The sequence below is a fragment of the Asticcacaulis sp. W401b genome (assembly GCF_046503825.1).
Classification (GTDB): Bacteria; Pseudomonadota; Alphaproteobacteria; order Caulobacterales; family Caulobacteraceae; genus Asticcacaulis.
Genome location: NZ_JBKFEE010000005.1, coordinates 109,889 through 224,903, shown reverse-complemented (window position 1 = coordinate 224,903; position 115,015 = coordinate 109,889). Strand labels below are relative to the sequence as shown.

Genomic DNA, 115,015 nt, shown 5'->3' with positions numbered 1-115,015 from the left:
CGCGCCGTCATGGCGTCAAACCCGCCATAGGTCGGCGACTGCTCGTAATAGCCGCGCTTGCGCAGGGTGTCGGGCGTCGCCCCGCTCTTGAGACTGGCGCCCTGATGGCCCGGCGCGCCTTCCATGCCGACGGCCACGTCGGGCGCAGTGTCTATCCAGTTGCGCAGGGATTGCGGCGTATGGCGGCCATAGCCGTCCGGTGATTTCGCGCCGCGCGACGGGTGGTTGGCGATGACGAGCGGCTGGGGGTTCAACCCCTGCATCTCGCTCAGCGCCGCGATCATGCGCGCCGGGTCGTCACGCGCAGGGTCTTTCGTTTCGTTCGCCGCATAGGTGCTTTCGAGATGACGCAGCGTGTCGGCCTCGCGCGGGTCGATGGCCATGATCAGGCTCGAATGGTCGCCGCCCGGCGTATCGAGTTCCATACCGAAGAACTGGATCAGGTCCGGCACCGCCTGACGTGCTTGCAGAAACTCCGGATAGGCCTGTTCGTAGCGCAGTTTCGACAGGCCTTCGCCACCGTGGTCGATCAGCACGACCCAGCTCAGGCCGTACTGGCGGGCGTGGCGCGCATTGTCGGGCAGGGTGTAGATGCCGTCCTTGCCCAGCACATAGGTGCCGTCTTCGGCGCGCTTGCCGGAAAAGCGGCTGTGGACATGGTGATCCCCGGCCAGCCAGGAGCGCGCTTCTTCGGCGTGGACATTGCCGGCGAGAGCCACCAGTGCAGTGAAGGCAAGACAGGACAGACGCATGAAAAAAGCTCCCGGAAACGGGAGCTTCTTACCGTTCGAGTGTGACGGTTTTGCTGCGTTGGGGGTATCAGGCGCGCTTGTCGTTCTCGAATTCCTTGCGCAGGTCGTAAAGCGTTTCGGCGATGTGCGCGTGCATCAGCTCGGACGCTTCTTCGCCCTTGCCGCGCATCCACAGGTCCAGAAGCGTGGAGTGTTCCTGATGCGCGCGGTCGTCGCGGCCGGCGGGTTCCAGATGTTTGGACACGTAGCGTTCGGCGATGATGTTCAGCCGCTCGATGATCTGCAGGGTGACCTGACGGCCCAGCGGGCGCACCAGCGACAGGTGGAAGGCACGGTTGAGCTTGCCCACCTCGCTCTTGTTGTCCTCGGCGGCGGCGCGGTCCAGCGCGTCCAGCGCGTCGCGCGCGGCCTTGTGGTCGGCGGGCGTGGCCAGGGCGGCGGCGCGCGCCACGGCTTCCGGCTCGATCTTCAGGCGCAGGGCATAGACCTCTTCGGCCTCAGAGGCGGTCATCGGGCGGACAAAGAAGCCGCGATTGGCCTGAGAGGTGAGGAGGCCTTCCTGCTCCAGCCGCACCAGCGCTTCACGCAGAGGAATCTTGCTGACCCCCAGCTCTGCCGCCAGAGCGTCCTGACGGATGGCGACCTCGACGGGCAGGGAGCCGGAAATGATCCGATCCCGGACGAGGGTAAAGATCTGTTCAGAGAGGGTTTGGACGACCAGCGCCATGCGAGACTCTTGTTTGGGTTTATATGGTATACGCTTTTTGTAACACTGTGGTGCTAACGCTAACAAGTCAATAACTGTAACCTGATTCTGCGAAAATCTGATAGCGACGGCCGAAGAGGCTGACGCCTCCGGCCATTGAATCACACACCCTTTGTCACAAACGCCCGCAGCGGACAACGGCTGTGCGTCGCCCGCTGCGTTTCTTTTGACGCTGAAGCCGTGTTATACGACCTGAAAACCGTCCCAGAACTGATCTTCGCGATCGATCCAGATGGTGTTGAACCCGGTCGAAATCGCTGAGCCTTCGATAGACGGGATGATGGCGGGCTGACCATTGAGATCGACCTCTTTCGTCACCACGCCGGTAAAGCGGCTACAGATATAGCTCTGGTGGATGAAAGGTTCGCCTACCTTCAGGCGGCCCGTGGCGTGCAGGTGCGCCAGCCGCGCCGAGGTGCCGGTGCCGCAGGGCGAGCGGTCGATGGCGCGTTCGCTGTAAAAGACGGCGTTGCGACCGTGGGCGGGCGTCGTTTCCCCCTCCGCGTTTTTGGGGGCGTCGGCCCACAGGACGTGGCTGACTCCGCGAATGGTCGGGTCGAGCGGGTGCACAGGCTCATAGACTTCGCGCACCAAGGTGCGGATGGTGCGGCTCAGCTCGATGATCCGCGCGGCCCCCAGAGCGTCGAGGCCGGTATAGGGGCCGTCCTTGGTGGGCTCGATAATCGCGTAATAGTTGCCGCCGTAAGAGACATCGAGCGTGATCGCGCCGAAGTCCGGCACCTCTATTTCAATGCCGGTCCTGGCCAGATAGGCCGGGACATTGGTGATCTTGACCGCCGTCACCTTGGGGCCGTCGGTTTTATAGTCGATGTCGATAAGCCCGGCGGGCACTTCGAGCTTCAGCCTGCCCGGCGTGCGCGGCGTGATCAGGCCGTTTTCCAGCGCGAAGGTCACCATGCCGATGGTGCCGTGGCCGCACATGGGCAGGCAGCCGGAGGTTTCGATAAACAGGATACCGGCGTCGGTGTCTTCGCGCGTCGGTGGGTAGAGGAAACCGCCCGACATCATATCGTGACCGCGCGGCTCGTAGCACAGGCCGGTCCGGATCCAGTCGAAGCGGGTCAGGAAGTCCTGCCGCCGCTCGGACATGTTCGATCCGCGCAGCAGCGGCGCGCCGCCCGCCACCAGACGCACCGGATTACCGGCGGTGTGACCATCAATGCAGAAGAAGGTGTGACGCATAGGGGGCCTCATAAAAAAGTCTCCCGATAAATCGGGATACTTTTTCATGTAAATCAATAAGGACGTGCCGAAACTCGGGGCGGCCCGTCGTTTCGGCGCGGATTTTTATACCTCCCCGCTGTGCGGGGAGGTGGACCAGACCGCGTAGCGGTCTGGGGGCGCTTACGCCGCCTTGTTGATGCTCAGCGACGGGCGCGAGGCGGCGGCCTCTTCGACCATTTTGATGATCTGGGCGCGGCGCTCACCGATGAGCGGCATACGCGGCATACGCACGCGCTCGGAGCCGCGGCCCATGACCTGCTCGGCCAGCTTGATCGACTGAACCAGATCGTGCTCGGCATCGAGGTGCAGCAGCGGCAGGAACCAGCGGTAGATTTCCAGCGCCGTCTTGGTGTCACCGGCTTCCAGCGCCTTGACCAGCATGACGGATTCGTGCGGGAAGGCCGAGGTCAGGCCCGACACCCAGCCCTGCGCGCCCAGCAGCAGGCCTTCATAGGCCACGTCGTCCAGACCCGCGAAGATCGAATAGCGGCTGCCAAAGGCATTATAAACGTCGGTGAAGCGGCGCGTATCGGCGGCCGATTCCTTGATCGCCACGATGTTCTTCACCGGACGCAGCGCGTCGAGCGCATCATTGCCGATATTGACGCGGTAGGCGGTCGGATTGTTGTACAGCATGATCGGCAGGCCGGTGGCATTGGCCACCTGCGTGAAGTGCTCAACCAGTTCATTCGTCTTTGGCACATAAACCATGGCTGGCAGCAGCATCAGGCCGTTGGCACCGATTGTTTCGGCATCGCGCGCAAAGGCGACGGCGCGCGGCGTGGTCAGTTCGGAGGTGCCGACGACGACCGGGACGCGGCCGTTGACGACTTCGACGATAGCGGACAGCAGCATCCGCTTTTCGTCAGGCTCCAGCGAATTGTTCTCGCCGCAGGTGCCGAGCGCGATGATGCCGGTCACGCCGTCCTTGATCAGATCATCGATTACGCGCTGGCTTTCGGGCACGTCAATGGATAGGTCTTCTTTGAATTGAGTGGTGACCGCCGGGAATACGCCGCGCCAATCGACTTTCATTGTTTACTCCAACTGCTTGCGTAAGAATATATACCGTATACAATATGCAATGATGCGGCGCAAGAAGGAACGTGCATTTGTCTAAGGTTATCATTGTCGGGGGCGGAATCGTCGGTCTGTCCATCGCCCTGGAACTCCAGAAACGCCGCGGCGATGTGATTTTGCTGGACCCGGAATCCCCCCGGAAAGGCGCATCATACGGCAATGCGGGCCATATTGCTATCGAACAGGTGGAGCCGCTGGCCTCATGGGACCTGATTCGCAGCGCGTGGCGGCGCTGGTTTGCGCGCGGCGGGGCCTTATCCTTTCCGCCGTCAGGGGTTTCGGCGTGGCTGCCCTTCGGGTTGCGACTGATGGCCGCAGCCGAACCGGCGCGCTTTGCGCACGGCAAGACGGCCTTGTCTGGCCTGATGCGTGAGGCCATGCCCGCCTGGCGGCGGCTGGTGCAGTCGCTGGGGGCACCGGATTTGATCCGCGAAGACGGTCACTATGTCGTCTGGGAGAACGAGGCGTCGGCAAAGGCCAGTCTGGCGGCATGGCGTGACAGCGACACGGGAAGCGCGCATTTCCACGTCCTGACGCCGGAAGAGCGGGCGGCGGTGTCGGCCCTGACGCCGCGGCCTCTGTCTGGCGGTATCCGTTTTGAGAATACGGGTCAGGTCGCCGACAATGCGCGCCTGCTGGCGCAGATGGAGGCGGCTTTTCTCATGGCGGGCGGTCAGGTCGTGAGGCAAAAGGCGGTGGGGCTGAGCCTGCGCGACGGCCATGCGCAGGTCGAATGCGATGACGGCCTGATGCGTGCGGCGGAATCGGTGATCGTCTGCGCCGGGGCGCGCTCAAAGCCTTTGATGCAGGGGATCGGCCACGCCGTGCCACTGATCGCCGAGCGCGGCTATCATATCCAGAGTGCCCGGCACGGCTGGCCCGCAGGGATGCCGCCCGTGGTGTTCGAGGACCGTTCGATGATCGTGACGGGCTTTGAGGGCGGCTTGCGCGCCGCCAGCTTTGTCGAACTGAACCAGCCCGATGCGCCGCCGGACGCGCGCAAATGGCAGAGGCTGCGGCAGCACGTCAGCGAGCTGGGCCTGCCGATGGACGGGGAGGTGGCGCAATGGATGGGCATACGCCCGACCCTGCCGGACTATCTGCCGGCCATCGGGCGCAGCGACAAGGCGCAGAATCTCTACTATGCCTTCGGGCATCAGCATCTGGGCCTGACATTGGGGCCCGTCACCGGCGAGATCGTCGCCGACATGGTCGAAAGCGGCGTGGGGCCGCAGGCCTTTGATATCAAGCGTTTCGGATAAGAGGTATGTCTATGAGCATTGGCGGTTCCACCATCGAGGCCGAACTGGCGAAGCTGAGCCCGCCGCAGGCCGCGGCGGCCATTGGCGACTATGAATATCAGGCGCGTCTGGACAAGGCGCGGCGGTTGACGCGCGATCTGGGGGCGAAGGCGCTGCTGGTCGGGGCCGGGGCGTCTTTGCGCTATTTTGCCGGGCTGCCGTGGGGCGCGTCGGAGCGTCTGGTGGCCATGCTGCTGCCGGTCGAAGGCGAGCCGCTGATCATCTGCCCCTATTTCGAGCGCGGGTCGCTGGAGGCCGATCTGAAGATCCCGGCGGAACTGCGCCTGTGGCAGGAGGACGAGAGCCCGCACGCCCTGATCCACGCCGCCATGCAGGACCTGGGCGGCGGTGTGCTGGCCGTCGATCCGGCGATCAGCTTCGAAATGGTCAGCCGCCTGATGCGCGAAACCGGCCTTGAGGTGCGCGAGGCCTCGGCGGTGATCAATGGCTGCCGCATGTACAAGTCCGAGGCGGAACTGGCCCTGATGCAGCAGGCCAAGTCGATGACCGAAACCGTGCACCGGGCCACGGCGCGCATCCTGAAAGAGGGCATCACCACTACCGAGGTGATCAACTTTATCGAGGCCGCACACCGTAAGATGGGGGCGGCGGGCAACAGCTTCGTCATCGTGCAGTTCGGCCATGCCACCGCTTATCCGCACGGCCTGCCGGGCGTGCAAACCTTGCGGGAAAACGACCTCGTACTGATCGACACGGGCTGCTACGTGCAAGGCTATACGTCCGACATCACCCGCACCTATGTCTATGGGCAGGCGACGGCGGAACAGCAGCGCATCTGGGACATCGAAAAGGAGGCGCAGGCCGCTGCCTTTGCCGCTGTCGAGGTGGGCAAGCCGTGCGAAAGCGTCGATTACGCGGCGCGCGCTATTCTGGAAAAGCACGGGCTGGGGCCGGACTATCAGTTGCCCGGCACGCCGCACCGCACAGGCCACGGCATTGGCCTGAGCATCCACGAACCGGCCTATCTGGTGCGTGGCGACAAGACGCCGCTGGCGCCGGGCATGTGCTTTTCCAACGAGCCGATGATCGTGGTGCCGGAACGCTTCGGTATCCGTCTGGAAGATCATATGTACGTCACGGTATCCGGGGCGAAATGGTTTACCGAACCGCAACCGGCCATCGACCGGTTGTGAGGCGGGTACTAACGGTGTATATACGAAGTCACTACTTCGGAAGGGGCAGCCATGTCCAAAGACGCCATATTCACCCTGAAGATCGAGCCTGAGCTGCGCGAGGCCTTCATGGCCGAAGCGGCCGCCACCCACCGTCCGGCCTCACAAATCGTGCGTGAGTTCATGCGCGACTATGTGGAACGGCAAAGGAAAGATCGTGAATACGAGGCGTGGTTCCGAGCCGAGGTCGAGGCCGGTCTTCGCGAGGCCAATGACCCAGATGCGGTTTGGGTGACCCACGAAGAGGTGAAAGCCAATATGAACCGGCAGCGTCAGGATTTTCTGGCGCGCCTTAAGGCATCCGGTGAATGAGGCGCATTGTCTGGTCGCTGATTGCTGAAAAGAAGCGGGCAGCCGCCCTCGAATACATTGCTGCGGATAGCGTCAAAGCCGCCCTGGGCCAGCTTGCTGAAATCGACAGGCAAGTCGATCTGCTGATTGATCAGCCGCACATGGGTCGGCCCGGCCGTATCCAGGGGACACGGGAACTGGTCATACGGCATACGCCCTTCATTGTTGTCTATCGTGTTGCGGCTGAACGGGTGCAAATTTTGCGCTTTCTGCATGGTGCCGAAAATCGCTGAACAAGAGTTGCCATATTGTATACCGTATAATAGCTTGACCAAAAGCTACGAATAAGGGCAGATCATGGTCAGCAAGGTGGGGGCGCGCCGCGTCCTGTGTGCGGTATCGGTTTCGTGTCTGGCGCTGCTGGCGGCGACCGGCGGGCAGGCTCAGACGGCGGCGGAGCTTAAGGCCATAGCCGATGCCCCGCCCCCCGATGTCACCGGTCGTGCCGAGTGGGAACAGCCCGAAGTCATGGCGGTCAATCGCCTGCCCATGAAGGCGACCTTCTTCAACTATGAGAGCGTGGAAAAGGCCGTGGCCGGTCAGATGGCGGCTTCGGCCAACTATCTGTCGCTCGACGGCACCTGGAAATTCACCCTGTCCAAGACGCCGGAAACCCGCCCGGTGGATTTCTACAAGCCGGACTTCGATGTCTCCGGCTGGGGCACCGTGCAGGTGCCCGGCATCCTTCAGGCGCAAGGCTATGGCGTGCCGCTGTTCAGCGGGGCCGGCTATCCGTTCGGGGCCAAGCAGCCCTATGTGCGTCACGAGGTGAACGAGGTCGGGTCCTATCGCCGCGATTTTGAGTTGCCGAACTGGAGCGGCAAGGACGTCTTCCTGCATATCGGGGCGGCGGGCGCGGCCTATTATATCTGGGTCAACGGGCAGAAGGTCGGCTATTCCGAAGACTCCAAACTGCCGTCGGAATTCGACCTGACGCCCTATGTCCGGGCGGGTAAAAACACCATCAGTATCGAGCTATATCGCTATGCCGATGGCTCCTACCTTGAGGATCAGGACTTCTGGCGGCTGTCGGGCATCGAGCGCTCGGTCTATATCTACGCCGAACCCAAAACGCGGCTGGGCGACTATACGGTCACGGCTCTGCTCGACAAGACCTATACGGACGGCGTCTTCGCGCTGGAGGCCGAACTGAAAGGCGTCAAGGGGTCGGGGACGATCAAAAACGTCAGACAATGGTCGGCAGAGACGCCGAACCTCTACCGCATGGTTATCGAATACCGTGATGCCAAAGGCGCGCTGGTTTCGGCCACCTCGAAAAAGATCGGCTTCCGCACCATCGAAATCCGCAATGGCGAGGTGCAGGTCAATGGCAAGCGCGTCATGATCAAGGGCGTCAACCGCCACGAGCACGACCCCTATACCTTCCGCGTCGTGTCGCCCGAAACGACGCGCAGGGACATGGAACTGATGAAGCAGGCGCACGTCAATGCGCTGCGCCTGTCGCACTATCCCAACGATCCGCACGTCTATGATCTGGCCGACGAATACGGCCTCTATGTGATGGATGAGGCCAATATCGAGAGCCATACCTATATGGCCATGATCCGCGACATCGATCAGCGCTACAAGGTGCAACTGGGCTATAAGCCGCACTGGTACGCGGCGCACCTCGACCGCGTGTCGCGCATGGTCGAACGCGACAAGAACGTCACCTCGGTCGTCTTCTGGTCTCTGGGCAACGAAGCGGGCATCGGTCCGGCTTTTGAGCGCGCCGCCGCATGGGTGCGGGCGCACGACAAGACGCGCCTGCTCAACTTTCTGGGCTATGGCACGATTGGCGAGGAGCACCGCCCCAATGCCTATGTCGATATCTACGCCCCCATGTACGACAGCGCCGTCAAGATGGCCGACTATGCGCAGGACAACCGCTATAGCCAGCCGATGATCCAGTGCGAATACGCCCACGCCATGGGCAACAGTCTGGGCAATCTGGAAGACTATTGGGAGACGATCCGCGCCTATAAGAAGCTGCAAGGCGGCTTTATCTGGGACTGGGTCGATCAGGCGGTGATCCGCAAGGACGACAAGGGTCACGACTACTGGGCGCAGGGCTTCGACTTCCCCAAGGGTGAGTGGGAAGACGACTCGACCATCGGCGACGGCGTGGTGCAGGCCGACCGCACGCCGGACCCGGAATATTACGAGCTTCAGAAGGTCTATTCGCCGGTGGTGTTCGAAGGCGATCCCAGATCGGGGGCGCTGACGGTCGTCAACCGCAACGACCTGATCGACCTGTCCGGTTATGCCTTTGGCTGGAAACTCGAAAAGGACGGGGTGACGGTGAAGACCGGGGTGCTGAACGGCGTCAATGCCCCGGCGGCAGGCCGCGCGGCGGTGCCGCTTGATCTCGGTGCCGTCAGCTATGACCCGGCGGCCGAATATGTGCTGACCGTCTCGGCCGTGGCCGCCGATGACCGTATGCCGGGCGTGCCGAAAGGCAGTTCGATGGGCTGGACGCAGTTTGTCCTTCAGACAGCGCGCCCGGCGGCCCTGACCGCCAGCGGGCCGGTGAAAGTCACCCGGACGGCGGCAACCGTCGAACTAAGCGCCGGGACGTCGCGCCTGACCCTCGATGCCAAGACCGGCCTGCTGACCGCCTATGCCGTCAACGGGCAGGTGCTGCTGAGCGGCGGCACGCCCTATTTCTGGCGCGGGCCGACCGATAACGACATCGGCACCGGCGTGGTGACCAGCCACGCCATCTGGAAGACCCTTAGCGAAAAGCGCACGCTGGAAGCGCTGGAGGTGTCGGAGGCAGGTGAAGTCAGGGTCGGCTGGCGCGTCGGGGCGGGATCGGTGCGCTTTACCACCACCTGGCACCTCTATGGCGACGGCACGCTGGATGTGAAGGCCGACTATGTGCCGCTGCGTGACGACCTGCCCGATCCGCTGCGCGTCGGTCTGAAGTTCGCGACCAACCCCGCTCTGACCGATCTTCAGTGGTACGGGCGCGGGCCGCAGGAATCCTATGCCGATCGCAAGACCGGGGCGGCCATCGGGCTCTATCAGGGCAAAGTGGCCGATCAGTACCACAACTACACCCGGCCGCAGGAGTCGGGCAACAAGACCGATGTACGCTGGATGGCCCTGACCACGGCGACGGGGCAGGGGGTGCGCGTCACCGGTCATCAGCCATTGTCGGCCAATGCCCTGGCCTTCCCGGTTGAGGACCTCTATCAGCAGCCGGTGGGGCAGCGCCATTCGTCGGACATCACGCCGCATGGCGACGGTACGCTGATGATCGACGCGCTTCAGACGGGGGTGGGCGGCGATACGGGGTGGAATACGGTCGGACGTCCGCACGTCAAATACCGCATCCCCAATGCGCCGCTGAGCTATGGCTTCATACTCAGTCCCGTGAGTCACTAGTATCGTGAATTTGAAGTTCGCCCGGCTTTCGATATCAAAATGAAGCGAACTTCAAATTCAAAAACGATACTAGATACAATAAGTTGTTAGTGTCCTGTTGGATCTGAAATTCGCCAGAGGACGATATCAAGCGCATGCGAATTTCAGACTCAGGACACTAGAGCGAAATGACTTTAGGTGGAAACGCCATTTCGCTCTAAATTTTTGTTTTGTCGCGATGTTTTTGCGGAAAACCTCACACTTTTGGCTTCGCCGAACTCCGTTTCCGCACATCGCTCTAGGCCTGAGAGCGTTGGGCGGACAATTGCCGAGCAACCGCTTATGTGCCTTCGGTTTCAGCGGCATGGCCCCCCTCGTTAAAAGTTAAGATCAAACGACGGAGAGAGTTGACTTGTACGTATATCGTATACAACATACAATTTATGGGACTAAATTCAACACAAGGGCCTGTTATGATGATGCGTTTTGTTCGGGTTTCAACCCTTCTCGCCCTCGGTCTACTGACCGGCGCGTCCGTCTTGCCCATCGCGGCGGCGGCTCAGGTGCCGGCAACCCCGCCCGCCTATCAGGCAACACAGTCGGCTGATGCCAATATCAAGGCCCTTTATGAGGCGGAATGGACCTGGCGTCAGGCGGAGTTTGGTCGCTCCGGGCTGGGGCGCGGCATGGGTGGGGCCAAGCTGCCGTCGGTGACGCCGGAAACCTATGCCCGCCGTCTGGCCTACTGGGACAGGGCACTGGCGGCGTACAGCCAAATTCCGCTGGATAAGCTGTCGCACGAGGAGCGCATCAATGCCGAGGTGTGGTTCGCCTCGGTGTCGGCTCAGGCCGACAATATCCGTTTCAAAACCTACGAAGCGCCGTTCAATTCCGACACCTTCTTCTGGACGCTCAACGCGCGTCAGGGCTTCCGCACGCTCGAAGACTATAACAACTACCTCGCCCGCCTGCGCGATATTCCGCGCTATTTCGGCGAGCAGACGGCCAATATGAAGGCCGGTCTTAAGCGCGGCTACACCGTCCCTTACGTCTCGACCATCGGACGCGACAAGACGATGGAGCCTTACACCAGGACGGATGAGAGCAATCCGCTGTATGACGCCTTCCGTGACATGCCGGAAACCATCCCGGCAGGGGAGCAGGCCCGCCTGAAGGCCGAGGCGATGACGGTCATCCGCAGCGTTGCGGTTCCGGAATACAGCAAGCTCCTGACCTTCTTTCGCACCGAGTATCAGTCCAGGGCGCGCCGCGACTTCGCCGCCTGGTCGCTGCCCGATGGCAAGGCCTTCTATCAGTCGCGCATCCGTGAGTTCGTCACGTTGGATATGACGCCGGAAGAGATCCATCAACTGGGTCTGAAGGAGGTTGCCCGTATCCGCGCCGATATGGAAAAGACCATGCGGGACTCCGGCTTCACCGGCACCTTCCCGGAATTCCTCGTCTTTATGCGCACCGATCCGCAATTCTACGCCAAGACGCCACGTGAACTTCTGTCCTATTCGGCCTATGTATCGAAAAAAGCCGACGGCAAGCTAAAGGATTTCTTTGCCGTCCTGCCACGCTATCGTCACGCCATCCTGCCGGTGCCGGACGCCGTGGCCCCTATCTATACGTCGGGGCGTGGCGGGCTCGATTCATGCCTGATGAACACCTATGACCTGCCGTCGCGCCCGCTGTACAACCTGCCGGCCCTGACCCTGCACGAATGCACGCCCGGCCACTCCTATCAGGCCGCCGCTGCCCTCGAAGCCCCGCCGCGCCCGGATTTCCGCCGCTCGACCGGCTTTTCCGGCTATGGCGAAGGCTGGGGCCTGTACACCGAATGGCTTGGCACCAAGATGGGTATCTATGAGACCCCCTACGAAGAGTTCGGTCGCCAGACCTTTGAGATGTGGCGCGCCGCGCGTCTGGTCATCGACACCGGCCTGCACACGCAGGGCTGGAGCCGTCAGCAGGCTATTGACTATCTGAAAGCCAATACCGCGCTGGCACAGCTCGATATCGAAAACGAGGTGGACCGCTACATCGCCTGGCCGGGTCAGGCCCTGGCCTACAAGATCGGTGAACTGAAGATGCGGGAGATGCGGGCTTTGGCGGAAAAGGAACTGGGCGCGGACTTCGATCAGCGCACCTTCCACGACACCATCCTCAACATGGGTTCGGTGCCGCTGACGACGTTCGAGCGCGAAATGCGCGCCTATATCGCGGCGGAAAAGACGCGTGTGGCGGCCAAGACGGCCTCTGGCAAATAAGATACGGAGCGGGGACGATGAGAAACGGGGTAACGGCGATTCTGGCCGCCACCATGCTGTTCGCCCAGCCGGTGTGGGGTCTTCCGGCTCTGGCCGCGCCTGCGGTGGCCGACTATGAAAAGGCCATCGGCCTGCGCGAGGCGTGGTCGGGTCTGACGCGCGATATTGCGGAGCCTGCGCAGTGGATTGAGGGAACGCAAACCTTCGTCTATCGCAAGTCGGTCGAAGGCGGTTTTCAGTTCATGCTGATGGACGCCGCGACGGGGCAGAAGCGCGTGGCTTTCGATCACGAGCGTCTGGCGGCGGCCTTTAACACTGCGGCCGGCACACATTTTACCGGCCTGACCCTGCCGTTTACGCCACCCTTTTCGATGACGCAGTTCAGCGACGGCGGCCAAAAGGTCGCGATCCGCTGGGATGAGGCGATGTGGTCTTGCGACCTCGCGACCTATGTGTGTCAAAAATCCGTGGACCGGCGGCAGGATCGCGGCTTTTCGGGCGTGGTACGCGACCTCAAATCGCCCGCCGACAATACGCCAAAGCCGTCGCCGGATGGTCAGTGGCTGGCCTTTGTCGAGGATTTCAACCTTGTGATCCGCCGCAAAGCCGGGGGCGAGGTTATTCGCCTGTCCACCGATGGCTCCGAAGGCCTGTTCTACGATCCGGAGTCGATCCAGTGGTCGCCGGATTCGCAAAAGATCGTGGCGTTACGCGTACAGCCGGGCTTCCGTCGCGAAGTGGTACGGGTGATCTCTTCGCCCCCCGATCAGGTGCAGCCCAAGGTCGATGTGCAGCTTTACCCGAAGCCCGGTGACGCCATCGACATCGACCGTCCTGTGCTGTTCGACGTGGCAACGCGCCGCCGGATAGAGATTCCCACCGATCTCTTTCCCAACCCGATGGCGACGGACGCTCTGAGCTGGCGCAAGGACAGCCGCGGGGTGCGCTTCGCCTACGATCAGCGCGGCCATCAGCTCTATCGTCTGATTGAGGCCGATGCCGCAACGGGCCAGACGCGGGTCGTGGCCGAGGACCGCTCGGACACCTTCATCAATACCTACAGCCGCCGCTACAGCTACGATGTCGGGGGCGAAGGGCGCGAACTGATCTGGATGTCCGAACGCGACGGCTGGAACCACCTCTATCTGTACGACGCCACGACCGGTAAGGTGAAAACGCAGATCACCAAAGGCGAATATGTGGTGCGTAAGGTGCTGAAGGTCGATGACAAGGCGCGCCAGATCTATTTCGCCGCCAACGGCATGCGTAAGGGCGAAGACCCGTACTTCCAGCACTATTACCGCGTGGATTTCGACGGTAGGAATCTGACGCCGTTGACCACGGCCCCGGCTTATCACGATGTCAGCTTCTCGTCGGACATGCGGTACTATACCGACACCTGGTCGCGGGTGGACCTGCCCAATGTGATGGAACTGCGCCGGGTAGCGGACCGCAGCCTAGTGGCTACGGTCGAGAGCGGTGACATTTCGCGCCTGACGGCGGCCGGATTCAAACCGCCAGAAGTGTTTACGGCCAAAGGTCGCGACGGCAAAACCGATATCTGGGGCGTCATCGTGCGCCCGACCGATTTCGATCCGAACACAAAATACCCGGTCATTGAAAACATCTATGCCGGGCCGCATTCGTCCTTTGTGCCCAACACCTTCTGGCCCTTCGGCCCGCACTCCAGCGGTGACAAGGTGATCGGTATGCAGTCTCTGGCCAATATGGGCTTTATCGTCGTGCAGATCGACGGCATGGGCACGCAGAACCGTTCCAAGGCCTTCCATGATGTGGCGTGGAAGAACCTTCAGGACGCAGGCTTCCCTGATCGCATCGCCTGGCATAAGGCGGTGGCCGCCAAATACGGGTTTTACGACATCAGCCGCGTCGGCATCTATGGCGGCTCGGCGGGCGGGCAGAACACGCTGAGCGCCCTTGAGGAATATCCTGACTTCTATAAGGCCGGCGTGGCCTATGCCGGCTGTTTCGACAACCGCATGGACAAGATCGGCTGGAACGAGGCGTGGATGGGCTGGCCCGTCGATGACAACTATGCCCGTGCTTCGGGGGTTGATAATGCCCATAAGCTGAAGGGCGAGGTTCTGCTGGTCGTCGGTGAGCTGGATATGAATGTTGATCCGGCCTCGACGCTTCAGGTGGTCAATGCCCTGATCAAGTCGCGCAAGGATTTCGACCTGATCGTGGTGCCGAACGAAGGCCACGGCGCCTTGCGCAACACAGGCGACGTCAATTACGGCCTGCGCCGTCAGTACGACTTCTTCATCCGCCACCTGCGCGGCGAAGCGACGCCGCAGTGGAATGCGCGCCCTGACACCCTGCCGAAACCAAAGTGACAAGATGACTGATACCGTAAGCCTGACCCTCGACGACGCCCGTGCGCTTAGCCTGCGCACCCTGACCGGCAATGGCTTTTCCGAGGCCCATGCCGAGGCGATCACCGCCACCATTCTGGCCGGGCAGCGCGATGAATGTCACTCGCACGGGCTTTACCGCCTGCTGGTCTGCGTGGCAACACGGCGGGCGGGCAAGGTGTCAAACGCTGAACCGCTGATCAGCGACGCGGCACCGGGTCTGGTGCGGGCCGATGCGCAGGGGGCCTATTCGCTGCTGGCTCTGGCGCGCGGTTTGCCGCTTCTGGCGCAAAAGGCGCGCACGCAGGGCATAGCTGCGCTGGCCATCACTCATTGCTACCACTTTTCGGCCCTGTGGCCGGAGGTCGAAGCCATCGCCGCCGAAGGTCTGGTGGGGCTGGCCATGACGCCCAGCCATGCGTGGGTCGCGCCGCATGGCGGCACCAAGGGCGTGTTCGGCACCAATCCGCTGGCCTTTGCCTGGCCGCGTCCGCAGGGCGAGCCGTTCGTGTTTGACTTCGCCACCAGTGCCGCGGCGCGCGGTGAGATCGAACTGCACCGCCGGGCGGGCAAGCCCATCCCGGAAGGCTGGGCGCTCGATAGCGACGGCAGGCCCACGACCGACGCCGAGGCGGCTATGTCCGGGGCCATGCTGACCTTTGGCGGGCATAAGGGCTCGGCCCTGTCGGCGATGATCGAGCTGATGGCCGGGCCGCTGATCGGGGACTTCCTCAGTCTGGAATCCTACGCCTACGATGCGGGACAGGGGGCCACGCCCTATCACGGTGAACTTCTGCTGGCCATCGACCCGGAGACCTTTATGGACGGGTCTTACGCCCACCATGCGGGCCGCGCCGAAGCCCTGTTTGACGCTATAGTGGGGCAGGGGGCGCGCCTGCCGTCGCAGCGCCGCTATGAGGCGCGCGCGCGCACCGCAGCCACGGGAACGGTGACGATCCCGGCTAGACTTTATCAGGATATTCTGGCCCTTACGGCTTAGGTTTATCTTCGAGCGCCTTTTGCAACTGGCGCTTTAGTCTGCGACGCATGGCGGCGTCCAGCGGACCGTAAAGGCCCTTGTCGCGCGGGGTGAGGTGCGCCACCGGGTCGCCATTCTCACCAAACACATAGTGGGCGAACAGGTTACGCCACACACCGCGTTCGTGCTCAGGCAGGTCACGGATGGCCAGCAGGGCGTGCAAAAAGGCGTCGGATGGCGCGGCGTCGGGCGCAACCGCCGCATCCCACCAGTAGTTGACCAGCACATTGAACGGCGACAGCGAGCGCACCTGATGCCACCAGCCGTGGGGGATATAGAGGGCATCCCCGGCCTCAAGCTCGATATCGACGCGCACGGCCTGCGCCTCGGCATAGCGCGGGTAGCGGCTGAGGTCCGGGCGGTCGATATCGACCATGTTCACCGGCACGCCGCCGATGGTGCGCTCATAGGGGCCGGGATAGAGGTTGGCTAACTGCGCCGGCGGGAACAGGCTGAAGCGCCGCCGCCCGGCCACAACACAGGCGATATTGTCGTTCAGATCGTAATGGGTGCGCGTCACCACGGCATTGCCGATCCAGATGCGCGGGGCGACATCGGGCAGCAGGTCAAGGCGGTTCTCGGCACCAAAGCCCGGCATTTGCGACGCGATGGGCGTCGATTGCAGGCTGATGGCCAGCGGGTCCGCCTTGTCGCGTTCGCCCAGCAACCGTTGCAGCACCTCGGCCACCGTCGCCGGACCGTGGCTGAAATTGGTGACGTGGGTGTCAAAGCCGTAGAAAAAGGTCCCCCTGGCCTGTGGCGGCGCGACATAGACCCCGGTGGGGGCCCCGCTGTCTTGATTGAGCAGATAGTCGGCCAGCGCCTCATCCGACGTCAGGCCGCAATGAACGGCAGGCCAGTCCGCCACGACGCCTTTCAGGACGGCGGGATGACGCGCCGGGCGGATAAGCTGTTCAAACGTGGCGCGATCCGCGCGGTTATAAACGGGCAGGGGAGGGAGGTGATCAGACATCAGATTTCCTGCGACGCGATGAGGGGAGGCTGGCAAAAAAGCCGCACCTTGTCCACTGTATACTTTATGTGGCAAAATCGTATAAAATATATTTGACGATCTCCACCAACGATGTTTAGCTCGATTGTGTCAGAAATGTTTCGGAGGGGGTAACGGAACCCGTCCTCTCCACACACTCAAGGGGATTAAGATGAACAAGCGTATGACTCGGGCATTGATCATGAGTAGTGTGGCGGCCTCCGCCATCTTCTCCGGCTGGATGGCGGCGCCGGCCATGGCGCAGGCGGACGGCGCCAGTGAGGCCGTCGAAGAGGTCGTGGTCACCGGCACCCGCATCCGCCGCCCGAACCTCAAGAGCGCGTCGCCGATCACCACGGTCGATGCGCAGGAAGCCCAGCTTCAGGGCGCGGTGGCTGTAGAATCCTTCCTCACCAAGCTGCCTCAGGTCGAAGCGGCGGCCAACGAAAACGGCTCTAACGGATCGAGCGGCCGGGCGACCGTCAACCTGCGCAGCCTTGGCGGTGGCCGCAGTCTGGTTCTGATCGACGGCCAGCGCTTCCTGCCAACGCAGGCGATGGACCTCAACTTCGTACCGTCGGCGCTGGTTGAGCGTACTGATGTGCTGACGGGTGGGGCGTCTTCGGTCTATGGCTCGGATGCCATGTCTGGTGTTGTCAACTTCATCCTCATGAAGCACCTCGACGGCGTGCGCATGAACGCGCAGTACAGCATCTATAATCACCACAATGACGAAGGCTATCTGCGCAAGATTCAGTCGGACAAGAAGTACAAGCTCGCGCCGGAAAACGTCTGGACCGGTAAGAAATTCGATTTCAACATTGCGATGGGTGCCAATCTTGAAGATGGCAAGGGCAATGTCGCGGGCTACTTCGGCTATCGCAAGATGGACCCGGTGCGTCAGGATAAGTACGACTATTCGAACTGCGCCATCAACTATCCGCCGGCTTCGGTTGCGCCCGCCGGCACGGCCTATGTCTGCGGCGGCTCGGCCACGCACGCCTACGGCTCGTTCCGCCCGCTGACCTACACGCCGGCTGGCGGTACCTCGACCAATACCAATCCAACGGGTGTGCAGTATGCCAACGCGATGGACGGTTCCAAGACCTGGGTCACGGACGGCCCGGACTTCTATTATAACTATACGCCGGATAACTATATCCTGCGCGACAGCGAACGGTATACGGCGGGCGCCCTGTTCAACTATTCCGTCAATGAAAAGATCGAAGCCTACGGTTCGTTCATGTTCATGGACGACGTGTCAGTGTCGCAGGTCGCGCCATCGGGTATCTGGACGGGCCGCGCCTTTACCGTCAACTGCGACAACCCTTTCCTCAGCACGCAGCAACGCGGGCTTCTGTGTAACGGGAACACGACCGGGAATGCGACCACCTGGGTGGCGCTGCGTGGTGTGGGCGGCGAAGGCCGTCGCAATGACATGCGTCACACCTATTACCGGGCCAATCTTGGCTTCCGCGGCACGCTCAGTGACGCCTTCCGCTATGATGTGAACTACAGCTACGTCACCGCGCGTGAACGCAGCAACTATCAGAATGATATCAACCAGAACAAGGCAGCGCAGGCGCTTCAGGCTGTCACCGTGGGCGGTCAGATCGTCTGTAAGGACACCTCAGGCAGCTGTAAGCCGATCGACGTTTTCAGCGCCAAAGGCCCGTCTACAGAAGGCTATAACTTCATCTATTCGCCGACCTTCACCGCCAATGATCAGGACATGAAGGTCCTGTCCGGCTACATCAGCGGCGATCTGGGCATTTATGGGGTGACATCGCCCTGGGCCTCAGAAGGCCTTCAGGTGGTTCTGGGTGCCGAACACCGCGAAGAGACGACGGTTACCAAGTTCGATCAGGTGCAGATCGATGCGGGTTCGGTCAATTCGGACGGCGTGATCACCACGGACGAAATCTTTACCGAAATCGAAGCCCCTATCGTTCAGGACAAGCCCTTCATCTACTCTCTGTCTCTGGCCCTGGGTTATCGGACCTCGACGATCAAGGTATCGAACAGCGCCAATCCTGAACGTGAAAAGGACGCCGATACCTATAAGTACGAGCTGAAGTATCAGCCCGTTCCGGACGTCCTGCTGCGTGCCAGCTATAACAAGGCCATGCGCGCGCCGAATGCCGGTGAATTGTTTGCGGCTCAGTCCTACGGCAATATTGCCGCGACCGATCCCTGTTCGCAGAATGGCATTGCCCAGAGCGGCGCAACGCTGGAGCAATGTCTGCGCACGGGGGCCACGACGGCTCAATATAACGCGAAGACGATTCCGGATTGCCCGGCGACCTTCTGTACGCGTCAGGGCGGCGGTAACCCGAACCTGAACCCGGAGACGGGCAAGACCACCACCTATGGCGTCGTCTTCACCCCGCGCTTCGTGCCGGGCCTGTCGGTCAGCCTCGACTATTTCAAAGTGCGTATCGAAGACTATATCGGCACGATCAGCCCGACCGTCGCCCTGTCTCAGTGCGTGCAGACCGGCAACCCTGTCTTCTGCGGTCTGATCCATCGCGACCCGCTCACCGGCGCGATCTTTGGCCCCGGTGCTGACGGCGGCTATATCGTCGGCACCAACGTCAATACCGGCTATCTCGAAACCAAGGGCTGGGACGTCAATGCCGCCTACACGCTGCAAACCGAAGACGTATTCCAAAAGGACTACGGTTCGGTCAATTTCAACCTGACGGGTACGCTGCTCAAGTCGCTGGAAACCGAAGCCATCCCGAATGGCGGCTCCTACGATTGTAAGGGCCTGTTCGGTCCGGTTTGCGGTCAGCCCGCCCCGGAATGGCGTCACACGCTGCGCACCACCTGGCAAACAACCTGGGGTGACAAGTTCTACCTCCCGGCCGCCGTCTCCGTTAACTGGCGCTATATGGGCGTGGTCAAGCTGGCGTCCAACACCGGCAAGCCGTTCCTGACCGGGACCAAATCGACCATCGACGCCAAGATCCCGGAATACAGCTACGTGGATGTCGCCGCGACCTTCAACGTCACCAAGGGCGTCGTGGCTCGCGTCGGTATCAACAACCTCTTCGACAAGACGCCGCCGTACATGTACGACGCGCTTCTGACCGAGTTTGGCAACGGTAACACCTATCCGGGCGTCTATGATCCGCTGGGCCGTATGGTGTTCGTCGGCTTCAACGCCAAGTTCTGATGAGGACGCCGGCGCTCCGCCCGCACGGAGCGCCGGTGCCTTAAGGGCCTGACGTTCTTCTGTATCTTAAACTTCCCCATTTTATCCGGCGGTCCTCCTCCCCCTCCGCCGGGCGGGGTCCCCCTTGGGCGGCAAACCCGATTGCGTGACGGTTTGCCGCCATTTTTTTGTCAGTGAGGCCTCCCCATGACCCCCGGATTTCATCGTCGTGCCTTCTTACAGGGATCGCTCGCGGGAACGGCAGGCCTTACGGCGGCATCGGCTTCGGCTTCGGCTTCGGCGTCGGCGTCGCCTCTGTTGCCCATACTGGACACTTCGAGCGCGGTGCGAACCGACGGCCTGACCCCATTGGCGCAGTTTACCGCGCACGGTACGCAGTGGCGCGTCTATGAGGATCAGACACGCCGCGACGGACCGATTGTCTTCACCTCGGACAAGGGCGCCTTCTCCCTGTCGAAGCGGCCGGAGGCGGTGTTCGACGACATCACGCCCGCCTATCTGGGGCTGGCGCTGAAAGACATCTGTCAGGCCGATGCCGACCTGCTCGCCGACAAACTGCTGGCGCGCGGTGACGACCCGGACCCGGATGAGGTGCGCCGCGCGGCCCCGCCTGCCGGCTGGAATTTCACCCGTGAGTCGCTGTGGTGGCGGATGCCGTGGACGACCTTTGTCGGCACGGCGCAGCAGGGCGACACCATGCCCGTCTTTCCCAACGGACGCACGCGCACCTTTCGCCCCGAACACGTGTTTCCCGAACTGAGCGGTGACGATAAGGTCAAACGCCGCTGGGAGGGGCTGCTGGGCGGCTGGCTGCCTGCGGTTCACAAGATCATCGAAATCTCGCCGACGCGGCACTATGACCTGCTGGTCTTTGCCGATGTGACGGCGACCGACAAGCTGGTGGTGCAGACTTGGCACCGCACCATCCAATATGACGACGGCAAACCGGTCAAGACGGCGTTCGGCCATTCCTACGCCCCGTTCCCGCCACGCCGCGTCGAACCGACCGCCGAGGCCTTTTATGAAGGGCTTCTGACCTTTGCCGGTGACTGGCAGGCGCGGCTCAAGGATCAGGCGACGCTCAATATTCCTGATGCCGCTCTGTCGGACATGGTCAGCCACGCCTTTGCCAAGGAGCTGATGGTGCGCCCGCAAGGTGTTTATCCCAAATATGGGGTGGTCGATCGCGACTATTTCGGTTCGGAATATGACGGGTTTCAGGACACCTTCACCTCGTCGCTCTACGCCAATCTGGAGTGGGGGCGCTTTGATCAGGCCAGGGCCGTCCTGATCAACTATTTCGAGGATTTCGTCTTCGCCGACGGGCAGATTAATATGCGCGGGCCGGAGGTGGCGCAGTTCGGCCTGACGCTCAGCCTGCTGGCGCGCTATCTGCGCTATACGGGCGATACGGCGACGCTGAAACGCTTTGCCGGCAAGATCGAAAACACGGCGGCCATCCTCACCGAACTGCACGACGTGGCGCTGAAAAAGCCCGCCGGGGACGCCGGATTCGGCCTGCTCGACGGCTGGAGCGAGTCCGACGCCTGCCTGCATCCGGACCCCTCGGTGTGGTGGAAACCCTACTGGAACAATTCGGCCTTCGCCGTGCGCGGCTGGCGTGACATCGCGGCGGTGTGGGCCGTTATTGCGCCTGATAAGGCAAGTCTGGCCGCCGACTGGAAGACGCGCGCCGATACGCTTCAGGCGCAATTGATAAAGACCCTGCGCGCCAATATCCGCCACGACCTGACACCGCCCTATGTGGCCATCCTGCCGGGGGCCACACGGACCCATCGTCAGGCCATGATCGAATCCGCTCGCAGCAAGACCGGCAACGAACAGGGCTGGGCGCACCGCGCCTATGCCGAACTGTTGCATGCCGACGTCCTGCCCGACGATCTGGCCCAGACGGTCATCAACGCCGTCCGCGGGCATGGCGGGACGGCCATCGGCGTACTGGCCAATTTCGGCCCGCCCAGCGACGACAGCCGCGATCAGCTTGGCTTTATCTCCTACGGCTATGCCCAGCAGTTGCTGCGCTCGGACCGCATCGAGGAATACCTCCTGTTCCTGCATTCGCACCGCTACCATTCGCATACGCCGGGCACCTGGGTGGCGGGGGAGGTCACAGGCATCACCGGCGGCCTGCCGCTGTTCTGCATTCCGGCGCAACTGACCATCCCCAAGCTGGTGCGCTGGGCACTCGTGTTCGAGGCCTCGGACGCAGACACCCTGTGGCTGGGCCGCGCCGTGCCCCGCCAATGGTTTGCGTCCGAACAGCCCATTGCCATCACCGGCGCGCCGACGCGCTGGGGGTCGGTCGATTTGCACCTGCAAAGACAGGGGCTTACGCTCAACGGCGAGGTTCGTCTTGGTGGGGCGACCCGGCCCTCAGAGGTGCGTCTGCGTCTGCGGGTGCCGAAAGAGATGCGACTGGCCTCGGTCACAGTGGACGGCAAAAAAGCGGTCGTCGAGGGCGAAGATGTGGTCATCGGGCCACAGGGCGGCGCTTTGCGCATTCAAGCCCGCTTGCGCAAGGTTTAAAAGTTGCGTTTGATACGAGTGGCGCGCGACCGTCAACTGGACGGTTGACAGCCGCAGTAAAAGCGACACAAATCGTATACGAAACGGGGATCGACGCTGCGGCGTCTTGTTTAAGGGACTTTTCATGGGACTGTTTGGACCGCTAAAACCGCTGCATCGGGCGGAAGAAGACGGCAAGGCGCTGGCCAAGACGCTGAGCTGGCCGCATCTGATGGCGCTGGGTATCGGCGGCATTATCGGCACGGGCATCTACACGCTGACCGGCGTGGGAGCGGGACTGGCCGGGCCGGGAGTGCTGGTCTCCTTTGCCCTGTGCGGTCTGGTCTGTGCCTGCGCGGCGCTGTGCTACACCGAAATGTCCACCCTGATCCCCGCCGCGGGTTCGGCCTATACCTATACCTATTCAGCCATCGGTGAGGTGGCGGGCTGGGTTGTCGGCTGGGCGCTGATCCTCGAATACTCGCTGGCCTGTTCCAGCGTGGCGGTTGGCTGGTCGGCCCACCTTGTCGGCTGGCTGAATGAGGGGATGGGCCTGCAATTGCCGGCCTTCCTGCTCAATGCGCCGCACGCGGGCGGCCTCGTCAACCTGCCGGCGGTGCTGGTGTCGCTGGCGGTGATGGGTCTTTTGATGATCGGCGCGCGCGAAAGCGCCACGCTGAATATCCTGCTGGTCATCATCAAGATCGTCGCGCTGGGGGCCTTTATCGTCCTCGGCCTGCCCGCCATTCAGGCCGGGAATTACGATCCGTTCGCCCCCTATGGCTTTATCGGTCAGCAGATCGGCGGCGAAAAGGTCGGCATCATGGCCGCCGCCGCCATCGTCTTTTTCGCCTTCTTCGGCTTTGATGCGGTTTCGACCTCGGCCGAAGAGGCCAAGAAGCCCGGCCGCGACCTGACCATCGGCATTCTGGGCTCCATGGCCGTTTCGACCCTGATCTACATGCTGGTCGCCGGGGTGGCCGTCGGCGTCGCGCCGTTTCAGGAAATCGCCAACAGCGCCGAGCCGCTGCCGCATATCCTGCGCGAAATCGGCTATCCGGTGGTGGCCGGTCTGGTGGGTCTGGCCGCCATTGTCGCCCTGCCGTCGGTCATTCTGGTCATGATGTACGGTCAGAGCCGCATCTTCTTCGTCATGGCGCGCGACGGCCTGCTGCCGCAGGCGGTGGCCAAGGTCAACAAGAAGGGTTCACCGGCCCTGATCACCCTGATCACCGGCATCTTCGTGGCCATTTTTGCCGGGTTTGTGCCGCTGAAAGAGATTGCTGCCCTGTCGAATGCCGGGACGCTGATCGCCTTCATCGCCGTCGCCCTGTCGATGATCATCCTGCGCCGCCGCTTCCCGGACCTGCCGCGCACCTTCAAGACTCCGGCCTATCTGCTGGTCGGTATTGCAGCGATCTTAGGCTGCGCCTTTATCTTCTACAGCCTGCCGATCCAGAGCCAGCTCTTTACCCTGATCTGGATGGCGATTGGGCTGGTCGTCTATTTCTCTTACGGCAAGTGGCATAGCCGCCTGAAAAAGGGCGCTTAGGCGGTCTTACAGTCAAACGCGAAAGGGCGGGGGACACCTCACCCTTTCTGTGTACCCTCATGAGGTAACCACAGATTTCACAAATTACACAGATGGGTTGCCCGAGGTCGTCCAGACCACGCCGTATGACCCGCGCTTTGATCTGTGTAATCTGTGAAATCTGTGGTTTTAGCCTAATGCCCCCGATAGAGGTTGAGGTCGATGCCATAGCGATTGACCTTGTCGTAGAAGGTCTTGCGCGGCAGTTTCAGCGCCTCCATGACGCTGCGCACCTGTCCTTCGTGGCGCTCCAAGGTTTCGCGCAGCAGGGCCTCTTCGTAGCGCGCCACCTGTTCGGCCAGACCCGGCGCATCGACATCGTTGCCCGGCAGGCTGTCGTCGATGCCCAGCGCGTAGCGTTCGGCATATTGTTCCAGCTCGCGCACATTGCCGGGCCAGTCGTGCTGGCGCAGGTGGCTCTGGGCCTGAAGACTGAGGCGCGGGGCCGGGCGGTTGAGGCGCGCCGCCGCCGCCAGCAGGAAGTGCTGAAACAGCAGCGGAATGTCCTCGCGCCGTTCGCTGAGCGGCGGCACGCGCAGGGTCACGCCGCTCAGCCGGTAATAGAGGTCGGCGCGGAACCGCCCGTCGCGCACGGCCTGCACCAGATCAATGCGCGTGGCGGCGATGACGCGGATATCGACCTGCCGCGGGCTTTCGGCCCCCTCCGGCCATACCTCGCGCGTTTCCAGCACGCGCAACAGCCGCGCCTGCTGGCTGAGCGTCAGCCCCTCGACTTCATCGAGGAACAGCGTCCCCTTATGCGCCTTTTCGATGCGCCCGATCAGGCGGGGCGCGCCGGGGCGCAGGCCCTGTTCGCTGCCGAACAGCTCGCTCTGAAACCGCTCCTCGTCCAACGCCGCGCAGCCGATATGCACAAAGGCCCGGCCCTTGCGGGCACTGAGCGCGTGCAGGGCGCGCGCCACGCGGTCCTTGCCTACGCCCGTATCGCCGCTGATCAGCGTATCGACCTCGGCTTCGGCCACGCGCACCACCACGCTTTTCAGATGGGTCATGACGGCGGAATCGCCCAGAAGGGGGTAGCGGCTGTCCTGATCGGCCAGTTGCGCATGGGCCTGCCGCAGGCGGCGGTTTTCCAGCACCAGTTCGCGCGTCTGCACGGCGCGGCGCACGCTCTGACGCAGATCGTCCTGCGCAAAGGGCTTCGACAGGAAGTCATAGGCCCCGTCCTTCAGCGCCTGCACGGCCATCGGCACATCGCCGTGCCCGGTCATCAGGATCACCGGCAGGTCGGGATCAAGGGCGCGGATACGGGCAAAGACCTCAAGGCCGTCCATGACCGGCATCCGCACATCGGTGATCACCACACCGGGAAAGGTCGCATCAAGGACCTTCAGCGCCTCGGCCCCGCTGGCAAAGGCCTGCACGCTAAAGCCGTCGAGGCGCAGGGCCTGACTTTGCGCCGCCAGCAGGTCGGCATCGTCGTCAATCAGGATCAGGGGTGCTGTCACAGGGTTCATGTGCGGGGTCATGAGGCTTTACGCAGGGTCAGAATGAAGGTGGCACCGGTCTCAGAGCTTTCGGCGCTGAGCGCGCCGCCGAAATCGCGCAGAATGTCGTGAGCGATGACGAGGCCGAGACCCAGCCCCTTGGGCTTGGTGGTGACGAAGGGGGTGAAAAGCTGCGCCTGCACTTGCGGCGGCAGGCCCGGCCCGTTATCGGCGACGCGCAGGCGCACCTGATCGCCGTCGGCGCTGAGGCTGAGGCGCACCTGCGCATCGGGCACGCCTTCCAGCGCCTCAAAGGCGTTTTGCAGCAGATTGACCAGCACCTGCTCCAGTCGCACGCGGCTGGCCATGACGCGCAATTGCGGGTCGATGGGGTCGCAACGGAGGCTGACGCGGTGGTCGCGCAGGCGGCTTTCGTTGAGCAGGATGGACGAGTCCACCGCCTCTTTCAGCGGCACGGGCTCAACCTCGCTGGAGGCCTTGCGCGAAAAGGTGCGCAATTCACCGGTGATGTGGCCGAGGCGGTCGCACATGCGGATAATGGCGCTGAGGTTTTCGGCAATCAGGGCCTTGGCCCCGCGCGCTGACGGTTTCTGGCTGGCGGCGGTTTCGGCCAGGACACGGATGGTGGCGACCGGCTGATTGATTTCGTGAGCCACGCCGGCGGTGATCTGCCCCAGACTGGCCAGCTTGTTGGCCTGCACCAGATCGGCCTGAAGGCGGCTGAGGCGACGCTGGGCGTTGCGGCGTTCGCGGATCTCCTTCGACAGGCGGTCATTGGTGGCGCTCAGGGCCTCGGTGCGGGTGGCGACATCGCGCTCCAGCCGCTCGCGGTATTCGGTTTCACGCGCCGCCGACAGCCGCCTCTGCCGCAGCCGTCGCCATTGCCAGGCGCTCAGCGTCCCCAGCAGGCCAAAGGCCAGAGCGGCGGTCAGGGTGGCGGCGATGGCTGTATCGCGCGCCGCCTGATCGCTGCTGATCACGTGCAGCTTCCAGCCGACACCGGGCAGGTCGATGACCGTGTCGATCTGGCGCGCCGTCAGGGCGGGGAGGGGCTTAAAACGTCGCTCCGGGTGCGCCGTCAGAAAGACCTCACCCGTGGGGCCCGTGACATAGGTGTCTTCGCCCAGCCCACCCCAGGTGGCCTCGATAGGGTCGAACTCCATCTTCACCACCACCACGCCCAGCCGACGCCCGGAGGCGGTGACGGCGCGGGCGAAAAACAGGCCGGGCTTGCGGCTGACCGTGCCCAGCGCGAACTGCGTTGCCGTGCCGTTCATCATGGCTTCGCGGAAATAGGGCCGGAAGCTGTAATTGCTGCCGACGAAGGAGACGGGCAGGGCCCAGTTGCTGGCCGACACCGTCTGGCCGGAGGCCTGAATGATATAGATGACCGAACTGCGCGTCTGGGTGCGCAGTCGATCCAGCTTTTTGGAGACGCCGCTGTAGAGCGCGGGCTGGTTGCCCAGCAGCGCGGCGGTCACGTCGCTGTCGTCGCTGAGGACCAGCGCCACCGTCGCCTGCCGCTCCATCTCGCTTTGCAGGACGGCGGCGCGCAAGCGAGCGCGCGTTTCGACGTCCTCAGAGACGCTGCGCAGGGCCCCGGTGTAGCTTAGGCTATAGACGCCCCATAGGGCCAGCCCCAGACCGGCCACGCAGGCAAGGCCGGCGAGGATCAGCAGAGGCCGTCGAATCTTGCGCGGTACAAGGAACATGTAGGCATCATAAACCTTTGCGAAATTTCGCACAATGTCTGGCTTATGTGTGCGAAATTTCACACAAAATAGGGGCTTGCCTCTACTATAAATTTCTAAATTTCAATGATTTAATGAAAATTGGCCGAATTGTGGGCACAGGGGTGGTGCCGGATTATGGTGCGTTAACAAAAACCACCAAAGGGTCGAGGAACACCCATGCAGATGCATATCCCTACGGACACGCTGACCGCGGCCGCGCCGCGCAAGCGCCCCTTCTATGCCCATCTCTATTTTCAGGTGCTGGTCGCCATCGCTCTGGGCGCGGCCATCGGGCACTTTTACCCGCAGACCGGCGAGGCGCTGAAACCGCTGGGTGACGGCTTCATCAAGCTGGTCAAGATGATCATTTCACCGGTCATCTTCCTGACCATCGTCACCGGTATTGCCGGCATGGGCTCGTTGAAAGGCGTCGGCTCGGTCACGGGCAAGGCCTTTGCCTACTTCCTGACCTTCTCGACCCTGGCCCTGATCGTCGGCCTGATCGTCGCCAATGTGGTGCAGCCCGGTCACGGCATGAATATCGACCCGGCGACGCTGCACAATGCCAAGGTAGATGAATACGCCGCCAAGGCGCACGAAACGACCCTGATCGGCTTCGTGATGGACATTATTCCGACGACCTTCACTTCGGCCTTTGTCGAAGGCAACATCCTTCAGGTGCTGTTTATCGCCATCCTGTTCGGCATTTCGCTGATCTTTGTGGGTGAGCGCGCGAAGCCGCTGGTCAACCTGCTGGAAACCGTCAGCCACGCCATTTTCAAGATGGTGTCGATCCTGATGAAGGCCGCGCCCATCGGGGCTTTCGGTGCCTTCGCCTTCACCATCGGCAAGTACGGCATCGCTTCCATCGTCAATCTGGCGGCGCTGGTCGGCACCTTCTACGCCACCTCTGCCCTGTTCGTGATCGTCATTCTGGGCGCTGTCTGTGCCGCCAACGGCTTCTCGATCTTCAGGCTGATCGGCTATCTGAAGGCGGAGCTTCTTCTGGTGCTCGGCACCTCGTCCTCGGAATCGGCCCTGCCGAGCCTGATGGAAAAGATGGAGGCTGCGGGCTGCAAGCGTTCGGTCGTGGGCCTTGTCGTGCCGACCGGCTATTCGTTCAACCTCGATGGCACCAACATCTACATGACGCTGGCCGCCCTGTTTATCGCTCAGGCTACCAACACCCACCTGTCGCTTGAGCAACAACTGCTGCTTTTGTCGGTCGCCATGCTGTCGTCCAAGGGCGCAGCCGGGGTGACGGGCGCGGGCTTCATCACCCTGGCCGCCACCTTGTCGGTGGTGCCGACCGTGCCGCTTGCCGGTATGGCCATCATTCTGGGCGTGGACCGCTTCATGTCGGAATGCCGCTCGATCACCAACTTCATCGGCAATGCGGTCGCCACCGTCGTCGTCAGCCGCTGGGAAAAGTCGATCGACATGGACACCTTCCGCGCCGCCATGAATGGCAAGCCCATGATCGAGGCCGAACCGGTGATGGCCATCCACGGCGCTCCGGCAGGTCTGCAACTGGGCGAGAAGAGCGCGGACTAATCTTTTAAGGATGGAACCTTCCGGCCGTAGCCCGGTCGTGTCCCCCCTAACGGTTCCATCTTCACTGACCCGTGCCGGTGTATCGGTTCGAGCCCCCGGCACGGGTTCCTTTTAATCCCTTCTTTTGAGATGAATGCGAGACTGCGCTGCGGTTTCGCCAACGGAGACCCTAATGTCTGCGAACAGCTTCCTTTTGCCCGCCGCCCTGCTTTTTGTCTTGCCAACGGTCGCTCAGGCCGAAACGGTCAAATATTCGGCGGAAATCAAAGCCCTCAGCGACGGTATCTATCGCAGCGTCAGCCAGACAGAAGGCCGCCCCCAGTATACCGTCGGCGGGCAGGCCGCCTATGGCAAGGTGTTTGGCGGCTTCCTGTACAAGTCGATGCGTGACCGCACGACCGGCGTCGATAACCAGACCCAGCTTCTGATCGGGTACAAGTCGAAGTGGCTGGGCAATGACGTCACGTCGCGCGCAATCTTCAAGCAGTATAACGGCACCAAAATCGGCATTGATAACGAGTTTACGGAGTATGAGATCAATGCCGCGCGCAAGCTGAACGCGCGCCTGACGGCCAAGCTCAATCTGGCCTATTCGCCGGACAACTATGGCAAGGCAAAGCAGGCCACCTTCAGCGAATGGGGGCTGGACTACAAGGTGACGCCGAAACTGACGCTTCAGGCGGCCAACGGCTTCCGCCACAATCAGGACAGTGTGGATTACACCAGCTATCTGGCCGGGGTGAGCTATGCGGTGACGCCGAAGTTTCTGGTCAGCCTGACCTATACTACGACGGATAAGGGCGATCTGGGGGCCAAGTACGGCGAGTCCACCTTCGTCACCCTGTCGAAGAAGTTCTAGATTTTAGAAAGACTAAACGCGAAACGGGCGCCGCCCAGGGCGTCCGGATCGCCGGGACTGAGCGGCAACAGGCTGAGGTCCGAGCCGTGGCCCTGTACGATCTGGCGGGCCAGACTGAGGCCCACCCCGGTGCCGGTGGCCTTGGTGGTGAAGAAGGGCATGAAGACCTGACGGCCATGTTCGGCCGGGATGCCGGGACCGGAATCCTCGATCACCAGGGTCAGCCTGCTGTCCCCGGTGGTGGCGTGCAGGCGCACCTTGGGGTCGCCGCCCTTTTCCAGCGCCGCCTGCGCCGCATTGTTGAGCAGGTTCCCGGCGCACAGCCACATCTGATCCTCGTCCATGCGGATCAGGGCGTCTTCGGCGGGCACCTCCCACAAAAGGCTGACCCCCTTGTCGCTCCATTGGGCGGTGAAGCTTTCGTGCAGCACATCCAGCCATTCGGACAGGCGCACCGGTTGCAGGCTGGGCGGCGGCAGGCGGGTCAGGGCGCGATAGGCATTGATAAAGTCGTGCAGGCCTTCGGTGCGCGCCACCACCCGCTCCAGCGCCTTGATGGCCAGTTCGCGCGAGTGCGGCGTGTCGTCATGCAGCAGGTCGAGCGCGCTTTTGCTCATCGACGCGACGGGCGTCAGGGCATTCATCAGTTCGTGGTTCAGCACCCGCAGCAGATCGCGCAGCGCCGTGGCTTCGGCGGCGCGCACATCGGCGGAAATATCGGTCAGGATGGCCAGTTGTGAGGTGCGCTCATCCTCGATCAGTTCGTTGTGCTGAACGGCGAAGGTGCGGCCTTCCCAGACGATCTGCTGTCCCGGCGCAAACAGGTCGCCACCCTCACCGACAAGCGTGCGGCGCACCGCCAGAGGCAGGGCGTAGGCGACGCCGAACAGTTGCCGTGCGGCGCGATTGACGGCGATGATCTGCCCGTCATCGGTTTGCAGCAAAAGCGGCGAGGGGGCCTGATCGAGCAGCATCTGAAGCCTGCGCCGTCCCAGCTCCGCTGTAAAGATCGGCGCGGGGCTTAGCCGGGCGCGCAGGCGTTCGCGTGCCAGATGGAAGGCCGGGCTGTTGACGCCCGCCACGGCCAGACCGACGGCGGCCAGTCCGCAAACCAGCGCCGTGGCGTAATAGCCCTGACTGAGGGCCAGCCACAGCCCGACCCCCAGGGCGAAGACGCCCACCTGCGCGACAATGCTGAGCCAGATGCGATGAGACCCCATGCGTCACAGACCGTGCTTTTCCATGCGCCGGTACAGCGCCGCCCGCGTCAGGCCAAGGTCTCTGGCGGCGTGCGAGATATTGAACTGATGCCGGCTGAGCGCCGCCTTGATCAGCTCACGCTCGGAGCGCTCCAGATTAAGGTCCTGCGGCGGCAGGTCGGCGGGGATGCGCGGCGGCGTCTCAATGGCGGCACGCAGGGCGGCGACCAGCCGCTCATTGTTCCACGGCTTGACCACGAAATCCTGCGCCCCCAGCCGCATGGCCTGAATGGCAATGCTCATGCCCGAATGGCCGGTGACGACGACCACCGGCAGGTGCGGGGTCTTTGCCAGTTGTTCCTGCAAAAAGGCCAGACCCGCTTCGCCTGACGTATCGCCGCGCCGGTAATTGAGATCGAGCAGAAGCACATCCGGCGTCTCAGACTCAAGCAAAGCGCGCGCCTCATCCGGCGACTGCGCCGTGCGCAGGGTGAAGCCCTGCCGTGTCAGGACCAGCTCGGCCGCCGCCAGAATATCGAGGTCGTCGTCGAGGAAGACGGCGCGCGTCAGAGGGGGTGTTTCGGCTTCGGAAGGCATGTTCGGATTCGGACACCTGCGGGGTGATTTCAATCCTGATTTGAGGGCAAAAATCGACAAAAAGCAAGCAAAATGAATTATTTATATGAATTGAAAACTCTGTGTTAGCGTTTTAACATGCCCGATAACGTCCTCTCATCCCCCACCAACATGGACCGCAAGCGCGTCAGGCCGTGGTATCGCCGCCGTCCGTTTCAGATCACCGCTGCCGCCGTCCTCATCGCCACGGCGGGCCTCGCCTTTTACCTGACCCTGCCCAGGTCGGGTACGGTAACGGTCGAGGCGCGCACCCTCGAAACCGGGGAGGTGGTGCGCGCCCCTTATCAGGACTATGTGCCGCTGCGCGCCGAAGCCGTGCCGCTCGATACGGTCTATATCACGGCGGCGACGGCCGGCCGCGTACAGGCCGTGGCGGTCAGCGACGGCGACCGCGTGACCAGGGGGCAGGCGCTGGTCTATCTGGTCAATCCGGCCCTGACGCTGGATGTGTCGGGGCGTGAGGCCGATATTTCGGCGCGGCTGGCCGACAATGCCAATCAGCTGATGGCGCTGAAAACCGCGCAGGAAAACCGCGAACAGGCGCTGGCCGATGCCGCCTACGCCCTCAGCCGCGCCGAACAGGAATATCAGAAACGTCAGACCCTGCTCGACAAGGGCTTCATCAATGCGGCGGCGGTCAAGCCCTATGCCGATGAGGTGGCCTATCAGCGTCAGCGCGTGGCAGTGCTGAAGACCGCCCAGACGCCCGACGCGCAATTCTATGCCGGTCAGCGTCGTCAGGTGCAGGACAATGCGCAGGACCTGCGTCGCAATCTGGGTGAGGTGCGTCGCGGCCTCGACGCCCTGACCATCGCGGCCCCCGCCGCGGGCCGCCTGACCGCCTTCAGCCTCAAGCCGGGGCAGGCGGTGAAGGAGGGCGACGCGGTGGCGCAGGTCGATTCCGAAGGCAGCTACAAACTGCGCGCCGAGGTCGATGAATTCTACCTGCAACGCCTGTCCGAAGGGCAGAAGGCCGAGGCCAGCCTGCACGGTCAGACGGTCAGTGTTGCCGTCTCCAAGGTCTTTCCGCAGGTGACCAATGGCCGCGTCGTCGCCGAATTGCAGTTCGTCACGCCGCCGCCCGCTGATCTCAAGCGCGGCGAAACCGTCGATATCCGCCTGAGACTGGGTCAGACGACGCCGGCCATTCTGGCCCCGTCGGGGAGCTGGCTGACGGAATCGGGCGGGGCGTGGGTGTTTGTGCTCAACGCCAAGGGCGATCAGGCCAGCCGCCGCGCCGTCACTGTGGGCCGCCGTAATCCTGAACAGGTCGAAATCCTCAGCGGCCTCAAACCCGGCGAGCGCATCGTCACGGCCGGGGTCTCCAACCTGCGCAATGCGCAATATCTCCACATCAAGTCGGACTCGAATTCATGATTGAGCTTCAAAACGTCTCCCGCCTGTACCGGTCCGATGAGATCGAAACCACGGCCCTGCACAATATCAACCTGACCATCCGTCAGGGTGAATTCGTCGCCATTATGGGGCCGTCGGGCTGCGGAAAATCGACCCTGCTCAACACGCTGGGCACCATCGACCGCCCGAGCTCCGGGGCCTATCTGTTCAACGGGGTCGATCTGGCCAAACTGAGTGAAGCGAAGCTGGCGCAGCACCGCGCCCGCCATCTCGGCTTCATCTTTCAGAGCTTCAATCTGGTCGATGACCTGACCATCTATGAGAATATCGAGCTGGGCCTGCTCTATCGTCAGGGGCAGAACGGGTCGCGCCGTCAGGCCATTGAAACGGCCATGGACCGTGTGGGCATCGCCCATCGGGCGCGCCACTTCCCGCATCAGTTGTCGGGCGGTCAGCAGCAGCGCGCCGCTATTGCGCGTGCCATTGTCGGCAATCCCGACCTGATCCTGGCCGACGAACCGACGGGCAATCTCGATACCGAAAACGGCGCGCAGGTCATGGATATCCTCAAAGGGCTGAATGCCTCCGGGGCGACCATCATCATGGTCACCCACTCGCCCAGCCACGCCGATCAGGCCAGCCGCCGCGTCGATATTCTCGACGGGCAACTGGTGGCCTCCGTCGCCCAGATGTTGTGAGCCTGATATGTTACGCTCCATTTTCATCGCCTTCTGGCGCTCCTTCACCCGACATCCGCTGTATGGCGGCCTTAACCTTCTGGGCCTCAGCCTCGGCATCGCCGTCTTTATCGCCCTCAGCCTGCTGGTGCGCTTTGAAACCGGCTATGAGAGCTGGAGCCCCGAACGCGCCAAAATCTATACCGTCGGCACCCGCTACTTCTTCCCCGGCATGACCGATGAGGTGCGTATCGGGGCCATGGGCGGCCTGACCGAGGAACTGAAGGCCAGCTATCCGCAGCTGGTCACCGTGCGCGACTGGTCCAACCCGGTCACGGTGCACAAGGGGTCGGAAGTCTATGCCGAGCAGATCGAGCTGGTCGATCCGGAGTTCCTGACCTTTTTCGGCGTGCCCATGCGCGGAGGCGACGCGGCCAGCGCGCTGAATGATCCGGGTAGCGTGGTCATCAGCGAGGAAAAGGCGCGCAAATATTTCGGCACGGCGGACGCGGTGGGCAAGACCCTGACGCTCAGTGACGCCGAGGGGCGCAAACCCTATCTGGTCAGCGCCGTTATGCGCGACCTGCCCAAAAATGCCGATCTGAAGCTGGGCCTGATGCGGCGCATCACGTCGCAGCGCACGGCGATGGAGCCCGACACCTGGCATCACTGGGGCTCGGTGCAGCTTATGGCCTTCCTCAAATTCAAGGATCCGGCTGAGGCGCGCGCCTTACAGGCCCAGATGGACGCCTTTACCGACCGTCAGGTGGGCGACAGCTTCGGCCCCGGCACAAAGGGCAGCAGCCTGATGAAGCTGGTGCTGGTGCCGCTGGCTGATATGCACCTGATCGACCCCAAACAGAAGGCGGCCATCGTCACGCTGGGTCTGGTCGGTGTGGTGGCGCTGGGGCTGGCCCTGATCAACTACGTCAATCTGGCCACGGCGCGGGCCGGCCTGCGGGCGCGTGAAGTGGCGGTGCGCAAGACACTGGGGGCGCGTCCTTCGGCTTTGCGTCTGCAATTTCTGGGGGAGGCCCTGCTGACCCTGCTGGTGGCCTTTATCGTTGGTCTGTCTCTGGTCGAACTGACCCTGCCGCTGATCAATGCCGCCGGGGGCCTGTCTCTGGCGCTCGATTACATGAAAGACGGAGTGTGGCTGGCCGGGCTTTTGGGGGTGGTGGTGCTGGCCGGTCTGGTCGCGGCGCTCTATCCGGCCTTTGCCCTGTCGGCCTTCAAACCGGCGCAGGTGCTGGCGTCGAGCCGCACGCCAGCGGGCGGGCGTCTGGGGATGCGTCTGCGCGAATGCCTCGTTATCCTGCAATTCGCAGCGGTGGTGATGGCCTTTACCCTGATGCTCGGCTTCATCAAGCAGATCGAGCATATCCAGTCGGCCGATCTTGGCTTTAAGCGCGACGGCCTGCTGCTGGTCAATTCGATCCGCGACGTCAATATCAATGCCGCACAGCGCGAAGGCTTTCAGGCCGCGGTGCGCGCCTTGTCGAACGTCACGGCGGTCACCCTTGCCAATGCCATTCCGGGCGATCAGAGTAATGTCAACAACTCCAATATCGTCCTGCCGGGACAGCGCGACAAGCTGACCGAATCGCCGACGGTCAACTGGTCCGTGGTCGGGCCGGGCTATTTCGAGCTGATCGGTATCAAGCTGCTGGCCGGGCGCTATTTTGATCCGCGTTTTGCCGAGGATCAGACCTGGGTGGGCAGTCATGCGGAGTCTGACCCCAAGCGGGTGACCAATATCATCGTCAGTCGTCTGGCGGTGCAGCGTCTGGGCTTCAAGACACCACAGGCCGCTGTAGGGCAGACGGCGCGCTTCGCCGATCATACGGTACGCATCGTCGGTGTGGTCGAAGACGCGCGCTTCTATCACCCGTCTGAGCCCATCCCGGCCAAGCTGTATATGTTCGATGCCCACGTCTCCTATGCGGCGGTCGGCTTTGTCCGCTATGCCGGGGTCAGCGAAAGCGTGATGCGCGAACGTCTGCGCAAGGTGTGGCGTCAGATCGCGCCGGACGTGCCGTTTGAAGTCACCTCCGCCTATGAGAACCTCGACAAGTATTACAAGCCGGAACGTGACCGCTCCAACCTGTTCGGGGTCGGGGCCGGGGTGGCGGCGCTGATCGGCTGTATCGGGCTTTATGGGATGGCGGCGTTCAATACCTCGCGCCGGGCGCGTGAGATTGGTCTGCGCAAGGTGCTGGGGGCGTCGCGCGGTCAGGTGGTGCGGCTCCTGACGCTGCAATTCCTGCGCCCGGTGCTGATCGCCAGCGTCATCGCCTGGCCTCTGGCGTGGCTGGCGCTGGGGCAGTGGCTGTCGCAGTTCGACGACGCCATCGGCATCAGCCCGCTGTTCTTCCTTATCGCCACAGCGGCGGCTCTGGCCATCGCGCTGGGGACGGTGGGGGGGCTGGCGCTCAGCAGCGCTTCGACCGAACCGGGCAAGGCGCTGAGGCATCAGTAAGAAGAAAAGCCCGCTCCTCATCGGAACGGGCCTTTCTGTTTTTTACGCCTTCAAAATCTTCTCTTCGGGGACTTTTTCGAGTTTGGGCGTCAGGGTGTGGATGACGAGAATGGCCACCAGATAGGCACAGCCCGCGACGATGAAGATCGGCTGGTACGATTTGAAGAACTCAAGGATATAGCCGTTAAAAGTGGTCATCAGCATACCGCCGATGGCCCCGGCCATGCCGCCGATGCCGATGACCGAGGCCACGGCCTGTTTGGGGAAGAGGTCCGACGGCAGGGTCATCAGATTGGCCGACCACGCCTGGTGCGAGGCGGCGGCGAGGCCGATAATGGCCACGGCGGCCCACAGATTATCAACGAACTGCGCCGCGAAGATGGGCGTAACCAGAAGTGCGCAGACCAGCATGGTGGATTTGCGCGCCGCATTGGGCGTGCGCCCGGCTTTGATTTGCTTTGACGACGCCCAGCCCCCGAAAACCGAGCCAAAATCGGCGAGAATGTAGATGGCAATCAGCGGCGGGCCGAAGGTTTTGAGATCAAGGCCGTGGCGCTTGTTCAGGAAGTCGGGCAGCCAGAACAGATAGAGCCACCAGATGGGGTCGGTGAGGAACTTGCCCAGCGCATAGGCCCAGGTCTGCCGAAAGGTCAGGAGCTTGAACCACGAGATTTTCGCCGTGGGGGCTGCGGTCTCAGTAGCGCTCGTGTCGTCGGACTGAATATGCGCCAGTTCGGCAGGCGACACCTTGGGGTGCTCCTGCGGGCGGCGGTACATGATCAGCCACGCCACCAGCCACAGGGCGGTGACAATGCCAATGGAGATGAAGGCCGCGCGCCAGCCGAAGGCCAGCGTAATGGCCGGGACGAGCAGGGGCGTGATGATCGGCCCCATGGCCGTGCCGGCGTTGAAGATGCCGACGGCCTGCGCGCGCTCCTTCTGCGGGAACCATTCCGATACGGCTTTCAGCGAGGCGGGGAAGGCCCCGGCCTCGCCGAAGCCCAGTACGGCGCGGGCCACAGCGAACTGCGTCACCGTGTGGATCAGGCCGTGCCCGATCGAGGCGATGGTCCAGATGGTAAAGGCCACGGCATAGCCGATGCGCACACCAACCGCGTCGATAACGCGCCCGAAGGTGAGAAAGCCCACCGCATAGAAGCACTGAAACCAGAACACGATGTTGGCATAGTCGGTTTCGCTCCACTGAAGCTCGCCCTGAAGGGTGGGCTTCAAAATGCCGATCATCTGGCGGTCGATATAGTTGATGCCGATGGCGATGAACAACAGCGCGCAGATCACCCAGCGATAGCGGGTGACCGGGCCCGTCGCGGCCGGTGAGGCGGAGGCGGTCATGCAGATGTTTCCTTTTTCTCTGTATGGGCAGGGCCCCTGTGCCGGGGCTTTCCTTGTTTTGGGTGCCTGTGACACCGGTGGCGCAACCTATGCCGAGCTTTGTCGCCCTGAAAAGGGGCAAAACGTCCGTTGGGGAAATAAAAACGATTGCGTGCCGTTTGGTTTGCCAGAATGGCGCGGCTTTAGCTGTGATCGGCTATCCGATAGCTACCGATCCAGCCAAGCCACGCTGCGAAATGACGGCCTGGGTTGGTTGTTCGCATTTGACGCTTCCGTTCGCCCGTAAAACGGCTATTGTTCCATAAAACATAATTCAGAGAGGGAACCCCAAAATGACGTTCAGCCGTCGTGAAACGCTCAAACTATCCGCTGGTCTTTCGCTGGCCGCGCTTGTGCCGCAGGTTGCCGCCGCGCAAACCCGCCCAACCGCAAGCAACGACCTTACCCTGTGGTATCGCGAGCCGGCTATCGAATGGACCGAGGCCCTGCCCTTGGGCAACGGACGCCTGGGGGCGATGGTGTTTGGCGGCGTGGCGCGCGAGCGGCTGCAACTGAACGAGGATACCCTGTACGCCGGGGCGCCGTATCAGCCGGCCAATCCCGATGGCCCGCCAGCCTTGCCGCAGATCCGCAAGCTGATCTTTGAGGGCAAATATGTTGAGGCACAAAGGCTTATTGACGCCCATTTCATGGGCAATCCGGTGCGGCAGGTGTCGTATCAGACGATCGGTGAGCTGACCCTGACCTTCGGGCCATCGTCCAATGCCAGTGGATATCGCCGGGAACTGGACCTGACCAAGGCGCTTTCGACCGTGACCTATCGTCAGGACGGCGTGACCTATAAGCGCGAAACCTTCATAAGCCCGGTCGATCAGGTGCTGGTGATGCGCCTGAGTGCCGATAAGCCGGGTAAGATCAGCTTCCAGCTCGGCTTTGAAACGCCGCAGATGGCGACCGTGGCCATCGAAAGCCCACAGGAGATCGTGCTGTCGGGTCGCAATGGCGGCCATAATGGCAAGGACGGGGCGCTACGCTTTGAAAGCCGCGTGCGCGTGGTGGCGAGCGGGGGTCAGCAAAGCACCGGCACCGATGAGCTTGTCGTCAGCGGGGCCGACAGCGTGCTGGTCTTGATGGCGGCGGCGACGAACTACAAATCGTTCCGCGATGTGTCGGGCGACCCGACCATCATCACGAAAGACCAGATCGCCGGGGCCGCGACGCGTTCGTTCGATGACCTCTATGCGGCGCATCTGAAGGCGCACAGTGAGCTGTTTGATCGCGTCCACGTCGATTTCGGGCGCACCGAGGCCGCCGATCAGCCGACGGCGCAACGCATTGCCCGCTCGCCATCGCAAAACGATCCGGCGCTGGCGGCGCTCTATTATCAGTATGGCCGCTATCTGCTGATATCGTGTTCGCGGCCGGGCACGCAGCCCGCCAATCTGCAAGGCCTGTGGAACGAGAAGCTGAACGCCCCGTGGGGTGGCAAATACACTATCAATATCAATACCGAGATGAACTACTGGCCGGCTGAGCCGACGGCCCTGCCGGAACTGACCGAGCCGCTGGTGCGGCTGGTGAAGGAGATTTCGGTCACCGGCGCTGAAACCGCGAAGATCATGTACGGGGCGCGCGGCTGGGTGGCGCACCACAATACCGACCTGTGGCGGGCCACGGCACCCATTGACGCCGCCTTTTACGGCACCTGGCCGACGGGTGGGGCGTGGCTGTGCCTGCACCTGTGGGATCGCTACGACTATGGCCGTGATCCGGCCTATCTGAAAGACATCTATCCGCTGCTCAAAGGCGCGGCGCAGTTCTTCCTCGATACGCTGGTGAAGGACCCGGCGTCCGGTTACATGGTCACGGCGCCCTCTATCTCGCCGGAAAACGAGCACAGGTTCGGCACCTCGATCTGCGCCGGGCCGACCATGGACATGCAAATCCTGCGCGACCTGTTCGCCAATACGGCGCGGGCGGCGGACATCCTCAAAACCGACGCCTCCTTACGCGCTGAGCTTCTGGCCATGCGCGACAGGCTGGTGCCCAACCAGATCGGTAAGGCCGGTCAGCTTCAGGAATGGAAGGACGACTGGGATATGGAGGCACCGGACCTGCACCATCGCCACGTCTCGCACCTTTATGGCCTGTTCCCGTCGCATCAGATCACCACGCGCAAGACGCCGGCACTGGCGGCGGCGGCCAAAAAATCGCTGGAGCTGCGTGGGGACATGTCCACCGGCTGGGCCATCGGCTGGCGCATCAATCTGTGGGCGCGGCTGGGCGAGGGGGAGCGCACGCACAGCATTCTCAAACTGCTGCTGGGGCCGGAGCGCACCTATCCCAATATGTTCGACGCCCACCCGCCGTTCCAGATCGACGGCAATTTCGGCGGCACATCGGGCATGACCGAGATGCTGATGCAGTCCTATGACGATCAGATCATCCTGCTGCCGGCCCTGCCGACCGCCTGGCCGAAGGGGCACGTCACGGGCCTGAAGGCGCGCGGCGGTTTTACGGTGGACCTCCACTGGGCCGACATGACGCTGGAGCGGGTGACGATCCGCAGCGCCTTTGGCGAAAAGGCGACGCTGGTGCTGGGGGAGCATAGCCTGCCCGTTACCCTTAAGAAAGGCCAGTCGGCGACCTTTAGCCTGCGGGCCGAGGGCCTTGTGAAGCTTTAATACAGCTCGCTGGAAATGGCCTGCGCCGTCTGGCGCAGGCGCTCCAGCACCTGCGGCTTGTCCATATGGCAGACCACGTGCGTCATGAAGGGCACGATCAGGGCGGCGACGGCGTGGTTTGAGCGGGCGGCGAAGATCGGCACGGCCAGATCGACAATGCCCAGCGTATAGGCACTGTCGCGTACCAGATAGCCCTGACGCTTCGCTTCACGCGCTTCGTCAAGGAAGGCGCGCAGGACAGGGCGGTCAATGCGGCCACGCATGGTGTGATACCAGTTGAGCTGATCGCGCAGGGGCAGGAAGCCGAAGATCATGCGCCCGGACGTGGCCGTGGCCGCCGGGGCGCGGAAGCCGACCTTAACCCCGAAGGCGGTCATACTCTCGCTTTCGGCGCGGGCGATGGCGACGATGTGCTCACGCGACAGGACGGTCATGTGGCACGATTGTTCGCTGTCGCGGGCCAGAGCGCGCATATGCGGCAGGGCCGTTTCGATCAGGCTCTGGCGCGGCGGGTACAGCATACCGAAGTCAAACAGGCGGCTGGTCATGGTGTAGCGACCGGCTATATCGCGCCGCAGATACCCCTTGCCCTCCAGAGTCAGGATCATGCGGTAGATTTCGGCCTTGGAACGGCCGACTCCGGCGCAGATCTCACCGATGCTCAGCGGGCCCGACCGCCCGGCGAGAAACTCAAGAATCTCAATACCCTTTTCAAGGGCAGGCGCGCTGTAGGTCGGTTCGGACATCACGATTCCATTGGCTTACTGATAATGTGATAGCCGTTTCGCGCTGCGGCGTCAAAAAGGCCTCGCGGACCTTTGGTCGCAGGCAAAAAAAAGCCGCGCATTGCGGCGCGGCCAGTTTACAGGGAGGAAACGCCCAGGAAGGGCAATCGATGCAAGGCATCGAACACCTGCATCATATATGCTGCGATGCGGCAATTGCAAGGCAGGACTGTGTCAAGTTCAGTTACAAATCACAAAAAGTCTGTGAGGTTCGATCATTATGTTTAGTAAAACATAATGATCGAAATTTTTGTTTGGCCCTCGCCGGGCGGCGGCTCCGCCACCTTGGCCGCCGCCTCAATGGCGGCTTGAGCGGCATGAAATCATGCCGCTCTACACCTCCACCAAGGCCTTGATCACCCCGGCTTCGGGCGCGGTCCAGCCGGGCAGGACGTCAGGCAGGTCATTCAGTGCCGCGCGGTGCGTATTGAGCGCGGCCGTAGGGATCAGCCCGGCGCGGATGGCGCTCAGCACCTCTTCAAAGTCTTCCACCGTGGCGTTGCGGCTGCCCAGCAGGGTGGTCTCGCGCTTGTGGAATTCCGGATCATTGAAGGTGATGTCGGCGGAGACCACCGAAATCAGCACATAGGTGCCGCCGTGGCCAACATAGCCGAAACCGGCCTCGATGGCCTTGGGTGAGCCGGTGGCGTCGAACACCGCGTCATAGAAGTCGCCTTCGGTCAGGGCTGACAAGTCGTCGCGTGTAGTGGGCGACAGCACCACCCCGTGGTCCATGCCGAGCGTCTTCAGGCAGACCTCGACGCGCGTGTTTTGTCCGTCGAGCACGGTCACCTCTGCGCCTTTCAGCTTGGCGAAGAGGGCCGTGGCCATGCCGATGGGACCAACGCCGGTGACCAGCACGCGCTGCCCGGGCTGCACCTGCGCGCGGCGCACGCTGTGGCAGCCGATGGCGAGAAATTCCAGCATGGCCGCTTCGTCGAGCCCGATGCCCGTGGCCGGGAAGACGAAGGCTTCGGGGACGCTGATATATTCGGTCATGCCGCCGTCACGGTGTACGCCCAGCACCTGAATCTTCATGCAGCAGTTGGTGCGGCCCTTGCGGCAGGCGGCGCAGGTGCCGCACGACAGATAGGGCATGATATAGACCACATCGCCCGTGCTCAGCGCCGAACCTTCCGGGGCCTCGGCCACTTCGCCGGACAGTTCGTGGCCCATGACGCGCGGATAGCTGAGATAGGGTTGCGTACCACGGAAGATGTGCATGTCCGTGCCGCAGATGCCGACGCGGCGCACACGGACCAGCACCTCACCCGCCTGTCGCACCGGTTTGTCGCGCTGAATGCGTACCAGCTTGCCGGGGCTTTCGCAGATGACCGTATCCATGGGGAACCTCGTCGTAATTATCGTCTGTAGCTACAGCGCGTCAGAGGGGGTGTCAAATATGAAATAAAGATTTAATTGTAAACAATTGGCGGCGGCTTTTATAATCTGTTGCCGAAAGTGTCCGGCCTTATGTCTGACAAATGAGCGGTTTTTGTTGCTTCCTTCTCCGGGTTCCCACAAGGTGAGACGTCTTCTTCGCTCTGGTTATTCGCTTAGGCCCCCGCCATGTCTCCGATTGCCGATCACCCCCTGCGTCAGACCCTCAGCGATCTGATGCACGAACGCGCATTGCCCGTCCTTACCGCGCCCGTGGCGGTGCGCAGTTGGGTATTGCTGGTCGAGGATACGGAGCGGGCCGCAGAGGCCGCGTGGGTCGAAGGGCTGAGCGAGGCCTCCCCCGAAGACGGGCGTCTGGCGAATATCGAGGCTGAAAGCGGTCGAATCTGGGAGCGCCACGGAGAGTTTTCGACCTGGCTCGGCTATACGTCAGAAGGAGCAGTGCAGACCGCGGCCTCTGAGCGGCTGGGCTTTGGCGTGATCCGTGGCGAGGACTTTGCGTGGCTCAAAGGCGCACCGGGGCGCGTGTTCCGCAGTGTCGAAATCTCGGTGATGACCGAGGCCCCTGACCCGGCGCGACTGAGCGCCTGTCTGGCTCTTGCCACCTGCGTCAGTTGCGAAGTGTTTGACGGCCGCGCGCGTTTGTGGACCGATTTTCGCAGCCACGACACCGGGGCCGGACGCATCTTCATCCACGATCGTGGTTTACAGAATGACGAGCTGTCGCGCCTGTTGCAGACCCTGATCGAGATTGGCCACTACCGCAAGCTGGCCCTGCTGGGCTTCGGTGAGGCGCGTGCTGTCCTCGGCTGGCTGAAAGGGGCCGAACGGACGTTGGTGGACATTACGCGGCAGCTCAATGAGGGGCGCACCTCGCAGGAGGTGATCTATGAGCGCCTGACGGCTTTGTCGTCGGATATCGAACAGCGCGTCAATGAGGTGGGGTTCCGGCTGGGGGCAACCGAGGCCTATGCGCGGCTTGTCGAGGATCGCCTGACCTCCTTGCGCGAACGCCGCGTCGATGGGTTTTCGACCATGCGCGAATTTATCGAGCGGCGGCTTCAGCCCGCCATGCGGACCTGTGAGGCCGCGTCGGCGCGGCTGATGGACATTTCGGGCCGTATCGGACGCATCGGGGACCTGCTACGCGCGCGGGTGTCGATCTCACTTGAGACACAAAACCAGTTGCTTCTGCAAAACATGAATGCGCGCGCCGAGCTTCAGGTCAAGCTGTCCGAACTGGTCGAAGGGCTGTCGGTCTTTGCCCTGTCCTACTACATCATAAATCTGATCAAATACGTGCTGGAGCCGCTGGTCGGGCACTCTCCGGCGGCGACGGCGGGCTACAGCGTCGGGGTGATCGTCGTCCTGCTGGCGGCGTGGCTGTTTATCCGCCGCCGTAAGCGGCGCCTGAAAGCGGAATAAACAGCTTTTAAGCCCGCAGCGCGACCTCATAGGTGGCCTGTGTCTGGGCGGCGATGTCGTCGAGTGTGACATCGGGGGCCAGTTCGACCAGCACGAGGCCTGAGCCGTCGGGCTTCACCTCAAAAACGCCCAGCGTCGAGATAATCAGATCGACCACACCCGCCCCGGTTAGCGGCAGGTCGCAGCGTTTCAGCACCTTGGATTCGCCGTGCTTGTTGGCGTGTTCCATAACCACCACGACCTTCTGCACCCCGGCGACGAGGTCCATCGCCCCACCCATGCCCTTGACCAGCTTGCCCGGTATCATCCAGTTAGCGATGTCGCCGTTTTCGCCGACCTCCATCGCCCCCAATATGGTCAGGTCGATATGGCCGCCGCGGATCATGGCGAACGAGTCCGACGACGAGAAATAGCTCGTTTCGGGCAGTTCGGTGATGGTCTGCTTGCCCGCATTGATCAGGTCGGGATCGACCTCGTCCTCATAGGGGAAGGGGCCCATGCCCAGCATACCGTTTTCCGACTGAAAGGTGACGGTCATGCCCTGCGGGATGTGGTTGGCCACCAGTGTCGGGATGCCGATCCCCAGATTGACGTAGAAACCGTCCTGAAGTTCCTTGGCGGCGCGCTCAGCGAGTTGGTCACGGGTCCAGGGCATGATTAAAACTCCAAAACAAGGTGCGCCGGGCAGGCCTCGCGCATTTTTTGTTGCGCTACCGCTTCGCTGCTTGAGCGCTGATCGGCCAGTTGGTCACGTGTCCAGGGCATGATCAGGCGCCTTCTCTCTGACGCACGGTGCGCTGTTCGATGCGTTTTTCGAACGTGCCTTTGATCAGGCGATCGACATAGATGCCGGGCGTGTGGATGGTGTCGGGATCGAGCGACCCCACCGGCACGATTTCCTCGACCTCGGCCACGCAGACCTTGCCGGCGGTGGCCATCATCGGGTTGAAATTGCGCGCCGTCTTGCGGAAGATCAGATTGCCGCGTTCATCGGCCTTCCACGCCTTGACGATGGAGAGGTCGGCGACCAGACCCGTCTCCAGCACATAGGTCTTGCCGTTGAAGTCTTTCAGCTCCTTGCCCTCAGCGACCAGCGTGCCGACGCCGGTGGCGGTGTAGAAGCCCGGAATCCCGGCCCCGCCGGCACGAATGCGTTCGGCCAGGGTGCCCTGCGGATTGAACTCCAGCTCCAACTCGCCCGCCAGATACTGCCGCTCGAACTCCTTGTTTTCGCCGACATAGGACGAGATCATCTTTTTGATCTGACGGGTGTTGAGCAGCATCCCCAGCCCGAAGCCATCGACCCCGGCATTGTTGGAAATGGCGGTGATCCCGGTCACGCCTGAGTCGCGCAGCGCGGCGATCAGGTTTTCGGGGATGCCGCACAGGCCAAAGCCTCCGGCCATCACCGTCATCCCGTCAAATGTCAGCCCCTCCAGCGCACTCTTCGCGTCCGCATATATCTTCGACGGCATCGGTCTCTCCCGTGTATTTTTGCGCATTCCTACGCACTCCAGCGCCGTTTGTCATCCCCTTGCGAGCAAAAAATTCAGCATTTGTTGAATTTTTCATTGACCCCCTGTGACGGCCCGCCGATAGTCAAGCCCGAAGCCCCGCCACCGTGCACAGAAGGGCCAAAACAGGGACACACACCATGACCGACGCTTCTCTTCGCGGGCGGACCGCGCTGATTACCGGCTCTGTTCAGGGCATAGGGCTGGCCATAGCCGAAGCCTTTGCCAAGGCGGGGGCCAATATCGCCCTGCACGGGCTGGCGACGCCGCAACAGGTTGATGCCGCCACCGATCATATCCGCCGTCTGGGGGCACAGGTGCGCTTTTTCGACGGCGATCTGCGCGACCGGGCGGCCATTGATGGCCTGATGGCGGCCGCGTGGAACTGGGGTGGCGGCATCGACATACTGATCAACAATGCCGGGGTGCAGAAGACCCTGCCCTTTGCCCAGATAGATGATGCCACCTGGGATACGGTGTTGTCGGTCAATCTGACGGCGGCCATGGCCACCCTGCGCTATGCCCTGCCGCGCATGGCGGCGCGCGGCTTCGGGCGCGTCATCAATATCGCCTCGGTGCACGGCCTCGTCGCCTCGGTCGAGAAGGGGCCGTATGTGGCCTCGAAATTCGGGCTGGTCGGCCTGTCGAAGGTGGCGGCGCTCGAATATGCGCGCACCGGCGTAACCATCAACTGCCTGTGCCCCGGCTGGACCGAGACGGCCCTGATCGAGCCGCAGATACAGGCGCGCGCTGCGGCCGCCGGGGGCGATCGTCAGGCGGGGATCGCCGCGCTTCTGGCCGAAAAACAGCCGTCGCAGCGCATGAGCGCCCCCGACGAAATCGCGGCGCTGGCCCTGTGGCTGTCTTCACCTCTGGCCCACAATGTGACCGGGACGGCCATCCCCATCGACGGGGGATGGACCGCGCAGTAGGTATTAGAGTGGAATGATTTCTAAAATCATTCCACTCAAGCCGCCATTGAGGCGGCGGCCAAGGTGGCGGAGCCCGCACCCGGCGAGGCGCTAAATATAATGATCTAATCCACCCAGTCGCGGCGGATGCGCAGCGAGGCGAAGAACAGCAGGATCGCCGCCAGCACATAGAAGCTCAGGCCCGCCAGAAAGGCGTACTTGATCGAGGCGTCGCCATAGAGGGGCTTCAGATAATCCGACGCCGCGCCGAAGAACCACGTCCCCACCGCAATGCCGATCAGATTATTGATCAGCAGGAACAGCGACGAGATCATGGTGCGCGAATGGCCCGGACCCAGATGCTGAACCGCCGTCAGCACCGGCCCCAGCCACATCAGGCCCAGCGCCTGCGGCAGCAGGAACAGGGCAAAGGCTGTCTCCGGCGTGGTGGCCAGCACGCCCAGCGCGTAGAGCGGCACGGAGATGATAAAAGCGACGCACGGGATCAGCGGATAGGCGCGCTTGGACTTCTGCCCCAGCTTGTCGCCCAGCACGCCGCCCAGCGCCATACCCGCGACGCCGCCGACGAACAGAAGTGCGGCCAGAAACCACGAGCGCGACACGAGGTCGAGGTGCAGCGAGCGCGACAGGAAGGTCGGCAGCCAGTACATGAAACCATAGGAGACCATGGACGAACAGGCGGCTCCGAAGGACAGGAGCCAGAAGGTCGGCTTGGCAAAGGCCAGCTTGCACGCGGCGATAAAGCCCAGCGGCTTGCCCGCAGCGGCGTCATAGCGTCCACGCGGCGGGTCCTTGACCATCAGACGGAACAGCGGCGCGATCAGAATGCCCGCACAGCCGATGGCGATAAAGGCAAAGCGCCAGTCCACCTTCGCGGCCAGAAGCCCGCCAAACAGCACACCGGCGGCGGAGCCCACCGGAATACCAAACGAATAGATGGCCAGCGCCTTGGCCCGCTGTTTGGGCGGGAAATAGTCGGCAATCAGGCTGTAGGCCGGGGCGACGCCACCCGCTTCGCCGACGCCGACGCCCATGCGGGCAATAAACAGATGGGTGAAGTTGTGCGCCAGACCGCACAGGGCGGTAAAGCCGGACCAGATGGTCAGAGCCGTGGTCATGATCCACACGCGCGAGGTGCGGTCGGCCAGCCACGCCACCGGAATGGCCAGGGTGGTGTAGAGCAGCGCAAAGGCCAGCCCGCCCATCAGCCCCAGTTGCGTATCGCTGAGGCCCAGTTCCTGCGCGATGGGGTCTTTCAGGATCGAGATGATCTGCCGGTCGAGGAAGTTGAACGTATAGACGACGATCAGGGCAAACAGGGCCAGATAACGCCCCTTGATCGGGGCCGCGTCGGGGGTGGGGCTGGTCATTGGAAACCTTGGAAAAAAGAACCTCTCCCCCGCAGGGTGTCACGGGAGAGAGGTCAGGATACAGACCTTAATTTATTGTCTAGTAACGATATTCCAGAGTGAGGGTCACGGTGCGCGGCGCGCCGTAGAAGGCCGACACCGAGTTGCCGAACAGCGGCGAGACGCTGCTGGGGAAGTTATAGCCGCCCGTGCGGTAGCGCTCATCGCCGAGGTTACGGCCATAGAGGCCGACCTTGTATTTGGCGCCCGGCGCGGTCCAGGTGACGCCCATATCATAGAGCCAGTAGGCCTTCTGATCGAGGGCGGCATTGGCCGCTTCGAACATCTGCATGTCGGAGCGGTAGCTGGCCTGCGGCGACACCACCAGCGAGCCGCCAAAGGCGTCTGTCTTGTAGGTCAGGCCAAAATTATTGGTCCATTCCGGCGTCATCTGGAAGTTATAGACACCAGCCAGATTGACGTAAGATGCGGTAAGCACGTTGTAGCTGATGAATTCGTCGAAATCCGCGCCCGTATAGCCAAGCGCGAAATTGCCGGTCAGCTTGTCCGTAAAGCGCAGCGTCCCTTCGAATTCAGCGCCGCGAATCGAGGCCTTACCGGCGTTTTCGACCTGAGAGGCCACCGTCGCGCCCACCGGGGTCTGACGGGTGATCTGCATGTCGTCGTACTTCGAGTCGAAGACGGCCAGAGTAAAGTTCATCCGGCCGTCAAAGGTGGTACCTTTCAGGCCAATTTCCTTGCTGAGCACGGTTTCCGGATTGTAACCATTGACGGTCGAGGGCGTCAGGATGACGTCGCCGCGCATGTCAAAGCCGCCGGACTTGAAGCCTTCGGAGACCGCCGCATAGCCGGTCAGGGCCGGAGTAAAGGCGTAGGACAGCGAAACGCGCGGCGTGAACTTGTCGAACGATTTGTCGTTGGAGTAGTTCGAGCGCAGCAGGGTGACGGCCCCTGTGCCGCCGAAGACGGGCGAGGGGGCTCCGGCATAGTTGGCACGATAGACGGTGCCGCGCTTGTTATCCTTGGTGTAACGGCCGCCGAACGACAGCGACCACTTGTCCGTCAGCTTGTAGTTAAAGTCGGCAAAGGCGGCGATGGAGTTGGTGCGCACCTTGCCCTGGGTCAGGGTGGTGGCCGCATTTCCGAGGATGGTGGTGTCGAACGCGCCCGATGCCGTGCTGTTGAGATAGAAGAGACCGGCCACCCACGACCAGCGTTCGCCGCCATAGGTGAACTGAAGTTCCTGCGTCGCCTGCGTGTCTTCGTACTTGGCCGGCACGTCCATAAAGCCGCCCGGCGTGTTGTCGAAGTCGATCTTCGTCGCCGTCTCACCCGAACGCACGGCCGAGATCGACTTGAAGGTCAGCGTGTCCGAGATCTTGTATTCCGCCGTCAGCGACACGCCGTCGGTTTCGACCTTGTTCTTGTCGCCCAGACCCGCATAGGTGTCATAGGGATCGGCCGGGGGCGTGTTCCACACGGCCTGCGTGCCGGTATAGAGCGGGCCGCCCACCGAATTGAGGGCCGGGGTTTCGCGGTGACCATGTCGGGCGTTGGAATCGTCCTGTGTGCGGTCATAGGCGAGGCGCAGCGAAAGCTTGTCCGTCGGGTTATATTCAGCGCTCAGGCGGACGGCGGTGACGTCCTTGTTGTAGTGCTCGGCACCGGTGAACAGGTTCTTGCCGAAACCGTCGCGGTTATATTTGGCAATCGCCGCGCCGACCGCGAACTGATCCGTCAGGGGGATCGAGCCGGTCAGAACCAGATCGCGTTGATTATAGCTGCCCAGCGAACCGCGCGCCATAAAGGTGGGCGAGGTCATGTCCAGCGGCTTGGTGACGTATTTGATGGCGCCGCCAATGGTGTTGCGGCCATAGAGGGTGCCTTGCGGACCGCGCAGCACTTCGACGCGCTGCACGTCATAGATGTCGAGCACGGCGCCTTGCGGACGCGCCACATAGACGTCATCGACATAGAGGCCGACGCCCGGTTCAAAGCCCCACAGCGGGTCCTGCTGACCCACGCCGCGAATGAAGGCGATCAGCGTCGAGTTGGAGCCGCGCGCCACCTGAAGCGTCATGTTGGGGGCTTGCTGCTGAAGCGCGGTGATGTCCTGCGCGCCGGTCTGGTCCAGCTTGGCCGAAGAGAAGGTGGAGACGGCGATCGGCACGTCTTTCAGGGTTTCGGCGCGGCGGCGGGCGGTGACGACGACGTCGGTCACCTCATCGGCGGAGGCGGCGGGCTGGGGTGCGGTTTGGGCAAAGGCCTGCGGCGCGGCGAGGGCGAGAAGGGTGCCGAGGCTGGCGACGGAAGCCATCAGCAAGGGTTTGAAGGTCTGTTTCATGGGGTTTCCCTGTAGGTTTATAGTTGAAACGCATACTTGAGGCGGCAGCGACCAAAGCCCGGATCAGGGGCGCAGGGCCTGTTCCCGTAAAAAGGCTTGGATGGCCGACAGGGCCGCCGGTTCGTCCAGCAGGGGCGCATGACCCCGGTCGGGGACGGTGACGGTGCGCGTCTGCGGGTGGGTGTCGGCCATGCGCTGCAAGGCCTCCGCCGACAAGAGGTCGGACAGGGCCCCGCGCAGGGCAAGGACGGGTATGTCTTTCAGCCCGGCCCACAGGTCCCACAGTTCGGGCGGGGCGACGGCCTGACTGCCCGGTGCCATGCCGGCCGCTATGGCCGGATCGTAAGCGGGGACGGGGCGGCCTTCGACCTCCACATGGGTGCGGCGCGCAAAGGCCATCCACTCATCCGGGCCGAAACCGGGGAAGGCTTCGGCATTGATCAGGCGGGTGTTTTCCGCAGCGTCAGCCCAGGTGGTGACCGGTTTCCCTTTGCCGACATAGCCGCGGATGCGTTCCAGCCCTTCGGGCGACAGCTTCGGACCAATATCGTTGAGGACGATGCCGCGCACGGACTGCGGCGCGGTGGCGGCCAGCAGCATCGAGATCAGCCCGCCCATAGACGTACCGATAAAGGTGGCGCGCTCCACCCCCAGATGCGCCATCAGGGCCAGCATGTCCTGCACATAGACGCCGAGCGCATAGTGGGCCGGTTCGCTGTCATAGTCGGAGCGCCCGCGTCCGCGCTGATCCGGGATGATAAAGCGATGATCGGCGGGCAGGTGCGCCATCAGCGGCTCGAAATCGGCGCTGTTGCGCGTCAGGCCGTGCAGGCAGAACACCGCGCGCTCAGCCGTCGGGTTGTAGTCGCGGGCGTACAGGCTCAGCCGTCCGCTGCCCAGCGAATCTGCGCCGCTGCGATAGGTCACGTCGTCGTAGGTTAACCCTGCCGACATGGCATTGTGTCCTGTGCTGTTTTTCCCGTGTAGGTCCGGCTTCTTTATGCAGGCCGGTAACCAGAGCATTTTTCAACGGTCGTTGAATGTCAAGCCGCTAAATTCAATTTCCGTAGAAATTAACTTTGTTGTGGCCAAATCGGCGCACCCTGTATTCGCAGACGAATGCGTGGAAAACGTTTTCCTTTTCGCCATCTGCGCGCCTGTGTTAGACGGAACCATCATCGAATCTCATCCCGTGGATACATGCCGCCCGCCTCTGCCCCTGAACCGATCGTCAAAAGCCCCAAGGGCCGCCGCAAGGTGTCGGATGCGCCCTCGCGCCGCGATCTGGTGCTCGATGCCGCCGAGGCCCTGTTCTCACAGCACGGGTTTGACGGGGTGACGGTGCGTCAGGTGGCACAGGCGGCGGGCGTCGATGTGGCCCTGCCCAACTACTATTTCGAGTCCAAACAAGGCCTATACGACGCTGTCTTCGGGCGACGGGCTTTGGTGCTCAACGACCGGCGCGAGGCGGCCTTGCGCACGGTGATGGACAGCGAAGAGGCGCCCACGCTGGAGTCGATCCTGCGCGCCTTTATCGTGCCGGTGCAGACCATGCACGCCGCCGCCGATCCGGGCTTTCGCAACTATTGCCGGCTGGTGGCGCAGGTCAATTCGTCGGGCGTGCTGGCCCCGATGATGACCACGCATTTCGACCGCCTGATCCTCAAATTCATCGACGCCCTGCGCCGCGTCCTGCCGCACGTCGCTGACCGCGAGCTGTACTGGGGTTATCATTGCCTGTCGGGGGCTTTGACCCTGACCATGGCCTCGACCGGGCGCATCGACCACCTGTCGAACGGCCTGTGCCGCTCGGACGACGCCGAAGACGCCTATGAGCACCTGATCAGCTTCCATCTGGGGGCGTTTCAGGCCATGGAAGACCGCGCAAAGGCGGCAGCGAGGGCATAAGTTCCACGGCTGTTGAATTTTGCATTGCGCCCGGCGGGGGATGCGGTCATTCTCCTCAAAAACACAATCGGGAGACGCCACATGAAACGCCTGCTGCCTGTCCTGACCGTCGGAGTCTGCCTTATGACCACGCCGCTGGCGGCTGAACCCATCGTGCCGACGCCTGTCGAGGCGCAGGCCGTCGCCTTCATGCAGCAGGATGAGGCGTGGTTTATCGCCCACCTCAAAGGGCCGCGCGAAGTGTCGGAGGGCCACGCGCTTGATGCGCGTCTGCAATACGTGCTCGAAAACGTGACGCGCCCGGCGGCGACGCCTGCCGTCAAGGCGCAGATGCGCGCCGTCTATGCCACTGAGGCCGGGCGCAACGCCACGCGCGCCGCGCTCAATCGCTACTGGGCGACGCGCACCGCGCCCGTCGAAGGGGTACTGGCCAGCGACCGGAGCATCCCGACGCGCGGCGGAGACCTGCCCGTGCGTATCTTCGTCCCGGCGGCCTTGCAGGGCGTCAAATCCGCCCCCGTTCTGGTCTATTATCACGGCGGCGGCTTTATGTTCGGCAGCCTCGACGCCTTTGACCCCAGCTTGCGGGCGCTGGCGCGCGACCTGAAGATGATCGTGGTCGCCCCCGGCTATCGGCTGGCCCCCGAACACCCGTACCCGGCGGCGCATCAGGACGCCGAAGACGCCTGGGCGTGGGTCGCCGCGCACGCCAAAGAGTTTGGCGGGGACGTGAAACGCCTGAGCCTAGGCGGCGACAGCGCCGGAGGGACGCTGGCCCTGTCGGTGGCGCTGAAACAGAAAAAGGCGGCAGTCCATCCGACGGGGCTTCTGCTCTACTATCCGGGGGTGGATCGGGTGAACAGCTATCCGTCGATGACGGAACTGGGTAGCGGCTACGGCCTTGACGCCGACAATCTGGAGTATCTGGCGGCGCAGGTCTATCCCGCCGGCACAACGCCACCTGCCGAAGACGCCTCGCCGATGCAGGCCGACCTGAAAGGCCTGCCGGCCACGGTGATCGTCACGGCCGGTTTCGATCCGCTGAAAGACTCGCAGCGCACCTTTGCCGATAAGCTGAGCGGGGCGGGGGTGATGGTTAAACGCCTGCACTACCCAAGCCTGATCCACGCCTTCCTGCAAACCACGGCCTATGTCCCTGAGGCGCAAAAGGCGCAGACGGAGTCGGCAGTGCTGTTTACGCAAGCCCGTAAATAAGCTCAGACGTCGGAGCGTTAACGCCACAAGATGAAATGTTGGCGTTTGGCGGGTGAAGACGATTGCAAAGTCGTGTTCGCGGTATAAGTGTAACCGGACTGGTTTTTCTTCGAATCGGACGGGACATGCCCAGCTATATCTCCAAGCGCGTCGCGGACCCCGCCCGGCAGGCAGCGATGGAAGTGATCGCCAATCAGTTCGGGCGCACGCACGCCCGGCACCCGCTGATGGAAACCCTGCGCCAGATCGTGCCTTTCGACAGCTTTGCCATGTCGGGCATGGCCTTTTTCGGACTGGGCGTGGGGCGCGGCGTCATGCTGGCTTCGGATATGCCGGAAGCGTTTATCCGCCTGTTCCTCACTGAAAAGCTCTATCATCAGGACCCCATGTCCTACCTGATGACGGCGGAGCAGCATTGGGGCAGTTGGCACGATCTGGGGCCCGACGTGCTGACCGGACCCGGCGTCGAGCGCATCCGGCAACTGGAGCGGCAGTTCGATATCACGACGCGCAGCGCCGTCGGTTTTTTCAATGGCGAACACCGCTTCGGCGGCGTGACCTTCTGCCGGACCACGCCGTTTAGTGATCACGAAAAATTCATCCTCGAAATGACGACGCGCGTGGTGCACGCCGAACTGTCGGATCAGCTTCTCAGTGCCATGAACCAGCATCTGGGTCTGTCCGAGGGCGAACTGGCCTGCCTCAAACACTTTGCCGATGGTCTTGAGGTGCCCGCCATCCATCAGGTGACGGGCTATGCCACCGATACCATCTATACCTATGCCAAGTCGGCGGCGAAGAAGATGGGCGTGCGCGGGCGCACCCACGCGGTGGCCGAAGCCTTGCGCCGCAAGGTGATCGCCTGAGCGACACCTATGTAGTGGGGCGTAAAGACCCTACTAACGATAATGGCGTTATCGACGCGTTAAGGTTTGTGCCCCAAAATCAGGCGCAGTGATGCAACAGAGGCCGGAAAGAGCCTTGAAGCTGCGGTAAGTTGAGGCTGAGCGGACGCCAACGTGTCCGCGTAGGGATAGGGTGGATTAAAGTGTTTTTCGGTTCAAACACCAGCCTGGATAAGGCTGTACTTGACGCATTGGATACATCGCAGGCGATCATCCAGTTCACACCGGACGGCAAGATCATTTCGGCCAATGCCAATTTTCTGGCGGCTGTGGGCTATAGCGAGCGCGAAGTGGTCGGTCAGCATCACAGACTCTTTTGCCTGCCCGACTATGTGCAGTCGGAGGCCTATCGCCATTTCTGGAGCGATCTGGCCGCCGGACGCTTTCAGGCGGGCGAATTCAAGCGCATCGGCAATCATGGCAAGATCGTCTGGCTTCAGGCCAGCTACAACCCCGTCAAGGACAAGAGCGGCAAGGTCGTGCGGGGGGTGAAGCTCGCTGCCGATATCACCGAGGCCAAGGCGAAATCCCTTGATCATGCGGGCAAGGTCGAAGCCATTTCCCGCGCTCAGGCGGTGATCGAATTCACGCCGCAGGGCGAGATTCTGACCGCCAATGACAATTTCCTGAAAACCCTGGGCTATAGTCTCAAGGAGATTGTCGGTCAGCATCACCGCCTCTTCTGCGAACCGCAATACGCGCAATCGGCGGAATATCGTCAGTTCTGGGAGCGGCTGCAACGCGGTGAGTTTCAGGCGGCGGAATACCGGCGTCTGGGCAAGGGTGGCAAGGAGGTCTATATTCAGGCCTCCTACAATCCGGTTTTTGACGACACCGGTGCGGTCATCAAGGTGGTCAAGTTCGCTACCGACACGACCGAGGCCGTCAAACGCCGTCTTCGCAATGAACAACTGAGCCGTGAGGTCGATCGTCAGTTGAACGGCGTCGTTAAACAGATGGTCGAAGCGACACAGATGGCGGCCACGGCCTCGACGGCCTCGACGGAAACCGGCTCGGTGGTCAATGCGGTGGCGGCGGCGTCTGAGGAACTGAGCGCCAGCGTCAAGGAAATCGCCGGCAATATGGGTCAGGCGCGCGAAAGCGTCGAAGGCATCTTCCGTCACGCCGAAGGGGCCGGGAAGTCTGCAGGGGCGCTCAATGACTCAGCGACCTCGATGAACAATGTGGTCGAAATGATCCGCGAAATCGCCAGCCAGATCAATCTTCTGGCGCTCAATGCCACCATCGAGTCGGCGCGCGCGGGCGAGGCGGGCAGGGGCTTTGCCGTTGTGGCGTCTGAGGTCAAGTCGCTGGCCAATCAGGCGGCGCGCTCCACGGAGACCATCTCCAAGGAAATCGCCAACATGCAGACGGTGACGACCGAGGTGGTGGGCGCGCTGGGCATCATTACCTCCAGCATGACGGCGGTAATGGACAATGTCGCCGGGGTCGCCTCGGCTATCGAGCAGCAAAACGCCGTCAGCGCTGAGATATCGGGCAATATGCAGGCCGCCGTGACCGCGGTGCATGAGATCGATCAAAAACTCAGTCACCTGAGCACCACCTTTAACGACGTGACGCAAGCCTCTGAAGAGGTGAAGGAAAATGTCGAAGCCCTGGTGGCGTAGGTTTTAGTAAGCGTACAGTCAGCGTAAAGGGAAGCCGCCCGGCGACGGGCGGCTTTGTGCTATGCTATGCGCCCCGGGAGTTTGAGCCGGAACGCATTGGCCACCACCACCAGTGACGAGGCCGACATGGCGATGGCGGCGATCAGCGGTGTCACCCAGCCCCCCACGGCCAGCGGAATGGCGATCAGATTATAGCCAAACGACAGGACGAAATTCTGCGTGACGATGCGCCCGGTGCGTTCGGCCACGCGCAGCGCCTCGGCCACGGGCCAAAGACTATCGCCACGGAAGACGAGGTCGGCGGCGTTCTGCGTGATGTCCATGCCCGATGCCGGGGAGATAGAGACGCTGGCCGCCGACAGGGCCGCCGCGTCGTTGAGCCCGTCGCCGACCATCAGCACCTTGCGCCCTTCGGCTTGTAACCGCTGCACGGTGCCGAGTTTTTCCAGCGGCGACAGGTCGGCGTGACAGGTGTCGATGCCCAACTCCGCCGCCACCCGTTGCGCCGCGACGTGCCGGTCGCCGGACAGGAGCCAGATGTCGAGCCCGCGCGCCTTCAGCGCGTCGATGGTCCGCCGCGCATCAAGCCGCAGCGTGTCCTCGAACACCAGACGCACCGGGGCGTTGTTACCCCGCCGGAACCACAGTTCCGGGGCGCTGTCACCCGCACTGTCTATACCCAACCACGTCGCCTTGCCCAGCCTTACCGGCTCACCCTCCACCTCGCCGCGCAGGCCGCAGCCGGGCACATCCTCGACCGTGGCGGGGAGGACAGGCAGGTCGGGCCGCGCCTGCACCAAAGCGCGCGACAGGGGGTGACGGCTTTGCGCCGCCAGCGCCACAGCCAGCCGCGTCTCGTATTCATTGAGCGCCTGCGGGTTCATCCAGGTCGGCTGACCGCGCGTCAGGGTGCCGGTCTTGTCAAAGATGACCGTATCGGCGGCGGCCAGACGCTCCAGCCCCCGCGCCGATTTCAGCAGGATGCCGCGCCGGAACAATTGCCCCGACGCCAGAACCTGCGCCACCGGCACAGCCAGCCCCAGTGCACAGGGGCAGGTGACGATCAGCACGGCCATGGCCTTCAGCAGCGCGTCCTGCCAGCCGCCATGCCCCCACAGGGCCCACCCGGCAAAGGTCAGGGCCGCCACAATATGCACCACCGGCGCATAGATGGCCGCCACGCGGTCGGCAATGTGCACAAAGCGCGCCTGACCCTGTTCGGCCGTCTCCATCAGCGCCACGGTGCGCGACAACAGGCTGTTCTCTGAGGCCGCCGTGATGACGGCTTCGACGGGGGCGGCGACATTGATCGTGCCGGCATAGACCGTCTCCCCGGGGCCGACGGCGCGCGGCAGGGTCTCACCGGTCAGCAGGCTGGTATCGACCTCGGTCGTGCCGCGCGTCAGGGTGGCGTCGGCGGCGATCTTTTCACCGGCGGCCACCACAAGAGTCATGCCGGGGCGCAGGTCGCTGATCTTACACGCCCGCACCTGGTCGTCCTCGCGTACACTGGCCGTGCCGTCGAGCATGGCCAGCAGCCCCTCGGCGGCTTCCCGCGCCTTGCCGCGCGCCTTGAGGTCAAGGTAGCGCCCGATCAGCAGGAAGAACAGCAGCATGACCGAGGCGTCGAAATAGACGTGCGGCCCGTGGCGGATCGTCTCGAACAGGCTCATCCCCGCCGTCAGCAGCACGGCGACGCTGATCGGCACGTCCATGTTGCTGCGGCCGTGCCTGAGGGCGGCGATGGCGCTGCGGAAGAAGGGGCGGCCGGCATAAAGCGTGGTCGGCAGGGCGACCAGCGCCATAGCCCAGTGCATCAGGTCGCGCGTCGCCCCGTTGAGCGAGGCGTCGTCGCTGAACCACAGGGCGTCGGCGAACAGCATGACAAAGGTGGTGGCAAACCCGGCCACGGCCAGACAGCGCAGCAGCAGGCTCTCTTCGGCCTTGGCCCCTTCGCTGGATTTTGAAATGTCGAAGGGGGCGACGGAAAAACCCAGCGCCTCGACGGCGGCGGCCAGATCATTGGCGCGTCGGGTAAAATCACCCTTGTCCCATACCAGTTTCAGCCTCTGGGTGGCGTAGGTCATGCGCGCGCTGACGCCGTCATAGGCATTGAGCGTGCTTTCGACCTTCCACGCGCAGGCCGCACAGCGCATCCCCTCGACGCGCAGATAGAGGGCCTGATGGCCGTCGTCCTCTTCGGTGACGTAGCAGCCGTAATCGGTCAGGGTGTCGGTCATGACTCGTCATCGTCGTGCAGGATGCGCTCGGCCTGCATCTCCGGGTCGTCGAACTGCTGGCTGCGCAGGGCCCACATGAAGGCCGCCCCCGCAATCAGGGCCAGCACGCCCGCCGCCGCCACCAGAAGGATCAGAATGTCCACGATCAGTTTTCCACGAAGGCGCGTGTCTGCATCTGCTGGTCCGCCACCTGCACGGTGATGTGGGCGGTCCACACGCTGGGGGAGGGCAGGGCGGCGGCGGTCGCATAAATGCCCTGGCCTTCGGGCGTGAGCACCAGATGGCGGTCAAGCGCCTTTTGCGCCGGGTGGATCAGCCACACCTCGACCCGCCCGTTGTCCAGCGGTGCGCCCTTGGCGTCGCGCGCCAGCACGCTCAGCCGTCCGTCCGCATGGCTGAGCGTCACCTGCCAGCCGAGCGCCTTCTGGGCAGCGGCGGCTTCCAGAGTCTGGTTATAGGCCAGACCCTTTTCATAGGCCTGCGGCGTGACCTCGCTGGGCTGGTGGCGAAAGGCGATGACCGTGAAACAGATCAGGGGGATCATGAAGCTGAGGAAGAAGGCCGCGATCACCCACGGCACGAAGCGGCCACGGCGGCGGTCGATCTCGGCCTGAGAGAGGGGCTTGGCCTCAGCGAATGAAGTAGCTGTCATGGCGGGCGCTTTCCGGTGTTTTCACAGGGTTTTGGGTGTCAGACAAGAGGAAGCGGATATCGCTGCGGCCATGCGTCGGGGCCTCCGGCGTATCGACGCGCACGCGGAAGCTGGCGACGCTGTTGGCGGGGACGTGCAGCGTCTTGACCGCCTCATCCCCGGCGGCCAGCACCTCCAGACGCGCCTGAGGCAGGCCTTGCGTGCTGAGGTGATAGGCGCGGTCGTCGTGCGATTTGTTCAAAATCTTGATCTGGTAATTATTGCGCACGCTGCCGTCGGACAGGCGCACAAATTGCGGCGCGCGGGCGTGGTTGACCGTCAGTTCGGTCATCGGGCGCAGCACAATGGCGCTCAGCATCAGGCTGCCCACGGTGGACAGGATCAGGGCATAGGCCACGGTGCGCGACCGTACCCAGCGCATCTTTTGCGGCGGCACGACGGTCTTGCCGCCTTTGCGGTGAGCGATATCGAGCGTGCGATAGCCTTCGCGCCGCTGACGCTGGTTCGACTCGGTGTCATAGCGGATCAGGCCGCGCGGCAGCTCGATCTTGTCCATCACGCTGTTGCAGGCGTCGATGCACAGGCCGCAGGAGATGCACTGCATCTGAAGGCCGTCGCGGATGTCGATGCCCATGGGGCAGACGATGACGCAGGAGTCGCAGTCGATGCAGTGGCCCTTGCCGTCCCAGCTTTCGCCCTTCTTGTGCTTGCCGCGCGGTTCGCCGCGCTCGGCCTCATAGGTGATGATCAGGGTGTCCTTGTCGAACATGGCCGACTGAAAGCGCGCATAGGGGCACATATAGGTGCAGACGTTTTCGCGCGCGAAGCCGGCCATGAAATAGGTCGAAAGCGTAAGCGCCATGATCCAGCCCAGCACTGACCACGAGACGTCCAGATGCCACAGGTCGCTGAAAAGGGTGGGCGCGTCATTGAAATAGAAGACCCACGCCCCGCCGGTGACCGCCCCGATCAGGAGCCAGATCAGGTGGGTCAGCGTCTTTTTCCAGAGCTTTTCGAGCGTCCACGCGCTTTCGTCCAGCTTGCGCCGCGCATTGCGGTCGCCCTGCACGAAGCGTTCGACCCACACGAACAGGTCGGTCCATACGGTCTGCGGGCAGGCATAGCCGCACCACACCCGCCCCAGAAGCGCCGTGGCGAAGAACAGGCCGATGGCGGCGAGGATCAGCACGCCGACCAGCAGATAGACCTCCTGCGGCCAGATTTCGATGCCGAAGAAGTAGCCGCGCTGCCCCACCAGATCGACCAGTATGGCCTGATCCGGTACGTGCGGGCCACGGTCCCAGCGCAGCCACGGGGCGGCGTAGTAGATACCGAGCAGGACGATCATGCTCAGCCATTTCAGGGACCGGAAGGTGCCTTTGACGCGGCGCGGGTAGATTTTCCGGGCGGTTTCAAACAGGGACATGGTTACACACTCAGGGGCGATGTGCGGAAACGTGTGAGCGGTTTTCCGCCTCCACATCGCGACAAATCAAAGTGTCCCCCTCCCGGCAGGGGCGGGCCGGGAGGGGGACGGGTCACTCACCACCGCCCAGACTGTGGACGTAGATGGCGACCTGACGGCGGGAATCGTCGGACATGCGCGACTGCCAGGACGGCATGACGCCGGCGCGGCCCTTGGTGATGGTCTGGACAAGGGTGGCCTTGTCACCGCCATAGAGCCAGATGGCGTCATTGAGGCGCGGGGCGCCCATCTGACGGTTGCCTATACCGCCTTCGCCGTGACAACTGACGCAGTTCTGCTGAAACACCGCCTGACCGCGCGTGAAGGCGGCGGAGGCCACCGGCTGACGCAGATAGCTCACATAGGTGGCCACGTCGTCGATCTGGGCCGGGGTCAGCATCCCTTCGCGGCCCATGACGGCGCCAAAGGCGGGCATGGCCACGGCGTGCGTGTTCGGGTGGGTCGAATGCGAGCCGACATTGATGGTGTTGTAGATGTCTTCGGCCGTGCCGCCGAACAGCCAGTCATCGTCGTTGAGGTTGGGATAGCCGCGACGGCCTTCGCCGCCCGCCCCGTGACAGGCGGCGCAGTTTTCCTTGAACACCACTTCGCCACCGGCGCGGGCAAATTCAAACAGGACGGGGTCCTGCTTGATTTCGGCAAAGCTCGCCTTGTGGAACTTACCGAGCCAGCCGCTCTGACGCTGCGTGATCTCGGCCTGCTCGTGCTTCAGCTTGTCGTACTGGGTCCAGCCGGCAATGCCCTTGGTGTGACCGCTAAGCGTCGGCCAGGACGGATAGACCACCCAGTAACCGATGGCCCAGACGATGGTCAGCATCCACACGATCAGCCACCAGCGCGGGGCGGGGTTGTTCAGTTCCTTCAGGCCGTCCCATTCGTGGCCCGTCGTCTCGACCCCGGTGTGGGAGTCGATGTCTTTGTGGGGTTCGGGCGCATCAGACATGGTCGGTGTCCTCGTCTTGGAGGGGGATAAGGCGATGCGCCTGAAGCGCGTCTTTGTTCTTCGGCCAGTAGGCCCACAGGGCGATGCCGAGGAAGGTGAGCGTGAAGGCGAGCGTGATGAGCCCGCCCATAAGCGACAGGTTCATCATTTGGCGGCTCCCGCCTTGGGTTTCAGGGCGTAGTCCGGGTCGTAGGTCGAGAAATCAACATCGGTGCCCAGCTTTTGCAGATAGGCGATCAGGGCATCCATCTCGGTGATTTCATCGGGATTGCCGTCGAAATCGCGCACCGCCACCTTGTCGCCATAGCGTTCCTGAAGGCCGCTGGGGTCGATAATGGTGTTGGGATTGGCCTGCGCCTCATAGTCGTTCTGCGCCTCGTCGATCATGGCCTGCGTATAGGGCACGCCCAGCGACTGAAGCACCTTCAGGCGCTTTTTGATGCGCCAGTCGCCATAGGGCTTTTCAGCCAGAAAGGCGTAGCTGGGCATGATGGATTCCGGGACGACGGCGCGCGGGTTTTTCAGGTGCGCGACGTGCCATTCGTCGGAATACTTGCCGCCCACCCGGGCCAGATCGGGCCCGGTGCGCTTGGAGCCCCAGACGAAGGGGTGGTCGTACATGCTTTCGGCCGCCAGCGAGTAGTGGCCATAGCGCTGCTGCTCATCGCGCAGCGGGCGGATCTGCTGCGAATGGCAGGTGTTGCAGCCTTCGCGGATGTAGATTTCCTGCCCCATCAGCTCCAGCGGCGTGTAGGGACGCACGCCCTTGACCGGCTCGATCGTGGTTTGCATGCGAAACAGTGGCAGGATCTCGATGATGCCGCCGATCGACACCGCAATGACGGTGAAGATCAGCAGGAGCATGGAGTTGCGTTCGAGTTTTTTATGTTTTTCCAGCATCAGACGTGCTCCGGCAGGGCGGCGGGGGTCAGCGAAGGGGTGTCCGTTTCCGAGGCGACGCTGTCGGGGCTGGCGATGGTCTTCCAGATGTTGAAGACCATGATCAGCGCCCCCAGCAGGAACAGGAGGCCCCCGATGGCGCGGATGATGTAGTAGGGGTGCATGGCCGCGACGGTTTCGACGAACGAATAGGTCAGGAAGCCCATCTCGTTATAGGCGCGCCACATCAGGCCCTGCATGATGCCCGCCACCCACATCGAGGTGATGTAGACGACGATGCCAACGGTCGCGACCCACAGGTGCAGCGAGATCAGCTTCGTCGAATACATGCCGGGCTTCTTCCACAGGTGCGGCACCAGATAGTAGATGGCGCCGAACGAGATGAAGGCGACCCAGCCCAGCGCGCCCGCATGGACGTGACCGATGGTCCAGTCCGTATAGTGCGACAGCGAGTTTACGGCCTTGATCGACATCAGCGGCCCCTCAAAAGTGGACATGCCGTAGAAGCTCAGCGCGATGATCATGAATTGCAGGATCGGGTCGTCGCGCAGTTTGTGCCACGCCCCCGACAGGGTCATCATGCCGTTGATCATGCCGCCCCAGGACGGCATCCACAGGATGATGGAGAAGGTCATGCCCAGAGTCTGCGCCCAGTCGGGCAGGGCGGTGTAGAGCAGGTGGTGCGGACCGGCCCAGATATAGATGAAGATCAGCGCCCAGAAGTGGATGATCGACAGGCGATAGGAATAGACCGGACGGTTGGCCTGCTTCGGGATGTAGTAATACATGATGCCAAGGAAGCCGGCGGTCAGGAAGAAGCCCACCGCATTGTGGCCGTACCACCACTGGATCAGGGCCGACTGCACGCCCGCCCAGGCCGAATAGCTGTGGACGCTGCCGATCTGGATGGGCACCGACACGTTGTTGACGAGGTGCAGGATGGCCACGGTGACGATAAAGGCCAGATAGAACCAGTTGGCGACGTAGATGTGCTTTTCCTGACGCTTCCACAGGGTGCCGAGGAAGTTGATCAGATAGGCCACCCAGACGATGGTCAGCCACAGGTCGGCATACCATTCCGGCTCCGCATATTCCTTGCCCTGTGTGACGCCGAAGACGTAGCCCAGACCCGCCATCAGGATGAAGGTCTGATAGCCCCAGAAGGTGAACCAGCTCAGACCATCCGAGAAGAGGCGCGCGCGGCAGGTGCGCTGCACCACGTGGTAGGAGGTGGCAAACAGCACATTGCCGCCAAAGGCAAAAATCACCGCCGAGGTGTGCAGCGGGCGCAACCGCCCGAAGGTCAGATAGGGCGGTATGTTGAAGTCGGGAAAGGCCATCTGCACGGCGATCAGGAGGCCGACGGCAAAGCCCGCTATGCCCCAGAACATGGCGGCGATGGTGAAGTACTTGAGGATCGTCTCGTCATAGACCGGCCGGGAGGCGGCGGCAGCGGGGGCGACCTTTGGCGGTGGGGCTATAGCGGTTTGTGACATGAAGTGTTTCCTTACTGTGTCAGAATCGGGCGCTGAGGGCGAAGAGGAGGGCGGCATTGACGCCAAGCGCGGTCAGGCGCAGGGCGTCCTGAAACCACGGCCAGCGTTGCAGGAGGGGCGCGCCGAACAGGCCCAGCGCGCTGAGCGCCGGGACGGTGCCAGCCCCGAAGGCCAGCATCCCCAGCGCGCCGGAGAGGGGATTGCCCGCCGCGGCCACCGCCGTCAGGGCGACGAAGACGAGGCCGCATGGCAGCAGACCCAGACTTAGGCCGAGCGCATAGCGCGCCACCACGCGCGGGCTGTTGTGGCCGGACATCGCCTTGAGACGGCACGGCAGGCGCAGGCCGAGATTCGGGCCCAACCGAAAAGGCAGGCGCAGACCCACCCGCGCCAGAAGCCCTTCGGCCAGCAGATAGAGAAAGGCCGTGGCCACCAGAGCCAGCAGGGCGCGGCGCACCAGCTCCAGCACAGGCGAGGCGGGCAGGAAGAACAGCACGCTCCCGGCGGCGGCCCCCAGCAGGGCATAGGTGGTCAGGCGACCGGCGTGATAGGGTAAGAGCAGGCGCGCCCACCGCGACTGACCCGGCGCAGCCATCTGCATCAGCACAAACGGCCCGCACATGGGCAGGCAGTGGGCGACACTGCCCGTCAGACCGGCCAGGAACAGGCCAAGCCACAGCGGCCCCTGTCCCTCGACAAGGGCGCCGCAGGCCGGGAACAGTCCCGAAAAGACCTCGTGCGCCGTCATATGTGTCTGTCCTGATGGGGGCCGGATGGAATCCGGCCGCCGCCTCGCTGTGGGTGAAAGGCCGTTGGGCGGCCTGTGTGTGTGGGGGTGGTTACCGTTCCGTGCGGACAAAAGCGCCTGAGCCAAATGGCGCGGGGCAATTTGCCGCAAGCCGCTGTTATTTTTGGCGTGTGGGATCGTCCGCCAGGGCCGCCTTCGGTTCCGCCGCGACCAGAGCCGCCGCCAGCGCGATCAGTTCGTCCGTGGACAACACGACGTGCGCCAGCGACCACAGACCGTCGTCGGTCGGCGTGGGTTCCCAGCCCTTGCGTCGCACTGTGCGCAGGGCCTTATCGACGGAGACGGGCATCCGTGCCCTCAACAGGGTCTGGAGAAAAGGGCATAGACATGGACTCACTCCTGAAACAGCCTCAGGGAGTGGTATATGCAGCTCGCGCCGCACGCGCCTTAACGTGCGATAGGGGCCCTATTGATCAAGGCCGTTTGGCGACTTGATATTTGATAAGTGGCTATTCCACTTCCATGCCGCAGCCGCGATCGCCGGGCAGGGGCCACAGCTCCTTGGCGGCCTTGCCCTGCACGTCGCCTCTGGGCGGCTGATGGTTGTCGATCAGGGCATTGGGGCGCGCCAGCTTGCGCAGGCCCGCCGCATTGCCGATGACGACGCGGCTGCCGGTAACGGCGACGCCGTACTTGTCGAGTTGGGCAAAGGCACGCGACAGGCTTTCGGGCGTAAGGTCAAGAAGCGAGGCTAATATGCGCTTTTCGTAGGGCAGTTCGACCGTGTCGCCACCGCCCTGCCGCACCTGCTGGGTCAGGAGATAGTTGGCCAGCCGCTCGGTGCCCGACCGCAGCTTGTGGTTCTTGATGGTTCTGACCAGCCCGCGATAGCAGCCCGACAATTCCTGGGCCACGGCGACGGCAAAACCCGCGTCGTCGCGCATGGCAGCGCGGAACGTCTCGGCGGGCAGCATGACGATCTGGGAGCGGCTTAGGGTGCGCGCCGCCATCAGGGCCGGGGCGTCGAGGACCACGGCGGCCAGAATGAAGGTCGAGATGGGCCGCAGCACGGCCAGCGTGCTTTCCTTATCGTGCCAGTGGCCCTGAAGCTCGACCATGCCGTCGATCAGAATATACAGAAAATCGACCGAATCCGCTTCGTAGATGAGGTTGGCCCCGGCGGGGAAGGTCTGCACCAGCGCGCCGCGCGTGATCTGCGCGAAGGCCTCATCGGAGATGGTCGCCAGCAGTTGCAACTGACGGATACGGTTGGCGTCGCTTTCCCTCATGGCGGTGTCCGGCCCTGCCTCAGTCTGGTTGCCCCTGTGTCAGGCAGCATCCTACAGCCGATTCCGCCAGGTTTGAACCAAAATCGTGCCGTAAGTCGTTGTTTTATCGTATAGTTGAGCGGGGTCGGGCTCAGGCTTTGAAGGTATCGCAGGCCTTGGGATCGCCGGACGCATAACCGGTGCTGAACCAATAGACCCGTTCCTTCGACGTGCCGTGCGTGAAGGAATCCGGCACGACTTCGCCGCCGCTGCGTCGTTGCAAGGTGTCATCGCCGACGGCTGAGGCGGCGTTGAGCGCTTCTTCCAGATCGCCGGCTTCCAGCCAGTGGGCCTGCGCGTCCGAGCGTTTGGCCCACACCCCGGCATAGCAGTCGGCCTGAAGCTCCAGCTTGACCGACAGGGCGTTTGACCCGCGCTCGCTCAGGCGCTGCTGCCTTTGCTGCACCTCGCCGGACAGGCCGGTGATATTTTGCACATGGTGCCCGACCTCATGGCCGATGACGTAGGCCAGGGCAAAGTCACCCGATGCGCCCAGTTGCTGTTCCAGCGTGCGGGCAAAGTCGAGATCGAGATAGACCTTGCGGTCGGCAGGGCAGTAGAAGGGCCCCATGGCCGACTGCCCCACACCGCACCCCGTCTGGGTGCCCTGCGTATAGAGGACAAGAGTCGAGGGCTCATAGCCGCGGATGGCCGAGGCCCACACCTCATTGGCCGAGGTGTGCATGACGTCGGTAAATTCGCAGGCCTTGTCGCCTTCGGGGCAGGCCCCGACTGCGGCCGGACCGGAGGCCTGACCCGACACCTGCGCCGTCTGGCTGAGCAGGGTCTGCGGGTCGATGCCGAAGACGAAATAGCCGATCAGGGCCAGCACGATGGCCCCGATACTGCCGCCCCCGATCAGGGCCCCGCCGCCCAGACCGCGCCGATCCTCAACCCCGCTGCGGCGTCCGCCTTCCCAATCGACCATGATGCCCTGTCCTTGCTATGCTTAACTGAAAGTGTACGCGGCTCTGATAAGAAGACAATACACCTTGGTGGGCTCAACCGGCCTTCAGCAGCCCCAGCACCATGTCGAGATGCGCCTTCGACCATTTGCTCAGATCGTATTGCACGCCGCCGCCAATGATCTGGGTCAGCATGATCATGATGCCCGGCGCGATGACGATGTCTTCGATGCCGGTCAGCCGCTCCAGCGCGTCGGGCGCGAATTCACCGCGCGCCATGCCGTGTCGGATCAGGTCGCGCAGGCTCTCGATTTCACCGCCCACCAGCTCCAGCGCATAGAACTGGCCGATTTCGGGCACGCGGTGGCTCTCCGAAATGATCAGTCTGAGGATGCCCAGCGTATGTTCATCCTGTAGCAGGTTGGCGTAGAAGCGTTCGTGCTCGTGCCGCAACTGGTCCTCGGCGGAGCGTTCGGGGTCCAGTACGAAGTCTGCGCCTTTGATGGGGTCGGTCACATGACGGGCAACCGCCAGAAACAAATCCGTTTTGGTCGGATAATAGACGTAGATCAGCGCCTTGGAGATGCCGGCGCGTTTGGCAATGTCTTCCAGCCGCGTCGCCGCAAACCCATGCTGACAGAATTCGTCACGCGCCGCCTCCAGTATCTGGCCCGGCCGCAGCGCCTTGGCGCGCTCGCGGATGCCCAGCCGCCTAGCGACGGCTTTCAGGCCGCAGGCGCACGGGTCCTCGGCAGGGGCAGTGTGGGGTTTTGGCGGCATTGATTATTTTTAATACGCTGTTCGTTGACTGATTGGTCAATGAAACGATAAGCCTTTACGGATTACAAGTCTTCAGGATATCGCCCATGCGCGCTTTGGCCTCGGCTCCTTATGTTTCCACGGTTTTCAAACGGTCGGCCTCGCGGCTTTTGCTGAGCGGTGTGCTGGCCCTGTCTGTGGCGGCGTGCTCCGGTCAGAAGGGTGAGGCGGAAAAGAAGCCCGCCGAAGGGGCGCTGGTTGAGGCGACGCTGGCTACCGAAGCCGTGGCGCCTCTGGTGATTACCGGCTCCGGTACGGTCGCCGCCTGGCAGGAAGCGCCGATCGGGGCTGAGGTCGGGGGCCTGACCGCCACCGCCGTGCTGGCCGACGAAGGACAGTATGTGCAGCAGGGGCAGCCGCTGCTGAAGATGAACGATGCCGTGCTGCGTGCCCAGCTTCAGCAGGCGCAGGCCGGTATCCAGAGCGCCAGAGCGCAGGCCGTTGAGGCCGAGCGCGCCTACCAGCGCTACAAGGAACTGTTCGACAAGGGCTATGCCTCGCAATCGGCGCTCGATCAGAAGGAGGCCGCCTACAAGACCGCTCAGGCGCAGGTCGCCACTGCCGAGGCGTCTGCGGCGCAGGCCCAGACCCAGCTCAATCAGACGGTGGTGCGCGCCCCGGTATCGGGCCTGATCACCTCACGCACGGCCGTGGCCGGTCAGATTGTATCGCCGGGCACGGAACTGTTCCGCATTGTGCGCGACAACCGCATCGAAATGAATATGGAAGTGGTCGAAACCGAGCTGAGCGCGCTGAAAGCCGGGATGAGCGCCACCGTTACGGGCGAAACGGGTCAGACCGTCACCGGCACGGTGCGGGTTGTGACGCCGGCGGTCAATCAGCAGACGCGTCTGGGCTATGCCCGCATCAGCATCCCCGCCGATGCCGGGTTCAAGCCGGGTCAGTTCGCGCGCGCTTCGATCACGGTCGGCGAACAGCCGGCGGTCCTTATCCCGCAAAAGGCCGTCGTCTATCAGCAGAACCAGCCGGTGGCCTTTGTCGTCGGGGCCAATAACAAGGTCAGCGGCCGCAAGGTGAAGACAGGGGAACGGCGCGGCGACGCCATTGTCATCGCCAGCGGCGTCAGCGCCGGGGAAAAGGTGGTGACCAGCGGGGCGGGCTTCCTGGTCGATGGGGACGCCGTGCGCGTCTCTAGAACGACCACACCGGCCGGGGCTGAAAAGGCCGGGGGCCAGTAATGAACAGCCCCGTCACCCCCCCAAATCGCGGCACCATTTCGTCGTGGTCGATCCGCAACCCCATTCCGACGGTGCTGTTCTTCATCGTCATGACCATTGTCGGCTGGGGCGCGTTTCAGGCCCTGCGCATCAACAACTTTCCGGATATCGACCTGCCGGTGGTGACCGCCACCTATGTGCAGTCGGGGGCGGCCCCGGCGGAACTGGAAACCCAGGTGACGCGCCGCGTCGAAGACGCCGTTTCCGGCATCGGCTCGGTCAAGCACATCACCTCCTACGTCAATGACGGGGTGTCCACGACCGCGATCGAGTTCCAGTTGGGCGTCGATCTCGAAAAGGCGACCAATGATGTGCGCAACGCCGTGGCGCAGATCCGGTCGGACCTGCCCGCTGACGTGCAGGACCCGATCATCCGCCGCGAAGAGGCGTCGGGCGAGGCGCTGATCAACTATATTATCCGTGGCGACGGCCTGAACCCGGAGCAGTTGTCGTGGTTCGTCGATAACGACATTTCCAAAAAAGTCCTTGCCAATAAGGGCGTGGCCAAGCTGACGCGCATCGGCGGGGTGACGCGCGAAATCCGTATCCAGCTCGATCCGGCGCGTCTGGCCGGGCAGGGGATCACGGCGGCCGAGGTGTCGAACCAGTTGCGGGCCACCAATGTCAACCTGCCCGGCGGGCGGCTTGAGGTCGGCGGCTCTGAGCAGTCGATCCGCACGCTCGGCAATGCCGGTTCGGTCGATGCCCTGCGCGAAACGCGCATCGCCCTGTCGAACGGCGGCTCGGTGCGTCTGGGCGATCTGGGGCAGGTGATCGACACCTGGGGCGAACCGCGTGAACGCGCGCGCTTCAATGGCAATGAGGTGGTGGGCTTCGCCGTCTATCGCTCCATCGGCTCGTCCGAAGTCGATGTGGCCGACTCGGTGCGCGCCTCGATGGACGCCATCCGCAAGGCGCATCCGAACATGGTCATCGAAGAGGTCACGGCCTCGGTCGATTGGGTCAAGGAAAGCTATCTGGCCTCGATGGAAACCCTGCTGATCGGCGCGGCGCTGGCCGTGTTCGTGGTGTGGCTGTTCCTGCGCGACCTGCGGGCGACCTTCGTTTCGGCCGTGGCCATGCCCATGTCGCTGCTGCCGACCTTCTTCGTCATGTATGTGATCAACGACTCCTTCAACATCGTGTCGCTGCTGGCCCTGTCGCTGACCATCGGCATTCTGGTCGATGACGCCATCGTGGAAATCGAGAACATCGTCAGACACATACGCGACGGCAAAAAGCCCTATGACGCCGCTATTGAGGCCGCCGACGAAATTGGTCTGGCCGTGGTGGCGACGACGGCAACGATCATCGCCGTGTTCGCCCCGGTGGGCTTCATGCCGGGCATTGTGGGGCAGTTTTTCAAGAGCTTCGCGGTGGCGGCCTGCGTCTCGGTCTTCTTCTCGCTGGTGGTGGCGCGCACCCTGACCCCACTGATGGGGGCCTATCTGATGCGCGCCAATCCGGCCAAGGAGCACGACGACCCGTTCTGGATGAAAGGCTATCTGAGCAGTCTGAGGTGGGGGCTGGAGAGCCCCTTCTACTGGCGCACGCTTTTGTGGACGCTGGGGATCACGGTCGGCGGTGTGCTGCTTTTGATTGGCGCGGCGGAGTTTGTCGGCAAGGGGGCGGGTCTGATGACCGGCATCGTCGGGCTGGGCGTGCTGGTGGTCGGTCTGGGGCTGGGCCTTATCAGCGGCCGTGCCGAGGTGCATGCGCGCTGGCCGCTGGGTCTGATGTTGCTGGGCTTTGCGGCGCTGGCCCTGTTCATGCTGGCCGGACCGTTTATGCCGCCTCCGCCGTCTGCGCCCGCCGCACCGCCCAAGGGTGTGGGGGCCTTTATCGGCGCCGGGATCGGCTTTGCCATATTCGCGGCCCTGGCCTATGGCGTGTGGACGCTTCTGCGCAAACACGGCGGCGACGCCATGAAGATGCGCTGGGGCATTCTGATGGCCGGTATCGGCTTCTTCGTCCTGTCGATCTTTATTTCGAGCAAGCTGCCGGGCGAGTTCATCCCGGTCGGTGACAATGGCCGTTCCTTCCTGTCCATCGAAATGCCGCCGGGTACGCGGCTGGATGAAACCGACGCCGTGGTCATCTCGGTCATGGAAGAGCTGAAAAAGCGTCCGGAGGTCAAGAGCGCCTTTGCCTCGGTCGATCTGCGCAAGGCCAACCTGACCATCAACCTGATCCCGCGCCATGAGCGTAAGCTGACGCAGCAGCAGTTTGAGTCCGACTTCAACACCTTCGTGTCGCGCTATCCGGGCGTGCGCGCCTCGTTCGGGCAGGAAGGCGGCGGGGGCGGCGTCATCTCCTTCACCCTGGCGTCTGACGACCCGGTGGCGCTGGAGCGCGCATCGCGTGAACTGGAGCGCCAGATGCGCGGCCTGTCCAGCCTGCGTAACGTCTTCTCGGCCTCCAACCTGTCGCGGCCCGAAGTGCTGGTGACGCCAAAGCCGGATCAGGCGGCGTTGATGGGCGTGTCGTCGCAGGCCATCTCTCAGGCGGCGCGCGTGGCCACCGTGGGCGACTTCGACCAGATTCTCGCCAAGTACAATATCGGTGACCGTCAGGTGCCGATCCGCGTCCTGATGGATACGCAGGCGCGCACCGCTGTGGAGACGCTGGCGGAACTGAAGGTGCCGACCAATTCAGGCGTGCCTGTGCCGCTGGAGGCGGTGGCGGACGTGCGCTTCGGCTCCGGTCCGATCCAGATCACGCGCATCGACCGGTCGCGCACCGCGACGGTGAAGGCCAACCTGCCCGAAGGCGTGCCTGCGGGTATCGCTCAGGACGCCGTGCGCAACCTGCCGATCATGAAGAACCTGCCCGCGGGCGTGCAGGAACTGGTCACCGGTGATCAGGAAAGTCAGGCCGAAATGGCCACCGGCTTCATGGTGGCCATCGGCACGGGTATCATGCTGATGTATGTGGTGCTGGTGCTTCTGTTCCGCAGCTTCACCATCCCCATCACCATCCTGACGGCCCTACCGCTAAGCTTTGGCGGGGCCTTCTTCCTGCTGCTGATCACCGGTAAATCGCTGTCCATGCCCGCCCTGATCGGCCTGATCATGCTGACCGGCATTGCGGCCAAGAACTCGATCCTGCTGGTCGAATACGCGCTGGAGGCCATCAATCGCGGGATGCCGCGCATGGACGCCCTGATGGACGCGGCGCATAAGCGGGCGCGGCCGATCCTGATGACCACCGTGGCCATGGGGGCGGGTATGTTGCCCATCGCCGTGGGCTGGGGGGCCGACGTGGCCTTCCGCGCGCCTATGGCCATTGCGGTTATTGGCGGGCTGATTACGTCCACGCTTCTGTCGCTGCTGTTCGTGCCGGTGGCCTATACGCTGGTCGATGACTTCGCGCAGTTTCTGGGGCGTCATACGAAGAAATATTTCCGCGCCCAGAAGGAAAGCGATCCGGAAACCGTGGCGGGGGAATAGACCTCATTTCTCCTCCCCCGCTTCGCAGGGGAGGAGGGTTAGGCGCTGGCCCCGTCGGCGATCAGGAAGTCGCGGATCGAGTCGGCGGACACATCCCTGGCCACAAAGGCCTCACCGATCCCCTTGACCAGCACAAAGACCAGCTTGCCGCCCTCGGCCTTCTTGTCGTGGCCCATATGGCGGATCAGGGTGTCGGTGTCGAAGGCCGCGTTGCGAATCTGCGTCATCTGCGTGGGCAGGCCCGCCTTGGCAATGGCCGCCACGGCGCGGTCGGCATCGGCCTGAGAACACAGACCCACGCGCGCCGAATAGCGGAAGGCCATGCCCATGCCGATGGCCACGGCTTCGCCATGCAGCAGGGTGTCGCCAAAGCCCAGTTCGGCCTCCAGCGCGTGACCAAAGGTGTGCCCCAGATTGAGCAGGGCCCGTTGCCCGCCCTCGCGTTCATCGGCGGCGACGATTTCGGCCTTCATCTCTACCGAGCGGGCGACGGCGCGCTCAATGGCCGCCGGCTCCAGCGACAGCACGGCCTGATCATTCGCCTCCAGCCACTCGAAAAACGCCTTGTCGCCCAGCAGGCCGTACTTGATCACCTCGGCATAGCCGCAGCGGATTTCGCGCGCCGGCAGGGTGGCCAGCACGTCGAGATCGCACAGGACCAGACGCGGCTGATGGAAGGCCCCGATCAGGTTCTTGCCCTTCGGGTGGTCAATGGCCGTCTTGCCGCCGACGCTGGAATCGACCTGCGCCAGTACGGTGGTGGGGATCTGCACGAAGTCGATACCGCGCATATAGATGGCGGCCGCAAAGCCGGTCAGGTCGCCGATAACGCCCCCACCCAGCGCGATGATCACGTCCTTGCGGTCCAGCCCCGCCTCGACCAGACCGTCGGTCAGGGCCTTAAGCCCCTCCCACGATTTGGTTTCTTCGCCTGCGGGCAGGGTGAGGATCTGCGCGGCAATGCCTTCGGCCTCCAGCACCTCTTTGAGGCGCACCGCGTGCAGCGGCCCCACATGGCTGTCGGTGACGATCAGGGTGCGGCGGTTTTTCAGGAAGGGGAGGACGCGACGACCGGCCGAGGCGATCAGGCCGGTGCCGACCTCGACCTCATAGGGGCGGAAATCGCCGCCGGAGACAGGAAGTGTGGGCATTAGTTCGATTCCAGAAAGGTTTTCAGTGCACCGATGACCAGCTCGACGCTCTTGCCGTGCGACTGATCGCCGGTATCGACCGTGATGTCGGCCCTGGCGTAGAAGGGATAGCGTTTCGCCTCGTGCTCGCGCAGGACCTCCATCGGGTCGCGGTCGCGCAGCAGCGGGCGATGATTGCGGTTGGCGACGCGCCGCGCGATGACGCGCAGATCGGTCTTCAGCCACACGGTGACGGCCTTTTGCTTGATGATGTCGTGGGTGGCGGGCTGCACGAAGGCCCCGCCGCCGGTCGCCAGTATCTGCGGCCCGTCGTCGAGCAGACGCGAAATCACCTTCTGCTCGCCGTCGCGAAAGCCCGCCTCGCCAAAGGCGGCAAAGATGTCGGAGACGCTGAGGCCCGCGGCCTTTTCGATCTCTTCGTCGGCATCACGGAAGGGCACGGCCAGGGCTTCGGCCAGCCGACGGCCCACTGTGGTCTTGCCCACACCCATCAGCCCCACCAGCGCCACCGGGCGCGGCAGGATCAGACGCGGTTCAGTCGGTTTCGAGGTCTCAGGCACGACGCGCGCGCCCCGTGCGCGGAAAAACGATATGCATGCAGGTGCTTTACACGATGTTGGCCCGATTTAGCCAGTCATAAACCAAATTGCTTTGATAGTGCCCCAGATCGTTCCAAGGACGGTTAATCGTCCCCGTTTCGAAAGCCAGACCATGCGTCCCGATCCGCTCACCGCTTTTTTTGAGATGCTCAGCGTCGAACGCAATGCCTCACCGCGCACGCGTGAGGCCTATGGTCAGGACCTGCTCGATTTGCGTAATCATGCGAACGTCGATGCCGACGGGCTTTTGACGCTCGGCGAAAGCGATATTGCCGGGTTTTTTGCGGCGCTCGATGCGCGCGGACTGGCCTCATCGACGCTTCAGCGTAAGCGCGCCGCCGTGCGGCAATTCTATCGCTTCTGCGTGCGCGAAGGGCTGAGCGACACCGACCCCAGCCGCAAGATCGCCGCCGCCAGAAAAGGCCGGCCCCTGCCCAAAATCCTCAGCCGCCAAGAGGTGGACGCCCTGATCGCCGCTGCCGACGCGAAGGACGCGCATCAGGCCATCCGCCTGCAATGCCTGATCGAGATCGCCTATGCCTCAGGGATGCGGGTGTCGGAGATCGTCGCCCTGCGCCTTGATGCCGTACAAAAAGACCCGGCCTATCTGATCGTCAAGGGCAAGGGGGGCACTGAGCGGCTGGTGCCGCTCAATCCGTCGGCGCGCGCGGCGATTAAAGACTATCTCGACATCCGACCGTTGTTTCTGGGGGCGAAAGACAAGGCTAACCCCTATCTTTTCTGCTCACGCGGAGCCGAAGGGCACCTGACGCGCCGCCGGGTGGGGCAGTTGCTGGACGAGGCGGCGCTTGAGGCCGGGATCGACCCGGCGCGCGTCTCACCGCACGTCCTGCGTCATGCCTTTGCCACCCACCTGCTCGAAGGCGGGGCCGACCTGCGCGTCGTGCAAACGCTTCTGGGGCACGCCGACATTTCGACGACGCAGGTCTATACCCATGTGGCGACCGAACGGCTGAAAGAGGTGGTTGAAACGCATCACCCCCTGTCGAAACGCCGCACTGGGTAAGCGATTCCTGAGCCCTTGTCCCTTTGGGCATATTGCTCCTCGCCGCGACTTGGGCTAAACGCCAAGGTTTGTAACGGAACCTGAGTCCCGGAAGATCATGCGCCATTATCTCGAATTCGAACGTCCGATCGCCGATCTGGAAGCCAAGATCGAGGAATTATCGGCCCTGTCGTCTTCGGGAGGGGCTAATCTCGACACCGAAATCCGCGCCCTGCGTGAGCGCACCCAGGTACTGATCAAGGAAACCTACGACCGCCTTGAGCCGTGGCAAAAGACCATGGTCGCCCGCCACCCGGAGCGTCCGCATCTGGTCGATTATCTGAGCGGCCTGATCGAAGACTTTGTGGAACTGCGCGGTGACCGCAAATTCGGCGACGATCAGGCGATTGTCGGCGGCCTGGGGCGTTTTCGCGGGCGCTCTGTGGTCGTGATGGGCCATGAAAAGGGCCACGACACCAATTCGCGCCTGCGCCACAATTTCGGCATGGCGCGCCCGGAAGGCTACCGCAAGGCGGTGCGCCTGATGGATATGGCCGAACAGTACGGCCTGCCGGTGATCACCTTTGTCGATACGGCCGGGGCCTATCCGGGCATCGGGGCCGAGGAACGCGGTCAGGCCGAGGCCATTGCGCGTTCGACCGAGCGCGGCCTGACGCTGAAGGTGCCGTTTGTCGCCACCGTCACCGGCGAGGGCGGGTCGGGCGGGGCGATTGCGTTGGCGGCTGCCAACCGCGTGCTGATCCTTGAACACTCGATCTATTCGGTCATCTCGCCGGAAGGCGCGGCCTCGATCCTGTGGCGCGACGGTTCGCGCGCCAAGGACGCCGCCGATCAGATGAAGATCACCGCCACCGACCTGCTGAAACTGGGGATCGTCGATCGCATCATCGAAGAACCCGCCGGCGGCGCGCACGCCGACAAGGACGCGGCGATCAAAAAGGTCGGCGATGTGGTGGAATCCGAGCTTCAGGCGCTGGATTATCTGTCGCCGGATCAGCTTGTGGCCCAGCGCGCCGAACGCTTCTACAAGATCGGCCAGACGGGGCTGGTTTAAGTCAGATCCTTATCCGGAACCCGGAAAACACCCCGAATACAGTCGGAGTTCCGGACACAAATTTGAATGTGTGTCTTCGTATTGAAAGCTGAGGTTTCGTAAGCCGCCTCGCCTTCAAGAAATGCGCCCTTTACCGTATCGAAAGCCTGAAGATTTTCTTTTTCTCTGGCATCGTGGAGGAGGTTCACGACGGCGCAATCGAGATTATGCCGTTTACGTTTGGTGTCATTGCGTGGCATTTGGGCGCCGCCCAGCAAGTCCAAAAGCTCGTACAAGGATTTCAAGCGCTCATAAGCGCTTTGTATCTGTAAAATGCCACCGGACGTGGTGAGGTCCAGACAAAATCTAAGGTCTATTACCGCACCAATTACGGCTGGATGTTTTATATGCGAGTTTGGGCGTGCAGATGTTTCCTGTGCCCATGCTAAACCCCGTTTAGGGTTTGCCTCCCAGAAATAAATGCCGTGCCCCAACCAGTCGTAATCGTTTTGGCTGGTTCGGAAAGGTTGCCCGTTTAACAGACCGTCTGCCACGGCTTGATCGCAGCCATGGTAGGCAAGCACGAATGAGGCGCTAAGTCTGTGCAATAGGCTTATTTCTTATATTTACTGCTCAGCTTGCCTGATTTGGTCAGGATGCCAATTCGCTGCAAAGTCGCCAGCGCTGCCGCTTTGGAACGTGTCGCTTTTTTTCCGTAGGCCTCAGAAGCCTTCAGAAATTGCTCTAGATCATCCTTTTCAGAAACGGGATGCGTTTTGTGGGCTTGGCGGGCGACTGACATAGCGGCACTCTGTCTGCGTTCGATTGTAAATTACAATAGAATGCCGCTTATGTACAGGTGGGGGACAAATACTAAAACTCCACCGTCTTCGGCGCATCGCCCTTGGCGAAGGTCAGGCTTCTGGTCACGCCGTTGAGTCGCACATTGACCAGTCCCACGCCGGTTTTGCGCGAGTTCGGCAACAGGCCATAGGCAACGATCACGCTCTTGGGCACGTGGTCCAGCTTGCCCTTGAAGGTGAATTGCAGGTCGTCGCCCCAGGCTTCGTAGGCAAAAAAGTCGAACCTCTGACCATTGATCGTGAAGGCGTCGCGCAGGTGGGCTTCCAGCGCCTTAAGGGCGTCGGGATCATCTACGGAAGGCTGCGCGTCGGGGGCCAGTTCGACCAGCTCCGGCTCGCTGTCGTGCGCCGACAGGGTATGGATCACCGTCACCGTGCCGTCAGCGGCGATTTCGACCACACTCAGCGTATGATGGCCGCGATGCGCCAGCGTCGGAGAGGCGAGCATCAGGGCCACCCCTCCGAGCAGGAAACCGCGTCGGATCACTTCTTGTCCGCCTTTTTGGGCTGGGTTTTCAGGCTGTCCGGCGTGACGACCAGATCGTCGTCCTTCATACGATTGGGGCCGTCTTCGCCTTCGCGGACCTCAAAGCGTTGCTCGTCGATCTTGCGCGGGAAGGCGTTGTTGGAGACGTCGGCGTCCGCCGTTTCCCACAGCGGGTCGATGACCGCCTGTTTCAGCGTCTTCAGCGTCGCGTGCTGCCACGTGACCTGCGCTGGATTATAGCGCCAGACCTCGGCCGGGATGCGCACGGTTTCGGAGGTGCCGTCGGTGTAATCCATCTTGAGGATCACCGGCATGACCAGCCCACCCTTGTTGCGGAAGGTGAAGTTGTAGAAGTTGTCCTTCACCGCCAGCGCTTCTTTCAGGTCCGGGTCGATGTCCTTTTGCAGGTCGGCATACTTCTTCTTCTCCTTGACGGTGGGTTCCCACTTGTCATCGGTATTGTAGTAATCAACCGTGGCCGGATCGGTCTCAACGACCGTCTTGCCGGTATTGCGCGCGGCGGTCAGCGAGTCGGGCTGCGCGTCGTCCTGCACCTTTTCCCAGGCCTTTTCGACGACCGGATCGCGCGTGTTGAGGCGGGCCTTCTTCACATCGGCCAGCTCGATATCCACGTGGTCGGTCGAATAGAACCAGCCGCGCCAGAACCAGTCGAGGTCGGTGCCCGATGCCTCTTCCATGGTGCGGAAGAAGTCGTAAGGGGTCGGGCGCTTGAACTGCCAGCGGCGCGAATACTCCTTGAAGGCAAAATCGAACTTTTCGCGCCCCAGCACGGTTTCACGCAGGATGGTCAGCGCCGCCGCCGGCTTGCCATAGGCGTTGTTGCCGAATTGCGGGATCGATTCCGAATTGGTCATGATCGGCACCTGATTTTCGCTCAGCATGTACTCGACCATCGACTTGGGCTCACCGCGGCGGGTGGGGTAGTCCTTGTCCCATGCCTTTTCGGCCTGAAACTGGAGGAAGGAGTTGATGCCTTCGTCCATCCACGTCCATTGACGCTCGTCGGAATTGACCGTCATCGGGAACCAGATATGGCCGATCTCGTGGATAACCACGCCGATCAGGCCGTATTTGGCGCGTTCCGTATAGGTCAGCTCCCCCGTCTTCTTGTCCTTCACCGGGCGCGGGCCGTTAAAGGTGATCATCGGATATTCCATGCCGCCGACCGGCCCGTTGACCGACTGCGCCGTCGGGTAGGGGTAGGCGAAGGCGAACTTGCCATAGACGTTCAGCGTGTGGGCGATCGACTTGGTCGAATAGGCGTCCCACAGCGGGCGCGCCTCCTTCGGGAAGAAGGACATGGCCATAACGGTCGGGTGCGCTGGGTCGGCATTTTTTACGCCCATGGCGTCCCAGATGAATTTGCGCGACGAGCCGAAGGCAAAATCGCGCACATTGTCGGCCTTGAACTTCCACGTCTTGGTGCCCGTGGCCTTGCCTTTTTCGGCGGCTGCGGCCTCATCGGGTGTCACGACATAGACCGGGGACGTGGCCGTCTTCGCTTCCGTGAAGCGCTTTTGCTGCGCGGCGGTCAGGACCTCGCCGGGGTTAAGCAGTTCGCCGGTGGCTGAGACAACGTGATCGGCAGGGACGGTCAGCTCAACCTCATAGTCGCCGAATTCCAGCGTGAATTCGCCCGAGCCGATAAAGGCCTTGTTGTGCCAGCCTTCATAGTCCGAATAGACGGCCAGACGCGGGAACCACTGCGCCCCCAGAAAGATGCAGTTGCCGTCTTCGCCCGGCTTGGTGAAGCATTCATAGCCCGAACGGCCGCCAACCACGCGGGTTTCGGGCAGGGGCACGCTCCACGCCACGGTAAAGGTCAGGCTTTCGCCCGACTTCAGCGGCTGCGCCAGATCAATACGCATCAGGGTGTCGTTGAGCGTGAAGGGCAGGGCGCTGCCGTCGGCGGCGGTGACCTTGAGGTCGTTAAAGCCGCCTTCCCACACCTGCATCCGCTTGACGCGACGCACTTCGCCCACTGAAATCTCTTTCGACGGCGACACGGTGTCGGTCAGTTGCGCGATCGAATCGCGCTTGTAATTGTTCTGATCGAGCATCAGCCACAGATAGCGCAGCGTATCGGGCGAGTTGTTCTTGTAGGTGACGGTCTGAGTCGCCGTCAGGGTGCGCGTCGCCTCGTTCAGTGAGGCCTTGATGCGGTAATCGACCTTCTGCTGCCAGTAGCGATAGCCCGGCTCACCGGCGGCGTTGCGGTAGTCGGTGGGCGTCGGCCACTCTTCGCCTTCCAACTGACGGAACTTGTCCTCAAAACGGCCCTTGGTCTGTTCGACCGGATCGGCCAGAGCGACGGAGGTGACGGCCGGCAAGGCCAGAACACACGAAGCGAGCAGCAGCTTTTTAAACACGGATGACCCCAGCGAAAACGATGTGCGGACGGGTGAACGGTTTTCCGCATCCCCAATGCCGCAAAAAAGTCTTTATACGTTCCTTTTGAAACGAATTTTGCCGGACGCGCAAGACCTAAGCGCCGCCCCTGTGCGCAAAGCGAACGGGAGGGGGTTAAGCGCCCGGCTTTTCACCGGTGGCGGCGGCCAGCGCCTTTTCCATCGTCACCTGATGCGGATAGGGTATGTAGATGCCCGCCGCGCCGAACTCTTCCTTGACCGATTTCAGCACATCGGCGCGCACCTGACCGTGCTGAGCCACTGTCACCTGCGCCGTTACCTTGACCTGCACGCCGTTGTCGGTGAAGTTCTCGACCCCGGCCCAGACGTCTGGGGTGGACAGGGTGCCGGGGTGCGAACCCGTCACTTTTTTCAGGATGGACAGGGCCTTATCGAGATCGGTGGCGAAATCGACCGTTACCAGTATGGCCAGGGTGCGGTGACCGTAGTGGCTGATATTGATGATGCGGTCGGAAAAGATCTTGGCATTGGGGATATAGACCTTGTGGCTGTCGCCATTGGTCAGTTCGGTCGAAAACAGTCCCAGCCGCCCGACGGTGCCGGTCACATCGCCAATCGTCACCGTATCGCCGATGCGATAGGGTTTTTGTACCAGCAGCATGATGCCTGAGGCGACATTGGACAGCGTCCCTTGCAACGCCAGACCGATGGCCAGAGACGCCGCCCCCAGCACGGTCAGGATCGAGGTCGTCTGCACGCCCAGCCGGTTGAGGATGACCACCAGACCGACCACCATGATCAGCCACCACACCACCTGCGACAGGAACTCCGGCAGGGTGCGGTCGGCGTCGGAATGGGCGTAGCGTTTGGCGGTCCGGCGCACCGTGTTCGACAGCCACTGCGACAGGAACAGGGTGACCATCAGGATCAGGGCGGCGATCAGCAGGTTCGACAGAAACTCCGAATGCTGCGTCAGGTCACCCCAGAAGGTTTGCACATTGCTGACGAAATAGCTGAAACGCTGCGGAATATCACGAAAATCGAACGTCATATCCTTGCCTCACAGGCCGCTGAAATAGGTCTTGGCTTCGGGCCGCCACAGGGCTTTCAGCTCGGCATAGGGCACAACATAATAGATGCCCATACAGGCGCCCATGACATGCGGCAGGTCGCTGCGGCTGAAGACCAGCCCCTTGTCGTTAAACGAGGTTTGGTAGTCATAACCGACGTCGTCGGCCAGACATTCCGGGATCGACCGGTCTCCGACAAACCACGGTGACTGTGGCGATAACTTCGCTTTGAGCCTTTGGAAGGCGGGCGTCTCCGGGCGCTCATCACCGGGGGCCCAGCCGGGCGGCGTGACATACAGGTTGAGCAACTGATCGGCATTAAGATACCCGCCCCGCTTGAGGTCATACATGGTGATCCCCCAGCTATTGTTCGGGTGCGCGCCACCGCAATAGGTCGATCCGGCGCTTTCGACGGCCATCAGGCTGGAGGACACGTAAACGACCTTATCGGAGAAATCCTCAAAGCCGCCGGTCGTGCCCGCGCCGACAAAACCGGTCTGAGAGAGGCAATCCAGAGCGTTCTCCACCCGGAAAAACCGTTCAATATCCAAGGTTGCATTGACCTTGGCAAGGACCGCCGGATCAGGATGCCGCGTCAGTTGCAGATAGTGTACGCCGGTCGCCTTGTCTGTAACGGTCCGATAGGCGATCTGTCCGGCGCTGATCTCCGGCCCATAGACGTTGTTTTGATTGACGCGGCGGGCGCGGAACGGGTCGTTACGCGCCAGTTCGCCTCTCCCCTGATTGAGCGTGTCGTCAACTGCGTAAAGATCCCCCGGTTGGGTGAGGCTCAGGGTCGAAGTCAAAGACCGCGTCACGTTCTTCGTAAGGGTAACCGGCAGGCTGGCCTTCTTGCCCCTGGCGGTCCATGTGCCGGTTAATCCTGCGGATGCCGGTTTGAGAGTGAGTGTCCCCGTGACCGGGCAATCCGGCCCTACGAAGCAGCCGGGGTGTTCCTGAAAGGTGAGGGCGGTACCACTGGCTTTCAGTGAGATAAGGGAACGATAGCGCGTGTAATAGTATTGACCAATATAGACGGTCTTGCCCTTTACCGTGGCGGATCGCAGTTCCACAACAACGGGACTTTTACCGATGGTCCCCTCGTACACCGTCTGGGTGACCGTGTCGGCGTGGGCCGTAGTGGCCATGAGAAGACCGAGCCCAAAGACCACACTTGCCAGTAATTTCATGATCAATCCCCCTCTGCTGTCGTGGATCGGGTTTTACGCCGCTGTCTGAAAAAGTCTTTTAGCACCTGACCCGTCTCGGCCTCAAGCACGCCGCCGGTGACCTCGGGGGCCCAGTGGCAGGTCGGCTGCGCAAAAAAGCGCGGACCGCTTTCGACCGCGCCGCCCTTGGGGTCGGAGGCCCCATATATCACCCGTCCGATACGGGCGTGCGACAGCGCGCCGGCGCACATGGCGCACGGTTCCAGCGTCACATAGAGCCACAGATCGGTCAGGCGATAATTGCCGACAACCTGCCCCGCCGCGCGTAAAGCCAGTATTTCAGCGTGCGCCGAAGGGTCATTAAGACTAATGGGTGCATTTTTTGCGCGCGCAATGATGGTTTTACTTGACGGATCGTAGATTAAAGCGCCTATCGGCACCTCGCCGGCCTGGGCGGCCTTTTCGGCCTCGTCCAGCGCCAGACGCATCAGGGTTTCGTCAGTCATGTCCTGTGGGGAATCCATAGGGGTTGATGACCGGCAAACCGCTGCGGCGTCAAGTTAAAAGGCCCTGCGTGAGCAGGCCCAGTCAGGAAAATGATGATGTCTGAAGACCAAAATACCCCCGAATCCGCCGCTCCGACCGAGAGCGTTGCCGGCGACGCCACCCCCAAAAAATCCTACGTCAAAAAGCCTGCGGCCAAGAAAGGCCCGGCTGACAAGTCTTTTGGTAAGCCCGCGCGCCCGCCGGAGCGCATTGCCAAGGTGCTGGCGCGTGCCGGTCTGGCCTCGCGCCGCGAAGTCGAGCGCCTGATTGGTTTGGGTAAGATCGCCGTCAATGGCCGCCTGCTCGATACCCCGGCGACCACCGTGTCGCCCGATGACCTGATCACCGTCGAAGGCAAGCCGATCCGCAAGGCCGAGCCCACCCGCGTGTGGCGCTATCACAAGCCGGTCGGCCTGATGACCACCCATCAGGACCCGCAGGGCCGCCCCACCGTCTTCAATTCGCTGCCGCAGGAACTGCCGCGCGTGATTTCGGTGGGTCGCCTCGACATCAATTCCGAAGGCCTGCTGCTGCTGACCAATGACGGCGAACTGGCGCGCGCGCTGGAACTGCCGACGACCGGCTGGACGCGCGTCTATCGCGTGCGGGCGCTGGGGCGCACCACGCAGGCGGCGCTCGACACGCTGAAAGCCGGCGTGACGGTCGAAGGCGTGCAATACGGCCCGATCGAAGCCAGGCTGGACAAGGCGCAGGAAAAGGCTGATGGCCGCGCCAATCTGTGGATCACCGTGTCGCTAAACGAAGGCAAGAACCGCGAAGTCCGTAAGGTGCTCGACAGCCTGGGCCTGAAGGTCAACCGCCTTATCCGTCTGGCCTATGGCCCGTTCCAGCTCGGCGATATCGAGCCGGGCGAGGTTGAGGAAATCGGCCCGCGCGTCGTGCGCGAACTGCTGGGGGACAAGATCGACCCGCGCAACCTGCCGTCGGAAAGCGAGACCCAGACGCGCACGCCGATGCGCCTGCGCCGGACCGAAGGCGAGGGCGCGCCGCGCACCGGCCGTCGCGGCGGCGGCGAACGCTTTGCGCCGAAGGGCGAAGGCCGTGAGGAACGCCGTGAGCGCCCGCTCAGCCGCGACGAGGCCTTCCGCCGCAAGTACGAGGCCAAGGAATTTGGCGAGCGCGATTTCGATGAACGCCCGCGCTTTGACGGTGACGGGCAGGCGCGTGATCGCCGTCCGGAACGCGAAGAGCGCGAATGGACGCCGCGCGCCGAGCGTCCCAGACGAGACTTCAACACCGGCGAGTTCAAGCCGCGCAGCGAAGGCAGCTTCAAACCGCGTGGTGACCGTCCGCAGCGTGATTTCAAACCGCGTGGTGAGGGCGACTTCAAGCCGCGTGGGGAACGCAGCTTTGGCGACAAGCCGCGCTTTGACAAGCCGCGTGGCGAACGCCCGGCGGGTGACCGTCCGCAGCGTGATTTCAAACCGCGTGGGGAACGCAGCTTTGGCGACAAGCCGCGCTTTGATAAGCCGCGTGGCGAGCGCCCCGCGGGTGACCGTCCGCAGCGTGACTTCAAGCCGCGTGGCGAGGGTGATTTCAAGCCGCGTGGTGAGCGTAACTTTGGCGACAAGCCGCGCTTTGACAAGCCGCGTGGCGAACGCCCGGCGGGTGACCGTCCGCAGCGTGACTTCAAACCGCGTGGCGAAAGTGACTTCAAGCCGCGCGGTGAGCGTAGCTTTGGTGACAAGCCGCGCTTTGATAAGCCGCGTGGTGAACGTCCGGCGGGTGACCGTCCGCAGCGCGATTTCAAACCGCGCGGTGAAGGCGACTTTAAACCCCGTGGCGAACGCAGCTTCGGCGACCATCCGGCGGGCAAGGCGTTTGGCGGCAAGCCCGGTGGTGGCAAGTCCTTCGGGGGCAAGCCGGGTGGCTTTAAACCCGGTGGTCGTCCGGGCGGCTTCGCCGGTAAGGGCGCGCCGCGCAAGCCGCGCCCGGAGTAGGTCCGCATGCGTATCGTCGGTGGTGAGTTTCGCGGGCGCGCTCTGAGCGCCCCCGAAGGCCAGAACACCCGCCCGACCTCGGACCGGGCGCGTCAGGCCGTGTTCAACATTCTGGAGCACGCGGACTTCGCCCCCAACCTCAATGGGGCGCGGGTGATGGACGTGTTTGCCGGTTCCGGCGCGCTGGGGCTTGAGGCCATGTCGCGCGGGGCGGCGTTTTGTCTGTTTGTCGATACGGATGACGCGGCGCGCGGCGCCATCCGCGACAATGTCGAAGCGTTTGGCCTGTTTGGCGTCACGCGCATCCACCGCCGCGACGCCACGCAACTGGGCGTGCGCCCCGGCGGCGCGTCGGAAGCCTTCGATCTGGTGTTTATGGACCCGCCCTACCGTAAGGGTTTGGTACAGCCGGCGCTGGAGGCGTTGCGAAACGGGAACTGGCTGAGCGATGAGGCCTTGATTGTGGCAGAGATGGCCGCCGATGAGGACTTTTTTGCCACGGAACTGTGGCAAATAATCGACACCCGAACCTATGGTCCGGCGCAGGTTTTGTTCCTGAAACAAAAAATTCTTACGAATTTTTAACTGATCAAATTATTGATTTATATAATTTAATTCAAAAACCATCGTCTTTGTGTGGCCAAATTAACCCATTGGCCGGATTTTTCATATTGACGAGTTTTTTATTGTGTCCCCAATATGTCCTTAACAAGGTGTAAACCGCGCCGTCAGGCACGATTAATGCACCGAAGCCCCAGCAAGGGGCGGGACTGAACTGTTATAAATGGGGTGATGTTATGACGGCAGAAGCGATCAAGCTTGAAGGCGGTAAGAAGCGCCGCGACGGCCTGAAGGTTATTCTGATGGCCGGTCTGAGTGTTCAGGCGTGGGCCTTCCTGATGGGTGTCGGGATTATTGTTCTCAACGTAACGCGTTGATTTTGCAGCCTGTGGCGTTCGCCGCGGGTTTTTTTATGACTGATTTCGACCGGGGGCGAGGTTCAGGGGGAAACTGATCTTGCCAGCCCGGTTGTGGGTCTGACCTAAAAGCTCCGGTCTGACGGGACATCAGACCGCATGAGCCGACGGGGGAGTGGGGCTTAAGGGTGAGTACGCCGGATGAGGCGCGCTCACCCTGATCGCCCTTGGAAATGGCACCGCGATTATAGGTCGTGAAAGCTTTTCCGCTTGATACTGCCCGCCTGTGTCCAAAGCGGTAGAAACCACAGATTTCACAGATTAACCGCGTTGCGGTGCCAGCACCGGCGCGCAGCGCCCTTCTGTGCTTTTGAGGGCGGGGACTCTTTTTCACCACGGATAGACACGGATGGCGGCTTTGCCGCCGACACGGATATCCGTGCCAGACGAACGCAGTTCGTCCTCCGTGTCTCTCCGTGGCTAAATAATACCATTTGACGGGCCGCTTTTTTGATGGTTTTGGCCACGAAAAACACCAAAAGCACGAACAACGTTCGAAAACTGGATATGCCTCGGCCGACGAGCGCTGCACAGCGTGCGATCCGTCTGTTTTTCAGGCGCTTCGCGCAAAAAAGCGCTGCGACACCGTTCGTGCTTTTGATGTTTTTCGTGGCAAAACTCTACCGCCGACCGAACAGCTTTTCGATATCTTTCAGCTTCAGCTCGACATAGGTCGGGCGGCCGTGATTGCACTGGCCCGAATGCGGTGTGGCTTCCATCTGACGCAGCAGGGCGTTCATTTCGGAGGCCGACAACCGCCGCCCGGCGCGCACCGAATTGCGACAAGCCATATTGCCGCAGATTTCGGCCATCCGCTCTTTCAGGATCAGGGCCTGACCGTTTTCGGCAATGTCGTCGGCCAGGTCGCGGATCAGCCCGGCCACGTCACCGTCGCCGATCAGGGCCGGGACTTCGCGCACCAGAATCGTCGCCGGGCCGAAGCTTTCGATCATCAGGCCAAAGCCTTCCAGATCGTCGCGCCGCGCCATCAGGCGGCTGACATCGGCGGGGTCGAGATCGACGATTTCCGGGATCAGCAGGGTCTGACGCGCCACATTGCCTTCGGCCATCATGGTCTTCATACGCTCATAGACCAGCCGTTCGTGGGCCGCGTGCTGATCGACGATGATCAGGCCGTCTTTGGTCTGCGCCAGAATGTAGGTCTCGTGCAACTGCGCCCGCGCGGCCCCCAGCGGATAGGCTTCGAATTCCGGCGGCAGAGGTTGCGTCAGGGCCGACAAATCAATGCCCATTTCGGTGACGCCGATATCTGCGGGCATATCCATGACCGGTGCGGCGGTAACAAGGTCTCTTTCGACTCTGGCCGACGGGGCAAAGGTCAGGTCGGCATTCCACGCCGGTTGATAGTTCGGGTGCGGCTGCTCCGGCGTGGCATAGGCGCGGGGTTGATAGCCTCCGTTGAGGGACAAGGTCGGCTGCATCGGCGCGCGATAGCCCGACGATAGCGGATTGAAGGCGCTGAGCGCCTGATCGGCGACGGTGGTCGCGGCGCGATGCCCGGCCGAGGCCAGCGCATGTTTCAACGCACCTATGATCAGGCCGCGCACCAGATTGGGGTCGCGGAAGCGCACCTCAGCCTTGGCCGGGTGGACGTTGACGTCGATATCCTGCGGGTCGGTCTCGACATAAAGCACCGCCATCGGGTGGCGGTCGCGCGCCAGAAAATCGGCATAGGCCCCGCGCAGCGCCCCGGTCAGCAGCTTGTCGCGCACCGGGCGGCCATTGACGAACAGGTATTGATGCTGGGCATTGCCGCGCGAAAAGGTCGGCAGGCCCGCATAGCCGGTCAGCCGGACGCCCTCGCGCTGCTGATCAATCAGCAGGGCATTGTGGCCGAAATCATCGCCAAGCAGCGCGGCAAGGCGCTTCAGACGCCCCTCAAATCCGGCCTCTTCGGGATAGAGGCGCAAGGACCGCTTGCCATCCAGCGTCAGCGAAAAGCCGACATCCTCGTGCGCCATGGCCTGCCGCTTGACCTCTTCGCTGATGGCCATGTTCTCGGCGCGGTCGGTCTTCATGAACTTCAGGCGCGCCGGGGTGGCGTAAAACAGGTCTTTCAGCTCGACCCGCGTGCCGTGCGGGCGCGAAAAGGCGGCGGGCCGCAGCGGCGACATCGCCCCGGCATCGACCGTAATGGCAATCGCCCCATCCATGCCCTTGGCACGCGAGGTGATGTCCAGCCGCGCCACCGAGCCCATGGACGGCAGGGCTTCACCGCGAAAGCCGAGCGTCTGGATATGCAGCAAATCCCAGGTGCCGTCGGCCTGCGGTTTGAGCTTGGAAGTGGCGTGGCGTTCGACCGCCAGCGGCAGGTCGTCGGCGTCCATGCCGCGGCCGTTATCCTCGATCAGGATGCGCGACAGGCCGCCCATATCGGCGAAAATGTCGATCTGCGTCGCGCCGGCGTCGATGGCGTTTTCGACCAGCTCCTTGATGGCCGAAGCCGGACGCTCGACCACCTCGCCGGCGGCGATGCGGTTGATGGTGTCCTGAGGCAGGCGGGAAATATGAGCCATTGACCCAATTTAGGTGAGTCCGGTGACGGGGGCAATGTCGGGAAGGTTTTGGCCACGAAAAACACCAAAATCACGAACGCTGAGCCGTAACGCCGCCCGCGCCCGAAGGCCCTTACGGTTTGTGCGGTAAGACAGGTGAGGGCGCTTCGCGCCGCAAGGTTTGCCACGGATGCACACGGATGGCGGCTTCGCCGCCGACACGGATATCCGTGCCAGACGAACGAAGTCGTCATCCGTGTCTATCCGTGGTTCAAAAAGAGTCCCGCGCCTGATGTCAGCAAGAGGTGTGAACCACAGATTTCACAGATGGGCGCTGCGCGCCGGTCGGGTGACAAGGGCACGGATAATCTGTGGCATCTGTGAAATCTGTGGTTTCTCCTGTTTCTGCATGAGTCGTGACGCCCGTGGGCTTTTAAGGAATGTCTTGCACCGCGGATGGCGGCTTCGCCGCCGACACGGATATCTGTGCCAGACGAACGCCCTTCGTCATCCGTATCTATCCTTGGTTCAAAAGAGTCTCGCTCGCGATGTCAGTAAGAGGTGTGAACCACAGATTTCACAGATTTCACAGATGGGCGCTGCGCGCCGGGTGAGTGACACGGGCACGGATAATCTGTGAAATCTGTGAAATCTGTGGTTTCGATCTTAAGGCATAAACCCAAACGAAAAAAGGGCCGCCATGCGGCAGCCCTTTGAAACCTCAATGTCTTACGGCTTACAGGCCCGGCAGCTTGAAGGACTTTTCCTTCTTCTGCTCTATGGTCACCTTGCCGTTGCCCAGCAACGTCTTGATGCGCGCCGCTTCCGATTCCGGGTCGAGCGCATTGACTTCACCGGCCAGCACCGAGTTGGTCGAAGGCGCCGGTGCCGGGGTCGCGTCCTTTTTCCAGAACAGGATCTTGTCGGCGAAGCTCTCTTCCTTATAGGCCAGATCGCCAAATTCATCGTCCACGACGTAGCGGGCCAGCGGATCAGCCTTATCGGCCCCGGCCTTGGTGGCCAGCACCTTTTCGCCTTCGGAACGGGTGATGGCCTGACGCTGACCCAAAAGGGCCTCACGCGCCGCGCTTTCGGGTTGCAGTTCCTGCGCGCGGGGCTCACCCGGCGCGGGCGGGCGCAGCGCGAAATCCGGCGGCACCACCAAAGGCGCCTTGGTCACGACGCGAAATTCGTCCGGCACGACCTTGTTCAGGCCCAGCGCGCTCTTGGTCGATTCGCACCCCGTCAGACCGACGCCGGCGATCAGCACCAGACCCGCCACTACTTTGACCGACTTCATTCTTCGCTCCGCATTATCCGTGCCCTTTTTCAGAAGGGGCCGGAGAGTGTTACTTGCTTTTCGCCGCCCTGCCAAGGGTCCGCGTTTAACCTTGTTTCGACTCTTCCCGATTGAGGAAGAAGACGTCGATGAACAACAGGGCCACGCCGATATTGATGGCGGCGTCGGCGATGTTGAACACCCACGGAAAGCCCAGCCCCGAAAAATCGAGAAAATCGACCACGCCGCCGTAGATGATACGGTCGATGGCGTTGCCGATGGCTCCGCCCGCCACTAGAGCCAGCCCCAGACCGAGGACGCGCCGGTTGGTACGGCGGACCCAGTCGATCAGGAAGGCCGACACGACCAGCGAAAACAGGGTGAGCAGCCAGCGGCCGATCCCTTCCGAATGGAAGAAACCGAAGCTGACGCCCTTGTTCCACACCATGCTGAACGAGAAGAAGGGCAAAATCTTGACCTGTCCGAGACTGGGCAGTTGCAGACCGTATAAAATCCAGTTCTTGCTGATCTGATCGAGGATCAGGCCGATCAGGCCGATCAGCAGCATCTGCCGCCCCAGCGGCGTGGTGTGCGGCGGGGCGAAGTGGGTTTTGAGTTTGGTGTGAAGGTCAGTCATGATTGGCCGTCGATGCAGAAGATAAGCACCTCCCCTGATGTCAGGGGAGGGTGGATCGGCGCGTGAGCGACGAGACGGGTGGGGTTAATCCCGTCGCATAACCCCCCTCCGGCTAAAGCCGGTATCCCCCCTGATATCAGGGGGGAGGCGGGACGACTAGCCCCCATGCGCGGCATCCCATTCGGCGACGGCGGCGGCGTCGCGCAAAGAGAGGTCCGGATAGCGCGGGTCCGAGCCCACTTCGGGCAGGATGCGCCACGACCGCTGGCACTTGTTGCCGTGCGCAATGTGCACCACGACCGACACGTCCTTCACCTCGTTCAGGCGGAAGGCGTCGTCCGGGCCCACCGAGGCCGACAGCACGGCCTGAGACGTGCGGAAGACCTCCGCCGCGTCAATCCCGTCAAAGGCCGCCAGCAGCGGTTCGGAGTCGATAAACACCGTCGGCGCGGCTTCGAGCGCCGAGCCGATCACCTTGTCGCGGCGCTTCTCTTCCAGAGCGGCGGTAACGACCGACAGCACCTCTTCGATCTTGCCCCAGCGCGTCGCTTCGGCGGCATTGTGCCATTCGGCAGGCACGGCGGGCAGGGTGCGATAGAGGTTTTCCGTTGCGTCCGGATAGCGATAGCTCCACGCCTCTTCGGTGGTGAAGGCCATGATGGGCGACAACCAGGCCGTCAGGCGCTCAAACAGGATGTTGAGCACCGTGCGGCAGGCGCGGCGCTTCACGTCCGATGGCTTGTCGCAATAGAGGCTGTCCTTGCGGATGTCGAAATAGAGCGACGACAGGGTCTGGGACGCGAAATCGGCCACCGGGCGGATGACGCCCGCGAAGTCATAGGCGTCATAGGCGGCGCGCACCCTGGCATCCAGCTCATGCACGTGGTGCAGGATGTAGCGTTCCAGCGACGGCATGTCCTGATAATCGACGGCCTCAGCGTCCGTATAGCCGTTCAGCGCCCCCAGCAGGTAGCGCAGCGAATTGCGCAGCTTGCGATAGGCGTCCACGGTCGTCTGGATGATCTGTTTACCGATGCGCAGGTCGTCGGAATAGTCGGACAGCGCGACCCACAGGCGCAGGATTTCGACGCCCGATTCCTTGGCGATGTCCTGCGGGGCGACGACATTGCCCTTGGACTTCGACATCTTCTCACCCTGTTCGTCGAGGACGAAACCGTGGGTCAGGACGGCCTTATACGGCGCACGGCCGCGCGTGCCGCAGCTTTCCAGCAGCGACGACTGGAACCAGCCGCGGTGCTGATCCGAGCCTTCGAGATAGAGGTCGGCGGGGCTGTGGGTGTTGTCGCGGCCTTCCAGTGTGAAGGCGTGGGTCGAACCGGAGTCGAACCACACATCGAGGATGTCCGTGACCTTCTCATAGTCGGCCGGATTGTAGCCGTTGCCCAGAAAATCCTCGTCCGGGCGCGTAAACCAGGCGTCGGCCCCCTCAGACGCGATCAGCTTGATGATGCGATCGTTGACGGCCTCGTCCTTCAGCGGCTCACCGGTCTTTTTATCGACGTACATGGCCAGCGGCGTGCCCCAGTTGCGCTGACGGCTGATCAGCCAGTCGGGGCGGGTTTCGACCATGCTGCCGATACGGTTGCGGCCCTGATCCGGGTAGAAGGCGGTCTCACTGATGGCCTTGAGCGCTGTGGCGCGCAGGTTGGTCTCACCGTCCATGCGGATAAACCCCCGATTCTTAGGATCTAGTGGTTTATCCATAGAGATAAACCACTGGGGGGTGTTGCGGAAGATGACCGGGGCTTTGGAGCGCCACGAATGCGGATAGGAGTGATCGACGCGACCGCGCGCCAGCAGGTTACCGGCTTCGATCAGTTTTTCCATTACCACCTTATTGGCGTCGCCGAACTTGCCGGCCTTCTTGCCCTCGGTTTCAAGGACTTTCAGACCCGCAAACAGCGGCACATGCGGGTAGTAGGCCCCATCGGGGTCCACGGTGTCGGGGATGGAATCCAGCGAATAGCCATGCTTCAGCCACACCAGATAGTCGTCCGCGCCGTGGCCGGGCGCCGTGTGCACAAAGCCGGTACCGGCGTCATCCGTGACGTGATCGCCCGCCAGCATGGGCACGTCGAAACCGTAGCCTTCGTCAAGTGCGGCCAGCGGGTGGGCGAGGGTGAGGCCATCGCAATCGACATCGGCCTGAACCAGAGTCCATGCGGTGATATTGCCTGCCGTGCGCACGGATTCAGCCAGCTTTTCGGCGACAATCAGGCGGTCACCGACCTTGGCCCACGGCGCGAAACCGAGCGTTTCCTCTGAGGCCACTTCGGTCACTTCATACAGCGAATAGCTGATCTTGGGGTTGAAGCTGACGGCGCGGTTGGCCGGGATGGTCCACGGTGTGGTGGTCCAGATGACGACGGAAGCGGTGGAGGGGGCGTTCAGAGCGGAGTCATCCCCCTCCGTCGGCGACGCTGCGCGCGCCGCCACCTCCCCATCTTCGCCTGACGGCTCGACAGGGAGGAGGGGTTTCACCGGGAACTTCACCCAGATGGTCGGGCTCGTGTGCGGGTGGTATTCGACCTCGGCGTCGGCCAGAGCCGTGCGTTCGACCGGCGACCACATGACGGGCTTTGAGCCGCGATAAAGCTGACCTGACATCAGGAACTTGTGGAACTCCGCCGTCACCTTCGCTTCGGTGTCGAAATCCATGGTGGCGTAGCGTTCGTCCCAGTCGCCTAAGACTCCCAGACGCTTGAACTCTTCGCGCTGCACACCGATCCATTCGGCGGCGTATTCGCGGCAGGCCTTGCGGAACTCGGCGGCGGGCACCTCGTCCTTCTTGCGGCCCCTGGCGCGGAACTGCTCCTCGATCTTCCATTCGATGGGCAGGCCGTGGCAGTCCCAGCCGGGGACGTAATCGACGTCATAGCCCATCAGGAACTTCGAGCGCACCACGAAGTCCTTGAGGATCTTGTTCAGCGCGTGGCCGATATGGATATTGCCGTTGGCGTAGGGCGGGCCGTCGTGCAGCACGAAGAGGGGGGCGTTCTTGGCCTGACGCGCCTTGCGCACGCTGTGGTACAGGTCGGACTCTTCCCACTTTTTCAGCATTTCGGGCTCGGCCTTGGGCAGGCCGGCGCGCATCGGGAAGGCGGTTTCAGGCAGGAAGACGGTTTCGCGGTAATCGCGTGAAGGGTTTTCGGACATGAATCCTGATATCTCTGGGAGGGGATACGGTCAAATAAGGCGTGGCGATGTACTCCCAGCGCAAGACCCGGTGCGGGTGGCTTACGCTGGGCTTCAAATTCGAAGCTGCGCCCGTATCGTCAACATGGAGGCAGCGTTTATCAGAGGCCGCCGGAATTGCCTAGAGCGGAATGGTTTCTAATAGACATTCCGCTCAAGCCGCCAAGGTGGCGAGGCCCGCACCCGGCGAAGGGCCAAACAAAGACAGGGAAAGAAAAGTGGATTTAGCCATCGCATGTGGGGGTGCGGGTTCATTGTTAAAGCGCCTCCCCTAATTTTAGGGGAGGTGGATTTTGGAGCGTAGCGACAAAAGACGGTGGGGTTAATACCACCGCTTTAACCCCACCCGGCGCTACGCGCCACCCTCCCCTGAAATCAGGGGAGGTGCTTTGCATTGAGCGAGCGCTGATCCTGACAAAAACTGTCAGCACGGCTTGTAACCTCCGCTCAGGAGGTGCCCATGCGCAAGGTCGATCTGAAACGCGAGCGCAAGCCGCTCTATACCGCTCCCGCCGGTCAGTTTGTGCTGATCGACGTGCCGCCACTGCCGTTCCTGATGATTGACGGCCACGGCGACCCCAATGGCGACGGCTTTGCCGAGGCCATGCAGGCGCTGTTTTCGGTGGCCTATGGGCTGAAATTCATGAGCAAGGTCGAATGCGACCTCGATTACAGCGTGCCGCCGATGGAGGGGCTGTGGTGGGCCGATCGTTTCGAGCGCTTCTATGACCGCGACAAAGACCTGTGGTCGTGGCGGATCATGGTGCCGCAGCCGGACGCCATCACGCCGGATATGTTTGCCCGCGCCGTGGTCGGGGCCGGGCGCAAGGGCAAGGGCGGCACAGCTCTGGGGCGCTTACGGCTCGAGACCTGGGCCGAGGGCTTGAGCGTTCAGACCCTGCATGTAGGCTCTTATGACGATGAAGGCCCGCTGATCGCGCGCCTGCATCAATGGATTGCCGACAATGGCCTGAGCGAAACCGGCCACCACCACGAAATCTATCTGTCCGACCCGCGCCGCACCGCGCCCGAAAAGCTCAAGACCCTCCTGCGCCAGCCGGTGCAGTATCGCTCACCCCTTGCCGCCTCACCGTTGCCAAGCTAATCAGGAGGGGCAATTCAGGGGAGGGATCCATGCGCAAGGTGGCAATCGTCGGACTGATGGCGCTCGGCCTGACGGCCTGCGGGCAAAAACCCGCTGAGCCGCAACCGTCCGAGGCGGCGAAGCTGACCTTCACCGGCTGCGAATGGCAGGCGGTGCGAGGGCGGCAACTGTCTATGTACGCCTTTGCCTGTCCCAATACGCACATGGTGGCCGACGAGACCCTGCCCGGCTTTGGCGTGGTGGAAAGCGGGCCGGACGATGTCAGCTATTACCGTCCCGTTCTCCGCGCTTTTCCCAAGCCGCCGCAGGCCGCCATTGAGTCTGTCCTGCCGCAAATCCGCAAACTGACGCCACAGGCCGCAACCTGTGTGCTGACCCCGGCGCAGGACCCGACGGCGGAAAAGACGACGCGGGCGCTGTTTGAGCTGACCCCGACCGGTGAGGCGCTGAAAGCGTGGGAACAGACGGTCAGGACCGGGGAGGGCGAGGCCCTGCCGTGCGGCCCGCTGGGCGTCGGTATGGCCGGATCGCGCGTCTTTGAGGTCTTGCCGGAGGACCCGGCCTATGTCGTCTATATCGACTACGGTTCGGAAATTCAGATTTTCGACACGACGACGCTGCGCCGGGTCAAGAGTGATCAGCCGAAATAGGCTTTGGCCGCCTCGGCATCCCTGGCGATCTGCTCTTTAAGCGCCTCAAACGAGGGAAATTTCTGTTCCGGGCGCAGATAGTGCAGCAGGTCCACCTCGATCACCTGATTATAGATGTCGTGGTCCAGCCCGAAGATATGCGTCTCGAACCGCTCGCTAAGGCCGCCCACCGTCGGACGCTTGCCGAAATTGGTAACGCTGCCCAACACCCGCCCGTCGCTGAGCCGCGTGCGCGTCACATAGACCCCGTATTTCGGACGCAGATAATCGCCAAGCTCGATATTGGCGGTCGGAAAGCCGATCTGACGTCCGATCTGATCGCCGCGCGACACGACACCCGCAAAGGCCTGCGGCCGGCCCAGCACGTGCCCGGCCAGTTGCGCATCGCCGGCTTCCAGCGCCTCACGCACGGCCGACGACGACAGCTTGTGCCCCGTCTCATCGGTCTGGCACGGCGTGACAGCGGTGGTGAAGCCCATCGCGGCGCCGGCCTCGCTCAGCGTCTGTGCCGAACCGCCGCCCTTGGCGCCGTAACGGAAGTCGAAGCCGCAACTGATGTGGCTCAGTTTCAGGTGGTCGTGCAGGATACTCTGCGTAAACGCCTCGGCCGTCAGGGCCGACAGCGTCTCGTCAAAGCGCAGCACAAAGACGTATTCGACGCCCAACTCTGAGAAGGCGCACACCTGCTGATCGAGGGTCATCAGGCGAAACGGCGTGACGGGCTTTGCGGCGCGCGTCAGAAAAAAGGCCTGCGGGTGCGGGTCGAAACAGACGACGGCGGAGGGGGCCCCCAGACGGTGCGCGGCGGCGATGGCGTTTTCAATCACCCGCTGATGGCCGCGGTGCACGCCGTCAAAGCTGCCTATCGCCGCACAGGCCCCGGTCGGCCACGCCACACCCTGCGCAGGTGTATTGAGCGCCTGCGCGCGCAGGGCCCCGCCGGGTTCGAGCGTCAGAAGAAACGCCTTGGTCGCCATCTGTGTCACGATCAGACCGGCTTGCGCGGGGCGATGACCTCGGCCACACCCTTGGCATAGGTCTTGCCGCCGACGCTGGCAACGGTGGTCAGGGTCACGACGCCGGTCTTGGGCTGGATGTCGGTGACGGTGAGGGTGATGGTCACCACGTCGTCGATCTTGACCGCGCGTTTGAAGTTCAGCGACTGCGACACATAGATGCTGCCGCGTCCGGGCAGGCCCCCGGCGATGGTCGCCGAAATCCACGCATTGAGCAAAGCGCCATGCGCGATGCGGCCCTTGAACGGCGTGGTCGCCGCATAGGCCTCATCGACGTGTACGGGATTGTGGTCCTCCGACACCTCGGCAAAGGCGCGGATGGCGGCGTCGGTGGCGGTGAAGGCGCGCTCCAGCGACTGACCCACGCTCAGGTCTTCGAGATAAACGGTGACAGCATCGGTCATGGATCGGGGTCCGTATTCAGGTTTCGCGCCTGATCTATAGCGGGATGAGTTTAGATGAAAACATCATCCCGCTATAGATTCCTATTTTGTCGCGCAATTTTTCCGAAAAGTGGTTTCCACTTTGTCGGATTGCGCTTTAGGGCGCTCAGCGGCGTTTGCCAAGACGCCCGGCGCATAATCCTGCCCCCGAAGCCTGCGTAAAACTGTCCCGATTTGGCATTATTTTTTCAAACGCGGTTCATAAAACGCGGGTTTTTCATGGTTAACTATAGTTATATCATTGAAATAAATGAAAAAATTTGAGCGAGGCCTTTAACTCTATTTTATCCGCTTGCTGCCATGATGCCTTAGTCAGATGTGAAGGGCCTGCATAAGGCGGGCCCGAGTTATTAAAGGTGGGCACACTCACATGGCCGTCGATATGTCCATGCAGATCCTGGTGGTTGATGATTACAAGACCATGCTGCGGATCATTTCCAATCTGCTGAAGCAGCTGGGATTCGAGAACATCGAGGAAGCGTCGGATGGCGCGGAAGCCCTCGAAAAGATGAAGAAGACCAGCTACGGTCTGGTCATTTCCGACTGGAACATGGAGCCCATGACCGGCTATGAACTCCTTTTGAAGGTGCGTTCGGACGATTCGCTGAAACGCACGCCCTTCATCATGGTCACGGCTGAATCCAAGACCGAGAACGTGATCGCCGCCAAGAAGGCCGGCGTGAACAACTACATCGTCAAGCCGTTCAATGGCGCGACGCTGAAGCAGAAGATCACCGCCGTTCTCGGCGAGTTCTAAAGCGCCATCCGACAGGGGAGACCCCTTTTCGGAAAAATAGCGCGATAAGACAAAGAGCGTAGATCGAAATGACGACTCTCCTGAAAGTCATTTTGATCCAAGAATTGACCGACTATCAAGCAGGTTAAAATGGGCCAGGTTGCACCCAAACAGGCTGAATCTCCCGCACTGGAGCCCGTTGACGCGGCTCTGGCCGCGGCGATGGAGCCCAAGCTGATCAATTTGATGCAGCAGTCCGAGGCCCTCGTCAGCCTGATGCGTGAGTTCTTCCAGCAGCTCGACAGACGTCGCGCCGAAGAATTCGCCATTATCGCCGGCTATATCGCCAAGGCCAAGGAAGAGATCCGCGAACTGCGTCCGCATGATCTGTCGCAGGAGCGTATCCCGACGGCAGGGGCGGAGCTGGAAGCCATCACCCGCGATACCGAAAACGCTACGCACAATATCATGAACGCCGCTGAGGCGATCATGGGCATGGATGTGTCGGACCCCAAGGCCTACAAGGCGGCGGTGGACGACGAGGTGATGAAGATTTTCGAAGCCTGCTCGTTCCAGGACATTACCGGCCAGCGCGTGTCTAAGGTCGTCAATGTTCTCAAGCAGATCGAGGAGCGCGTCGGCAAGCTGGCGGCTACGCTCGGTGTCGAAGACAAGGATGTCGAGCTGTCCGAGCGTGAAAAGCGCGCCCGTGACCTGCTGCTCAACGGCCCCGCCATCGGGGGTCCGGAAACCCGTCAGGAAGCCATCGACGCCATGTTCGATGAAGCCCCTGCGGCGGCTCCGGAACTGAAGGTGCAGGCCCCCAAGGTCGAAGCGCCCAAAGCCGAGCCCAAACCGGAACCGAAGCCTGAGCCCAAACCGGAACCGGTGGCCAAGGCGGCCCCGGCGCCCACCCCGGCTCCCGCGCCTGTGGCCGCACCTGCGCCCGCCCCGGCGGCAGGCAATTCTCAGGACGATATCGACGCCCTGTTCGATACCCCGGCGGCCAGCAATGAGCCTCAGTCTCAGGATGACATCGACGCCCTGTTCGACATGTCGCCGGAAGAACTGAACAAGACCAATTCTCAGGACGATATCGACGCCCTGTTCGACTGATCCGGATTATCCCCGATCATCCCCATAACGGACAAGGCCGGTCAACGGCCTGTCCCGCAGGCCTTCGTGATGGTGGCCTTCGCAAAACCCCTTCCGTCCCTATCCGGAAGGGGTTTTTGCATCTATCTGGCCTAAGAACGTGTGTCTCTGATGGGCGTCTTCCGAAAGCACCTAACGTATCACATATCTGGGCCAAGTCGTGATTTGACGAGAGAGTCAAGTCGGTTATAATGCAATCGTGGTCCGAAACTGGGCAAAACTCAGCAAGTAGGACGGCACCGGGGAGGGGCGAAAGCTCCTCCTCCTTTTCACAGTTTCACAACCCCGCTAGCGTTTTCCATACTGGCGCGCTTATTCAAAATGGAATAAAGCCGCAGGTAATAGTTTCGTGCGCCGTTCTTTTTTATATAAGAGTTAGGGTTGTAGTGTTGGTGTAAGAAGAAAGAGACGACATCACATATTTGAATTGGATAACTATCCATAGAGTTTTTCATGTGAGGGTCTTCGATAATTCTGACAATCGGAAGGTTTCGATATCCAGTGCCATACCGATTTGGAACCGGATTATGAACCGCCATTTTACGGACTAAGCGTCTAAGGCTTTCTCCGTTAGTGTTATCGGCTATTACAATTCCGTTGTCTGATTTAAACCCACCCGGAAAATTGCCGTATCCAATAGTGTTTTCAGATCTTTGAAACAGAGCCTTCCACGCTGTTTCAAATGGATCAAATCCATCGGGCTTACCTTGTTTGTCGATCAAAACACTCGTAACGCTTATGTAGTCAATCTTGGCCAATTCATCCAAAGTCTGTCTTAGTATCGCAAGTCGGGTATGCTTTTGCATACCGGGGACCGGAGGGTGTCTGATGTATTCTGAAGCGTGAATCTCTGTTCGTAGCGGTAATCCATGTACGTCACGCATAGTTTTGCGAAACGCCAATAAGCTATTCATGAAATCTCGCCACCTGCTTTCATGCACAGTAATGCTAGAAAGCCCGAAATATCTCGTGGGTGAACCTTTAAGGCCAGGGTCGCCAGTGTCATCGACATACATTATGTACATATGACGAAGTTATTTTTAAAATCGCAATCTATCAAGGCGATCCGATAAAAAAATACAACCGACACTGAAAAAATCAGTCCGATGAGTTAAAAAAAAGTCGCTCGCCAGTTCGAATGTGACGAGTACGAAGCGGTCTTTTAACGTAAGGTACTGCGTATATAATCGTCTTTCTAAAAGATCAGAAAATCAGGCCCTTAGCGCCGACAGTTGCTGCGACAGGTCGGTCTGGTCGCGGCTGTCGATCGAGGTGCAGATCTGCTTCACATCGACATAGCTGAACGGTTTAGGCAGCAGATAGTCGGCCTGTTCGCGGCGCGCCTTGTTCAGCATGGTGCGGATCATCACCGGGTCATTGCGCTGACCGGCGGACATGATGCCGATGGGGGTGCCGGGGGCGCGCTCACGCAGCTCCGCCATGTGGTCCAGCACATTGTCTTCGCCCAGAAAAATGTCGGCGAGGATCAGGTAGAAGCGCGCGACATCGAGCTGTGCACGGGCTTCGGTCAGCGAACTGGCCGTGACCACTTCGCACCCCTGCTGCGCGAACATGCGGGCGATGATACGCGCCTGCGTGGCGCTGTCTTCGATGATCAGGACGGTACGCGACACGGCGCCACCCCACGAGTGTTTATGACATCCTTATTTTGGATGCGACCTGTTGACAAAACATTACTGGGGAACGCGACCTGACGTTGTTATTTACCACGCCAGAGCGGGGGAAACGTAACGGGCGCTGGCCTTTTCGCTTTCCAGCACCTTGACCAGCAATTGCGCATCCAGTTGCCCTTCGGCATTGGTGGCCTCAAGGGCGTGGATACCCGCCGCGATAAAGACGAGGTCGAGCCCCTGCCCATTGGCCCCCAGCACGTCGGTGGGCAGGCCGTCGCCGATGGCGAGGATGCGCGATCTATCCACCGCGCGCCCGGCAACGGTGTTCAGGGCCTGATAGCAGAGGTCGTAGATGGGGGCGTAGGGCTTGCCCGCCATGATCACTTCGCCGCCAAAGGCCATATAGATGTCGGCCAGAGTCCCGGCGCAGTAGATGATCTGATCGCCGCGCTGCACGATGCGGTCAGGATTGGCGCAGATCATGGGGATGCCGCGCTGGGCGGCGGCTTTCAGGTCGGGATGGTACTGCTCCAGAGTGTCGTTCTCGTCGTCAAACAGGCCGGTGCAGGAGATAAAGGCCGCCGTGTCCGGTGTACCGCTCAGATCGACGCCAAGGCCCTCATACAGCGGTGCGTCGCGCTCCGGCCCGATGACCCAGGCCGATCCTTTTGTGGCATAGTCTTTCAGGAAGGTGCGGGTGGCGTCGCCGGAAGACACGATGGCCGAAAAGGCATCGTCATGGACGCCCAGATCGGCCAGTTGCGCCTTCAGCCCGTCCTGCGGGCGCGGCGAGTTGGAAATCAGCACCACGGGCCCGCGCTCGGCCTTAAAGCGGCGCAGGGCGTCATAGGCCTCCGGAAAATGCCGCCGGCCATTATGGATGACGCCCCAGATGTCACAGAAAACCGCGTCATAGTCAGCGGCGATGTCGGACAGATGGGTCAGCAGGTGCGGGGCGGTCATGGCGGGCCTTTCGTTGAGAGAGGCCTTCATAGCGCGTGTGGCCAATGGGGCAAGCGTTCAGTCGCTATACTACGACTGAAAGCCACGGATTAAACACTGGTACGCGGGCTTTTTCATAGTCCTGTGTATCGCGGGTGACGAGGGTCAGGCCGTGACACAGGGCGGCGGCACCAATGATCAGATCAGGCTGTGAGAAGGTATGACCCTCACTTTGAACACAGCTTCTTATCGAGCGCTTTCACAAGCGGTTCGCGGGCTTTGTGATGTTTGAATACGGAAGGTATGTGCAGCAGGAAACGCGAATATCCATCCTGATGCACGGATCGCGTTTCTGAATCAATGAAGTTACGCAAGGCCATAGCGCTATCGCGATCATAGGCCCACAGATTGTGCCCTCGGTAAGACATCAGGAAATACAGATCATCGGGCCAGTTCAGGCGGTGTTTGGATCTGAAGTGGCAGGCCGAGCACCGAACCGAACCCATGCCGCTTCCAGGGCTGCTGCGCCAGTAGTGACTTTGCGCCCAGAATTGAGGTTCATATCCGTCTGGCAGGTCGTGAATGCCACTTTGCAGGGGACCATGCAGCCCCGGATAATATAAGGCGGCGTGCCATTTATGGCCGCAACCGTCTATATACTGACGATAGTCAAACGCTTTATTGGCTTTAAAGTAGGCGATGTGTTCGCGGCGCTCTATCCTGCGAAAGGTCGCAAACTCAAACTCTGCCAGATTTCGGCACATCGGACAGTGAATAGCGAGCCGATGCGGGACGGGATTCCATTCGTATAGTCCCGTCATAACAAGACTTCGATCTTATGCCCGGCGGCGTTGCGGAGGCAGGGTCGATTTGATGAAGCCCGCCGGGGGGGCGGTTTCCAGCAGCACCTGCTCCTTAATGGCGCGCGGTTCGCCGAACAGGTGGCCCTGCGCGTAGGCGACCTCGATTTCAAGGATATCCACCACCTGACGCTCGTTCTCGACCTTTTCGGCAATGACGTCGATGCCGTAGCGCGCCAGCAGGTTGGCATAGTCGCCCGCGTGGATGTCCTTGAGGAAACGCAGGGCCGGCTTGCCGTCAATGTTCATCAGCTGATCGAGCAGGACATTGGCCCCGATCTTCACATAGCGGACGTCCGAGCGTTGCAGGTCGGTCAGGTCAAGGTCGATCGAGGTGATCTTGTCCAGCGAGAACTTGAAGCCCATATCGGCCAGGCGCGCCATGTGGCGGGCTTCCATGGCGCCGCGCGCCGCGTAGGCATCCTGCCCCAGCTCGAAGATAACCGAATCGGCCAGATCGCGGTTTTCGTTGAGGAATTCAAGGAACTGCGGGAAGAAGACCTCATCACGCAGCGAGGTCAGCGAAATGTTGCAGAAGATGCCGATGCGGCGGTCCTGCTTGGCCAGACGGCGCACGATCTGCACGCAACGGAACAGGAGCAGGTTGTCGATGGAGGGCACCAGACCTTCGGGTTCGGCCACCGACAGATATTCGGCGGGCATCAGCACACGCCCGGTGGCGTCACGCAGGCGCGAGAAGCTTTCGTAATAGATGGTCTTGCGCTGCGGCAGGGAGACGACCGGTTGCAGATAAAGGTCCACGCGGTTTTCGATCAGGGCCTGACGCACGGTTTCAATCAGCGCCATCGCCTGCTGCTCCTGACGCGACAGGGGGGCGGGGGCCGCGACCTGCGCCGGCCCGGCCTTCCAGTCGGACAGGCGCTCCTCGATGCTTTCGCCCAGCTTGAGCACCAGGTTTTCCAGCATCTTGACTTCGGTGGTCAGCTCATCCGTGCGGCCGACGCGCTGATGCTGCATCTGATCGGCCAGCTCAACCATGTCTTTCTGAGTGACATCAATGGCTTCGACCATCAGGCGGTGGGCGTCGCGCACCAGATCAATTTCTTTAGAGAGGCGGCGTTCGGACAGGTACTGATTGACGAAATTATGGATGGCGAAACACACGGCCATCGTCGCCAGCGCCGCCGCGATGCACGCGCCGGTGTCCGACCCGCCCGTATAGAGGGCCATAGCCGCGCCCAGGGACAGGAACAGATAGGTTCCCATCAGCAATATGGAGGTCAGTCTTCCCATCGGGGGTCCCTGTCGAACAGCCGCGCCGAATCGCGCCAAAGGCGACTATGCGGCGATTTGGGGACTAAGCCAAGCGCGCGTTAATATTTATGAACAACTGGTTAAGCGCATTCCAAAACGTGTGCAGCCGTTTTGGATTCAAATACGCGATAGGTTCAAGCCAGAAGCCCGTCGCTGGCGCGGCGCAGGGGGCCATTATAGGGCTGATCGGTCTTGCGACGGCGGTCGGGGCCAAAATAGCTGGCGCAGCGGATATAGGGGCGCGGGCGCATCACCACGGCGTCGAGACGGCTCAAAAGGGCGCGGGCGGTGAGCGGCTTGGCCACGAACTCATTCACGCCGGCATCGCGCGCTTCGACCACGCGTGAGCGTTCGGAATGGCCAGTGATCATCACCACGGGCAGGTAGGGATTGACCGAGTCGCTGGCGGTGCGCAGCATCCGCGTGAATTCGACCCCGTCTATGGGGTACATGTTGAAATCGACCAGGGCGATATCGGCGGGAAACTGCCGCAGCAGGTCGAAGGCCTCAGCACCATCGCGCGCTTCACGCACGTCACGGATGCCCGACCCCTTAAGGATGGCCAGAACGATGGAACGCATGTGCTGATTGTCCTCAACCAGCAGAATTTTCAGGGCACCGTAATCTGCCATATCCCCCAAAGTCCGGATAACGCTCTGCCTGTGGTGTTATGTAAAGGCGGCGTTGTTTTTGCAAACCTGTGACAAAGAGTAGCGCTGTTACGATGAAGGCGCAGCGAGATCAAGCCCAAATAAGCATCCGATTTTGAGGCAGAGGGCGCGAGGCGGCGAAATGTCGCAAGCGATTTGAAAATCAATAATATTATTATACGATAAACGATCTGACGTATGGTAATATATACCCTTTTATGACGCGCCGGATGCAACCCACAACGAGGGGTCGAGCGCGCGGTCGCGCCACTTCAGACGCCAGCACAGATGCGGCCCTGTGGCGCGCCCCTTCTGACCCACCTGACCGATAATCTGCCCATTTGTCACAAGATCCCCTGCCTTTACGGTCAGGGTGGACAGGTGCAGATACATGCTGATCAGGCCCTGCCCGTGGTCGAGCAGAATCAGGCCGCCTTCGAAGTGCAGATCGGGTTCGGCCAGCGCCACGCGCGCCGTTTGCGGGGCATAGACGGGCGTGCCTTCGGGGGCAGCCATGTCAAAGCCATAGTGTGGGCTTTTGGATTCGCCATTGAGGATGCGCTGATTGCCGAAGCGCCCGGAATTGACAAACCGGCGCAAGGGCCACTGAAACGGCTGAGTGAACCACGCGGCGTCTTCGCGGCTGGCGAAGCCGGTGTTTTTGAGGTCACGCTCTCTGGCGATGCGCGCCAGAAGCGCCGGGTCCGAAGGACTGACCTGATCGGGGGGCAGACCGTCGATGCGCTGAATGTCATAGGGGGTGCGCAGGATTTCAAAATCCATAATCGGGCCGGACCCGATGACCAGCCGCGCCAGGGGCGGCGCATCACGGTCAAAGCCGATGACGAAATCACCCTGCGCCGAGGTCAGGCCGCGCGCCGTGCCGTCAAGACTGATCTCCTGACGCGGTTCAGCCCGACCGATAGCAAAGCCGCCCTGCACAAATTTGCCCGTCAGAGTGTAGGGACCGCTTTTCAGGGTGCGCGCCCACACCGAACCGTAGGGCCGCGGATCGGCGTTCAGAAGACCGGGCGTGACGATACCGGCAAGGCCCAGCGCAAGCCCGCCCCCCAGAATGTCTCTCCGCTTCATTGTGCCTTGTCGCGCATCTGTATCCGAAAAGTGCGTCCCACTTTTCGGGATGCGCTTTAACGCCCGTTCAGAGTTTTCCATCGGGCCGTGGCCTCTTCCGGCCCGGCATAGGCCTCCTGCGTGCGGGGGTTCCAGTAGCGCAGGGCCTCCAGCGGTATCTGCTTGCCCGAGACGGCGCAGATCACGAACTTGCCCGGACGCATGACGGCGTATTCACCGTCTCCGTAATGGAGGATGGCCTGGTCGGGGAGTGGCGGCTTGGAATGCATGTTCATGCACCCAAGATAGGCCCGACCATGGTGGGGCGCAAGATTAAAACAGGCTGCCCTGTTCCGGTTTGGGGGGCGCGGGGCGGGGTTTCGGAGTGGGTTTGGACGGTGGGGCTGAGGTGCCGTCGCTGGCCACGACGCCGAGCGTGCGGTCGCCCTTGAAGGTCAGAGTCAGGGCTTCGCCGGCGCTCACGCCATCGGGTGAGGTGACGAGGTGGCCATCGGCGTGGCTGACGCGGGCAAAACCGAGGTTCAGCGGCCGGTCGGGGTCAAGGCTGAGGCGCAGCTGATCGAGCCGGTGCAGGCGTTCGGATTTCTGGCTGAGAAGGCGGTCGAACGCGGCGGCCAGACGTTGCTCTAACTCAGGCAACCGGGCGCGGCGCGCACTGTCGTCGAGGCGGCGGTTGAGGGCCGCGTCGAAACGCTGGCTCAGGCGGTCGAGGGCTTCGCGCTTCAGATCGAGCGGACGCAGGGTCAGGGCCGGGGTCAGGCGCGCCGACAGGCGGGTAAATTCAACCCTTTGCCGCTCCACGCCGCGCGTCAGGGCCGCGGTCGCACGCTCGGACAGTTGCGTCACGCGCTCGGCCTTGAGCTGACGCGGGCGCTCCAGCAGGGCGGGCGAAAAGCGCGCCGCCGTGCGGGCAAAGGCCGTGTCGTGGGCATTGAGATTGCGCAACAGCCCGCCGCCCAGCCGGTGCGCCGCGTAGTCGAGCCTCTGTTGCGCGGCGTCGATCAGGTCCTGCGGCCTGGGCAGGGCGCGCCCCAGCAGGGCCACGCGCTCACGCCGGTTGCGCAGGGCCTGATCAAAACTGCCCAGACGGCGGCGCTCCAGATCGAGCACAAAGCCGCGCAGTTCGCTCAGGACGGGCGTCGCCATTTCCGCCGCCCCGGTGGGGGTGGGGGCGCGGCGATCCGACACAAAGTCGATCAGGGTGGTGTCGGTTTCGTGCCCGACAGCGGAAATAACGGGGATGGTGCAGGCGGCAACAGCGCGCGCCAGCCCTTCGTCGTTGAAGGCCCACAGGTCTTCGACCGAGCCGCCGCCGCGCGCCACGATCAGCACGTCCGGACGCGGCACAGCCCCTGATTGAAAGCCGTTCAGCGCCTGAATGATCTGCGGCGGGGCGGCGTCGCCCTGCACAATGACGGGCCAGACGATGACGCGGCAGGGCCAGCGGTCGCGGATGCGGTGCAGGATATCGCGGATGACCGCCCCGGTGGGCGAGGTGATGACGCCGATTGTTTTGGGCGCGAAGGGCAGGCGTTTTTTGCGTTCCACTGCAAACAGCCCTTCGCCGTGCAGTTTCGCCTTGGTGCGCTCAAGCTGCGCCAGAAGCGCCCCGATCCCGGCGGCCTCCAGGCTCTCGATCACGATCTGATACTTGGACGAGGCGGGGAAGGTGGTCAGCTTGCCCGTGACGATAACCTCAAGCCCGGCCTGCGGTTGCGCTTTCAGGCGGCTGACATTGCCCTTCCAGATGACACCGTCAATGGCGGCGCGGTCGTCCTTCAGCGTCAGATAGACGTGGCCGGAGGTATGCCGCGTGACCTTGGAGATTTCGCCACGCAGCCGCACATGGTCATAGGCGCTTTCAATCGTGCGTTTGAGCGCGCCGGCCAGTTCGGATACCGACCACGGCGGACTGTTGGACTGCGAATCAACGGGACTGAGCAGGTCATCGGACATGTCATCCGTTTACCTCTGACGCGTAAAACTGTCACGTGACGAAATGACCGGTTGCGCGCGCGGAAATAACGTTGTTTTCTTCATTTTGTGCTAAACTAGAGCGATAAAAAGAGGAAGGCACCTGATGATCACCGAACCAGACGCCCCGGTTTCCGAGGTCCAGCGGCGGGAGGCTCAGCGCCTGAACGCCTTGCGTACTCTGGAGATTCTCGACAGCGAGGCCGAGCCCGAATTTGATCAGGTCACCCGACTGGCGGCGGATGTGTTTGACGCCCCCATGGCGGCGATCTCGCTGATCGACGCGATTCGCCAGTGGTTTAAATCGAGCGTCGGCCTGTCGGTTTGTGAAACGCCGCGCGAACAGGCCTTTTGTGACTATACCATCTGCCGCGATGAGGTGATGGTGGTGCTGGACGCTACCAGGGACCCGCGCTTTGCCAATAATCCTTTGGTGCTGGGCGATACCCATATCCGCTTCTATGCCGGGGCGCCGATCCGCTTCGGAGAGGTGCTGGTCGGCTCCCTGTGCGTCATCGACACCAAAGCGCGCGCCGAATTCAACGACCGTGATCGGGCGCGTCTGACGACGCTGGCCGCCACGGTGTCGTCGCTGATGACCCTGCGCAAGGACGCCCAGATGCAGAAGGCGATTGTGCGCCGCTGCAACGAAAATCAGAAGAAGCTGGAAATGATGGAGGCGGTGGCCGGGGTCGGCTACTGGCACGTCGATCTGGAAAATCAGACGGTGGAGTGGTCGCAGGGCGTGTACCGCATCCACGGCCTGACGCCGCAAATCTTCCACCCCAACCTGACTAATGCGCTGGAATGCTACCATCCCGACGACCGTCAGCGCGTGAGCGACTGCGTGAAGGCCGCCACCTCTCGCGGCGAGGGCTATAGCTTCGAAGCGCGGCTGGTGCGCGCCGATGGCGACATCCGCACGGTTTTCAGTCAGGGCTCGGTCGAATGCGACGAGGCAGGGCAGCCCCTGTCGCTGTTCGGCGTGCTTCAGGACGTGACGGGGCGCAAATCTATAGCGGCGTGAGGTGGGGCAGAAGGTGAGTATATGTGTTGATTTTCACTTGGCCCCAAAGCGCTTGGCGATAACAACGATAATATACAGGCACACCCATGTTGCGCAGACCTGAATCAGATCAATTTGAAAATTATATAGAAATTCGGATTCAAAAAGTCTTTTGAATCCGAATTGCCAGACGTTCAGACCCGCAATGAAGACAAGGTAAGCACCGAGAATGACGGTGATTGTGCCCATGCCTTTCAATGTTTTGAACCATATATTCAATACCGCCCCCGGTTAAGTTTCAGGCTGTGCTGATAATTTAACGTTTGCGATCTACCTCCTCCCCATTTTATGGGGAGGTGCCGAGTTTACGAGGCGGAGGGGTATCCTACGGGTGGTTATACCCCTCCGTCAGCTTCGCTTCGCTCGCTGCCACCTCCCCATGATATGGGGAGGAGAAAAGAGCCGAGTTAAAGATCAACCTATCACCACAGCCGATAGGTTAATCTCACGATTGAATCGGAGTCAATTTGTACAGGACGCTGGCATGGCCGCGCAGCTCCAGCGAAATCTCTTCGTCCGCCGTCGAAACGGCCCCGGTCCACAGATTGTGCACACGGGCTTTTTCGGGCGCATTGATGGCTTTCAGCGCTTGAGTCACCACCTGCGGGTGGTCGCCGATATTGAAGATAGCCAGATAGCGTGCTTTTCCGTCGGCAGTTTCCGCCGTCCACACCACCTGCGCGCCGTCATTGGAGACGGGGACATTGTTCACACTGTCCTGATTGAGCGCGATCACCTCCTTGTTGGTCAGGAGTTTCAGCGTCGCCTCATCGAGCGCGCGCAGGTCGCCGCCCATGATCAGGGGCGATCGCGCGATCGACCACAGGGTCATCAGGGTCTGCTGCTCATCCGGCGTGAATTTCGTCTTGCGCTGCCCCAGTGCCAAAAGGCCCAGCGGCAGCATGTCGGCATCGGGCCACGCCCCCGGACGACGATAGGGGCTCCAGTCGGCCAGCCGCTTGAACTGCGCCTTCAGCATGTCCCAGCTATCCCAGAAGTCGTCGGAAATACGCCACATCTGGGCATTGTTCTGCGCGTGGACGGCCCATTTGAGGTCCGTTTCACCCGGCGACAGGCTGAGCACGATCGGGCGGCCCGAGGCGGCGATGGCGGCCTGCGCCCCTTCGATTTCCGGCCAGTTGATGTCATAGGGGCGGCTCATATCGTCCATCTTGACGAAATCCACGCCCCAGTCGGCAAACAGCTTAAACACCGAGTTATAATAGGCCTGCGCCCCCGGCTTCGACATATCGACGCCGTACATGTCGGTGTTCCAGGTACAGACCGAGTTGGGGTTGGCCACGTCGCGCGCCGTGTATTTGGTCCCCAGAATCGGCAGGTTCTTCTCATAAGCCAGACGCGGAATACCGCGCATCAGATGCACGCCGAACTTCAGGCCCAGAGCGTGCACCTTGTCGGCCAGCGGCTTGAACCCCGCCCCGTTGGCGGCCGACGGGAAGCGGTTGGGTGCGGGCAGCAGGCGGCCATAGCCATCCATGGCCAGCTCCGCCCCGTGGCGGTATTCATAGCCCGTGGCATTGGGCTCATACCATTGAATATCCACGGTAAACACGTCATAGCCGGCGGGTAACAGCTTGTCGGACATGATCTTCGCCGTCTCCAGCGCCTGCGCCTCGGTCAGCGTGGTGGCAAAGCTGTTCCAGCTGTTCCAGCCCATAGGCGGCTTGGGCGCACGCAGCGTCGGTGACTTCGGCTGCGTCGCCGCGACGGCGGGGACAGTGGCGGCCCCGATCAGGGCTGGGGCGGCAAACAGGGCGCGACGGTTCAGCGTGGACATGGCGGGTTCCTCTCTTATTTGTCAGACTATATGAGAAGTGACTCGTGGCTGTCCAGACTCTTTTCCACGCTCCGTATCGAAGCGGACCACCGGGCCAGATTGGGGCCAGACATTGGCAAACGCTGATTTTTCCGCTTGACCCACGGGCCGTCCTGTCGGAAGTCACCCCCATGAACATCCTGCTGATCGGTTCGGGCGGCCGTGAACACGCCCTCGCGTGGAAAATCCGGCAGTCGCCGCGCGTGGCGCGTCTGGCCATTGCGCCGGGCAATCCCGGCATGGCGGCGCTGGGCGAGGTGCACGACCTCAAGGTGACCGATGTGGCCGGCCTGACGGCGCTGGCGGTCGAAATGCAGGCCGATCTGGTCGTGGTGGGGCCGGAGGCGGCGCTGGCCGAAGGCATTGCTGATGCCTTAAAGCGCGTCGGCATCCCCTGTTTCGGCCCGACGCAAAAGGCGGCGCAGCTCGAATCCTCCAAGGCGTTCACCAAGGATTTCTGCAAGCGTCACAATGTCCCCACCGCGGCCTACGAGACCTTCACGGACCTCGATGCCGCCAAGGCCTATCTGAAGACCCAGAGCGCGCCCTATATCATCAAGGCCGACGGTCTGGCGGCCGGTAAGGGCGTGGCGATTTCGCCCGACCTGCCCGACGCCTATGCCGAGTTGGAGGCCATGTTCGGCGGGCGCTACGGCGCGGCGTCGCAAACCGTGGTCATCGAAGAATTCATGGCGGGCGAAGAGGCCTCGGTCTTCGCCATTGCCGATGGCGAAACGGCGATCCTGTTCGGCTATGCGCAGGACCACAAACGCGCCTTTGACGGCGATGCCGGGCCCAATACGGGCGGCATGGGCACCTATAGCCCGGCCCCGGTGGTCACTCAGGATATTCTCGACATTACCGAGCGTGAGATTCTGGCCCCCACCATGGCGGGTATGAAGGCCGAGGGGAACGCCTATACGGGCGTGCTCTATGCGGGCCTGATGATCGAACATGGCCGCCCGCGTCTGGTCGAATACAATGCGCGTTTTGGCGACCCGGAATGTCAGGTGCTGATGCTGCGCCTCAAAAGCGATCTGGTGCCCTATCTGCTGGCCGCCGCGACGGGCCGCCTGAAGGACATGCCCGCGCCGGAATGGTACGAAGACGCCGCCGTCTGCGTCGTCTATGCCGCCAATGGCTATCCGGACAGCCCCGTCGGCGGCTCGATCATCCGTGGGGCCGAGCAGGATTTCGGCCCGAACGTCAGCGTCTTCCACGCCGGGACCAAGCGATTGGACGACGGGCGTCTGGCGGCGGCCGGCGGGCGTGTGCTCAATATTTGCGCGCGTGGGGCGACGATTCAGGAAGCGCGCGACGCCGCCTATGACGCCATTGCCAAAATCGACTGGCCGATGGGGTTTTATCGCTCGGACATCGGCTGGCGCGCGCTCTGAACGGCGGTCTTCGGCCGATGCGTGCTGATCGGTAAGCTCATTCGCCCAAGCGCCTCCCCTGATTTGGCTTCGCCGAACTTCGTTTCAGGGGAGGTGCTGCAACGTTGGTTCTTCTCTGTTTAAAATTATCCTGTAACAGGCCCTCACAACTCCTTGCGCACCCGGATAAACAGCCACGGCTTTGAGCGGTTGCGCGTCAGTTCCAGCGCCCGCACCGTGCCCGTGGCGCGGTCGCCGTCATAGCGCACGCGGTCGTAGTCATAGACGCGGCCCGGCAGGTTGTTCAGCTCAACGCGCCACAAGGTCTTAGGGTTAAGCTTATATTCGGCAAACAGGTTCAGCTTCGCGCTGCCGCGCGCGTAGGAGATTTCCGAGGCGCGATAGACCTTTTCGTCATAACCGTTCCACACCGAAAAGCCCCACTGGGTGCGCCGCACCGGCAGGTCTTGCGAAAACTCCAGCAACCAGTCGGTTTCGGTCTGTCGCGACAGACGGCGCTTTTCTTTCGTCACCGGATCGGTCACTTCCGACAGGAAGATGCTGCCGTTGAATTTAAGCAGCCCGCCGGGGATGCGAAAACGATCCATGGGCAGGGTCAGGGTGGCCCCGATCTCTTCGGCCGTGCCGTCGCCAATATTGCCTTTGGCATCAAAGACGCTGCCGTCGGCGGCGACGATGGGCACGCGGTCGATGACGTCCGACACGTCCTTATGGATATATTTCAGCACCAGCGCGCCCTTATCCCAGAAGCGGTAGCTGGCGTTCAGCTCCGTTTCCCAGCGCTTGTCGGGCTCAAGGCTGACATTGCCGGCCTTGACGGTCGAGTCCATCAGGTCGATCGAAGAGACAAAATCGTCGAAATCGAGCTGACCCAGCACGCGCTCAACGCGCAGCAGGTATTGCCACGGCCCCTTCGGTGACCACGTCACCTGCACCTTGGGCTTGGCGTAGCTAAAGCGCTTTTCGTCCGGGCGTTCACTGGTTTGCGACAGGGTGGACCATTCGTATTTCAGGCCCGTTTCGACGCTGAGCGCCGGGGTGGCGCGCCAGGTGGCCAGAAACGAGGCTTCGGTGCGGTCTTCCTCGACCTTGACGCGCGAGGCGGGCAGATCGACCGCCGCGCCATTGACCGTCAGGCCGGTGTCGCTGTCGCGCGAATTATAGGCCTTTTCCAGCCCGACCTCATAGGTCAGGCGCTCGCTGCGCGTCCAGATCAGTTGACCGGAGACGATGTTTTCCTTTTCGACCGAATCTTCACGAAAGCGCGTCTCTTCCGACGGACTGATATAGAGGTCATCGCCCTCTTCGTGCGTATATTTCGACAGGCCATTCAGTTTCAGCGTAAACACCTTGCCCAGCGGGCGGACGTACTGAAACCCGCCCTCGCGCAGGTCTTCGCTATAGTCGAGATTTTCCACCGCCGTGGTGTCGGTGATGAAACGGTAATTGCCGGTATAGGTGTCGGGCGTCCACTTGCCATTGACGGTCAGCTTGCCGCCCCACAAAGGATGCGAGGCGATGGCGTTCAGTTCCACGCCCTTGCCGCCCGCTTCGCTGAGGATTTGGGTGCGACGAGGGGGGCTGCCGTTGGTCGGATAGACGGTCTTGTCGCCGGGGCTGGCCTCTTCGTCGAAGCTGTTGAAGACGGTGGCCGACAGCTCCAGCGTCTTGTCCCCGGCATTGCGGCTATAGGTGATGCGCCCCGTCGGCTTGACCCAGCCATTGCTCAGGAAGCGCGCATTGGCGATGACGGTCAGGGTCGGCTTTGCCGAGGCCTTGCGGATGATATTGACCACCTGCGTCTGACCCTGCATGTCGATGCCTTCGGCGCCGCCGATGATCAGGTCGATGCGTTCCACCGTGCCCGCCGGGATGCGGTTCAGGATGTCGTTCAGGCTGTCGCTCTTGCTGGTCGGGCGCTGGCCGTCGATCAGCACATTGCCCGCCGCCGCCGCAAAACCGCGCACCTGATCGACGTTTTTCAGCGTAAAGCCCGGCACGCGATTGACCATGTCCAGCGCCGACTGCACCTGAAAGGCGCTGAAAAAGGCCTGATCATAGGGGATGACCTGCCGCGAGGCGGGGGCGTCGGGGGTCTGAGCCTGTGCAATGACCGGCAGACCGCACACAAGGGCGGTGGCGCACATCAGGGCCTTGGGGAAGGGCATGAACATCCTGTCGGAAAGAGGGCGAAAACCTATCGCAACTGAAACCTCTTTCTCACAGGGCGGCCCGCGGCCCAAGTGAACGATTTGTCATTAATTTTCGCCGATCTGTGTCCCCGGCATCCGCGCGGTCAGGGCGCGCATGAAGCCCGCCTGATCGTCAAAGCGCGCCGTAATGGGCAGGAAGGCGATCTTTTCCCGCCATGCCGGGCTGAGCTTTACCCAGTCCTTTTCCGTGGTGATCAAGGTCGCGTCGCGGGCCTGAGCCTGCGTTTCCAGTGCGTTCAGATCGGCCTCGCTCAGCGGCTCATGGTCGGCATAGGCGTGGAAATCGGCCACCGCATAGCCGAGCCCTTCCAGCGTGGCGCGGAACTTCCACGGCTTGGCGATGCCGGCAAAGGCCACCACCTTGCCCGGTTCGCCCGCAGGCATCGGGATCAGGCGTGCCGCAAACACCGGCAGGTCGCCAAACAGGCGCAACAGCTTCTGATCGACGACGGATTTCTCATCCGGCAGCCACAGGACGACGATATCGGCGCGCTTGAGGGCGATGGCCAGAGGTTCCCGCATCGGCCCCATCGGGAAGACAGACCCGTCACCAAACGGCCAGGCGTCATTCGTGGTGTCGCCATCGACGACCAGCAGGTGAATATCCTTGGCGATCTTCACATTCTGATGCGCGTCGTCGGCAATGGCGATTTCAAAACCCTCGCCTTCGATCAGGCGCAGGCCTTCGGCGCGGTCACGCGCAATCACCATGTCGTAGTCGCGCGCCAGCATTAGGGCCTCATCGCCCACTTCGGCAGCGCTGTGGACGGTAGGATCGACCCTGACCGGGCCGCTCAGCGAGCCGCCATAGCCGCGCGACAGGCCGCTGGCCCTGTGGCCCAGCTTTTTCAGGCGGCGCAGCAGTTCGCGCTCGATCGGCGTCTTGCCCGACCCGCCCAGCGTCGCATTGCCGACCGAGATGACGCAGACGGGCGAGCGATAGGGCTTGGCCGTCAGGAAGCGCGTGATCGTCACCGCCTCCCATATCCAGGCCAGCGGGGCCAAGGCGTAGCGGGTAACCGGCGCGCCCTTCGCCTCGCGCTTGTACCACCAGTCGGGGGTCTTTAATCGGCGGGCTTTAAGCGGCATCCGCCGCCTCATGGCTTTTGTCGTCCGGGCTGGGGGCGTTACCGGGCAGGAAGGGTTTGAGGTGCGCCATAACGGTATCGAGCGTCCCGGCCTCACGCTGCGCCAGCGCCTGAGCGATACGGTGCGCATCAAGCAGGGCCGCCGGATTGTCGATCAGCCCCTGCGCCAGAAAGCTCAGCTCCTGCCGCCCGCCGACGCGGAAGGCGGCCCCGGCGTCGAACATCTGCTGATAGACGGCGTCCCAGTTATAGAGGTCCGGGCCGGTGATCACGGCCTTGCCCAGCCGCGCGGCCTCCAGCGGATTGTGGCCGCCGATCTTTTCGGAAAAACTTCCTGCCATGATGACCATGTCCGCCAGCCGGAAAAACACGCCCAGTTCGCCGAGCGTGTCGGCCAGATAAATATGCGTCTCTGCGCTCGGGCTGTCCAGTTTTGATCTTTGGCTGACACGAAAACCGAGGGCTTCCAGATCAAGCCGGATGGCTTCGGCGCGCACTGGGTGGCGCGGCGCGATGATCAGCAGCGCCCCCGTCTGGCGCAGGATGTCTTCCAGCGCTGTGGCGATATAGGCCTCTTCGGTGGGGTGGGTGCTGGCGGCCAGTATGACCGTGCGCCCGGCAAACAGGGCCTCCAGCGCCTCGCGCTTTTGGGCGTCATCGGGCAGGGGCGCGCCGATGGTTTTCAGATTGGCCAGCGGTCCCATCTGCTCGGCCTCGGCCCCGAGCATGTCCCGCAACCGTTGATCGGAGCCGCTGTCCTGCGGCAGGATGAGGGCAAAGCCCTTTAGCAGGCTTTGCATCGAACGGCGGATGTTTTGCCAGCCCTGATGCGTTTTGGCGGTGATGCGCGCACTGATCAGCAGGCGGGTGATGCGGCGCTGATCAAGCCCCCTCAGCAGGTTCGGCCACAGGTCGCTTTCGATAAAGACGGCCAGATCGGGGTGCCAGTGGTTGAGGAACTTCGTCACTGCCTGCGGCGTATCGAGCGGCGCATACTGATGCACAGCGCGCTCCGGCAGGCGCTGCGACAGGATTTCCGCCGAGGTGGTGGTGGCGGTGGTGACGAGAATGTGCAGGTCCGGGTGGTCGTTCAACAGTTGATTAATGACCGGCAGGGCCGACAGGCTTTCGCCGACGCTGACGCCGTGCAGCCAGATCAGCGGCCCCTCCAGGCGCGGCTTCCCGGCGATACCCAGCCGCTCATTGAGGCGCGCCGGGTCTTCCTTATTGCGCGCCGCGCGGTGCCACAACAGGTTGGGCGCGATGGCGTGAAAGGCCTGCATGGCGGCGGCGTAGAGGCG

At 62.3% G+C, this 115,015-nt stretch carries 96 protein-coding genes (2 of these 96 cut by a window edge); 37 read left to right on the top strand and 59 right to left on the bottom strand.

Features of this window, described 5'->3' with window-relative positions:
* From ACK8OE_RS12970 to ACK8OE_RS12955, 4 genes are all read right to left on the bottom strand, one after another.
* Positions 1-752, bottom strand: the 5' portion of a protein-coding gene (locus ACK8OE_RS12970; protein ID WP_410272858.1) for a phosphoesterase. It extends 619 nt beyond the left edge of the window; only the first 752 of its 1,371 coding nucleotides appear in the window; it begins with the start codon at positions 750-752; the stop codon falls past the left edge of the window.
* Positions 753-819: 67 nt separating this feature from the next.
* The gene (locus ACK8OE_RS12965; protein WP_126423131.1) at positions 820-1,479 is read right to left on the bottom strand and encodes a GntR family transcriptional regulator; all 660 of its coding nucleotides are present in this window, start codon (positions 1,477-1,479) and stop codon (positions 820-822) included.
* A gap of 222 nt (positions 1,480-1,701) precedes the next feature.
* The gene (locus ACK8OE_RS12960; protein ID WP_410272917.1) at positions 1,702-2,721 is read right to left on the bottom strand and encodes a 4-hydroxyproline epimerase; all 1,020 of its coding nucleotides are present in this window, start codon (positions 2,719-2,721) and stop codon (positions 1,702-1,704) included.
* Between the two features lie 162 nt (positions 2,722-2,883).
* Entirely contained in the window at positions 2,884-3,798 is a 915-nt protein-coding gene (locus ACK8OE_RS12955; RefSeq protein ID WP_410272857.1) for a dihydrodipicolinate synthase family protein, read from the bottom strand.
* A gap of 77 nt (positions 3,799-3,875) precedes the next feature.
* Here ACK8OE_RS12955 and ACK8OE_RS12950 point away from each other — a divergent pair, with 77 nt between their 5' ends.
* From ACK8OE_RS12950 to ACK8OE_RS12915, 8 genes are all read left to right on the top strand, one after another.
* Entirely contained in the window at positions 3,876-5,105 is a 1,230-nt protein-coding gene (locus ACK8OE_RS12950; RefSeq protein ID WP_410272856.1) for an NAD(P)/FAD-dependent oxidoreductase, read from the top strand.
* A 5-nt stretch (positions 5,106-5,110) separates the two neighbouring features.
* A complete protein-coding gene (locus ACK8OE_RS12945; protein ID WP_410272855.1) occupies positions 5,111-6,298 on the top strand; it encodes a M24 family metallopeptidase in 1,188 nt (395 codons plus the stop codon).
* 51 nt (positions 6,299-6,349) lie between these two features.
* On the top strand, positions 6,350-6,649 hold the full coding sequence (locus ACK8OE_RS12940) for a CopG family ribbon-helix-helix protein (RefSeq protein WP_410272854.1): 300 nt from the start codon (positions 6,350-6,352) through the stop codon (positions 6,647-6,649).
* Positions 6,646-6,921 carry a type II toxin-antitoxin system RelE/ParE family toxin gene (locus ACK8OE_RS12935; protein ID WP_290799618.1) on the top strand — a complete coding sequence of 92 codons (276 nt, stop codon included), beginning with the start codon at positions 6,646-6,648 and terminating at the stop codon, positions 6,919-6,921. The genes ACK8OE_RS12940 and ACK8OE_RS12935 overlap by 4 nt, the downstream gene beginning before the upstream one ends.
* Before the next feature lie 64 nt (positions 6,922-6,985).
* Positions 6,986-10,078 carry a glycoside hydrolase family 2 TIM barrel-domain containing protein gene (locus tag ACK8OE_RS12930; RefSeq protein ID WP_410272853.1) on the top strand — a complete coding sequence of 1,031 codons (3,093 nt, stop codon included), beginning with the start codon at positions 6,986-6,988 and terminating at the stop codon, positions 10,076-10,078.
* A 452-nt stretch (positions 10,079-10,530) separates the two neighbouring features.
* Positions 10,531-12,330 carry a DUF885 domain-containing protein gene (locus ACK8OE_RS12925; protein ID WP_410272852.1) on the top strand — a complete coding sequence of 600 codons (1,800 nt, stop codon included), beginning with the start codon at positions 10,531-10,533 and terminating at the stop codon, positions 12,328-12,330.
* A 17-nt stretch (positions 12,331-12,347) separates the two neighbouring features.
* On the top strand, positions 12,348-14,687 hold the full coding sequence (locus ACK8OE_RS12920) for a DPP IV N-terminal domain-containing protein (protein ID WP_410272851.1): 2,340 nt from the start codon (positions 12,348-12,350) through the stop codon (positions 14,685-14,687).
* 4 nt (positions 14,688-14,691) lie between these two features.
* On the top strand, positions 14,692-15,705 hold the full coding sequence (locus tag ACK8OE_RS12915) for an Ldh family oxidoreductase (protein WP_410272850.1): 1,014 nt from the start codon (positions 14,692-14,694) through the stop codon (positions 15,703-15,705).
* On the opposite strand, the gene ACK8OE_RS12910 is transcribed toward ACK8OE_RS12915, so the two are convergent.
* Positions 15,695-16,717: a cupin-like domain-containing protein gene (locus ACK8OE_RS12910; protein ID WP_410272849.1), complete on the bottom strand. Its 1,023-nt coding sequence runs from the start codon at positions 16,715-16,717 to the stop codon at positions 15,695-15,697. The genes ACK8OE_RS12915 and ACK8OE_RS12910 overlap by 11 nt on opposite strands.
* 190 nt (positions 16,718-16,907) lie before the next feature.
* Between ACK8OE_RS12910 and ACK8OE_RS12905 the strand changes: the two genes are divergently transcribed.
* The 3 genes from ACK8OE_RS12905 (at position 16,908) to ACK8OE_RS12895 (ending at position 23,991) form a co-directional block, all read left to right on the top strand.
* Positions 16,908-19,913, top strand: coding sequence for a TonB-dependent receptor domain-containing protein (locus tag ACK8OE_RS12905; RefSeq protein WP_410272848.1), 3,006 nt, complete (start codon positions 16,908-16,910; stop codon positions 19,911-19,913).
* A gap of 186 nt (positions 19,914-20,099) precedes the next feature.
* Positions 20,100-22,460: a Tat pathway signal protein gene (locus tag ACK8OE_RS12900; RefSeq protein ID WP_410272847.1), complete on the top strand. Its 2,361-nt coding sequence runs from the start codon at positions 20,100-20,102 to the stop codon at positions 22,458-22,460.
* Positions 22,461-22,584: 124 nt separating this feature from the next.
* Positions 22,585-23,991 carry an amino acid permease gene (locus ACK8OE_RS12895; RefSeq protein WP_410272846.1) on the top strand — a complete coding sequence of 469 codons (1,407 nt, stop codon included), beginning with the start codon at positions 22,585-22,587 and terminating at the stop codon, positions 23,989-23,991.
* A 173-nt stretch (positions 23,992-24,164) separates the two neighbouring features.
* On the opposite strand, the gene ACK8OE_RS12890 is transcribed toward ACK8OE_RS12895, so the two are convergent.
* Both ACK8OE_RS12890 and ACK8OE_RS12885 read right to left on the bottom strand, forming a co-directional pair.
* Positions 24,165-25,508, bottom strand: a complete 1,344-nt coding sequence (locus ACK8OE_RS12890) for a sigma-54-dependent transcriptional regulator (protein ID WP_410272845.1) — start codon at positions 25,506-25,508, stop codon at positions 24,165-24,167.
* Positions 25,509-25,516: 8 nt separating this feature from the next.
* Positions 25,517-27,211 carry an ATP-binding protein gene (locus ACK8OE_RS12885; protein ID WP_410272844.1) on the bottom strand — a complete coding sequence of 565 codons (1,695 nt, stop codon included), beginning with the start codon at positions 27,209-27,211 and terminating at the stop codon, positions 25,517-25,519.
* 198 nt (positions 27,212-27,409) lie between these two features.
* On the opposite strand from ACK8OE_RS12885, the gene ACK8OE_RS12880 reads away from it, so the two are divergent.
* Together ACK8OE_RS12880 and ACK8OE_RS12875 are read left to right on the top strand one after the other, a co-directional pair.
* Positions 27,410-28,786, top strand: a complete 1,377-nt coding sequence (locus tag ACK8OE_RS12880; protein ID WP_410272843.1) for a dicarboxylate/amino acid:cation symporter — start codon at positions 27,410-27,412, stop codon at positions 28,784-28,786.
* A gap of 172 nt (positions 28,787-28,958) precedes the next feature.
* A complete protein-coding gene (locus ACK8OE_RS12875; RefSeq protein ID WP_410272842.1) occupies positions 28,959-29,645 on the top strand; it encodes a hypothetical protein in 687 nt (228 codons plus the stop codon).
* On the opposite strand, the gene ACK8OE_RS12870 is transcribed toward ACK8OE_RS12875, so the two are convergent.
* Both ACK8OE_RS12870 and ACK8OE_RS12865 read right to left on the bottom strand, forming a co-directional pair.
* Positions 29,642-30,865, bottom strand: coding sequence for a sensor histidine kinase (locus tag ACK8OE_RS12870; protein ID WP_410272841.1), 1,224 nt, complete (start codon positions 30,863-30,865; stop codon positions 29,642-29,644). The genes ACK8OE_RS12875 and ACK8OE_RS12870 overlap by 4 nt on opposite strands.
* Positions 30,866-30,868: 3 nt before the next feature.
* On the bottom strand, positions 30,869-31,441 hold the full coding sequence (locus ACK8OE_RS12865) for a response regulator transcription factor (protein ID WP_410272840.1): 573 nt from the start codon (positions 31,439-31,441) through the stop codon (positions 30,869-30,871).
* Between the two features lie 117 nt (positions 31,442-31,558).
* On the opposite strand from ACK8OE_RS12865, the gene ACK8OE_RS12860 reads away from it, so the two are divergent.
* Genes ACK8OE_RS12860 through ACK8OE_RS12850 form a run of 3 tightly spaced genes read left to right on the top strand, consistent with a single transcriptional unit; the run spans position 31,559 to position 35,992 of the window.
* Positions 31,559-32,857 (top strand): efflux RND transporter periplasmic adaptor subunit, encoded by a 1,299-nt coding sequence (locus tag ACK8OE_RS12860; RefSeq protein WP_410272839.1) that lies wholly within the window; start codon positions 31,559-31,561, stop codon positions 32,855-32,857.
* Positions 32,854-33,534, top strand: coding sequence for an ABC transporter ATP-binding protein (locus tag ACK8OE_RS12855; protein ID WP_410272838.1), 681 nt, complete (start codon positions 32,854-32,856; stop codon positions 33,532-33,534). The genes ACK8OE_RS12860 and ACK8OE_RS12855 overlap by 4 nt, the downstream gene beginning before the upstream one ends.
* Positions 33,535-33,541: 7 nt before the next feature.
* The gene (locus tag ACK8OE_RS12850) at positions 33,542-35,992 is read left to right on the top strand and encodes an ABC transporter permease (protein WP_410272837.1); all 2,451 of its coding nucleotides are present in this window, start codon (positions 33,542-33,544) and stop codon (positions 35,990-35,992) included.
* Between the two features lie 42 nt (positions 35,993-36,034).
* Here the strand turns inward: ACK8OE_RS12850 and ACK8OE_RS12845 are convergent, their stop codons facing one another.
* The gene (locus tag ACK8OE_RS12845; RefSeq protein WP_410272836.1) at positions 36,035-37,345 is read right to left on the bottom strand and encodes an MFS transporter; all 1,311 of its coding nucleotides are present in this window, start codon (positions 37,343-37,345) and stop codon (positions 36,035-36,037) included.
* On the opposite strand from ACK8OE_RS12845, the gene ACK8OE_RS12840 reads away from it, so the two are divergent.
* Positions 37,344-37,631 (top strand): hypothetical protein, encoded by a 288-nt coding sequence (locus ACK8OE_RS12840; protein ID WP_410272835.1) that lies wholly within the window; start codon positions 37,344-37,346, stop codon positions 37,629-37,631. The genes ACK8OE_RS12845 and ACK8OE_RS12840 overlap by 2 nt on opposite strands.
* Before the next feature lie 46 nt (positions 37,632-37,677).
* Positions 37,678-40,029 (top strand): glycosyl hydrolase family 95 catalytic domain-containing protein, encoded by a 2,352-nt coding sequence (locus ACK8OE_RS12835; protein ID WP_410272834.1) that lies wholly within the window; start codon positions 37,678-37,680, stop codon positions 40,027-40,029.
* Here ACK8OE_RS12835 and ACK8OE_RS12830 read toward each other — a convergent pair.
* Both ACK8OE_RS12830 and ACK8OE_RS12825 read right to left on the bottom strand, forming a co-directional pair.
* Positions 40,026-40,775: an IclR family transcriptional regulator gene (locus tag ACK8OE_RS12830; RefSeq protein ID WP_410272833.1), complete on the bottom strand. Its 750-nt coding sequence runs from the start codon at positions 40,773-40,775 to the stop codon at positions 40,026-40,028. The genes ACK8OE_RS12835 and ACK8OE_RS12830 overlap by 4 nt on opposite strands.
* 372 nt (positions 40,776-41,147) lie before the next feature.
* Positions 41,148-42,158, bottom strand: coding sequence for a zinc-binding alcohol dehydrogenase family protein (locus ACK8OE_RS12825; protein WP_410272832.1), 1,011 nt, complete (start codon positions 42,156-42,158; stop codon positions 41,148-41,150).
* Between the two features lie 225 nt (positions 42,159-42,383).
* Between ACK8OE_RS12825 and ACK8OE_RS12820 the strand changes: the two genes are divergently transcribed.
* Entirely contained in the window at positions 42,384-43,640 is a 1,257-nt protein-coding gene (locus tag ACK8OE_RS12820; RefSeq protein WP_410272831.1) for a DUF3422 domain-containing protein, read from the top strand.
* 7 nt (positions 43,641-43,647) lie between these two features.
* On the opposite strand, the gene ACK8OE_RS12815 is transcribed toward ACK8OE_RS12820, so the two are convergent.
* Both ACK8OE_RS12815 and ACK8OE_RS12810 read right to left on the bottom strand, forming a co-directional pair.
* On the bottom strand, positions 43,648-44,295 hold the full coding sequence (locus ACK8OE_RS12815; RefSeq protein WP_410272830.1) for a 3-oxoacid CoA-transferase subunit B: 648 nt from the start codon (positions 44,293-44,295) through the stop codon (positions 43,648-43,650).
* A 112-nt stretch (positions 44,296-44,407) separates the two neighbouring features.
* A complete protein-coding gene (locus tag ACK8OE_RS12810; protein ID WP_409646517.1) occupies positions 44,408-45,115 on the bottom strand; it encodes a CoA transferase subunit A in 708 nt (235 codons plus the stop codon).
* Between the two features lie 179 nt (positions 45,116-45,294).
* Here ACK8OE_RS12810 and ACK8OE_RS12805 point away from each other — a divergent pair, with 179 nt between their 5' ends.
* Positions 45,295-46,086, top strand: coding sequence for a 3-hydroxybutyrate dehydrogenase (locus ACK8OE_RS12805; protein ID WP_410272829.1), 792 nt, complete (start codon positions 45,295-45,297; stop codon positions 46,084-46,086).
* A 104-nt stretch (positions 46,087-46,190) separates the two neighbouring features.
* Here the strand turns inward: ACK8OE_RS12805 and ACK8OE_RS12800 are convergent, their stop codons facing one another.
* The 3 genes from ACK8OE_RS12800 to ACK8OE_RS12790 form a co-directional block, all read right to left on the bottom strand.
* Positions 46,191-47,456 (bottom strand): spinster family MFS transporter, encoded by a 1,266-nt coding sequence (locus ACK8OE_RS12800; protein WP_410272828.1) that lies wholly within the window; start codon positions 47,454-47,456, stop codon positions 46,191-46,193.
* 79 nt (positions 47,457-47,535) lie between these two features.
* Positions 47,536-49,800 (bottom strand): TonB-dependent receptor, encoded by a 2,265-nt coding sequence (locus ACK8OE_RS12795; RefSeq protein ID WP_410272827.1) that lies wholly within the window; start codon positions 49,798-49,800, stop codon positions 47,536-47,538.
* A 63-nt stretch (positions 49,801-49,863) separates the two neighbouring features.
* Positions 49,864-50,754 (bottom strand): alpha/beta fold hydrolase, encoded by an 891-nt coding sequence (locus ACK8OE_RS12790; RefSeq protein WP_290798923.1) that lies wholly within the window; start codon positions 50,752-50,754, stop codon positions 49,864-49,866.
* A 246-nt stretch (positions 50,755-51,000) separates the two neighbouring features.
* Here ACK8OE_RS12790 and ACK8OE_RS12785 point away from each other — a divergent pair, with 246 nt between their 5' ends.
* The 4 genes from ACK8OE_RS12785 to ACK8OE_RS12770 all read left to right on the top strand — a co-directional run bounded on the left by ACK8OE_RS12785 (position 51,001) and on the right by ACK8OE_RS12770 (position 55,456).
* Positions 51,001-51,708 carry a TetR family transcriptional regulator gene (locus tag ACK8OE_RS12785; protein WP_410272826.1) on the top strand — a complete coding sequence of 236 codons (708 nt, stop codon included), beginning with the start codon at positions 51,001-51,003 and terminating at the stop codon, positions 51,706-51,708.
* Positions 51,709-51,789: 81 nt separating this feature from the next.
* Positions 51,790-52,923 carry an alpha/beta hydrolase gene (locus ACK8OE_RS12780; protein ID WP_410272825.1) on the top strand — a complete coding sequence of 378 codons (1,134 nt, stop codon included), beginning with the start codon at positions 51,790-51,792 and terminating at the stop codon, positions 52,921-52,923.
* Positions 52,924-53,048: 125 nt separating this feature from the next.
* Entirely contained in the window at positions 53,049-53,789 is a 741-nt protein-coding gene (locus ACK8OE_RS12775; protein WP_290798914.1) for a helix-turn-helix transcriptional regulator, read from the top strand.
* Positions 53,790-53,971: 182 nt separating this feature from the next.
* On the top strand, positions 53,972-55,456 hold the full coding sequence (locus ACK8OE_RS12770; protein WP_410272824.1) for a PAS domain-containing protein: 1,485 nt from the start codon (positions 53,972-53,974) through the stop codon (positions 55,454-55,456).
* Positions 55,457-55,515: 59 nt separating this feature from the next.
* Here ACK8OE_RS12770 and ACK8OE_RS12765 read toward each other — a convergent pair whose 3' ends face one another.
* From ACK8OE_RS12765 to ACK8OE_RS12705, 13 genes are all read right to left on the bottom strand, one after another.
* A complete protein-coding gene (locus ACK8OE_RS12765; RefSeq protein WP_410272823.1) occupies positions 55,516-57,696 on the bottom strand; it encodes a heavy metal translocating P-type ATPase in 2,181 nt (726 codons plus the stop codon).
* Positions 57,693-57,839 carry a cbb3-type cytochrome oxidase assembly protein CcoS gene (ccoS, locus tag ACK8OE_RS12760; protein WP_126423081.1) on the bottom strand — a complete coding sequence of 49 codons (147 nt, stop codon included), beginning with the start codon at positions 57,837-57,839 and terminating at the stop codon, positions 57,693-57,695. The genes ACK8OE_RS12765 and ccoS overlap by 4 nt, the downstream gene beginning before the upstream one ends.
* A gap of 2 nt (positions 57,840-57,841) precedes the next feature.
* The gene (locus ACK8OE_RS12755; RefSeq protein WP_410272822.1) at positions 57,842-58,348 is read right to left on the bottom strand and encodes a FixH family protein; all 507 of its coding nucleotides are present in this window, start codon (positions 58,346-58,348) and stop codon (positions 57,842-57,844) included.
* Positions 58,326-59,774 (bottom strand): cytochrome c oxidase accessory protein CcoG, encoded by a 1,449-nt coding sequence (gene ccoG / locus ACK8OE_RS12750; RefSeq protein ID WP_410272821.1) that lies wholly within the window; start codon positions 59,772-59,774, stop codon positions 58,326-58,328. The genes ACK8OE_RS12755 and ccoG overlap by 23 nt, the downstream gene beginning before the upstream one ends.
* Before the next feature lie 112 nt (positions 59,775-59,886).
* Positions 59,887-60,777 carry a cytochrome-c oxidase, cbb3-type subunit III gene (gene ccoP / locus ACK8OE_RS12745; protein WP_410272820.1) on the bottom strand — a complete coding sequence of 297 codons (891 nt, stop codon included), beginning with the start codon at positions 60,775-60,777 and terminating at the stop codon, positions 59,887-59,889.
* Positions 60,770-60,925 (bottom strand): cbb3-type cytochrome oxidase subunit 3, encoded by a 156-nt coding sequence (locus ACK8OE_RS12740; RefSeq protein ID WP_013480886.1) that lies wholly within the window; start codon positions 60,923-60,925, stop codon positions 60,770-60,772. Before ACK8OE_RS12740 ends, ccoP begins: the two co-directional genes overlap by 8 nt.
* Positions 60,922-61,677: a cytochrome-c oxidase, cbb3-type subunit II gene (gene ccoO / locus ACK8OE_RS12735; protein ID WP_290798894.1), complete on the bottom strand. Its 756-nt coding sequence runs from the start codon at positions 61,675-61,677 to the stop codon at positions 60,922-60,924. Before ccoO ends, ACK8OE_RS12740 begins: the two co-directional genes overlap by 4 nt.
* Positions 61,677-63,173, bottom strand: coding sequence for a cytochrome-c oxidase, cbb3-type subunit I (gene ccoN / locus ACK8OE_RS12730; RefSeq protein WP_290798891.1), 1,497 nt, complete (start codon positions 63,171-63,173; stop codon positions 61,677-61,679). Before ccoN ends, ccoO begins: the two co-directional genes overlap by 1 nt.
* Positions 63,174-63,192: 19 nt before the next feature.
* Positions 63,193-63,921, bottom strand: a complete 729-nt coding sequence (locus tag ACK8OE_RS12725; RefSeq protein ID WP_410272819.1) for a sulfite exporter TauE/SafE family protein — start codon at positions 63,919-63,921, stop codon at positions 63,193-63,195.
* Positions 63,922-64,078: 157 nt separating this feature from the next.
* Positions 64,079-64,270 (bottom strand): hypothetical protein, encoded by a 192-nt coding sequence (locus ACK8OE_RS12720; RefSeq protein WP_410272818.1) that lies wholly within the window; start codon positions 64,268-64,270, stop codon positions 64,079-64,081.
* Between the two features lie 160 nt (positions 64,271-64,430).
* Complete coding sequence (locus tag ACK8OE_RS12715) at positions 64,431-65,210, bottom strand: helix-turn-helix domain-containing protein (RefSeq protein ID WP_410272817.1); 780 nt, start codon at positions 65,208-65,210, stop codon at positions 64,431-64,433.
* Positions 65,211-65,340: 130 nt separating this feature from the next.
* A complete protein-coding gene (locus ACK8OE_RS12710) occupies positions 65,341-66,177 on the bottom strand; it encodes a neutral zinc metallopeptidase (RefSeq protein WP_290798869.1) in 837 nt (278 codons plus the stop codon).
* A 73-nt stretch (positions 66,178-66,250) separates the two neighbouring features.
* Entirely contained in the window at positions 66,251-66,934 is a 684-nt protein-coding gene (locus ACK8OE_RS12705; protein ID WP_290798866.1) for a TetR/AcrR family transcriptional regulator, read from the bottom strand.
* Between the two features lie 86 nt (positions 66,935-67,020).
* On the opposite strand from ACK8OE_RS12705, the gene ACK8OE_RS12700 reads away from it, so the two are divergent.
* A complete protein-coding gene (locus tag ACK8OE_RS12700; RefSeq protein WP_410272816.1) occupies positions 67,021-68,172 on the top strand; it encodes an efflux RND transporter periplasmic adaptor subunit in 1,152 nt (383 codons plus the stop codon).
* The gene (locus ACK8OE_RS12695) at positions 68,172-71,660 is read left to right on the top strand and encodes an efflux RND transporter permease subunit (protein WP_410272815.1); all 3,489 of its coding nucleotides are present in this window, start codon (positions 68,172-68,174) and stop codon (positions 71,658-71,660) included. Before ACK8OE_RS12700 ends, ACK8OE_RS12695 begins: the two co-directional genes overlap by 1 nt.
* A 38-nt stretch (positions 71,661-71,698) precedes the next feature.
* Here ACK8OE_RS12695 and aroB read toward each other — a convergent pair whose 3' ends face one another.
* Positions 71,699-72,811, bottom strand: coding sequence for a 3-dehydroquinate synthase (aroB, locus tag ACK8OE_RS12690; RefSeq protein ID WP_410272814.1), 1,113 nt, complete (start codon positions 72,809-72,811; stop codon positions 71,699-71,701).
* A complete protein-coding gene (locus ACK8OE_RS12685; protein WP_410272813.1) occupies positions 72,811-73,371 on the bottom strand; it encodes a shikimate kinase in 561 nt (186 codons plus the stop codon). Before ACK8OE_RS12685 ends, aroB begins: the two co-directional genes overlap by 1 nt.
* Before the next feature lie 151 nt (positions 73,372-73,522).
* On the opposite strand from ACK8OE_RS12685, the gene ACK8OE_RS12680 reads away from it, so the two are divergent.
* Positions 73,523-74,437, top strand: a complete 915-nt coding sequence (locus ACK8OE_RS12680) for a tyrosine recombinase (protein ID WP_410272812.1) — start codon at positions 73,523-73,525, stop codon at positions 74,435-74,437.
* 94 nt (positions 74,438-74,531) lie between these two features.
* The gene (locus tag ACK8OE_RS12675; protein ID WP_298331199.1) at positions 74,532-75,491 is read left to right on the top strand and encodes an acetyl-CoA carboxylase carboxyltransferase subunit alpha; all 960 of its coding nucleotides are present in this window, start codon (positions 74,532-74,534) and stop codon (positions 75,489-75,491) included.
* Here the strand turns inward: ACK8OE_RS12675 and ACK8OE_RS12670 are convergent.
* From ACK8OE_RS12670 to tadA, 7 genes are all read right to left on the bottom strand, one after another.
* Positions 75,488-76,054: a hypothetical protein gene (locus tag ACK8OE_RS12670; RefSeq protein WP_410272811.1), complete on the bottom strand. Its 567-nt coding sequence runs from the start codon at positions 76,052-76,054 to the stop codon at positions 75,488-75,490. The two genes, ACK8OE_RS12675 and ACK8OE_RS12670, sit on opposite strands and share 4 nt — an antisense overlap.
* Positions 76,055-76,083: 29 nt before the next feature.
* The gene (locus tag ACK8OE_RS12665; RefSeq protein ID WP_410272810.1) at positions 76,084-76,272 is read right to left on the bottom strand and encodes a hypothetical protein; all 189 of its coding nucleotides are present in this window, start codon (positions 76,270-76,272) and stop codon (positions 76,084-76,086) included.
* A gap of 71 nt (positions 76,273-76,343) precedes the next feature.
* Positions 76,344-76,820: a DUF6702 family protein gene (locus ACK8OE_RS12660; RefSeq protein WP_410272809.1), complete on the bottom strand. Its 477-nt coding sequence runs from the start codon at positions 76,818-76,820 to the stop codon at positions 76,344-76,346.
* Positions 76,817-79,210 (bottom strand): M1 family metallopeptidase, encoded by a 2,394-nt coding sequence (locus tag ACK8OE_RS12655; RefSeq protein ID WP_410272808.1) that lies wholly within the window; start codon positions 79,208-79,210, stop codon positions 76,817-76,819. The genes ACK8OE_RS12660 and ACK8OE_RS12655 overlap by 4 nt, the downstream gene beginning before the upstream one ends.
* Before the next feature lie 154 nt (positions 79,211-79,364).
* On the bottom strand, positions 79,365-80,261 hold the full coding sequence (locus ACK8OE_RS12650) for a mechanosensitive ion channel family protein (protein WP_410272807.1): 897 nt from the start codon (positions 80,259-80,261) through the stop codon (positions 79,365-79,367).
* 9 nt (positions 80,262-80,270) lie between these two features.
* The gene (locus tag ACK8OE_RS12645; protein WP_410272806.1) at positions 80,271-81,470 is read right to left on the bottom strand and encodes a hypothetical protein; all 1,200 of its coding nucleotides are present in this window, start codon (positions 81,468-81,470) and stop codon (positions 80,271-80,273) included.
* Between the two features lie 2 nt (positions 81,471-81,472).
* A complete protein-coding gene (gene tadA / locus ACK8OE_RS12640) occupies positions 81,473-81,955 on the bottom strand; it encodes a tRNA adenosine(34) deaminase TadA (protein ID WP_290798838.1) in 483 nt (160 codons plus the stop codon).
* Between the two features lie 96 nt (positions 81,956-82,051).
* Between tadA and ACK8OE_RS12635 the strand changes: the two genes are divergently transcribed.
* The 3 genes from ACK8OE_RS12635 (at position 82,052) to ACK8OE_RS12625 (ending at position 84,894) form a co-directional block, all read left to right on the top strand.
* The gene (locus tag ACK8OE_RS12635; RefSeq protein ID WP_410272805.1) at positions 82,052-83,956 is read left to right on the top strand and encodes a pseudouridine synthase; all 1,905 of its coding nucleotides are present in this window, start codon (positions 82,052-82,054) and stop codon (positions 83,954-83,956) included.
* Between the two features lie 6 nt (positions 83,957-83,962).
* Positions 83,963-84,541 carry a 16S rRNA (guanine(966)-N(2))-methyltransferase RsmD gene (gene rsmD / locus ACK8OE_RS12630; RefSeq protein ID WP_410272804.1) on the top strand — a complete coding sequence of 193 codons (579 nt, stop codon included), beginning with the start codon at positions 83,963-83,965 and terminating at the stop codon, positions 84,539-84,541.
* Between the two features lie 212 nt (positions 84,542-84,753).
* Positions 84,754-84,894: a hypothetical protein gene (locus ACK8OE_RS12625; protein ID WP_013480909.1), complete on the top strand. Its 141-nt coding sequence runs from the start codon at positions 84,754-84,756 to the stop codon at positions 84,892-84,894.
* Between the two features lie 659 nt (positions 84,895-85,553).
* Here ACK8OE_RS12625 and mutL read toward each other — a convergent pair.
* From mutL to ileS, 4 genes are all read right to left on the bottom strand, one after another.
* Positions 85,554-87,470 carry a DNA mismatch repair endonuclease MutL gene (mutL, locus tag ACK8OE_RS12620; RefSeq protein ID WP_410272803.1) on the bottom strand — a complete coding sequence of 639 codons (1,917 nt, stop codon included), beginning with the start codon at positions 87,468-87,470 and terminating at the stop codon, positions 85,554-85,556.
* Positions 87,471-88,185: 715 nt separating this feature from the next.
* Positions 88,186-88,749 (bottom strand): DUF3035 domain-containing protein, encoded by a 564-nt coding sequence (locus ACK8OE_RS12615; protein ID WP_290798830.1) that lies wholly within the window; start codon positions 88,747-88,749, stop codon positions 88,186-88,188.
* 85 nt (positions 88,750-88,834) lie between these two features.
* Positions 88,835-89,365, bottom strand: a complete 531-nt coding sequence (gene lspA / locus ACK8OE_RS12610; RefSeq protein ID WP_410272802.1) for a signal peptidase II — start codon at positions 89,363-89,365, stop codon at positions 88,835-88,837.
* A gap of 156 nt (positions 89,366-89,521) precedes the next feature.
* On the bottom strand, positions 89,522-92,542 hold the full coding sequence (gene ileS / locus ACK8OE_RS12605) for an isoleucine--tRNA ligase (protein ID WP_410272801.1): 3,021 nt from the start codon (positions 92,540-92,542) through the stop codon (positions 89,522-89,524).
* 499 nt (positions 92,543-93,041) lie between these two features.
* Here ileS and ACK8OE_RS12600 point away from each other — a divergent pair, with 499 nt between their 5' ends.
* Together ACK8OE_RS12600 and ACK8OE_RS12595 are read left to right on the top strand one after the other, a co-directional pair.
* A complete protein-coding gene (locus ACK8OE_RS12600) occupies positions 93,042-93,686 on the top strand; it encodes a GyrI-like domain-containing protein (RefSeq protein ID WP_410272800.1) in 645 nt (214 codons plus the stop codon).
* 29 nt (positions 93,687-93,715) lie between these two features.
* The gene (locus ACK8OE_RS12595) at positions 93,716-94,336 is read left to right on the top strand and encodes a hypothetical protein (RefSeq protein WP_410272799.1); all 621 of its coding nucleotides are present in this window, start codon (positions 93,716-93,718) and stop codon (positions 94,334-94,336) included.
* Here the strand turns inward: ACK8OE_RS12595 and ribF are convergent.
* Positions 94,324-95,313 carry a riboflavin biosynthesis protein RibF gene (ribF, locus tag ACK8OE_RS12590; RefSeq protein ID WP_410272916.1) on the bottom strand — a complete coding sequence of 330 codons (990 nt, stop codon included), beginning with the start codon at positions 95,311-95,313 and terminating at the stop codon, positions 94,324-94,326. The two genes, ACK8OE_RS12595 and ribF, sit on opposite strands and share 13 nt — an antisense overlap.
* Positions 95,314-95,324: 11 nt before the next feature.
* Positions 95,325-95,756: a MaoC family dehydratase gene (locus tag ACK8OE_RS12585; RefSeq protein WP_290798818.1), complete on the bottom strand. Its 432-nt coding sequence runs from the start codon at positions 95,754-95,756 to the stop codon at positions 95,325-95,327.
* A gap of 409 nt (positions 95,757-96,165) precedes the next feature.
* On the opposite strand from ACK8OE_RS12585, the gene ACK8OE_RS12580 reads away from it, so the two are divergent.
* The gene (locus tag ACK8OE_RS12580; RefSeq protein WP_013480940.1) at positions 96,166-96,552 is read left to right on the top strand and encodes a response regulator; all 387 of its coding nucleotides are present in this window, start codon (positions 96,166-96,168) and stop codon (positions 96,550-96,552) included.
* Positions 96,553-96,681: 129 nt separating this feature from the next.
* Positions 96,682-97,647 (top strand): protein phosphatase CheZ, encoded by a 966-nt coding sequence (locus ACK8OE_RS12575; RefSeq protein WP_290798815.1) that lies wholly within the window; start codon positions 96,682-96,684, stop codon positions 97,645-97,647.
* A gap of 308 nt (positions 97,648-97,955) precedes the next feature.
* On the opposite strand, the gene ACK8OE_RS12570 is transcribed toward ACK8OE_RS12575, so the two are convergent.
* The 9 genes from ACK8OE_RS12570 to xseA all read right to left on the bottom strand — a co-directional run bounded on the left by ACK8OE_RS12570 (position 97,956) and on the right by xseA (position 106,095).
* A complete protein-coding gene (locus ACK8OE_RS12570; protein ID WP_410272798.1) occupies positions 97,956-98,702 on the bottom strand; it encodes a DUF3800 domain-containing protein in 747 nt (248 codons plus the stop codon).
* 195 nt (positions 98,703-98,897) lie between these two features.
* Positions 98,898-99,320: a response regulator gene (locus tag ACK8OE_RS12565; protein WP_410272797.1), complete on the bottom strand. Its 423-nt coding sequence runs from the start codon at positions 99,318-99,320 to the stop codon at positions 98,898-98,900.
* Positions 99,321-99,410: 90 nt separating this feature from the next.
* Positions 99,411-100,283 (bottom strand): TIGR01459 family HAD-type hydrolase, encoded by an 873-nt coding sequence (locus ACK8OE_RS12560; RefSeq protein WP_410272796.1) that lies wholly within the window; start codon positions 100,281-100,283, stop codon positions 99,411-99,413.
* 206 nt (positions 100,284-100,489) lie between these two features.
* Positions 100,490-101,083: a hypothetical protein gene (locus tag ACK8OE_RS12555; protein WP_410272795.1), complete on the bottom strand. Its 594-nt coding sequence runs from the start codon at positions 101,081-101,083 to the stop codon at positions 100,490-100,492.
* A 15-nt stretch (positions 101,084-101,098) separates the two neighbouring features.
* Positions 101,099-102,376, bottom strand: a complete 1,278-nt coding sequence (locus tag ACK8OE_RS12550) for an EAL domain-containing protein (RefSeq protein ID WP_290798805.1) — start codon at positions 102,374-102,376, stop codon at positions 101,099-101,101.
* 155 nt (positions 102,377-102,531) lie between these two features.
* The gene (locus tag ACK8OE_RS12545; RefSeq protein ID WP_410272794.1) at positions 102,532-103,029 is read right to left on the bottom strand and encodes a response regulator; all 498 of its coding nucleotides are present in this window, start codon (positions 103,027-103,029) and stop codon (positions 102,532-102,534) included.
* A 234-nt stretch (positions 103,030-103,263) separates the two neighbouring features.
* Positions 103,264-104,139: a M23 family metallopeptidase gene (locus ACK8OE_RS12540; protein ID WP_410272793.1), complete on the bottom strand. Its 876-nt coding sequence runs from the start codon at positions 104,137-104,139 to the stop codon at positions 103,264-103,266.
* A gap of 56 nt (positions 104,140-104,195) precedes the next feature.
* Positions 104,196-104,414, bottom strand: a complete 219-nt coding sequence (locus ACK8OE_RS12535; RefSeq protein ID WP_290798796.1) for a DUF2093 domain-containing protein — start codon at positions 104,412-104,414, stop codon at positions 104,196-104,198.
* A gap of 37 nt (positions 104,415-104,451) precedes the next feature.
* Complete coding sequence (gene xseA / locus ACK8OE_RS12530) at positions 104,452-106,095, bottom strand: exodeoxyribonuclease VII large subunit (protein ID WP_410272792.1); 1,644 nt, start codon at positions 106,093-106,095, stop codon at positions 104,452-104,454.
* Positions 106,096-106,219: 124 nt separating this feature from the next.
* Here xseA and ACK8OE_RS12525 point away from each other — a divergent pair, with 124 nt between their 5' ends.
* The gene (locus ACK8OE_RS12525; RefSeq protein ID WP_410272791.1) at positions 106,220-107,140 is read left to right on the top strand and encodes a PAS domain-containing protein; all 921 of its coding nucleotides are present in this window, start codon (positions 106,220-106,222) and stop codon (positions 107,138-107,140) included.
* Positions 107,141-107,173: 33 nt separating this feature from the next.
* Here ACK8OE_RS12525 and ACK8OE_RS12520 read toward each other — a convergent pair whose 3' ends face one another.
* Entirely contained in the window at positions 107,174-107,398 is a 225-nt protein-coding gene (locus ACK8OE_RS12520) for a hypothetical protein (RefSeq protein WP_410272790.1), read from the bottom strand.
* A 226-nt stretch (positions 107,399-107,624) separates the two neighbouring features.
* Positions 107,625-108,977, bottom strand: a complete 1,353-nt coding sequence (locus ACK8OE_RS12515; RefSeq protein ID WP_410272789.1) for a glycoside hydrolase family 27 protein — start codon at positions 108,975-108,977, stop codon at positions 107,625-107,627.
* A 170-nt stretch (positions 108,978-109,147) separates the two neighbouring features.
* On the opposite strand from ACK8OE_RS12515, the gene purD reads away from it, so the two are divergent.
* Entirely contained in the window at positions 109,148-110,413 is a 1,266-nt protein-coding gene (gene purD, locus ACK8OE_RS12510) for a phosphoribosylamine--glycine ligase (protein WP_410272788.1), read from the top strand.
* A 143-nt stretch (positions 110,414-110,556) separates the two neighbouring features.
* On the opposite strand, the gene ACK8OE_RS12505 is transcribed toward purD, so the two are convergent.
* The 3 genes from ACK8OE_RS12505 to ACK8OE_RS12495 all read right to left on the bottom strand — a co-directional run.
* Positions 110,557-112,581 (bottom strand): TonB-dependent receptor plug domain-containing protein, encoded by a 2,025-nt coding sequence (locus ACK8OE_RS12505; RefSeq protein ID WP_410272787.1) that lies wholly within the window; start codon positions 112,579-112,581, stop codon positions 110,557-110,559.
* A gap of 90 nt (positions 112,582-112,671) precedes the next feature.
* Positions 112,672-113,715 carry a tetraacyldisaccharide 4'-kinase gene (gene lpxK, locus ACK8OE_RS12500; protein ID WP_410272786.1) on the bottom strand — a complete coding sequence of 348 codons (1,044 nt, stop codon included), beginning with the start codon at positions 113,713-113,715 and terminating at the stop codon, positions 112,672-112,674.
* A protein-coding gene (locus ACK8OE_RS12495) for a 3-deoxy-D-manno-octulosonic acid transferase (RefSeq protein WP_410272785.1) crosses the window boundary here: on the bottom strand, positions 113,705-115,015 show its 3' portion. The gene runs 15 nt beyond the window's last position; the window shows 1,311 of its 1,326 coding nt (coding positions 16-1,326); its start codon lies beyond the right edge, outside the window; its stop codon occupies positions 113,705-113,707. The genes lpxK and ACK8OE_RS12495 overlap by 11 nt, the downstream gene beginning before the upstream one ends.

What these genes read in the sequence shown, in the direction of transcription:
- lspA (WP_410272802.1), bottom strand. Translation starts at nt 89,365, where the DNA reads ATGACTGACCTTCACACCAAACTCAAAACCCACTTCGCCCCGCCGCAC.
- ACK8OE_RS12780 (WP_410272825.1), top strand. Translation starts at nt 51,790, where the DNA reads ATGAAACGCCTGCTGCCTGTCCTGACCGTCGGAGTCTGCCTTATGACC.
- ACK8OE_RS12570 (WP_410272798.1), bottom strand. Translation starts at nt 98,702, where the DNA reads ATGTATGTCGATGACACTGGCGACCCTGGCCTTAAAGGTTCACCCACG.
- ACK8OE_RS12700 (WP_410272816.1), top strand. Translation starts at nt 67,021, where the DNA reads ATGCGCGCTTTGGCCTCGGCTCCTTATGTTTCCACGGTTTTCAAACGG.
- ACK8OE_RS12835 (WP_410272834.1), top strand. Translation starts at nt 37,678, where the DNA reads ATGACGTTCAGCCGTCGTGAAACGCTCAAACTATCCGCTGGTCTTTCG.
- aroB (WP_410272814.1), bottom strand. Translation starts at nt 72,811, where the DNA reads ATGCCCACACTTCCTGTCTCCGGCGGCGATTTCCGCCCCTATGAGGTC.
- ACK8OE_RS12875 (WP_410272842.1), top strand. Translation starts at nt 28,959, where the DNA reads ATGTCTGCGAACAGCTTCCTTTTGCCCGCCGCCCTGCTTTTTGTCTTG.
- ACK8OE_RS12795 (WP_410272827.1), bottom strand. Translation starts at nt 49,800, where the DNA reads ATGAAACAGACCTTCAAACCCTTGCTGATGGCTTCCGTCGCCAGCCTC.
- ACK8OE_RS12885 (WP_410272844.1), bottom strand. Translation starts at nt 27,211, where the DNA reads ATGTTCCTTGTACCGCGCAAGATTCGACGGCCTCTGCTGATCCTCGCC.
- ACK8OE_RS12830 (WP_410272833.1), bottom strand. Translation starts at nt 40,775, where the DNA reads ATGTCCGAACCGACCTACAGCGCGCCTGCCCTTGAAAAGGGTATTGAG.
- ACK8OE_RS12515 (WP_410272789.1), bottom strand. Translation starts at nt 108,977, where the DNA reads ATGTCCACGCTGAACCGTCGCGCCCTGTTTGCCGCCCCAGCCCTGATC.
- ACK8OE_RS12550 (WP_290798805.1), bottom strand. Translation starts at nt 102,376, where the DNA reads ATGGGAAGACTGACCTCCATATTGCTGATGGGAACCTATCTGTTCCTG.
- ACK8OE_RS12810 (WP_409646517.1), bottom strand. Translation starts at nt 45,115, where the DNA reads ATGCCGTCGAAGATATATGCGGACGCGAAGAGTGCGCTGGAGGGGCTG.
- ACK8OE_RS12890 (WP_410272845.1), bottom strand. Translation starts at nt 25,508, where the DNA reads ATGAACCCTGTGACAGCACCCCTGATCCTGATTGACGACGATGCCGAC.
- ACK8OE_RS12965 (WP_126423131.1), bottom strand. Translation starts at nt 1,479, where the DNA reads ATGGCGCTGGTCGTCCAAACCCTCTCTGAACAGATCTTTACCCTCGTC.
- ACK8OE_RS12680 (WP_410272812.1), top strand. Translation starts at nt 73,523, where the DNA reads ATGCGTCCCGATCCGCTCACCGCTTTTTTTGAGATGCTCAGCGTCGAA.
- purD (WP_410272788.1), top strand. Translation starts at nt 109,148, where the DNA reads ATGAACATCCTGCTGATCGGTTCGGGCGGCCGTGAACACGCCCTCGCG.
- ACK8OE_RS12945 (WP_410272855.1), top strand. Translation starts at nt 5,111, where the DNA reads ATGTCTATGAGCATTGGCGGTTCCACCATCGAGGCCGAACTGGCGAAG.
- ACK8OE_RS12815 (WP_410272830.1), bottom strand. Translation starts at nt 44,295, where the DNA reads ATGCCCTGGACCCGTGACCAACTCGCTGAGCGCGCCGCCAAGGAACTT.
- ACK8OE_RS12825 (WP_410272832.1), bottom strand. Translation starts at nt 42,158, where the DNA reads ATGGATACGGTCATCTGCGAAAGCCCCGGCAAGCTGGTACGCATTCAG.
- rsmD (WP_410272804.1), top strand. Translation starts at nt 83,963, where the DNA reads ATGCGTATCGTCGGTGGTGAGTTTCGCGGGCGCGCTCTGAGCGCCCCC.
- ACK8OE_RS12545 (WP_410272794.1), bottom strand. Translation starts at nt 103,029, where the DNA reads ATGGCAGATTACGGTGCCCTGAAAATTCTGCTGGTTGAGGACAATCAG.
- ACK8OE_RS12560 (WP_410272796.1), bottom strand. Translation starts at nt 100,283, where the DNA reads ATGACCGCCCCGCACCTGCTGACCCATCTGTCCGACATCGCCGCTGAC.
- ACK8OE_RS12820 (WP_410272831.1), top strand. Translation starts at nt 42,384, where the DNA reads ATGTCTCCGATTGCCGATCACCCCCTGCGTCAGACCCTCAGCGATCTG.
- ccoP (WP_410272820.1), bottom strand. Translation starts at nt 60,777, where the DNA reads ATGTCTGATGCGCCCGAACCCCACAAAGACATCGACTCCCACACCGGG.
- ACK8OE_RS12920 (WP_410272851.1), top strand. Translation starts at nt 12,348, where the DNA reads ATGAGAAACGGGGTAACGGCGATTCTGGCCGCCACCATGCTGTTCGCC.
- ccoN (WP_290798891.1), bottom strand. Translation starts at nt 63,173, where the DNA reads ATGTCACAAACCGCTATAGCCCCACCGCCAAAGGTCGCCCCCGCTGCC.
- ACK8OE_RS12695 (WP_410272815.1), top strand. Translation starts at nt 68,172, where the DNA reads ATGAACAGCCCCGTCACCCCCCCAAATCGCGGCACCATTTCGTCGTGG.
- ACK8OE_RS12580 (WP_013480940.1), top strand. Translation starts at nt 96,166, where the DNA reads ATGGCCGTCGATATGTCCATGCAGATCCTGGTGGTTGATGATTACAAG.
- ACK8OE_RS12940 (WP_410272854.1), top strand. Translation starts at nt 6,350, where the DNA reads ATGTCCAAAGACGCCATATTCACCCTGAAGATCGAGCCTGAGCTGCGC.
- ACK8OE_RS12625 (WP_013480909.1), top strand. Translation starts at nt 84,754, where the DNA reads ATGACGGCAGAAGCGATCAAGCTTGAAGGCGGTAAGAAGCGCCGCGAC.
- ACK8OE_RS12800 (WP_410272828.1), bottom strand. Translation starts at nt 47,456, where the DNA reads ATGACCAGCCCCACCCCCGACGCGGCCCCGATCAAGGGGCGTTATCTG.
- ACK8OE_RS12705 (WP_290798866.1), bottom strand. Translation starts at nt 66,934, where the DNA reads ATGCCGCCAAAACCCCACACTGCCCCTGCCGAGGACCCGTGCGCCTGC.
- ACK8OE_RS12585 (WP_290798818.1), bottom strand. Translation starts at nt 95,756, where the DNA reads ATGACCGATGCTGTCACCGTTTATCTCGAAGACCTGAGCGTGGGTCAG.
- ACK8OE_RS12910 (WP_410272849.1), bottom strand. Translation starts at nt 16,717, where the DNA reads ATGTCTGATCACCTCCCTCCCCTGCCCGTTTATAACCGCGCGGATCGC.
- xseA (WP_410272792.1), bottom strand. Translation starts at nt 106,095, where the DNA reads ATGTCCGATGACCTGCTCAGTCCCGTTGATTCGCAGTCCAACAGTCCG.
- ileS (WP_410272801.1), bottom strand. Translation starts at nt 92,542, where the DNA reads ATGTCCGAAAACCCTTCACGCGATTACCGCGAAACCGTCTTCCTGCCT.
- tadA (WP_290798838.1), bottom strand. Translation starts at nt 81,955, where the DNA reads ATGACTGACGAAACCCTGATGCGTCTGGCGCTGGACGAGGCCGAAAAG.
- ACK8OE_RS12555 (WP_410272795.1), bottom strand. Translation starts at nt 101,083, where the DNA reads ATGACGGGACTATACGAATGGAATCCCGTCCCGCATCGGCTCGCTATT.
- ACK8OE_RS12525 (WP_410272791.1), top strand. Translation starts at nt 106,220, where the DNA reads ATGATCACCGAACCAGACGCCCCGGTTTCCGAGGTCCAGCGGCGGGAG.
- ACK8OE_RS12855 (WP_410272838.1), top strand. Translation starts at nt 32,854, where the DNA reads ATGATTGAGCTTCAAAACGTCTCCCGCCTGTACCGGTCCGATGAGATC.
- ACK8OE_RS12845 (WP_410272836.1), bottom strand. Translation starts at nt 37,345, where the DNA reads ATGACCGCCTCCGCCTCACCGGCCGCGACGGGCCCGGTCACCCGCTAT.
- ACK8OE_RS12595 (WP_410272799.1), top strand. Translation starts at nt 93,716, where the DNA reads ATGCGCAAGGTGGCAATCGTCGGACTGATGGCGCTCGGCCTGACGGCC.
- ACK8OE_RS12715 (WP_410272817.1), bottom strand. Translation starts at nt 65,210, where the DNA reads ATGAGGGAAAGCGACGCCAACCGTATCCGTCAGTTGCAACTGCTGGCG.
- ribF (WP_410272916.1), bottom strand. Translation starts at nt 95,313, where the DNA reads ATGGCGACCAAGGCGTTTCTTCTGACGCTCGAACCCGGCGGGGCCCTG.
- ACK8OE_RS12725 (WP_410272819.1), bottom strand. Translation starts at nt 63,921, where the DNA reads ATGACGGCGCACGAGGTCTTTTCGGGACTGTTCCCGGCCTGCGGCGCC.
- ccoG (WP_410272821.1), bottom strand. Translation starts at nt 59,774, where the DNA reads ATGTCCCTGTTTGAAACCGCCCGGAAAATCTACCCGCGCCGCGTCAAA.
- ACK8OE_RS12955 (WP_410272857.1), bottom strand. Translation starts at nt 3,798, where the DNA reads ATGAAAGTCGATTGGCGCGGCGTATTCCCGGCGGTCACCACTCAATTC.
- mutL (WP_410272803.1), bottom strand. Translation starts at nt 87,470, where the DNA reads ATGGCTCATATTTCCCGCCTGCCTCAGGACACCATCAACCGCATCGCC.
- ACK8OE_RS12805 (WP_410272829.1), top strand. Translation starts at nt 45,295, where the DNA reads ATGACCGACGCTTCTCTTCGCGGGCGGACCGCGCTGATTACCGGCTCT.
- ACK8OE_RS12505 (WP_410272787.1), bottom strand. Translation starts at nt 112,581, where the DNA reads ATGCCCTTCCCCAAGGCCCTGATGTGCGCCACCGCCCTTGTGTGCGGT.
- ACK8OE_RS12600 (WP_410272800.1), top strand. Translation starts at nt 93,042, where the DNA reads ATGCGCAAGGTCGATCTGAAACGCGAGCGCAAGCCGCTCTATACCGCT.
- ACK8OE_RS12865 (WP_410272840.1), bottom strand. Translation starts at nt 31,441, where the DNA reads ATGCCTTCCGAAGCCGAAACACCCCCTCTGACGCGCGCCGTCTTCCTC.
- ACK8OE_RS12540 (WP_410272793.1), bottom strand. Translation starts at nt 104,139, where the DNA reads ATGAAGCGGAGAGACATTCTGGGGGGCGGGCTTGCGCTGGGCCTTGCC.
- ACK8OE_RS12665 (WP_410272810.1), bottom strand. Translation starts at nt 76,272, where the DNA reads ATGTCAGTCGCCCGCCAAGCCCACAAAACGCATCCCGTTTCTGAAAAG.
- ACK8OE_RS12765 (WP_410272823.1), bottom strand. Translation starts at nt 57,696, where the DNA reads ATGACCGACACCCTGACCGATTACGGCTGCTACGTCACCGAAGAGGAC.
- ACK8OE_RS12720 (WP_410272818.1), bottom strand. Translation starts at nt 64,270, where the DNA reads ATGCCCGTCTCCGTCGATAAGGCCCTGCGCACAGTGCGACGCAAGGGC.
- ACK8OE_RS12740 (WP_013480886.1), bottom strand. Translation starts at nt 60,925, where the DNA reads ATGATGAACCTGTCGCTTATGGGCGGGCTCATCACGCTCGCCTTCACG.
- ACK8OE_RS12850 (WP_410272837.1), top strand. Translation starts at nt 33,542, where the DNA reads ATGTTACGCTCCATTTTCATCGCCTTCTGGCGCTCCTTCACCCGACAT.
- ACK8OE_RS12535 (WP_290798796.1), bottom strand. Translation starts at nt 104,414, where the DNA reads ATGAACATGCATTCCAAGCCGCCACTCCCCGACCAGGCCATCCTCCAT.
- ACK8OE_RS12895 (WP_410272846.1), top strand. Translation starts at nt 22,585, where the DNA reads ATGGGACTGTTTGGACCGCTAAAACCGCTGCATCGGGCGGAAGAAGAC.
- ACK8OE_RS12645 (WP_410272806.1), bottom strand. Translation starts at nt 81,470, where the DNA reads ATGAAATTACTGGCAAGTGTGGTCTTTGGGCTCGGTCTTCTCATGGCC.
- ACK8OE_RS12935 (WP_290799618.1), top strand. Translation starts at nt 6,646, where the DNA reads ATGAGGCGCATTGTCTGGTCGCTGATTGCTGAAAAGAAGCGGGCAGCC.
- ACK8OE_RS12930 (WP_410272853.1), top strand. Translation starts at nt 6,986, where the DNA reads ATGGTCAGCAAGGTGGGGGCGCGCCGCGTCCTGTGTGCGGTATCGGTT.
- ACK8OE_RS12575 (WP_290798815.1), top strand. Translation starts at nt 96,682, where the DNA reads ATGGGCCAGGTTGCACCCAAACAGGCTGAATCTCCCGCACTGGAGCCC.
- ACK8OE_RS12960 (WP_410272917.1), bottom strand. Translation starts at nt 2,721, where the DNA reads ATGCGTCACACCTTCTTCTGCATTGATGGTCACACCGCCGGTAATCCG.
- ACK8OE_RS12905 (WP_410272848.1), top strand. Translation starts at nt 16,908, where the DNA reads ATGAACAAGCGTATGACTCGGGCATTGATCATGAGTAGTGTGGCGGCC.
- ACK8OE_RS12915 (WP_410272850.1), top strand. Translation starts at nt 14,692, where the DNA reads ATGACTGATACCGTAAGCCTGACCCTCGACGACGCCCGTGCGCTTAGC.
- ACK8OE_RS12860 (WP_410272839.1), top strand. Translation starts at nt 31,559, where the DNA reads ATGCCCGATAACGTCCTCTCATCCCCCACCAACATGGACCGCAAGCGC.
- ACK8OE_RS12650 (WP_410272807.1), bottom strand. Translation starts at nt 80,261, where the DNA reads ATGACGTTCGATTTTCGTGATATTCCGCAGCGTTTCAGCTATTTCGTC.
- ACK8OE_RS12785 (WP_410272826.1), top strand. Translation starts at nt 51,001, where the DNA reads ATGCCGCCCGCCTCTGCCCCTGAACCGATCGTCAAAAGCCCCAAGGGC.
- lpxK (WP_410272786.1), bottom strand. Translation starts at nt 113,715, where the DNA reads ATGCCGCTTAAAGCCCGCCGATTAAAGACCCCCGACTGGTGGTACAAG.
- ACK8OE_RS12840 (WP_410272835.1), top strand. Translation starts at nt 37,344, where the DNA reads ATGCAGATGTTTCCTTTTTCTCTGTATGGGCAGGGCCCCTGTGCCGGG.
- ACK8OE_RS12710 (WP_290798869.1), bottom strand. Translation starts at nt 66,177, where the DNA reads ATGGTCGATTGGGAAGGCGGACGCCGCAGCGGGGTTGAGGATCGGCGC.
- ACK8OE_RS12790 (WP_290798923.1), bottom strand. Translation starts at nt 50,754, where the DNA reads ATGTCGGCAGGGTTAACCTACGACGACGTGACCTATCGCAGCGGCGCA.
- ACK8OE_RS12870 (WP_410272841.1), bottom strand. Translation starts at nt 30,865, where the DNA reads ATGGGGTCTCATCGCATCTGGCTCAGCATTGTCGCGCAGGTGGGCGTC.
- ACK8OE_RS12925 (WP_410272852.1), top strand. Translation starts at nt 10,531, where the DNA reads ATGATGATGCGTTTTGTTCGGGTTTCAACCCTTCTCGCCCTCGGTCTA.
- ACK8OE_RS12615 (WP_290798830.1), bottom strand. Translation starts at nt 88,749, where the DNA reads ATGAAGTCGGTCAAAGTAGTGGCGGGTCTGGTGCTGATCGCCGGCGTC.
- ACK8OE_RS12755 (WP_410272822.1), bottom strand. Translation starts at nt 58,348, where the DNA reads ATGACAGCTACTTCATTCGCTGAGGCCAAGCCCCTCTCTCAGGCCGAG.
- ACK8OE_RS12900 (WP_410272847.1), top strand. Translation starts at nt 20,100, where the DNA reads ATGACCCCCGGATTTCATCGTCGTGCCTTCTTACAGGGATCGCTCGCG.
- ACK8OE_RS12880 (WP_410272843.1), top strand. Translation starts at nt 27,410, where the DNA reads ATGCAGATGCATATCCCTACGGACACGCTGACCGCGGCCGCGCCGCGC.
- ACK8OE_RS12775 (WP_290798914.1), top strand. Translation starts at nt 53,049, where the DNA reads ATGCCCAGCTATATCTCCAAGCGCGTCGCGGACCCCGCCCGGCAGGCA.
- ccoO (WP_290798894.1), bottom strand. Translation starts at nt 61,677, where the DNA reads ATGCTGGAAAAACATAAAAAACTCGAACGCAACTCCATGCTCCTGCTG.
- ACK8OE_RS12635 (WP_410272805.1), top strand. Translation starts at nt 82,052, where the DNA reads ATGTCTGAAGACCAAAATACCCCCGAATCCGCCGCTCCGACCGAGAGC.